This is a genomic window from Alicyclobacillus sp. ALC3, from assembly GCF_028751195.1.
Lineage (GTDB): Bacteria > Bacillota > Bacilli > Alicyclobacillales > Alicyclobacillaceae > Alicyclobacillus_L.
Map to the genome: position 1 here is coordinate 4,546,496 of NZ_CP066784.1, position 115,343 is coordinate 4,661,838.

Below are 115,343 nucleotides of genomic sequence, written 5' to 3' on the forward strand. Positions count from 1 at the left end.
AGAACCGGGACAATACCGAACCAGCGACGAAGAGTATAAGCACCAGCCCGATTTCAGTAGCGTTGTTAGAGAACTTATCCTTAACAAATACCGGGAGTGCCGCTACCTGCGTGTAAAAAGTCTTAAAGAGGAAGAAGTTCGTGATACATATCATAATGAAGCTGCGTGACCAAACGGTTTCCTTCTGCACTTGTTGACTACCTCCGAATTGAATTTCGAAACTGCCGTACGACCCGATGTACCCTAGTCAGGGCAGCGAAGGGGCTCCGTACGTGTCTTTGAGATCTGAATTTCCCGCCCCTTGATGACAAATACCATTGAATGTTAGCATTTGCTTTGCCTACGATGTTGTCGAGGTAATTGTGTTGTAAAGTGGACCGAAGATAAGGGGTTCATCAGGAATGTGCCTGTGAAAGCGAAACTTATGTGGTATTGGAGGAGGGGCATCGAAATGAAAGCTTGCTCATTTGTACCCGCAGCTACACGGATGATTTATGACATGGGCCTCGAGGCAGAACTGTCGGCCGTGACGTTTGAGTGTCCATCTGACAGGCCCAAGGTTGTCCGATCCGTCCTAGAAGGAAATCACTACACATCCGATGAGATTGATCGCATCGTGAGTGAGTATGCGGCTACTGGGAAATCACTCTACTACGTCGATATGGAACTTTTACAATCCGTCGAACCAGATGTCGCTTTTACACAGTCCGTGTGCGATGTATGTCAAATCGGCACCTCGTATGTCGAAAGAGCACTTGGCTCACTTTCACAATTTCCGAAGGTTGTTCCTCTTATTCCGACAACTTTGGAAGACATATTCGACAATGCGGTGAGCATAGCGGAAGCTTTGAATCATCCCGAGGCAGGCAAAATGTACATCGCCGACCTGAAAGTCTGTATCGCTCGGGTGATTGACGAGCTACGTGCTCATGGTGCCCCGCTCCGCCGAGTGATGGTCATGGAGTGGATGAACCCTATCTACAATTGTGGTCACTGGATCCCATATCAGATTGCAGTGGCTGGGGGTGTCGACATGCTGTCGAATCCGTCCGGTTATTCTATCGTCACTCCGTGGGAAAAGGTTGTTCAGTACAACCCAGAGGTTCTGGTTGTCGCACCATGTGGGTTTGATGTCGCAAGGGCCGCAGAGGAGGTCTCAGCAATGACAAACCTGCCGGGGTGGGGCGATTTGACTGCCGTGTCCAGCAACCATGTGTATGTCGCTGATGCAAACATGTTCACGCAGCCCAGCGCTTCAACGATTGTCGACGGTATTGAGGTATTGGCGGCACTATTCCACCCAGATATTTTTGAGGTTCCGAGCCGACTTCGGGACAAGGTTGCACCTTTGTCTGACTTGTTACATAGCCCTACGATAGGTCGAGTCTAATTAAATGTGGACGTTGTACAAGATAGACATCGGCGCCAATTCAAGCATGTACTCTTGCAGTAGGATTTGGTGTGTGTTTGTTTTTCGTGAACGATAGGAAAAATGATGTCCACGATGGCCGGGATGCCCAGCGCAAGTCCTAGCTACTCTGTGATCGCAAAGGCGCCCATCGAGTTCAAATTGGACAACACAAGGCGGTGGATATCTCTCCATGGCCCCGCAGCGCCACCGAGTGCTCCCTCGATTCCTGCAATCGCTTGTCCCAATGTGGCCACGGCTTCGCCTGCGAATTTCCGACCCGGCGCTGGATTTCGATCGATGACCTGATACAGCGCCTTGATCTTCTGCTCATGCTCTTTGGCTCCCTCGGCGATCTCGGATAGTCTTGCCTTCACATTCGGTTCGGTGATTTTTTCAATCGTGTTTTCAACGTACTCACGGAACGATGCCTGTGTCATGACCACATTCCCAAGCCACTGGGCCATCTCGTCAAGCTGCTTGTTCCAATTTTTCTCGTCTAACTCGATCACAATTGGGTTAGCGGACTTTGCTTCGCTCATTTGACGACCTCCCTTTACTTTCGAGTAATCTTCCAAAGAACCCCCGTGTGAGCGAATGACATCAAATACCCTTTCGTCACCCGCACAGCACCAAAGTCAAACACGTAAAAACTCTTTCCGTCAGGGTGGAATTTGCAGTCTACCGGTCGTTGGATTCCACCATGAGTACGATTTTGTCCCGTTCCAATGGCTCGGTTGCGCATGCATACTTCCGCCGCTCCAGTTTTCACGTCGACGCACATGACTCGAAAACCGTGGCCAAGTCTTCCTGCCGGGGAGAGTTCAGTGGCGCCAACGTACCCCATTTGCAAGCGAATAGTTTGCCATGGTGACCGAACGTATCCGACTTGCAAAAGTCCATTTTGGTCATGCACGAGTGCGGCCTCTCCAAATAAGCGGGCGGCCCGGCCCATTCCGGAAGATTCGCAAACAGTGGTTCTGCTGCTTTACCCTTGTCGGGCAGATGCTTTTTATCCCACACGGGCAGGCCATCCGCACAAATTTCCGGGAAACCGTACCAATCGGGTGTTTGCACCGTTCCATGCGGTTGTTTGGCGTTGCGGATGCGCCAAATTCGATTTGGATCGCCTGCAACCGCACGCTCTCCTTTTTCCTCTAAATCGTTGTCGGATACGTAAAGTTTGCCGTCCTCGCTAAAGGCCATGCCGTACGGGTTACGTAGCCCCCAGGCAAGCAGCTCAATATCAGTACCATCCGGTCTTGCACGCCATAGGCCGGAGGTACACCAGAGTTCACCCTTGACGATTTCACCTTTCGTGGCAGGAACCCCAAACGGTTTGAAGGGGCCGGTTTCGGTCAGGTATGGGTAAGGCATGGTAGGATCCCGGCTCCAGACATTGTTGCCGGTCAGGGTGATGTCTTGGCCGGGAATGTCATGGGCCCTGGGATGCTTCACGATATCTACCGTGAACCCCTGTGGCAAAACAACACCGTTTTGCGAAACAGAACCGTGGGCGAAATAGAGCAGCCCATCGGTGGGGCTGAACACTGGGCCTCCTGGTTCATGCCAACCGCCACTTGGGATTTTATCGAAGATGACGGTTCGCTCACGGGTGTTAATATCGTATCGAACGATACTGGCGTAATATCCGCCCTTGATGCTGACGTAGATGAAGCCGTCCCGGTAGGCAACACCTCGGGGCCCACCCAGCGTTTCGACCGCAAACGTTTCAAGCTGCTGGCCGGACGGATCGAGTCGAAGAATGCGTGGAATCATAGCGGGACGGGTCGGCCAGGTACTACCGCCACAAGGTTCCATTCTCCGTGAATCCCATACCGCAGGGGAAAGACAGTCCGGCAATGATCACCTCGACCTCATATCCATCTGGGACGAGTATATCCAATGGGTCCACTACCGAACGAGCAGGGGTAGAAAGCTTTCGGAGGGCATCTTTCGAAACGGATGTGGTTGCTAGATCCATATCATGGGACTCCTCAGATTTGGCATATGACACGTAGCAAAAGTTCCACTCCCATTCTGTCCAGATAATTAGCCGATAAACAGTGGCTGATTACAGAATCGGAAGAGCGAAGGTTTGTCATGAGCATGTTTGTTGTGATGAGCAGTTACGCATAGAGGTTCAGTTCGAAGGAACCCTAACAGAGGATTGTCAATATATCCAGGCAATGACGCCTGAAATGGGGAGGAAACATACCGGATGACGGTCGCAACGCAGGTCAAGCAAACACTGGCATCGCTAAAAAGTGCTCAAGCAAGTTTTGAACAGTTTGCGCTTCAAACGCAAAACCAGTCAGCTAAACAAATGTATACGGATGCTGCGAATCAGACGATGGGGCTTGTTAGTTCACTTGAGTCCCGAATTCAACAAATTGAGCAGGAGGAACCTCAATACAAAGGATTCTAAGCGATAGGAACAGGGGACTTCGGGTATGGAACGCAGAACCCGAAGTCCCGCTGAAAATGGAGTGGTCACGATGCAATGGCAGATGCTTATCAAGGCATTGTTTGCGTTCTTTGCATTACTTTTGCTCGCACGCCTGCTCGGTAAAAAGCAGATTTCACACTTGACCTTTTTTGATTGAGCGTTTTGCAGAATGACGATTTGAACGAAGGAAAAATCGATTTGATGGTGGCGTAACGGACAGAAATTACATTTTATGTATTTAGCGCACCTTCGTGGTAGGCTCGCTATGTCGATATCTAGCGTTCATCTCGCCTCAGGCACTCTTCGTCATACTGCGTGCTACGTTCGCAGCCACCGCTGATGCCAGTAAGACAATTGCATTGATGTACGCGTAAGCCGTAACTTTCCGGATGCCTCGCAGATGCATGTCGTTCATCGTGAGATGTTCTTTGATCCGGGAGTTGCAGCGTTCAACGGATGTTCGCTCGTTATAGAGTTCCTTCCAACCTCTCGTGTTTCGGTGGGGATTTGAGTAACGCCGGACATCTTCGGCGATCTTCTTGACCACCATTCCATAATTGGAGTCCGAGCAAGTTGCAATCCCAAGTGGGCAGTCTATTTTTCCAACGGCGTGTGGGCAACGGAACTTTAATCGATCACTGTCTGCGCCCCAGTAAACCATGTCGTATCCCATCGAGCAACGAGGTGTTCCGTCCGAAGCCATCCCGGCTGGCGGCTCCTTCTCGCCTCGCTTATTCATTGCGATGATTGCCTGCGCACCGTAACTGCGAGCAGCTTCGTAGTTCTTGACCTGGTCGTATCCGGCATCCATCATGACGAACTTGAATCGCCAACCGTGTTCATGGATTTTCTTCATCAACGGTACCGCCATTTCACCGTCGTATACGTTGGCAGGCGTAACATCCAAGACAACCGGCAGTTCGCTGGCAGTATCCACGGCAAGGTGGACCTTGTACCCGAACCACGTTAGCTTGTTACCGAAGGTATCGTACTTCGCACCCCAATTGGCATCGCCGGTATGCTGACTGCGTGACTTTGGCACTTTTTCTCGTAGGCGCCAATCGCCGTGCTGTCGATTGCGATATGCTCACCATTGATGATGCCAGACTCTCTGCACTGATTGACCAGGTCAGTGAAGAGTTCCTGCGCAAGTTCCTTTTCAACCACAGCCTGGAACACCCGACTCAGTGTGGCAATTGATGGTGCCCGCTCATCCAATCGAAAGCCGCACTGATACCGAAATCTTAGGTCTCTGTCCAGCTGTTGATGGAGACGAGTGAACGTCGATATGCCTTCCAATGGAGCCGCCAGCAGAGCACGTAAAATTGCTTCTCGATTGATGGGCTTGGCGCCATGGGGTGACGCACTTTTCAATTTGTTGGCGTAGGGTTCAAGGTCGAGTGCTGTAAAGAACAGACCCAATCTCTCACTGGACTCAATTTCTAACCATTGCTCAAAGGAAAACAGGGGCTTTTGGAGAAGATACAAGTGGACTTCCCTTCTTGAGAGTTTCTTGTTTGGTCACTTGAAATCTTCTCCAAGTTGAGGTGAAGTCCTTTTTTATGCCCTCTCATCCCTTGCCCTGCAAGGGCTTATGAATCTGCAAAACGCTCAATCCAAGTAGCGAATAACAAAACTCATGATTCATCCGTCATTCTGGAAAAATTGTCTATGTTCCTTAGTCTCTGGCATGGAGCCTTCGCAAGTATCAGGCGGACTTGTTTGCAATGCGCCTTTGAGAGCGTGTGAGGAGCACACTGCCCGGTGCATTGACGCTCACCGCGATGTAGCCAGTTCCTTCACCGTTGAGCCATATTCCCTGTCACCATTAGCTTCCACCTCTCACGTGAAACGTCACTGCGCTCCAAAAAAGCTGCACGTTGTTTAGGTTGAGCCAAGCGAATAGTCGGCGATTCCGGGTTACACACACAGGATGACCGTGCGCTACGGTATCGACGTATCCTCAAATAGTTTTATTGCTGTCAGTCTGGGGTCTGGATGGCTGACATCACCTACGGTACGCCCAGCTAACACCTGGCCACCAATCACGGCCGTGTTACTTGAGCATGAATGGAATGCAGCCCATGAATCGATGGGCACTGCCCTTCTCCTGCTACGAGGAGAAGAGAGCCGAATCGGCGGTGACCTGCTGGACACTGGCAGAGTGACGTAGTCCGTGGGAAACGGGGTTTGAGGCGAAGCGGTTACGCCAAGATGAACCTCCGCGGGCGGTAATCCCGAATTTTGGACCATATCGGTCAATAAACGGCCTGCCAAAAAATCGGCCAATGAGATAGGCAACGGTTGCGCCGACCACATTTCCCCCAATGACCGAACAAAGAAGTGGAAAGACAGAAAACGTCCCTCGATGTAACTGGATACCGCTTGCTATCAATGCCGATTCAGCTACAGAGGGTATTCCAGCTATCTCAAGGAACATGACGATGAATAAGCCGAAGTATCCGTATTGCCGGAGGAGCAGATCAACGTCAATGTGCATTGGATATCCCTCTCCGTAGTCCAAACGTGCGATTTTTGTTTTTATTCCCCAAGTACCTCTCCCTTGACTGAGAACTCGACAACGATGCGAAGCATGATGAATGTCAGGGAGAGTGATGATCTAACTGTATGTCCAAAGATGACCAACATGCAGATAACAGCAGCAGTTTCAGTCGATGAGCCCCGAGGGAGACGTGTGCCGTGTAGCTGAAATGGGTCGGAAAATTGGAACAATTTATGCACATTTCTGTGGATATCCTGTGCATAACTTCACCAACCGTTTATGGAATTCACCGAAATGGGGAGATTACACATAAACCAATTTTCACCATGTCAATTTCAGAGGACCTCACATGAAAATGCTCTCCATCGATGATCTGATTTACGATCAGAAGCGATCCACCTCTCTGCGAATTCAACACTGGCTCCACATAGAATTGTTTTCATGGCAATGGTGGCTGATGGTCATCGTGTGGTTTGGTTCAGTCCTTTTATGGTGGCGGCTGGCTGATAAAAAGCGAATCAAGGAACTTTTGTTGTACGGTTTTATGAGCGCATGCGTGATTACCCTCTTGGACGATATCGGGAGTGAGCTTGGGGCATGGGGATACGGATACAACGTGATTCCAGTGTTTAACCGCTTGATGCCAGTCGATTTTGGCGTACTGTCGGTCGCCTACATGTTGACGTATCAAGTGTTCAAGCCTTGGAAACTTTTCATCGCCGGCCATATCCTCTTGGCATTCGTGTTGGCTTTTGTAGCGGAACCCTTTGCCAAACACTCTGGCGTTTACATTCAACACGGCTGGAGCAATGTGTACTCGTTCCCAATCTATATCGCCATGCCCATCGTGCTGAGGCTCATTATGGAACAACTGTTCCGTGTAGAAAATCGGTAACCCTCACTCCGCAGGCTTCTCCCCTTCATGCGTGACCAATGACACCCATACGCTGGCAAGGAGATTTTAACCTCCTTTGCTTAGAGCTGAATCGAATACGATACATTGGTCAAAACCAGTATTACAATTTCCAAGATCAGAGGAGCGGGAAGATGTTTCACGTCGTTGCCAGTTTGGCTTGGCTTTTGGCTGCATGGAAATGGGGAGACCGGCGGAATTGGCGGCAGTATTATTCCACCATACAATTTATTATCATTGGCGATTTGCTCTACAACCTCTTCGCAGACGAGCACCCAATGTGGCGATATGCACCCACACCCATCCTACCGAGCCATACTACGACAAACCTGCTGGTCATTTTTGTGATTTATCCTGCGGTAGGGTTGCTGTTTTTAAGTCATTTTCCCGGCAAGAGCATATTGAAGCAAGCAAGCTACTTTCTCGCTTGGGCGGGGCTTTGGTCCAGTGTTGAGTGGATCACGTGGCTACTACACTTGATCACCTATCACAACAGATGGAGTTTTTGGTACTCGATTCTGTTCAACGTAATGACCTTTTTTACGCTGCGCCTTCATTATCGGAACCCTCCCTGGGCTTGGCTCATGTCAGGCATTGTGATAGGTCTCCTTCTGTTCCACTTCCGAGTTCCCATAGGCACGTCAAAATGATTATCGACTGAGGCACCTTGAGATGCCAGTGTGCCCAGACCGAATAGCCATTGGTCAATCGTCTATCCCAGGTAACTGACATCAAACATACTGTGATGGAAGTCAGCCGATGACCTTAAAATGACCCACCCATCACCTTGACCTGATCCGCCCTGAGGGGCTTGGAGGCGAGACCATGAACTTCATGAAAACTTTACGACTCGGCTCCACGGTCGTGAGCATGGCTAGAGATCCGAATGTCCACTTCTTGGCCAGAGGTGCTTGGGGAGGGATGAAGCGGCTGGGTGGCATGATGTTTAAGAAAAAATCTGCTTCAAAGAGCACCGTTTCTCAGGCATCGCCCGCAACAATTCAACCTGATGCGTCTGAGCGTCCTTCAAAGGTGGCGAAGCGTCGTAGCCATATGCACGCTAAGCATAGCTCTTCACCAAAGTCGAGGATACGGAAGCGAAGCACAAAAGCTCGCAGCAAGTCGTCTTCCAAACGTAAACCTGCTTCTTAGATGGCTTAAAATCCGTCACATCAGTGGAGCGGACTATTCCCGAAGATAAGGCTCCGTACGTTGAATAAGTTCCTTGAGTGCTGCCGCATCAAGGGCATAGGCTTCCTTTGCGGCTGGATCCTCCGTTTGAAGAGCAAACATTTCCATGTCGGCCTGCGCTTTCTTCAAAGTGGCGGCTACTAAGGGGCGTACTTTTATCTTCGCCTGTTTGATATCGTCAGCAAACAGGTCAACATATACACTGCCCTTGGCATCAATTTGAGCCAGGAAAACGTCACGAAATTCCATCGCTCCCTGCTTCATCAATTCCCCAAGAAGCCATTCTTTGGTATACCCCAGATAATCTAGCGTGCGTTCCATCACATCACCGTCGATCACGACGATACGAGGTTCCGTTTCATTCACGACCAATGTTCCTTGCATCCTTGCCGTGATCGGTTGATCCTCTGTTTTCTTGAGCACACTCACTTTTCCGTTTGTTTCAAGCACAGCAAATTCCACATGGGCCAAATTAAACAGATTTTTTTCCCTCAAAAGTTGCATCATGTCGCCGACCGTCATGTGTTCCCGATGCAAATTCTCCTGAAGGATTTTTCCCTGCTGAATGAGAACTGTCGGCCCACCGTTGATAAATCGACGGAACCAGTATGATTGTTTGCTGATCCAGTTAAGCATCAAGGGAATTACCGTCCATACGATCAGCCCCTGTATTGCTGTGGTTAGGTTCTGATTCTTGTCGATTGACAAACTCCCAGCAATATTCCCAATAGTAATGCCGACAATATAATCGAGCGTTTTGCAGATTCATAAGCCCTTGCAGGGCAAGGGATGAGAGGGCATAAAAAAGGACTTCACCCCAACTTGGAGAAGATTTCAAGTGACCAAACAAGAAACTCTCAAGGAGGGAAGTCCACTTGTATCTTCTCCAAAAGCCCCTGTTTTCCTTTGAGCAATGGTTAGAAATTGAGTCCAGTGAGCGATTGGGTCTGTTCTTTACAGCACTCGACCTTGAACCCTACGCCAACAAATTGAAAAGTGCGTCACCCCATGGCGCCAAGCCCATCAATCGAGAAGCAATTTTACGTGCTCTGCTGGCGGCTCCATTGGAAGGCATATCGACGTTCACTCGTCTCCATCAACAGCTGGACAGAGACCTAAGATTTCGGTATCAGTGCGGCTTTCGATTGGATGAGCGGGCACCATCAATTGCCACACTGAGTCGGGTGTTCCAGGCTGTGGTTGAAAAGGAACTTGCGCAGGAACTCTTCACTGACCTGGTCAATCAGTGCAGAGAGTCTGGCATCATCAATGGTGAGCATATCGCAATCGACAGCACGGCGATTGGCGCCTACGAGAAAAAGTGCCAAAGTCACGCAGTCAGCATACCGGCGATGCCAATTGGGGTGCGAAGTACGATACCTTCGGTAACAAGCTAACGTGGTTCGGGTACAAGGTCCACCTTGCCGTGGATACTGCCAGCGAACTGCCGGTTGTCTTGGATGTTACGCCTGCCAACGTATACGACGGTGAAATGGCGGTACCGTTGATGAAGAAAATCCATGAACACGGTTGGCGATTCAAGTTCGTCATGATGGATGCCGGATACGACCAGGTCAAGAACTACGAAGCTGCTCGCAGTTACGGTGCGCAGGCAATCATCGCAATGAATAAGCGAGGCGAGAAGGAGCCGCCAGCCGGGATGGCTTCGGACGGAACACCTCGTTGCTCGATGGGATACGACATGGTTTACTGGGGCGCAGACAGTGATCGATTAAAGTTCCGTTGCCCACACGCCGTTGGAAAAATAGACTGCCCACTTGGGATTGCAACTTGCTCGGACTCCAATTATGGAATGGTGGTCAAGAAGATCGCCGAAGATGTCCGGCGTTACTCAAATCCCCACCGAAACACGAGAGGTTGGAAGGAACTCTATAACGAGCGAACATCCGTTGAACCTGCAACTCCCGGATCAAAGAACATTTCACGATGAACGACATGCATCTGCGAGGCATCCGGAAAGTTACGGCTTACGCTTACATCAATGCAATTGTCTTACTGGCATCAGCGGTGGCTGCGAACGTAGCACGCAGTATGACGAAGAGTGCCTGAGGCGAGATGAACGCTAGATATCGACATAGCGAGCCTACCACGAAGGTGCGCTAAATACATAAAATGTAATTTATGTCCGTTACGCCACCATCAAATCGATTTTTCCTTCGTTCAAATCGTCATTCTGCAAAACGCTCAATCAAGTGATTAATGTTCAATTGACCTCTGGAGGAAATTAGAAACAAACCCCGAATAAAAGACACGAAGAGACAAATTAGGCGTTCTTCTCGTGTAGGGAGACGTTCCGGGGCAGGTACAGCAGGTAAGTCGCCTCTTCGTCATTTTGGCGGAGAGGTTTTTATGATGGGTGGGGGTGTTTTAGGTGAATGCAAATATCTTGCGTGCGTTCTGTCACCGCTCTCGCGAGTGGTCAAGGGCCACAAGGGGCATGGAATTATTCCAAATGGCCGCCATAGATTTACGAAGGTTCGCTGACGCTGACGCTGACTCTGGATTTTTTGTATATCGAAAACGAGTTCTGACAAACGGCGTAACTCCGCAAACTCCGACTGTGTACGCATCGTGGGGCGTGTTTGCAAGCGATGAAAAACGATTGCAAACCGATGTTGACCAAGCCCTAGGTCAGATGGAGTTGCTACATCCGCTCATGGAACGGTGGCTGCTTATAGAAGATATGCCACCCGATTTACAAGAGGCGTGGAAAGGGTATGGGTTACTCGAAGTGGGCGTCTGGCCGCTTGTATCACGGGAACAGATGAACGGGGCGATTATAGTGGCCCGAACCAAACCCACGTCAGGTCGGCTCACAATAGAGACAGGGACAGCCCTGATGGATTCGTGTGCGGCTTGCCCTAGACTTGATACTGACTGGAAGGATCGCCGAAGAGGCGAGTCAGCGTGACCTCCTTAGGGATTGTTCAACCGCAGAGGTTTAGAAGCACGACTCCCTCAATTACTACAAGATTGCGAGGCTTCCGGCAACCAGCTTGTGTTTGGTTTGCTCGATATGGATGACCTGAAACAGGTTAATGACACCGAAGGTCATCCGTCGGGGGACAATGCACTGCGGCAAATAGCTGGTATCATTAGTCGGAACGTACGAGTTGGTGATCTGGTGGCTCGATTTGGTGGAGATGAGTTTGCCGTGCTCATGCAGTACGACAAGGCCGACGCATTTGCCGCTATGGAAAGGATTCGGCGGGCAGTTGAGGAACAGTCGGACGGGCTTTCGGTTAGTGTAGGAGGGGCCGTTTGGGGAATCGAAGGCGACTCCTTGGAGGAATGCTATGCGATAGCCGATGAACGGTTGTACGACTGTAAGCGGCTTGCAAAGGGCAATATGAGCGTATAGATTTCACGAGAAGAACTCGGTAAACTGGAGATATATTGCAGTGGACGGCGGTGACGTGATGAGTTTGACAGATGAGTTGAGAGTATATTGTATCCAATGTAGGCAGTTGCGCGAGAAAAATGACCTTCATCGAGTTTTTCAGACAGGGTTTCATCAGAGCAATGGTGTGAACTATCACATGGCTACCTGCAACACATTATGTGATTCCCATAAAATGGTCGGTGGGGGGTACGCCTAACCCTCGCAGTACAGAGTAGTTTTCGTGCCCCAAGGCAGTCGGAACTATGCTGCTGAATATCGCGCTCGGTTTCATTCTGCCTTGGTTTCTTGGTGTCTTTCTCTATCGCAATCATCCTCTAACAGTCCTCACATAACAGTCCTCACAGTGGCCCCTTTTGCCTCCGTTGTATCATTCTTGATTAACGCTGTTGGATTCGGCTTGGAATGGTGGAATCTGGCCCCATACACGCGCATAGAGACGTTTTCTGCATTGCCGCTCAACATGGGCTTGTATCCGGTTCTAGGGTGCTGGTGCATTGTGTTGATTCGGCGATTCGGAAGGTCAATGCTTCTGTTACTGATTTTCTCAATAGGTACAACACTGCTCGAAGGCTTTGCCGTTTTACTGGGACATGCTAGCTACGGAAACGGCTGGAACCTCGCGTGGACATTCATTTCGTGCTTGGTTGCATATGTGGCCTTGTATCAGTTTTACACGCCCGTTCGGCATGTGTTGACGGAAGTCTGGTCAAAATACGAGGCGTCGACTCGGTTCGACAAATGGTCGAACTCAAAGCTGATACGATAAGTCGGTACCAAACAAATACCGAGTAAATGGGGTAAGGTTTTGGGGGATTTATCACCAAGAGAGTATGTTTTGATGCGCCTAAAGGAAGCAAAACTGCCGATAGATGTTGTCCAAAGGATTCTGAAGCAGCTTGGATTCGATGAACTATCGGACGACGAACGGGAGAAAATTTTGAATAATGAAGGCTGACTACGAGTTGCACACATGGTGGATGTGAATCCCTGAACGCCCTTTCGGCCACGGTCACTTTAAGGACGTTCGGAGTTTAAAATTGACTGCACCCTGATAAGGTTTACTTGGTAAAGTATCAGTGATCAGGGAGATTCAAAGGGATGCCTGTGTTGTTGAAAGCACCCCTGATAGGGAATCTTTTCAACAGGATATGCCTTTCTCCCACAACTACACCACATAGACGGATATGGACATTCAGAAGCATGTTCCTTCCCGCACTCGCAAACGTAGCGGGTTGCAGGTATCACTTTAAGAACCGTGGTCACGCTACTGTCGATTGGCTCGGCCTGTTCAGGAGTCCACGTTGGCGGCATCAATTGGACGCCGTTCTCGTGGAAGGGGAACTGAACAATGATGCGACCGTTTTCCGTTTCACATTTGCGCCATTTTCCGTAATACTTGATCACGTTGCGAGGTGATGCGGATTCGACGTAATAGACGAAATCTGTGTTTCGTCCGTCCTGAGGATGCCCAACAATCCTGTACCATTTGAAAAGTTGATGTTTGCCCACTCACATCCCTCCCGCGCCATCGCGTGTTTCGAAAATTTTCTATCAAGTATGTGTGGACAATTTTAACATATGCACAAGCCGATTGGGATAACCTTCACATAGTTCTGGGGTTCGAGGTGATTTGCATCGCATCACGACCAACCGCTGCTGTCGTCACGCATCGACATACTTTTTGCAACGTCTATGGTATTGTTAGTGCATCACCCTTACCCCATTTTTGGGATTCGCACGTTGTCTGCGAGTCCCACTTTTTATGATGTCTAGTCATGCCCGACAAACTGTGCATCGGCTGTTTCAGTTCATCCTAGAGACGTCCGTTGCACATCCCCTATTGTTACTGACTAGAAACCATAGCCATGTCTTATGGTACGTCCGGAGTTTCATTCGGCTTTACGCACTTTGGAAGCGTGCAAACTCTGTTAGTTCTCCGTCGCCGATTTGAACCGTGTGTTTACTCCTACACATTGAGAATCATGTGTGTGCCCATTACCCTCACGTGTCAGCATATCACCTTTCCACGCGATTTCACTTGTGGAGCCTCTAACTTTCATTCTGAAACGTGGAGGGCAGACAGTGGGTTGAAGCGTTTCTGAAGCGAAATACAGAAAATTCACACCCGCAGAATCACCCATATAAAAAAACAACCTAATCCCAAAGAACTCGCAAGATAGGCGGCTGCCATCCATCTGTTCGTCCGCATCAAGTGCATTGTTTCATAAGACATGGTGGAGAAGGTCGTAAACCCGCCGCAGAACCCAGTGCCAAGCAGCAACCACCACATGGTGTCATGTTGATGCCACCAAAAGTCCTTGAATACAAGGCCAAGGAAACAAGAACCGACGACATTGATGAACCATGTGCCCCACGGAAAGGATGATTCAGATATGCGTGAAATCCATCGTCCTACGTGATAACGAATCAACGATCCCGCTGCTGCACCTACTCCAACATACACATCATAGATGGCCGTCATTCGTATGCCTCCGTTGCATTGTGCGAATCCGACGTTTTATGTTTCGGAATGTTTACTAGGTGCGCAGCAAAATCTCCGAGATGAACAAGGGCCAACCCTCCAAGAACGGTTGCAAATAAATAACCGAGTGCCAATTCAGGCTGGTGATTTGACAATTGCACTAGTTCCAGAGACATCGTTGAAAAAGTTGTGAATCCCCCAATCAGGCCAATACCAATACCTAGTCGAAGCCATTCAGAAATTCCCTTTTCAACCGCAAGGCCGTAAAAGAGCCCGAGCGTGAAAGAGCCTGTTAAATTGATGATCAGTGTCGCCAGCGGGAAGCCTGAGGATAGGTGAATCGTGCTTTCAAGAATGTGCCGGAGTATCCCTCCAACGGCCCCGAATAACAGAATGAACGTTGTCTTCATCGCCTTTACACCCCTTTGTCTTAAAAATCAAAATGGCTCCTACGAACAGAAAATCTGTCCGTAGGAGCCATTATCCATTGCAGGAAATTAAGGTGAGCCCCATCACCCAAAACACTCTCATGGGCGATTATACCACGGTTCAGTGGGGAATATGAAGCGTAAAAATGAAAAGACCCCATGGTATCGTGCACCCATAGGAGTCATTAACCTGCGCGGTTGTTGAAGGCGAACTCCATCGCCTTTGCGTATTCCATTGTCTACTTTACATTATGCGTCGCTTCGTAAGATGACACAATTCGTCGGTTTAATCAGCAGAATGACCACTGTTGCGTGCTCCGGCATTTGAATGCGCGTACTTAGCAGAGGTATGCTTAGTGAAGTGGGAGGAGGTTCAATCTCATGATGCACAATCGTAGAGTTGTCCTTATAGTCGTGGCCGTGACCGTGATTTTACTGGCCGTCGTCCTTTTCTTCGGCGGAATGTTATTCAATCGTTCCCGTGGAGGTTTTGGCACAGGTTCCATGATGGGCGGAGGGATGATGGGAAGTGGGAGCATGATGGGTGGCTCAACGACTTCAAATGGACCTGCAATCAGCAACGATCAGTTGCAACAACTTGTGAAACAAGGAGAAGTTGGCGCGACGATCAACAAGGCCGCGAACACAGTGATCTACACGGGAACAAACGTGAATCTCGTTGCACTGGCTTCTCCACACGGTGTTCCAAACATGACGTGGGAGATTGATGGACTCGTGAACCCAACCATCACCATCCCGGCAGGTGCGATGGTTAATGTGACATTGGTGAATCCAGATTGGGGATACATGCACGGATTCGAGGTCACAACGACTCCGCCTCCATATTCTCAAATGCCGATGATGTCGGTAAACAACGATTTCATGCTTCCTCCCTTGCCTCAGCGCACAACGCAATCACTGGGTACAGCCCAATATTACTCGCGTACAGGCAGCATGAGCTTGTCAACAGGGACATACTACTACCTGTGCCCGGTTCCCGGTCATGCGCAGCAGGGGATGTTTGGTGTGTTGAAAATTTTGTAACTGGAGGGTTTGTATATGTTCCATTACACAGTCGAAACCGACAAAAGCATAGAAGGAGCAGTCCAGTCGGTTGAACAAAGTTTGAAGAACCACAAATTCGGAGTGTTATGGCAGATGGACATTCCTGCCAAGTTACAGGAAAAAGGCGTCGATTTCAATCAGCCATTTCGTGTATTGGAAGTTTGTAATCCCGTAGAGGCGAAAAGGGTTTTGAGCCAAAACAGTCTTGTAGGTTACTTCTTACCATGCAAAGTAGTTGTGTACGAAGAGAATGGTAGAACTAAGATTGGGCTTCCTAGACCAACGGCACTTATGGAGTGGTCAATGATCCGGAATTGCGGGAAATTGCACAAAACATTGAAAATACATTGATTGATGCACTGAATGAAGCGGTGTAAATGACGCAGAACGGTAGTCTGTCTTACACTTCACGCACTAGCTGAAGAAATTTTGGATCAACACGGCAAGGCATTGAAAATGTCTACAAGCCGAAGCAGGCTATCTACTTTGGCCAGCCTCGGCTTTTTCGTCGTGCCGCCTATTCCTTTCACGTATGCGAGTACATCTGAGTAATGTTTGAGTAACAAGTGTAGAACGGGTGTTGCGCGAAGGCAAGTGGCGTTTATGAATGGTTTGAGTGTGATATTGGGCATTTCCTCTGCTGTTGTACTATTCGGTCTACGGCATTTGGTACGCAAGAGGCTGAACAAACATGACTCCAAATGAGCATTCAACGCCGTTGTGGGGGCAAAATGCCTTGTATTCAAACGACGGAGATGCAGCTTTCGGCGAAATGTAATGGGATTTATGGACGCAAACCGCTTGGATACACAAAATCGTTCATTGGAAATCCGACTCTGTAAGCTCAATCTTGAGATAGCATGCTGAATCGAAGGCCAACGCTAGTTCTATGCGGCGTTAATGATGGAGATAAAGGCATCTGACAATACAGCCGAGCGGCTCGACTACAACGAAGTCGGGCCGCTCGGCTTATTGGGTAAGGGTTATTGATATGGGTTCATTCCGTGCATCATTTGAGAAACCTGCGGTGTTTGATAGGCTTGGATCAGGGTCTGGGTTGTGTTTTCTTGTAATGTTGGAACTTGATAGTATCCTTTTTGATTCATAAAACTCCACATTTCGTAGGCCATTTTGTCGCACATGTTGGCACCATTCATGAGGAACGTACGAAGTTGCGGATTCGTACATTCAAGAGCAAATGTTGTCCAAGCCACTGCACCAAATTTATACATGTTTAAGGCAATCGTGCAAATCGAACGCTCGGAGGGTGCTTGGGCGTGAAGATTGGGGCTTGGCATTGAAGGATTTCTGAGTCCTAGTTTCGGCTGTGTAGTCATGGTACTTGGATAGGACGGGGGTATAGACGGCATACCTGCGTGATGTCCTTGCAAGATGCCGACTCCTTGATGGTAGTGATGTTGAATCATTTGCACATGCTGCTCCAACATGTTCTGTAATTTTGTATCTTGTACTTGGCTGCTCAGGAACGACAGTACCTCAATGTTAGCTGACTTTGACATCAATGCTTCGTTCATGCCGATAAGTTCATGTGCTCCGAATTGGCTTGTTCCTTGATACAATGTAAATCCCCCTTATACGTCTTTGTTTTATTGAGTCAATCCTTCTTCGGTTTCCATTGGCTGTATCTCGTTCGTGCTACCCCTTTTGTTTCGCTTGCCTTTAAAGCTTTCTTTCTCCAATTTCTTCAGTTGGTTCATCACCGTGGGAGACTGTACCATGCGACTTTGTGGGCGTCTTGTATCGTCCGGCATAGTTGTGCCACCTTTCTGTTGGAATTGTCATCGTACCCACTTATCATCGGCGATTGATCCATGAGTTATGTAAGGCCACTGGCGGCCAATCGTGGTGATTCGTCATGGAAAGATGATGAACGGAATGGCTACGTGAATTCATTTCGAAATCCGACGTTTAAAGTGGGTGAAGTGCCTGCGTTGTCCATGTTAGGGAAATCCAAAACGAGTCATCCTCTGCAATTGTTTTCAGATAAGTCCATGTTCTCATGGACTACAATACTGACAGTTGCGCATTGTGGGTTGAGGGTATATTTGCTACCACATCGTACATGCTAAAAAGTTCATCGAAGGAAATGTATGGAGGCATGCCTAAGTGCTTTTCGCGCGGCGACATCCCAGCGTCCATAACGTGAAGGAAGCGGCACGGCACGGGATTTCACAGGAACAGGTATATAGCACCGTTCGGTTATCGAAGCGTCTGTCGGATAATGTGAATGCGCTACATCAAATTTTTAGCACATCAGTTGACGTGGTGTTCTATCCCTTCACTTTATTTGACAACCGAGCGGCTTATCTCGTCTACATTGAGGGGTTCGTGGATTCCAAACATATTGCGTCGGACATTCTTCGCCCACTCACACGATCAAGGGTGACAAAGTTACAGTACCCATCCAGAAAGGCTTCTCTCCATGAACTTGTGCATTCCTACACGACCGTTCCTGAATCGCAATTTGCTTTCAATCTCGGAGATGTCTTAAAACACATCACGGAACAAAACGTAGTCCTGCTTGTCGATGGCGAAGTGGAAGCGGCAGCTTTGAGTGCGGTGTCCCGAAGAGAGCGGGCAATTGAAGAACCCAGCACCGAGGCTGTAATCCGTGGCCCCAAGGAGGCGTTCAATGAAAACATTGGTACTGGAATAGGCTTAATTCGTAGACGCCTTCCGACTCCGAGTTTCAAAATGGAAAATCTTACGATTGGGACTTATACGAAAACACGAGTCACGTTATGTTACATCGAAGGTATTGCAGACCCTGCGATTCTTCAAGAAGCGCGTAATAGGTTGGGGAGAATCCAGATTGACGGAGTGCTTGATTCAGGGTATTTGCAGGAACTGATTGAGGACAACCCTTATTCGCCATTTCCGCAAATCCAAGAGACAGAACGACCCGATGTGGTTGTCGCATCGTTGCTGGAAGGGAAATTCGCGCTCCTTGTGGATGGCAGTCCTTTTGCATTGGTAGCCCCGATCAACTTGTGGAGTTCACTACAAGCCGCGGAGGACTATTACGGACGATACATGATCGTTGCCTTTCTACGGTTCCTGCGCTATTTGTTTCTAAATTTTGCCCTCATCCTCCCGTCATTGTACGTAGCCGTCACGACTTTTCATCAAGAAATGTTACCGACAAAACTACTGTTCTCCGTTGCAGCCGCTCGTGAAGCGACTCCGCTACCGGCGGTGATGGAAGCCCTGATCATGGAATTGTCTTTCGAAGCCTTACGGGAGGCAGGGATTCGCCTACCCAAGTCCATCGGGTCGGCCATTAGTATCGTCGGAGCACTTGTGATTGGGCAGGCTGCCGTGGCCGCAGGAATTGCCTCTGCGCCGATGGTTATTATTGTCGCCATCACCGGGATTGCTTCCTTCGTCATCCCTCGATACAACTTCGCCGTTACCATCCGCATGTTACGGTTCCCACTAATCATTCTGTCTGGAGTCTTGGGGCTATTTGGGCTTGTAGCCGGGTTAATTGCCATTGCGCTCCACGTGTGTAGCTTACGGTCGTTTGGTCAGCCCTTCATGGCTCCAGTAGCTCCGATGAACAAGAGCGGGCTACTCGATACGTTTATTCGAGCACCATGGTGGGTCTTGAAAAAGCGACCGGAAGAAACGGCAAAGGCGAATCGAACACGGATTACCGACTCCACTCGCCCGAATCGTCGGCTACCCGATCCGAATCAAACGTAGACGGAGGAAAATAATGCGCGCGCGCTGGGTGAGTATCGTATTCATGGTGACAAGCTGCTTCGCTCTAACTGGGTGTTGGGACTCCACGGAAATTGACCGATTGGCGATCGCGACGGCGACTGGGGTTGACGCCGGGGATGCAGGTTCAACGACCACGAGGGGCAGCATTCAAATTGCCGTTCCGAGCGAACTGGGAACAACTCAAGGTGGTGCGCCTGCGGAATCCACGGGAAGTACACGGACCTTTGTCGTATTACATGGTGTCGGTAAAGACCCAATTGACTTAATTGAGCAGGCTCGAAAGAAGGTGCCTCGGAAACTCATCATGAGTCATCGCAGTGTCATCATTGTCGGGGAGCAGTACGCGAAACAAGGTGTAGCACCTTTATTGGATGAGGTCGTGCGGAATCCACAGTCCCGCTTACGAACAACTTTTGTCGTGGCATATCACGATACAGCAGAAGATGTGCTGAGCCTACCGTATCCCCTAGAAAGATTACCTTCACAAGCGGTGGATGGTTTTGCAAAGCAGATTTCGGCAGAGCAGTTTACAGCCAAGGAGTTTATCGAACGTCTACTCAGTCGGAGTGATCCTTATTCAGTTGGAATTGAAGCCACGAATATCGGTGGGGCGACCAAGACAACTACATTTCAGGTACGACATGTTGCGATTTTCCAAAAAGATAAGCTGGTCGGTTGGCTTCGGTCCGGAGATGAAGTCAACGGGTTTCTGTGGTTGCGCGGGACCATGGAGCCAAAGCTTCTAGACATATCGATACCGGGTTATACAGGGACGGTGGGGGTGGATGTGCTCAAGCCCCGGACGATTGCAAAGGCAAAAATCATTCGGGGTCAGCCGCAGATTTTTGTTGAAGTGCAGATGCACAACGACATCGTATCGAACGGTACGACACTGAATTTGCAGGACCCCCAAAATATCCATCTTGTAGAGTCTGCAATCCGCAATCAAGTAACAGCAACAACAACTCATACTCTGCATTTGCTGCAAGAAAAATACGATGCGGACCCAGTTGGGTTCGCAGAGATGATTTATCGGCAGAGTCCAAAGACATGGAAACAAATCCAGCCACATTGGCGAGAAGAACTCCGTCGTTTGCCGGTTCATGTGGACGTACGGGTGCATGTGCCGCGAACTGGCTTATCGACGGAGTCGCTGGATCAACAAGAAAGGAAATCGAGTCATGACTAGCACCCTCGTTCTAGTCGCATTGGCCCTTCTCTTCATCATTGGCTTAGATTTCGGTACATTACGCGACCAGCGACATGTCAAAGACAGATGGATATACGGGCTATTCGTTGGTGTAGGGTGTAGCCTGACGGTGCTGTATTTGTCGGTCTTTGATTTGCAGAGCCCTGTTGAGTTGATGGATGCATGGTTGCAGCCTATAACGAGGTGGTTATTTCCGTGGTAAGGAAAATACAGGTGTCCAATGTACAACTGTTTATGGTCGTGATTGCAACCGTCATCGCGTATGGGCATTTCGTCTACGTTGGGCTATCCTTTCGAGCGGCAGGGAAAGATGCATGGGTTTCGCTGATCCTTGGCTTTGCGGTCAGTTCCTTAATATTTCATTTACGCATTAAACAGGCGTTACTTCATCCCCACCAATCTCTGGTCGAGTACACGATGTACGTCTTTGGCAGATGGTTCGGCGGTTTGTTGTCGATCGTTTATCTGGTATTTTTTCTGTGCATTGGAGCGTTTACTTTGAAAGAAGTAACGAGTTTCCTCGGCCTCATGTATCCGAATACCCCAGTGATGATTTTCGTGTGTATTGAATTGATTTTGATCGGATGGGCGGCTCGTGCAGGTGGAGAGGTTATGACCCGCGTCATTCAGTTGCTATTGCCCATTCTCGTTTTGATGGGGTTTTTAGTGATGATATTTAGTCTGAAGGACAAAGAACCCGCAAAATTGCTTCCCATCATGACCCACCCGATACCTTCTATTCTACATGGTGTCCTCATGTACGTGGTGATTTTTTCCGAATTAATTCTATTCTCGATGTTCTGGAAGGACGCACGGCAAATGGAGAGCCTCCCAAAGCAGTCATGGATCACGTCACTGATACTGTTTGTCATGTTTATTGGTCCCGTGACTGGACCCATCATGGTGTTTGGAGAGGCCCTCTGCCGATTACTTCCGTACCCTACGTACTCAGAGATTCAATACATTCATTTGACGGGCATCTTTGAAAGAATGGATGTTGTGGGGGTTTTTTTGTGGACGATGGGGAGCTACATGCGAGTGTCTGTCTTTACGGTAGGTGCAGTCCGAGTGGTCGCAGATTTAGTCAAGACACCGAATGAAAATCTTTATTCCTTACCTGTCACCGTAGTTCTCGGTGGAATCACGATAAGCCTACTGTCTACGTCTCGCGAAACCATGCACCAGTTCTTGTACACTGTGTATCCTATGATAGCCATAGGAATCGGTGTGGGAATTCCACTGCTGACTGCCGTAGTCGCTTGGGGGCGCAACCGGATGAAGCTGGAAGCCCAATCTACGTAGACCGTAGTACCGCGAAACGGCATCGGATGGAAAGATTGAGGAAGGACGAGGATGGACGATTATGGAGGACAGAATAGTTCAGCTTTATGAAACCGTTTTGCATCATCGTCGCCACGCATTTCCACCATATTTTTTCTACGGTGATGAAGGAATGAGACAAGCAGCAACCATCTTGAGATACGTATTACAGGAGAAGAAGAAATGGAACCGTGAACAGATATGTTTGGAAATCAGCCATGATTTGTTTGCGGAGTTCAGATTAGCGGGTATGTTGAAAACCTACTTCCAGAGATCGGTCTTCACGGCACTAAATAACGCATATCCAAATGAGTTTCAACCGTGGGAATTGGTACGGGCACGACGTCATGTTTTCGCAGGTCCAGCAGGGCGAGAAACAGCACGACGGGCCGTACGATGGATGGTTTGCGAAAGGCTCTCGCACGTCGATTCGACTCTCGAAAAAATCACGGTTGATACGTTTAAAAAATATCACTTGCATCAACTCTTGTTTACGTTCTATGGTGGTTCACCATTGCAAGCATTGCAGGACGCGGGTTTCAGGAGCGACCTTGGCTGACAGGGCATACACCCAACGGCTATTGGCAAGGGCCTACTGGGAGAATGCACGCGATTGCTGCCGTGAGATGGCTGATCGAGGATCAACTGAGACTCATCATGGACGAGATTCCAATCAAGGTTCGTTTTCGTGATTTTAAAGACCATGGACTGGATACGATGATCAAATCTGTATTCAATAGTTCTCCATATTTGTCCATTGATGCAGTCTATCCGGGCAAGTTTAAAAGATGGCAATTTGCATCCGTTGGGAATGGATATTGGACTGGAGAGAACGGACTACAACATGCCAAGGAGGCCATGGATTGGCTCATTCACGAAAAACTAAACATTCCTGTTCAAGAAATCCCGGCCCTGATCGGTGAAGAAACACTGAAAAAACACGGATTGGGGGGATGTTGACACAATTATTCAACCGCTCTGTAACGAAAGCATTGAACGTGTTGTACCCCGGACAATTTACAACTCAGGATTTAATACGAGCGAAAAAAGGTCGTACACTGATTTGAACATCGCCTTCCGTTAGTGTTTCTACTCGATTTTTCTTCCCCTCACGCGACATCAATCCTACGACCCGGAACGGGCGTTTTTAGGCGTTTAGGGTCGTTTTGCGACAATGTTGTCATGAAAGCATAAGAACGTCGAAGACAGGTCCGAAATTGGCAGCCTGTTTTCGTGATGCGATGGGATAGTGTTTCTCGTCAGTGACGGCACTTCAAATCCAGTTGCATCCATTCAACTCCACAGTTTGATTTGAAACTCCTGTTCAAACATGCTGCGCCCAAGGTTTGTCACAACAATCGAGCGTCGAATTTCTCCTTCTGCAATCCACTCCAGTTCGGTCAGGCGACGAGTGATACACACAGCAATTGGCCCGCCAATGTGGTGACGACGCTCTGTCCAATCAATATGGCGCGGGATCGGTTCTGTGTGGTTTGTCTTAACGCCGAATTCGTTAAGCCACTGGCTACCTGAAGGGGTAAGCTGGTAGCTTTCTTCCCCCTCTTGAAAGTACCCTTTTTGTACAAGTGCGGTGGTGAAGGCCACTCCAAGTTCTCCCGCTAAGTGTTTGTAGCAGGTGCGGGCAAATCGGAGCTTTTTTGCTTGTTCGGATTCTCGAAGGGAACGGATCGGAGAAGGGGGTGAAATTTTCGCAATCGCTTCGATAATCTCAGCCACTGAAGAACTCGATAGCCGATAATAGCGATGCCGACCCTGAGTCTGAACGGTTAGAAGTCCGCCGTCCACTAATTTAGTCAAATGCGAACTCGCAGTTTGCGGTGACACCTTGGTAATCCGGGACAATTCACCAGCAGTTAATGCCTTCCCGTCAGCGAGGGAAACCAGAATTGTTGTACGAGTTTGATCGCCGATCAGGGCGGCGGTAGACGCGATGTTTTTGTACATATTCATATTTCGATCATACGTGAAATATCTGCGGGTTACAATCGCCTCAGTCCGTTGAAATGAGGTGGGATTAAGTGAACGAAGACACAGCAACCATTCAGTCAAAGGCTGTTGAGCGTCGGGACTTGATCATCGTGCTCACAGCCAGTGTTGGCCTGTTTTTATCAACATTAGACACTGGAATAATCAATGTCGCACTTCCGTCACTAGAGCGAAAGTTTGATGTGGGAATAAGTGAAATGGCTTGGTCTATCACTCTTTATCTCCTATTGTTGAGTGCTACCATCGTGATTTTTGCGAGAATCAGTGATCGGATCGGCAGACTAAAGGTCTATTTCTCGGGTTTGGTTCTATTTGCAGTCGCGTCTCTCCTATGTGGCTTCGCTTCGTCTGCGGTAGGACTGATTCTGTTTAGAGGAATTCAGGGTATCGGAGCAGCAATGCTTCAAGCGACGGCAGCGCCTATTATCACGACACAGATTCCCCGTAATCGCCAAGGTACTGCGCTTGGAACACTTGGTATGATGCTAGGTCTAGGGCCAGTTCTTGGGCCAAGTGTTGGGGGATTACTTTTGTCGTTTGTCGGTTGGCGATGGATTTTCTGGATCAACATTCCTATATGCGTGATAGGGCTTATTGGTACACAGAGACTGATGAGGATTAGAGAAAGAGCCGAGAAACACAGTTTCACTCAATCTGGTGGGGAGTTTCCTTCTGGGTGCGTCAGTGTTCGGGATTATTTATGGGCTTTCGGAAGCTGGTTCGCACGGAGTTACGAGGATATTTCCATATTGCTTGGCTGTAGTCGCATTCATCATCTATTTGCTTCGGGCAGCAAGGACAAGTCAGCCCATCGTGAAACTGCCACTATTTCGTAATGGCATCTTTAGTGTTTCGATTCTTTCCGTTACCATACTTGGTTTTGCAACTGCAATCGCGTTTGTTGTGCCTCCATATTTTCCCGAACAGATAGTTCACATTTCGCCGTGGCAGGTTGGATTGGTCAATCTAGCAACGCCACTGGGTCTGGTTTTACTTTCTAGGGCATCTGGAAGACTCATCGGGAAATGGAGTGCAAGGAGGCTTATGGCAATAGGCTTGGGACTCATGTTCGCAACATTAACGACTCTCAGCGCGATGCAGGTGAGTTGGATGATTCTGTCCATTGTTGCGCTACTACTGCTGTATGGCTTTGGGGCTGGTGTTTTTGTCCCGGCAAATTTGTCAGCAATCATGGGAACAGTGGGGAGTGAATCACAAGGAACCATCGGTGCTGTACAGAGAATGGTACAAAATATCGGCATTGCTTTGGGTACGTCAGTGGCAGCACTGTTGATACGGTCAGGGTCAAAATTTGGAACAGCAGGGTACATGTCTGCGTTCAGAGGGGCTTGGATGGTTGCAGGTGGGGCGGTGCTGATTTGTTTGCTTGCATTGGGATTCGTGAACTTAATGCGAGGCAAGGTGCGTTAATCAGCCAGTGTTTACGTTTCAATGCCTCTCCGAACATCCCCTTCCACGCGCGATTTTTGGCGGCATAACTTCAGCGGCGTTTTCAGGGGTTTGGGGTCGTTTTGGGACAATGTATCGAAAGCGGTTCGGAAGAACGAAGACAGGCCAATTTATGCGGCCTGTCTTCTGTGTGCAATGAGATATTGTTCCTCTTCCTGCGTGAATCAGTCGAGCGGATCGTCGTCACGATACCCGGTCGGCACGTTAAACTCCATCAGAGCAGAATGCCCCGCGTCCTCGGCTATTCCGTGACCGCAAGAGCAGATGACTACAGAACCGCTGATTTCGATAGCCATCCGACCGACTTGGGAGCCTGTTCGCCATTCGACTGTGCGATTACATTTTGTACACTGGATAATGAACATTGTGGGATTCCTCATTTCCCGTTGGAGTGTCCCCGGTTTGTTCCCGATGCACTGCAACTTGGCTGGGCGAGGCCGTTGCGTGATTTGGGAATCCCCGTGGGAATCTTTTTGGGAATCTGAGCAGTTGGATGTGGTTTCCCATCGTTGGAGTTAGATTCCGTCAGAATCCTTTTGTGGCGCGGATTCTTTGGGCCTAAATTCCGTCCGATGGAGCCTGTTGGATGGGGTTATATCGGTCTGCAAAACCTTTACTATATAGAAACGGATATTTTTGGTCCTGGCCGACCATTTTACAAACTGCACAAATCTGCGTAGACATCCTCTTGTCAGTGTATACTGGAGGAAAATGCATCGAGAGGTGAGAGTTTGAATGACTAACCATTTCCATTCGGAAGGTCCAAAATGTACAAACCGCCTTATTCATGAAAAGTCTCCGTACCTTTTACAGCACGCCCACAACCCGGTCGACTGGTACCCATGGTGCGACGAGGCCTTCAAGATCGCCCGGAGGTACAATCGTCCAATCTTTTTGTCCATCGGCTACTCGTAGCCCTTCGGGGCTACGAGTGGCAATAAACGGGAATGGAGTAATATATGGACCTGTCATTGGTGTCACGTGATGGAACGCGAATCGTTTGAAGACGAAGAGGTCGCTGCAGTACTGAACGAACACTTTGTCGCGATCAAGGTCGACCGTGAGGAGAGGCCTGATATTGACCACATCTATATGAGCGTGTGTCAAGCACTGACGGGGGAAGGCGGCTGGCCGCTGACCATTCTGCTGACTGCAAGTCAGGAGCCGTTCTTTGCAGGCACGTATTTTCCGAAGCACAGCCGTTACGGCCGCACTGGTCTGTTAGACCTGTTGCAGAAGGTTGCCGGACAGTGGGATGAGAAGCGTGATCAAGTCCTCGCTTCCGGCAGTCAGATTGCCGCTCAAATGAAGCCGTATCTGGAACAGTCAACCAGTGGGGAAGTGAGCGAGGGACTGGCGCATGATGCTGCCAACCGATTGCTCGATACGTTTGACACAGAGTACGGCGGCTTTGGAAACTCGCCGAAGTTTCCCACTCCGCATGAACTGATGTTTTTGTTGCGCTATGCGACCCGCTTTGAGAGACCAGACCTGCGTGAAATCGTGGTACGCACCCTGACAGGCATGATGCACGGGGGCATTTATGACCATGTTGGATTTGGCTTTTCGCGATACTCTACTGATCGCCAGTGGCTCGTCCCGCACTTTGAGAAGATGCTTTATGACAACGCGCTATTGACGATCGCGCTTGTCGAAGCGTATCAGGTAACTCATGACGACACGTTTGCGAAGCGGGCGCGCGAGGTCTTGACGTACGTGCTGCGAGACATGACGTCAGACGACGGGGGGTTCTACTGTGCTGAGGATGCTGATTCTGAGGGAGTGGAGGGCAAGTTTTACGTCTGGACACCCACAGAAGTCAAGGACGTCCTTGGTGCTGAAGCAGGTGAGCGGGTATGCAGGTGGTTCGGGATCGATGAAAAGGGCAACTTTGAAGGACACAGTATCCCCAATACAATCGGTAAAAATTTGTTCGTGTTCGCTGCGGCGGAGGGGCTGAGTGAGGCCGAGTGGTGTGAAGAACTTGAGCGTTCTCGGCAGAAGCTGTTCGATGTGCGTGAGAAACGCGTTCACCCACATAAAGACGATAAGGTGCTGTGCGCGTGGAACGGGCTAATGATAGCCGCCCTCAGCATCGCCGGCCGTGTCTTGGGCAGCAGCGAGTACACAGACGCGGCAAGCAGAGCCGTGTCGTTTGTTCGCACGAGTCTAGTCGACCGGGAAGGGCATTTACTCGCACGCGTCCGCAATGGTCAATCCGCTCATTCGGGCACGCTTGATGACTATGCCTTTCTCATTCTCGGGCTGACAGAGCTCTACGAGACGACCTTTGATCTGGACTACCTGCGCTTCGCGGTGCGTCTTCAATCTGATATGCGGCGACGGTTTTGGGATGAGGCGGCTGGGGGGTTCTACTTGGTCGCCAACGACGCCGAACAGTTGTTGGCCCGCCCCAAAGAAGTGTACGATGGGGCGCTGCCATCAGGAAACTCTGTCGCGGCTTACAATTTGATTCGACTCTCGCGACTGACGGGTGACATCATGTGGGCAGAAATGGCTGGGCGAGTGCTGACTGCATTCGCCGGTGATGTGGCCCACTATCCAGCTGGCTACACGTTTTACCTCATGGCGCTCCTGTTGGCCACTGGTCCGGGACAGGAGTTGGTGCTTGCAGGATGGTCTGACGACGAAGCGACAAAGCATGCTTTGGCAACCGTCGCCAAACGCTTTTTGCCAGAGGCAGTCGTTTTGTTTCATGACGAAATGATACCTAGTCGTGTCTGGGAAGAGATTTCCCCGTTTAGCAAAGACCAAGCCGTTGTGGGTGGACAGGTAACGCTTTACGTCTGTGAAAACTACGCCTGTCAGGCCCCCACGCACGATATCGTGTCAGCCTTAGAAAGGCTAATAGGAAACACGGACCTCTGACGCATACAGTTGGTTGAAACCGTATAACATGAAAAGCAAAGCCCCATCCTAGAAACACAAGTCAAGCGAAGGGTGGCAGCTATGGGAACGAAGTTTGTTCGGGTGCGCAAGGACTGGCGGGGCAATATCACCCACCTCCAGACGAACGATGGCGACGTCGTCACGATTGACGAGGCGAGGCGCATGGCGATGGAAGGGGAGGTCGACTCGCTCTCCGATATCCATGCGGATGGCTCATGGGAAATTGACCATACGGCGGGTACTAACCAGTACGAACAGGGGGCGAATTTGGACACATTACCCGAATTTTGAACCGAATATGAGCGCGAAGGCAAGAGGGGTTGTTCACAGTGCGACGGGCACTGAGGAACAGCCCCTCTTTTTGCTCTTTAAACTTTCACCGTCGGATGAGCAGGACTTACATGCGGTAGTGCCGAAGCATAGAAACTAGTGGTGAAATTTCGCTCCTTTTTGTCTCTGTTGCCCGTTTTTGTCACTGCGTGTCGCCGATGAAATCCCGCTTGGTTGGATGAATTAAGGAGGTACCTGTTTTGAACAAACGAGGTTGGATGGCGCTGTGCACTGCCGCCGCGCTGTCAACTGCCATGCCGCTAACAGCTACATTGCCTGTGAACGCCAGCACGAACAGCTCGTCTGTGACTTACACGCTCAGTCAGAATGCGATTGTCTTGAACGGTCAACCCGTGATGACCGTAACGCGTATCGTCCACAACAACACAACTTATATGCCGGTTTGGTACATTGAACAGGTGTTGAAGAAGCTAAACATAGACGCTACGTGGAGTGGTACCTCGTGGGATTTCGTCCTTCCCAGTACGGTCCAACCGGGTCTCAGTAACATTTCGCCAACGCCTGGGTCTACTGCGATTCGCATCAACGGAACCGCCGTGGCGAACATTACCGCGATTGATTATTTGGACCCAAGTTCCCCTGGAAACATAATAGCCTATGTCCCAATCTGGGACCTAAGCGCTGTCCTTCAGAGGATGGGGGTCAACGCATCATGGAACGGTCAGACTTGGACATTGACGAGTAGCCCAACCGTATCCACTGGGAGTGGGGGCAGCGGCTCGAGCGGTGGAGCGCCATCTACCGTCACGGGCTCGACACCGCCGCCTCGGTCCTCTAGCAGTGTATACCCAGTCTCTCAGGCTGATGTATTGCTTAACGGCCAATCAGTCATGAAGGTCTACCGCATCGTGAGCGGAGGTACTACATACATCCCTGTCTGGTACCTCGATGAGATTCTTGCAAAAGTTGGCGTGACCGGGAAGTGGGACGGGACAGCGTGGGCACTTACGGTGCCAAGTACCATGAAGGTGGACCTTTCCAACATTCAACTTGGCACAGGCTACACCACCGTAACCTTGAACGGTACGGCCGTGTCGAAGATCACGGCGATTGTTTACGAAGACCCCAATATGCCCACTGTGCAGACGAGTTACTTGCCAATTTGGTACCTGACTTCTGTGTTGCAACGTTTTGGGGTCTCCAACCAGTGGAATGGCGACAATTTAGTCTGGAATCTCACAACCACACAGACTAAACAGACCGGGTACAACACCTATGACAAAACCGGTAGTTTGCTCGGTAACTACGGTACAGAGGCCGCCGCACAGAGCGCAATTGCTAACACGCCGGGCGCATACGTGACAGATGCGGCTCTTGGTACAATTGTCTACACCACGCCGGACTTTGCCGCCTTTACGAAGGCTGGCCAATTGATCGGCGATTACACCACAGAATCAGCTGCTCAGAACCAACTGTCGAATCAACCTGGCGGAACTGTCAGGGATGAGCTCAACGGAGGCAAAGTTGTTTACACGGAGCCCGACTTTGCTGCGTACGCGGCGCCACTTACGACGCCAACGGACTATGTCACGCAGTGGGCTGCGGTCAATGCCATTTCGGGCAAGGCGAACGGATTTGTTGTGGACACACTGACAGGCCAAGTGGTCAAACAGCCGGTGAACGAGTACAGACTCGACAGCAGTGGTTTGTGGGTCAGCAGCGTGTATGGCTACCTCGGCACCGTAGTTCCACCGTTTGCTGTGTCAGGAGGCGTCTACCTCGTCATTGATAACGCCAACTCCCCGTATTTGAATCATTTCTTTTATCTCTCCCAAAACGGGAAGTATGTAGGGAAGGATGAAGGCACTTGGGAAAACCCCTTCCGTACGGCTGACCTGCGCTTCGCAGCGCCAAGCAGTGTGACGCCGAGTGTGATTGACTCTTGGCTCGTCAGCAACAACTCCCCACTGCAGGGCCTCGGGTCCGCATACATCGAGGCTCAAAATATATACGGGGTGAACGCAACGTATTTGCTTGCACATTCCATTGAGGAGACCGGGTGGGGGCGGAGTCAAATTGCACTAGACAAGAACAACCTATTCGGTTACGGCGCTTATGATTCGAACCCTGGCCCCGATGCTGGTTTCTTCCCGTCCAACGAGTACGCCATCTTGTTTCAGGCGTATGAAGTGCGAAACAACTATCTGAACCCGGGCAGTTCGAACTTCTATCAGACACCAACGCTCGACGGTATGAACGAAAACTACGCGACGAGCCACACGTGGTCGACGAGCATTGCGAGCCTCATGAATCAGTTTGTCGATCAGACCGGGGGCAGCATCGCTGCGTATACCCAGTACAAGGCGTCAAACAAGGCACCTGTGCCGTCGTCCTCTACAGAACCAGAGTATTGGATGAATGGCGGACAGGGAGTCGTGCTCAGCAACCCGTGGACCGACTTGCCAGTGGAGCCGGGTCCGTACATGGGTGGCTCAGTGGTGTTTCCCGGTACGCTTTCCGTGGGGTCGAGTGGGGCAGCCGTGATGCAAGTTCAGACTGCGCTCAACCAGGCTGGTGCCAGCCCGCAGTTGGCCGTGGATGGACAGTACGGGCCGTTGACAGAAGCTGCAGTTACCGCTTATCAGCAGGCTCATAAAATCTCCGAGACAACGTACGGCACAGTAGATGCGGCAACGTGGAACAGTTTGTTCCCTGGAGCCACTTCTGGGGCTGCGCAGAGCTTGCCAGTTGGCACAGCGGTGACGATTGACTCGATGCAGATGGGGATGGACGGGTCGTATGTGACAGAGTGGTACCACATCACAGCGGGTAATGTCACTGGCTGGGTAGACTCTGCGTACATCAGCTTTACCAACGTCTATAGAGCCATGGCATCCGGCTATAGTGTCCCGATTTACGCAACAGAATCAACGGCTGGGACACCGGTAGACGTTATTCACACCGGGGATTACGTAGTTGCAGCGAACCCGACGCCAGACGCGAATGGCTTTATTGCCGTGCAAATGGTGAACCAAACGACAAGAGCTCTCTATACAGGCTTCATCAGCAGTTCCGCAGCGACATTGTCTAAGTTGCCATAAGACCTCTCTAGGAATTAGCGAATCCAGAGAGACGCGAGAAAAGATACAAACATCAGGCCACCAAAGCTTAAAAGGTGGCTTGATGTCGCCTTCACAGCTCTGTGCAGGTTAGACGGTTCGGTAAACCGAAAGAACAACCGCGTCGGCAAGATGGCAGATGGGGCGGCGAGAATGACGAGTAACGACCATGGTGTAATGTCCTTCCACAAAACGAGCCCAATGACCATCAGGTAACTGACAGTGAACACCATGGCGAGCAAAATCCGACCCCGTTCACGGCCAATCAAGATCGCGATGGTGCGACGTCCGCCCACGCGGTCTTGTTCCATGTCCCGAATGTTGTTGCCAAGCAGAATTGAGCCGATGAGCAAGCCAATGGGGATGGAGACAAGTGCTGCTCGCCCGGTGACTTCTCCGCTCTGCAGGTAGAAAGCCAGCAAAATGATTGCAGGTCCCATCGCAGTCGCTGCTGCGAGCTCGCCAAAGGGAGTGTATGCAAGCGGCCAAGGGCCACCCGAGTAGAAGTATGCGACAGCAAGACAGCCTGTGCCGATGACCGCGATCCACCAAGTGGTTGTCGCACAAATGAACACGCCAAGGCCTACCGAGACCCCGATACAAAGCCACGCAATCAGGAGAACTGTGCGGGGGGTAACGCCATCCCGGACGATGGTGCCGGAGATGCCGACCATCTCGTGGGTATCGAGCCCGCGTTTGTAGTCGAAGTATTCATTAAACATGTTCGTAGCACTTTGAATGAGGACGGACGCGAGCAGAAAGGCGGCAAACAATGGGACTCGTGCGTGGCCTTCTGCCCACGCGAGTCCGCTGCCAACGAACACAGGAACAAGGGATGCTGTTAATGTAAACGGACGGAAGAGCCGCCAGGCAATATCAAACCGCTGACGCCACGTCATGAGAAGCGCCACCTCTCTATTAGAAATCATCGCCCGACAGGACGCATGTTACCCCATGGGTACTCTTCGAATCATAGCAAATGATAGTCGCTGAAGCTACGGCATCCTTCCGTGATGTAAGGAAGTGAGTGCCAAGTGGTCGCACGTTCATACACCACAGGGGCCGATTGCTGTGAAGGTGAGTTTGGGACGCTCGGACGAGGTTTGTTATAATGACAACGGTGAATGTTTGAGGTTAGAGGTACTCTTACAGCGAATTCGTGTGGGGCTTTGCCCACGTGCAGAGCTGACCGGGGAGGATGTTGAGCGAATGGCGTTACAGTGGGAAACCGTGAAGGAATACCAAGATATCAGGTACGAACGGGCGGAGGGAATCGCCAAAGTCACAATCAATCGGCCCGAGGTTCGAAATGCATTTCGTCCGGAGACGGTTCAAGAGTTGATCGACGCGTTCAACCACATTCGTGACGACGAGACAACCGGAGTGGTGCTTTTTACGGGAGAGGGAGATAAGGCATTTTGCTCCGGTGGGGACCAGCGCTTTCGCGGTCAAGGTGGGTATGTAGGCGGTGACCATGTACCTCGTTTGAACGTCTTGGACCTTCAGAAGCAAATTCGGCAGTTGCCAAAGCCGGTCATCGCGGTTGTCGCGGGATATGCCATCGGCGGCGGCCACGTTTTGCACTTGGTCTGTGATTTGACGATTGCTGCCGACAATGCCGTGTTTGGCCAGACTGGCCCAAAGGTCGGAAGTTTCGATGCCGGCTACGGCGCGACGTTGTTGGCCCGCACGGTGGGTCACAAGAAGGCGAAGGAAATCTGGTACCTGTGTCGGCAGTACAACGCTCAGGAAGCTCTCGACATGGGTCTTGTGAACACAGTCGTACCGCTCGCGCAGCTGCAAGAAGAGGCCGAGCAGTGGGCGCGTGAAATTGTTGAGAAGAGTCCAATCGCGATTCGTTTCCTGAAGGCGGCCTTCTTGGCCGACACCGATGGATTGCTTGGTATTCAGCAACTGGCCGGTGACTCGACGATGTTGTACTACATGACAGAGGAAGCCCACGAAGGTAAAAACGCGTACTTGGAAAAGAGAAAGCCGGACTTCCGCAAATTCAGGAGACTACCTTGAACGCTGGTGTGAGGAGGCCGAACGATGGTGGAACTGCTCCCTGACTGGTTGGCGAGGAGAGCGGTAGGCCAATCGAAGACGGTGGCAGTAGAGGAAGACGGGGCGTCCATCACGTACTCTGAGTTGCAGACTCGAGCGCTGCGCCTGGCTGGCGAACTCACTCGACTCGGTCTGTGCAAGGGAGACCGAGTCGGAGTTTTTGTCATTCGCGGGCTGGCATTCGCAGTGGCAGTTCACGCTCTGATGCAGGTGGGGGCGGTACTGGTGCCGCTGAACCGCCGCCTCACCGCTGCTGAACTGGCCTGGCAACTTAACGATGCGGACGTGCACTTGCTCCTGAGCGATTTGGCGGCACGTGAAGCGGCGACAGCTGTATTCGATGCAAGTCGGGATGTGGGTCTGGAGCTGACGCTACAGAGCGTTGAGGAGCTAGAGTCGCGTGCCAGCATTGCTCCTTGGAGTGTCCGAGCGAGCAGCCACATTGACCTGGATGCGGTGCATGCGGTTATTTACACTTCTGGGACAACAGGCTATCCGAAAGGTGTCATGATTACCTACGGTAACCACTGGTGGAGTGCGACTGCCTCTGCTTTGCGGTTAGGCGTTCACGCAGGTGACCGTTGGCTGTCGCCAATGCCGCTGTTCCATGTCGGAGGCTTGGCGGTTTTGATGCGCAGTCTCATCTACGGCACTAGTGCTGTGCTGTTGTCGAAGTTTGAACCAAAGTCTGTAAATGAGGCGCTTGATCACGGTGACATTGACCTCGTGTCATTGGCGCCGACGATGTTAGCGCAGATGCTGGCGGACCGTAGAAGTTCTTATCCGCCGCGGTTGCGCACGATTTTGCTTGGAGGAAGCAGTGCGCCACTGCCACTCCTGGAGCAGTGTTTGGAGCTTGGTGTACCCGTTGCCCAGAGTTACGGCTTGACGGAGGCGAACTCCCAAGTCGCTACTTTGGACGCTAAAGATGCGCTCTACAAGTTTGGGTCGTCGGGGCGACCGCTGCTGCCGACCGAGGTTGAGATTCGCGTCAACGGCGAACGTGTGCCCGCGGGCGTGGAAGGTGAAATCGTTGTACGCGGTCCGAGTGTGACACCTGGTTATTTGAATCGGCCGGACGCCACTGCCGCGGCCTTGTCAGGCGGTTGGCTGCACACCGGGGACTATGGGCGGCTTGATGACGAAGGGTACTTGTATGTGCTGGACCGACGCAACGACCTCGTCGTGTCTGGGGCCGAAAATGTTTACCCGGCCGAGGTTGAGTCAGTCCTGCTGGCTCACGATGGGGTTGCAGACGCGTGTGTTGTTGGCAGACCAGATGAGATGTGGGGACAGGTTCCTGTGGCCTACGTAGTCACCCGCGCAGGCACTCATGCTGACGAAGCGGACCTCATCGCGCACTGCAAACAAAAGTTGGCACACTATAAGGTGCCCAAAGACATCTGCTACGTGCAGCAATTGCCTCGCAACGCAGCGGGGAAACTGGTGCGCAAGACCGTGCGCGAATGGGAGAATGCCCGAACGTGAGCAAAAGGGGGTGTGAGGTTGAAACGTCGACAGAAGTGGTTGACCGGAGGGGTTGTCGCGCTCGCTTTGATGTTCGCGGCCGGCTGTGGAACTATCGGTGGTGGCGGCCAGCCAACGGGTACGACAGATAACGCGGCGGTGCAGACTACGGCTACAGGTGCAGGGGTTCCGATTGTAGGCAAGGCTGCACCGTCCTTTTCTTTGCCAACCTTGAACGGAAACCAGACCGTGTCTCTACAGAGCTTGCTTGGAAAGAAGCCACTGATTATCAACGCTTGGGCCAGTTGGTGCAAACCTTGTAACATAGAGACGCCAGACTTAGTGAAACTGTCAAAACAGTACGGGCAGCAGGTCCAGTTCGTCGGTGTGAACTTGACATCGCTCGATTCGGTGGCACAAGCCAAGGCGTTTGTAATCAACTACCACATTCCGTACCCAATCCTGTCCGATCCACAAGGCATGTTTGACAAAACGTACGGCATTCTCTCCGTCCCGACGACGTATGTGATCAGCAGCAAAGGAAAAGTCGTTGATGTTCATATCGGCATCATGAGCAAGCAACTCATGCAGTCGCTGGTGAAGCAAGCGATTCAAGCGGGGTGAGCGGTCGGTCAAAGCATGAACAGGGCGCTTCCTCGGCGTGCTGTCGGAAGCGCCCCGTTTGTTTTGACCGAGGCGTCGCCTGTTTCTTTGGGCAGCAATGATTGGACGTGGTCCCGGTCAAAACTGAAGTGATTTGCCGTGCTCTCTGAGCCACGTGCGCGCAACACGGTAGTCTGGGAACCAGCGTTCAACGTGGGCCCAAAAGCGTCGCGAATGGTTCATTTCTAGCCGATGACATAGTTCGTGAACGACTACATAGTCAAGGACTTCTGGCGGCGCGAGGATTAGACGCCAGTTAAAGTTTAGATTCCCCATACTACTGCAACTGCCCCAGCGAGTTTTCTGATCCCGAATCGCAATGCGCTCAAATGGAATCGCGATTTTCTGAGCCCACAGTTCAACGCGCTCGGTGAGGACCTCTCGGGCTCTGCGTCGCAGCCATGGGACGAGGAGCGGAATCGTTGACGGGTCATCAAGCCCTTGTCCGGGGCCATAGACGTTTAGCACTTGCCCGTCTGAATGCAAAGACCACCCCGACGCCGGCCTGAATTGCACATCGAACTGGTAATCGAAGACCCGCAGTTTCCCTTCTCTCCACGGCAAATTGTGAACGGCGGTGTCAGTCAGTGCTTGTTCTTGGAGCGACTGCACAATGCGCGCACGGTGGCGAGCCAACAGCTTTAGGATGTCCTCATCGGTTGTGTGTAAGGGCGCTCTGACGACAACGATGCTGTTGTCGATCGAGAATGATAGAGTCTTTTGTCGCGCAGCGCTGCGCAATATGACCACTTCGTAGTCTGGAGTTGACAGACGTTTTCCGCTGTTTCGCAGACGCGAATCCATGACACGCCTTCTTTCGACAATCTTTACTTTTCCTTTACATCACATCCACTTGCTTTTTACAACCCACTGATAACATCAATCATCGTAGGACACAATAGTCCATACAGGAACGAACCCGAGGAGGAAACCGTGAAGATGAAGATGAATAAGTGGGTTGCAGGGGCAGCGGCAGTCGCAGTGTTGGGCGCCGTAGCAGGGTGTGGCACCGCAGCCAACAATACAGCAGGGGGCAACACGGCGGGCGGCTCGAACTCCACAGGGTCTACAACTTCGAATACGGCAGTTACGTTGAATGAATCTGGCTCGTCTCTGCTCTATCCATTGTTCCAAAACCAGTGGATTGCTGCATACAAGTCCGTGGATTCAAATGTCACATTGACGGCCGCTTCGACTGGCAGTGGCACAGGCATTCAAGATGCAATTTCGGGGACTGTTCAGATTGGTGCTTCGGACGCTTACTTGCCGGCGGCGGAAGTACAGGTCCATCCGACGATGGTAAACATTCCGCTCGCAATTTCTGCGCAGCAGATTATGTATAATTTGCCAGGCATCACGGGTCATCTCAAACTGACAGGTAATGTGCTGGCGCAGATTTATGAAGGTAAAATTACGAAGTGGAACGACACTGCCATCACCAGCCTTAATCCAGGCGTGACGCTGCCAAACCAAACGATTATTCCGATTCACCGTTCGGATGCAAGCGGCGACTCTTTCCTCTTCTCCTCGCTGTTGACCGACACGAACAACCAGTGGAAGTCGTCTGTTGGTGAGTCGACCAGCCCGTCGTGGCCAAAAGTCAGCGTGGGAGTCGGCGCGACCGGAAACAGCGGCGTGGTGCAGGCGCTTGCTCAGAGCAAGTACAGTATTGGCTACGTTGGCATCAGCTACCTTGACCAAGCTACCGCAAAGGGTATTGGCTACGCGGCACTTCAAAATAAAGCCGGTAACTTTGTACTCCCGACGCAGGCCAACATTACAGCTGCTGCGAATGCACAGGTGGGCTCGACACCAGCCAACGAGACGATTTCGCTGATTTACGGCCCAGGTGCAAATTCTTACCCAATCATCAACTACGAGTACGCGATTATCAACACCAAGCAGTCGGATCCAAACACGGCAGCGGCTCTGAAGAAGTTCCTCAACTGGGCAATTAGCCCGACCGGTGGCAACACCACCACCAACATGAGCGCGGTTCACTTCTTGGCGCTGCCAGCGAGCATCGAGAAACTAAGTCAGGCGCAGATCGGTAAAATCGGGGGCTGAGGGTAGACCTCTCCCTTACGACGGGAGTGGATTCGGTTTGCAACGACTAAACAACCGATCCAAAATAGCGGACAAGGTATTTTTGGTGGCTACTGGCATTTGCGCCAGTAGCCCCGTCGTGATCTTGTTGGCGATTGGGTGGATGGTTTTGGTGCAATCGCTGCCATCCATGCGCTTCATGGGATGGCACTTTCTCACCACAACGCAGTGGAACTTGGGCAGTCTCTATGGAACGCTTGAACACAAAAATGGTGTAACTGCTATGCAGGGTGCCACGTTTGGCGCGTTGCCCTTCATCGTAGGCACAGTTGCCTCGTCTGTCATCGCTCTCATTATCGCGGTCCCGGTGTCTGTCTTTACAGCGATTATTCTCGCCTATCAGGTGCGTGGCTGGCTTGGAACAGTCCTATCCATCTTGGTCGAGTTGCTCGCGGGACTTCCGAGCGTGGTCATTGGTCTCTGGGGCATTATTGTCTTGGCGCCGTGGATTGGGCAGAGGTTTGGCCCATTCTTGACACACCTTGGCGTCGTCATCCCGTTTTTCAAGGGACCCGTGAACACGGGGATGGGGCTGTTAGCGAGCGGGATTGCGTTAGCTCTGATGATCATCCCGATTATCACGGCGACGACACGTGACTTGTTGATGCGGGTGCCGCTCCTGTACCGAGAAGCCGGACTGGGAATGGGTATGACGAGTTTTGAAGTTGTCCGACTGGTTAGTCTTCCACTTGCGCGAAACGGCATTATTGGCGCTGTGGCGCTTGGATTTGGGCGTGCGATGGGGGAGACGATGGCAGTTCTGATGGTCAGTGGGAATGCGTCCAACTACCTTCCCCAGACAATTTACAGCCCGATTTCCACGATGGCGTCCGCTATCGCGTCTCAGTTAGACAGCGCATTGACTGATGCGAGTCATATGGCGGTTGCAGCACTCTCCGAACTTGCACTGATTCTGCTCATCATTACGTTGCTCGCGAACCTGTTCGCGCGCTGGCTCGTGCACAGCACAAGCCGCCGTGGACTAGGGGGAGTCAGAGTATGAATCACACTCGGCGTCGCAGCAGGCGGGTGGGGAGCATCATCGGTTGGGGGTTCGGTTGGCTCAGCACCGCGTTCGTGCTGTTTGGACTGGTGGAAGTCCTGGTGACAGTCGTGTTTCGCGGTCTTGCCTCATTCCACTTAAACATGCTGTGGACAGTTACTTCCGGGGTGGCAGGTGGATTAGCGAACGCATTGCTTGGCACACTGCTGCTCGTGCTCATCTCGACTGTGATCGCGGCACCGCTTGGGATTTTGGGCGGTATTTACGTCACCGAGTTTGCCCACTCGCGTGTCGCCGCGGTGATTCAGTTTATGGCGGAAGTTCTGTCTGGTGTTCCGTCGATTGTCATCGGGTATTTTGGCTACCTTTTGATGGTGTTACGATGGGGATGGCAGTTCTCTGCGTTAGCAGGCGGTATTGCGTTGATGATTATTATGCTGCCGTACATACTGCGGACCACACAGAGTGCCATGGAGCAGGTTCCACGCACACACAGAGAAGCTGCATGGGCGCTCGGAATGACGAGGTTTCAGGCTGTATCGAAAGTGATCTGGCGTCCCGCCGCAGGTGGGATTGCGACTGGCTTGCTGTTGGCCATTGGCATCAGCATGGGCGAGACAGCACCGCTTCTGTATACGGCTGGATGGTCGCCCAACAATCCGTCGTTACAGTTGACGCACCATCAGGTAGGGTACTTGACCTACGTTGTGTGGACGTACATTAACGAGCCGTATGCACAAGCACATGCGCTCGCTTACGCGGCCGCATTTCTGTTGCTGATGTTTATTCTGGTGATTCACTTGGTCATCCGGGGCTTGATTGGTCGCAACGCTGTGGTCCGGGATTAATCAGCCGCATGTTCACCCGCTAGACTCACTGGATTGTGATACGGGGCTGTCCGCCAGGCACTTACATGCCTGGCGGACAGCCCACATTGATCGGCCCATTCTGATTACAGAGCGGCCTTCGTGGACACACCAAAAGTGGTGATTTGCCCGCGAATGATTTATTGTAGAAGTTGTGCCGATTGATCTTCACAAGCCCTACAATCGTGGGAGGCCGACTGAGGAGGCGATGGACGTGGTGAAAGTGCTGCTTGTCACAGCTTCATACGGGGAGGGCCACAACCAGGCGGCACACGCCGTGGCCGAGGCGCTTGAGGCAGAAGGAGCGACACCACGTATCGTGGACTACACGGATTTACTCCATCCGGCAGTCCGTTCCTTGACGAAGTTTACGCTTCTGCAAGGCGTACAACGCGTTCCAGCTTTATACGGCGTGTTCTACAGGTCGATGTCGCGGATGGACCCGTCCTCCTCGATTCAGCGCCAGATGCATCATCTTGGAATGCAACAGTTGAAGAAATTTTTAGCGTCATGGCAACCCGATGTGGTGGCCAGCACGTTTCCGTCGCCAGCTGGTGTCGTATCTGAATTGCGCAGAACGGGACGCACGCGCTTGCCCAACGCTGCCATTATTACGGATTACACGTTTAACGGTCAGTGGATTGCGGAGAACATCGACGCATACTACGTTCCTGTGGAGAGCGCCACACGCGACTTTGTCGAACACGGAGTCCCGACAGAGCGTCTGCACACGTACGGCATCCCGATTCGGTCTCGGTTCAATGAATCACAAGTCCGCTCTCTGCTGCGCAGTCGCATGCTGCTTCGGCAAGAGCAGGGGCTGCGACCTGACAAACCGTTAATTTTGCTAATGGGTGGGGGCGCCGGTTTGCTTGGCGACCCGGTGAACTGGCAACGCCTCGTACAGCGGCTTGATGCACAGTTCGTAATCATTTGTGGGAACAATGTGCGCTTGCGCAAGTTGTTTGCGCCGCTTGTGTGTGACCGGGTCAGAGTGTTGGGGTATGTGCAAAACGTGGAGGATTGGATGGCGATGGCCGACCTGATTGTGACCAAAGCCGGCGGCATCACGGTGACGGAATCCCTGGCCATGGAGTTGCCCATGCTCATTTACCGTCCAATTCCTGGTCAGGAAGTCGAGAATGCCCGCTTCGCCCTCAGTACAGGTGCTGCAGAGCTTGCGACGAATCTTGCGCAGGCGGAGGCGTTCTTGGAGCGAGCTGTCGCTGACCCCAGTCGGCTAGAACGGATGCGCGCCGCTGCGCGCGGATTTTCATCTGTGCGTGGTTCTGCGAGCCGCATCGCCGTGTCGCTCCTTGACCTCGCGGCACGTGCGAAAGATTGGCCGGTGCCTTCCGCTGTGGAGACGTCCTCAACGAAACGCCGAAGTGCCGCGGCGTACTCATCTGCCGCTCGCGGTCGACGAAGTGGGGGCTAATCTGCTTGGGAACAGTTTGGTGGGTTGTGTCACTGTTGATTGCTATTGTTCTGCTGTATTCTGTGATACCAAACATTTTCACGCGGTGGCTGCACATCGGCGTGATTTACAAAGGCCCTGTGCAACCCGTGGTCTCTTTGACGTTTGACGACGGACCGGACCCTCGATACACGCCGCAGTTACTCGATGCACTTCGACAGGCCGGAGTCTCGGCGACGTTCTTTGTCATCGCGGATAAGGCCTTGCGGCACCGAGAGATTGTCGAGCGGATGTTGAGCGAGGGGCACAATGTCGAGGTGCACGGGTATCGGCACCTGTTTGTGCCATGGCTGCCACCGTCAACGACACTCCGACAGGCCCTGACTGCAGCAGCGGCAGTGGAAGACCAGTTTGGCATACAAGTGCGTTTTTATCGCCCGACCTGGGGGCTGTGTAACGCCGTTAGTTGGCTGCCGCGTGTGCGTCGGCGATTGCGGCTTATCACATGGTCGATTATGGTCGGCGACTGGCGAGTTACACCTGCGCAGGAACTCCTGACACGCATTGTCACGCAATTGCACAAGGGCGCAATTATTGTGCTGCACGATTCTGACGAAACGTTTGGAGCACAGCTCGGAGCACCTGAAAACGTGGTACAATTAATTCCGGAGCTGGTTAGTGCAGTGCGCCAGCGTGGGTACGAATTTCGAACGGTGGCAGAGTGGTTGTGAGGAGGGCTGCATCATGAAGAGTCGACTGGTGCGCAGCATTTGGCGAGGATGGGAAGCTTTATTTCGGTTGTTCGCCGGTGTTCACCCCATGTTGCCTGGTGAACCCCATTTATTCCTACTCGCGACTCGACGTTATATGGGAAAACCGTTTGCGGTCGACGGGCAGGAAATTCATCGCGGCGACCGCGTGATCGAATTGCATATCAACAACGAAATGGTTCTCGACTTATTACAGGAAGAGCAAAAGAGTCTGATTGGCACAACCGTGAAATTGCTGCGTGAGGCACAGCGCTCTCTTCCGATTCTCGCTCGTGTCGTCGATTCGCCTGCGTTTCAAAATGAGCATGTGCTGTATGGAGTCACTTTTATCCACCGGGGTGTCAGTAAACTCGGCTTCGAGACGATTCCGTTGCACAGTAGCTTGCTTGAACGCACGACGACGTGGCACCTGCGCAACATCTTTAAGATTGTGAATCCGCAGGCGGAGAAAATGCTTGCTAGTCACCCTGACGCCTTTGTGCCGAAACTGGTCGCAATCTCGAAGGAACGCTTGTTGCAGTTGTACCTTGAGTCACAGCAGACACCATCGGTTGATCCTGCAGCTTCGGATCACGTTCTAGTCTGAGGTGTCTCTGTGAGAGTACTCTTGCTAACCGCTTCATACGGTGACGGTCATCATCAGGTCGCGTCCGCACTGGCGGACGCGTTTTCGCTTTTCGGAGCCGACGTTAGGGAATTTGATTGCATTCGGTCAGGAGGACGCGCTGACGGGCAGTCACGCGTCTTTGGCGAGTGGGTGTACGAGTCTCTGACTCGGTTTGCCCCATGGTTGTACGGTATCAGCTACAACTGGACAAGAAACCTCAGTGAACGCCACCCCCTGTGGTGGCTTTTATCGCTGCCTCTGCGCGGCAGGTTGACACATCTGCTGCGAGATTTTCGGCCGGATGTTGTGTTGCAACTGTTTCCTGAACGATTGCTGTCGGACATGAAATCGGCAGACCTGCCACCGTTCATTGGTGTCGTTGTGACTGACTACAGCGTCCATACGCGGTGGTATCACCGCCGGGTTACGACGTACTTTTTGCCTGCACTGGACTTTCTCGACTTGTCCCGAAGGTTCGTGTTGCCGCACAGTCGTTGTGTAGCGACTGGAATACCCTTGCGCAGGCAGTTCTGGACGTCGGAGCGCGCAAATGACGATGTGCAAAGGCACCAAGTCGAAACAGTTGACACAAGCCGGCCGTACGTCCTTGTGGCGGCAGGAGGAAGAGGGCTGTTTCCCGACCTGCAACAAACCTTATTACAGCTGTGTGCACGTCTGCCTGACCACGACGTTTACGTGATGTGTGGAAAGAACCAGCGCATGCTAGAGACAATCCAGCGCGTGAGTGAGGACATGCCGCGCGTGGTCGGACTACCATTTGTCTCGGAGGTCGCGTTGCTGTACAAATATGCGTCGTTTGCCGTCGTGAAAGCGGGAGGATTGACCGTTAGCGAGTGCCTTGCCATGTCTTGCCCGATGTTGTTATACCGTCCTCAGCCTGGTCAGGAGTACGACAACGCGAAGTATGTGGAATCCATCGGCGCAGGTCGACTCGTCCACGCAAGCCGGGAACTGGCAGATGTCCTGTCAGCCTTCGCAGACCCGGCTGTGCGCACAGAGATGCGAGCCGCTTGTCGGGAAAGTGCGCACCCGAACGCTGCCAATGATGTAGTACACGTGGTCATGAACACTGTCAACAATGCAAGCAGTCAAGTGACGGAATTCACCAAATTCAGGTGATGACTTTATGCCATCGGCACTATTCTACGGCATCCGAGAAAATCTGATAAATTACCATTGCGATGATAGAGTTGCTTGATTATAATGTTACCGAAGCACTAAGCGCTTCAGACTAACAGTCCGAACTCCGAACTTCCGGAGGCGGGGGATTCAGCAATTGGGGCGAATCTAGTGACCGCTGTTACAGAGATAATCTTCGGTATTCACTAGTAGGGAGTGAGCCACTTCCCGAGTCCGTCAACTAACCTCGCAGGACCAAAAGGGGCTCAGGGTGTGAAGGCTAGATTAAAATTTGCATGTGGTGCCGCTGCTTGTCTCATGAGCGTTCCCACCTTGGCGTTGGCTGCAACGACTGAGGTGCACGTCAAAAAAGGCGACTCCTTGTACTCCATTGCAGTTCAAAACCACACGTCAGTCCAAGCCATTATGAACGCGAATCACCTCCATAGTAGCCTTATCCATCCCGGTCAAGTCCTGAAAATCCCTCACAAAACGACGCAGAAGCCCAAGAGCACGGCAATACATAGGACAACACCAGCGTATCATGCACCTCCTAGTCATCCGGCTGGTCCAGTTTGGAAGGTCCAGGTGACGTCGGGCGAAACTTTGTGGGGCATTGCTTCGGCGTATGGAGTCAGTGTGCAGGGACTTGAATCTTGGAACCACTTGTCCACGAAATCAGTCCTTCGTCTTGGCCAGTGGCTTGTTGTATACGGTGGTCATCAACCGAAGCGGCCGGCCGTGACTCGGCCAGCGTCGTCGCATCTAAGTGGTCGAAGCGGTGGGAACGCAACAGGGACAGTCGGCACGGGCGTGCTGGGTTTGAACGTTGTCAGGTATGCAGAACGCTTCCTTGGAGTGCCTTATGTGTGGGGCGGCGAGTCATCTAGTGGGTTTGACTGCTCTGGCCTCGTGCAGTTCACATTTGCCCATTTTGGCGTGTATCTCCCGCGTGATAGTTTCAGCCAGTACAATGTCGGCCGTCCTGTTTCAGAGGCGAGTTTGTTGCCTGGAGACCTCGTGTTCTTTAATACGGACGGTGGTGGAGCTTCGCATGTCGGTATTTATGTAGGCGGTGGGGCGTTTGTCAACGCGTCTGGAACTCATGTGCAAATCGACTCTATCTGGTCGAGTTACTGGAGCAGTCACTACGTCGGTGCTAAGCGAGTCCTGTGAGACACAGTCAGAAAAAGAGTGCCGCACGCTTTAAGCGTGCGGCACTCTTTTGGGTACGCCTAGCTGCCAACTGGAGAGTTGACGCGGCATTCGGTTTCGCGACCCTGGTGTTAAGCGAGCGCATGCATGGATAAGTACCCTATCGTGCAAATGACGAGTAGGATCGATACCGACACACTGACTTTTTCACCGATCATCCAAACACGCCGGAACTTAGCGATTGGACTGTAAGTCGTATCATCTCGGTCCTCGCTGACTGTGCGACCTTGCTCGTGTACGGATTCCACCGAATCACCTCAAGTGGGGATAGACCTTGACCTTCTCAGACTTCACGCGACGATTCTACTTTACCACTCTTGCGCCCGGAAAGCATGGGTCAGGAGTCGTCCATTGTGAAGAATGTGTTTCCGAATTGCTGAAAATTGTCAAAACTAGCTGTCGTGTTCAGTCGTTATTGCTGCAACGCGCAAGCGCTTCCGCGGTGCCGCTTGTTCATTCAGAGCCTGAGCTAGCGAATTTTCGTGATCCGGACAAGATGAGTGCGACAATGGCGATTACCGCGACGAACAAGTAGGCGCCGCGGAACGCGGCGACCATCTGCGCCTGTGAAGCCTGACCTTCATGCCCGACCCCGTAGAACACCAAGAAAACTTGGTAGGACAGTCCCCCGAGTGTGACGCCAATGCTCATGCCCATGGTTCGAGACATGTTCAAGAGTCCGCCGACGACACCAAGACTGCTCTTCGGTGCGCTGCCCATGACACTGCTGTTGTTTGGCGGTGTAAAGAATCCGAGTCCCGCACCGATGAAGAAGAAGCCAGCGACCAACAGCACAATGCCGACGCCACCGTGCGTAAACCCGGTTGCAAGTGCTAATCCGACGCTGCCGAGGGCCGCGATCAGCATGCCGGACACTGTCAGGATGCGCGTGCCAAAACGGTCTGCCAGCGCGCCGGAAACCGGGGTGAAAATTGTCATTCCCAGCGGGATCACGGTCATGTACAAGCCGGCCTGGTAGGACTGCAGGTGTTGCACGCGGTCAAAGTAAAATGGCCCAAGCAGCGTCACCGCGTACATGACGGCGAAGGACAGCACACCCGTAATGCTGCCGACTGAGATACTGGGTATTTTCAACATACTGAGGTCGAGCATCGGGTGCTGCGACCGCCTCTCTACAACAATGAACGAAGCCATACCCAGTGCAGCGACGATGTAACTCCCCACAATGACTGGGGACCCCCAGCCTTGGTCTTTGCCCGTGTTGAGGAAGTAGATGAGAGCAACTAAGGTCGGTGCCAAAATGATTGCACCTAGGTAGTCAAACGCCTGTTGACGATTGCGCTTGCCGTCGGGAGGCAGCATGAGTATCCCGAGCACGGTGCCAATGATACCGACAGGCACGTTAACGAAGAACACCCAGCGCCAGGTTGCGAAGGACAACAAGGTGCCGCCAATCGCTGGACCCAGGCTCAACCCGATGGCTTGAGCCGCTCCTTGGATGCCGATTGCTTTTCCGCGGTCACTCGCTGGTGTAGTGGCCGTGATGATGGAGACGCTGTTCGCTTGGAGCATGGCGGCCCCGACTGCTTGCAGGACGCGGGATGCCAGCAAGAACGTGAGGTTGGGTGACAAACCGCACAGTAATGAACCGATAATAAAAACCGTGAACCCAATCGCGTACATCCAGCGCCTTCCGAACATATCTGCGAGGCGACCAAGTGGAATGATGAGTGCGGCCAACGTCAAGAGATACGTTAAGCTGACCCAGGTGACAGTACTCAGTGTGACGTGAAACTGCCGTTGTAACACCGGTAGCGTAATATTGACAATACTTGCGTCTACCGCTGCCATAAAAGCGCCAATACACACAGTAGCAACCACAAACCAGTGGTAATTCGGTCTGCGGTAGACGGATGGCAAGGGGAAGAAACTGCCTTTTTTTGTCGGGTCAGGCTTAGGGTTAGAAAAAGACGTTTGGTTCGCGCTCACAGGCATCTCCTCCTTGCTGGCATCAAGTGTTTGTCACGCAGACGAGCGCGTGTAACGCTTCCAGCAATGACTTAGGGTTCACGGGTCAAATTGACTTCATACTCGTACAAGGCGCCCAGGTAGCGGACTTGCGAAAATTCAATCGGGGACCCAGATTCATCTTGCGTCGTCCGCACGATGACAAGCACAGGCTCACCCAGTGTTGCGCCCAAGATGCGGGAGTCCTCCGCGTCAGCGACTGCGGCGCGAATGGACTGCGTACCAAGTCCTACGCGCACCCCATTGCGTTCAAAAAAACCGTAGATATGGTCAAACAAGTCTTTCATTTTCTCGACTTCCGCGGAGTCTGTGTGGTACGGCGGCGTCAGATACGACCTTTCCGAAAACACCGGTCGCTGTCCGAGTTTCGCCAGCCGGTGAATCACGATGACTGGTGACCCGGTTTGCCGCTGTAGATGCACAGCGACGTTGGCCGGGCAGGGGTCCACCGACAGGCGGAGAACATCGATGTCGACGTCCGGATGCCGCCGACGCAGGTCTTCGGCGAATCCGTAGAGGCGAGATGCGTGAGATGCCGTACGCTGTGCCACAAAAGTACCTCGGCCTTGCTTTCGGATCACGTATCCGCTCGCCACCAAGTCTCCAATCGCGAGGCGGACCGTTGTGCGACTGACGCTGAACTTGCGTGCGAGTTCAGGTTCGGAGGGCAACAACTGATTCGGCTGCCACCGTCCGGACTCAATCTCATCCAGCAGTTCAGCCTTGAGCTGGTGGTAGAGAGGAACGCTTTCTCGCATGGGGACACCTCTCCGAGCAAACTTGACTAGACATCATAACGTTACTACAAGTTAAGCTCAGTATACCCGGCTAATGGAGTCGTCGCAATAGGCAAACAGTCGACGTTTGTCGACTGTTTTGTGTACCGTTAGGGCGCCTTCTGGCGGGACTGTTAGTTGAGGTCGGAGCGGTCGCCGGTCACGATGTAAATGACACTCTCACCGATGTTTGTCGCGTGGTCTCCGAGGCGTTCGAGGGCGCGACCGCACATCGCAAGCGTCATCGCCTGTGTGACGGTAGTGGGGTCTGCTTTGGTGAGGGTAAACAGTTCTTCGACGATGCCTCTGTAGATTTTGTCGACTTGGTCATCTGCGGGCGCTAGTTTGTTGGCGAGTTCGGTGCTGCTTTCCACGTAAGCGTTTAGCGCATCGGAGATCATTTGATCGATGATGAGAGACATCCGCGGGATGTCTACCAAAGGTTTAATCAAAGTTTGCCCTTCGAGGCGAAGGACGGACTTCGCAACGTCGACAGCCAAGTCGCCCATCCGCTCCAAGTCGGTCGAGATGCGCATGCCAGCGACAATTTTGCGCAGGTCCGTTGCCACCGGTTGCTGCGTCGCAATGAGGCGGATGCAAAGGTCTTCAATCTCGTGTTCTTCCCGGTTGATTTTTCGGTCATTTTCGACGACTTGACGCGCTGCACTTTGGTCGAGCGCCTTCAGGGCATCAATCGATTTGCGCAGCGCTTCTTGCACGTCACCGCCCATGTGCAGCAGTTTCATCTTCAGTTCACGTAGCGCGATGTCGAAGGTGTGACGTTGCTGCATCGTGGACTCACTCCTCTTTATTTATCTGGTCAGAGCGGTTCATCCGAAACGCCCTGTAATATAGTCTTCTGTTCGCTGATCGTCCGGTTTTGTAAAGATTTTTGTGGTATCAGCAAGCTCAATGAGTTCACCGTTGAGGAAGAAGGCCGTTTTGTCGGCTACCCGGGCTGCCTGCTGCATGTTATGTGTGACGATCACGACCGTATACGAGCCTTTTAACTGCTCGACTAACTCTTCCACGCGCAGAGTCGAAATTGGATCGAGCGCGGATGCTGGCTCGTCCATCAGCAAAACTTCAGGTTCGACAGCGAGAGCTCGTGCAATGCACAACCGCTGCTGCTGACCACCAGACATAGAGACTGCTGGAGATGACAGTCGGTCTTTCACCTCGTCCCACAACGCCGCCTTTTGCAAGCTTTCTTCGACGCGCCGCTGGAGTTCGTACTTGTTGCGCAGGCCACCTAGCCGCAAACCAAGTGCTACGTTGTCGTAAATGCTGAGCGTGGGAAACGGGTTCGGTTTTTGAAACACCATGCCGACTACGCGTCGAACGTCGACCGGATCTATGGTGTAGATATCCTCATCGCCAAGCCGTACTGAACCGTCCACTCGCGCGAGCGGAAGTGTCTCGTGTAAGCGGTTGAGACAACGCACGAACGTCGACTTGCCGCAACCGGAAGGGCCAATAATGGCTGTGACCTGGTTGGCTTCAATCTCTAAGTCGATGCCTTTAAGCGTTAAGTTGGAGCCGTACCAAGCCTTCAAGTCTGATACGACAATGCGTTCGCCCATTCATTCCACCTCGATTTTGTCCACCGTATTTTATCATACAAGCCGAGTATGAATGTATCGTCATGGATTTGTAAACGTCTCGTAAAGTCACGTCGACTCGAGTCGACAGCCACAGACGAACAGTAGCGGTTCGCGTCTAGACATGACAGTCTGCGTCTGAACGTGACAGTCCGTTGATAGGCCTCAGTCATAGCTTGTATAATAAAGTGGATATTGCCCAAGGAGGTTTGTTTGTGGACCTGCGAGAAGTGGAATACCGAGTACAAGCGGGAGTGGCGACGGTTACGCTGAATCGGCCGGATGCCATGAATGCGTTGACGCGCCAACTGCGAAGTGACCTGCTGACGGCACTGGCCGAAGCAGCGGCGGACTCATCTGTACGGGCTGTTTTGTTGACGGGGGCTGGAAGAGGGTTCTGTGTAGGACAAGATGTGAAGGAACTTTCGGAAGATTACGCCGATGAAGGTCCGCAAATGGGCCGGTTGGTCGAAACCGAGTACATACCGATTGTCAAGGCGTTGCGCGCTATGCCCAAACCAATTGTGGCACTGCTCAACGGACCTGCAGTCGGCGGCGGTATGGCGTTGGCCCTAGCCGCTGACTTTCGTGTCATTCACGAGAAGAGTGCTCTTACGCCTGTCTTCGTGAAGGTCGGACTCGTCCCGGACTCTGGAGTGACGTTTTATCTCAGCCGTATGGTGGGACTGGCCAGAGCGGTCTCTCTGACGATGCGCGGTCAGTCCATCACGCCGACAGAACAAGTCGCGTTGGGACTCGCGGCAAAAGTCAATGCGACATTGGACGAGGCACAGGCTGAGGCGGATGCCTTGCTCACTGAACTCGCGGTGGGTCCGACCGAAGCGTATGTCCAAATCCGCAGGCTCTATGACCAAACAGCTGGTGTTGGTCTCGAGGAAGCTCTGGTGCTTGAAAAAGACGTTCAGCAGCAGTTGGCGCAGACCGCCGACCACATGGAGGCAGTCACGGCATTTCTTGAACGCAGAAGCCCGCAGTTTCAAGGGAAGTAAGACAGTGCGGTGAGCTTTGTCATGAATCTTACAAATTAGGTTAAGGGAATGGAGAGGTGTTTTAAATGGCACAGACGATGTTGCCAGCGGGTACATTGACCGGCAAGACGGCGGTCGTTACAGGTGGCGGTACAGGGATGGGGCGTGGGTTTGCAACCGAACTGGCTCGCCTTGGCGCACACGTGGTGCTCGCCGGCCGCAAGGAAGAGCGCCTGGCTGCGGCGGCAGACGCCATCCAGAGCGAAGGTGGGCAGGCCAGCTACTTTGCCACCGATATTCGTGATCCGGAACAGGTTGAGGCGTTGATGAACACCGCTGTGGAACGTACCGGGCACCTCGACATTTTGGTGAACAACGCGGCAGGGAACTTCATTGTGGATAGCGATAAGCTCTCTGTAAACGGGTGGAACTCCGTCGTGAATACGGTGCTGAACGGGACTTTTTACTGCACGCGCGCCGCTGGACTGAAAATGATTGAGGCCGGAAATGGCGGTAAAATCCTTTCGGTTGTCGCGAGTTATGCCTGGACTGGAGGCCCGCGAACCGTTCATTCTGTGGCTGCCAAGGCTGGGGTGACCGCGATGACGAAGACGCTTGGTGTTGAGTGGGCTCACCACGGCATCCGTGTCAACGCCATCTGCCCCGGTCCGACCGACACAGAAGGCGCGCGTCCACTGTGGGCTGACCCAGAGGAAGAGAAGCGACTGCGCGCGAAAATCCCCGTCGGCCGGTTCGGCACGGTGGAGGAGATGGCGCAGGCGGCTAGTTACCTGTTGTCACCGTACGCTGACTTCGTAAACGGAGAAGTCTTTGTCATCGATGGTGGCGAGTGGCTTGGAAAGGGACTTACGTCATGACCGAAGGTCTGCTCACAGGAAGGAAGGTGCTGGTGACTGGCAGTTCGCGCGGGATTGGCCGCGCGACTGCTCTTGCCATGGCACGCCAGGGAGCGGACGTGGCTGTGCACTATCATCGTCAATCTGACCTCGCTGGGGAAGTCGCTGCAGAAATTCGCAGCCTCGGCCGCGAAGCGATTGCCGTGCCTGCGAACCTGGAGTCTCCTGACGACGTCGACCGCATGTTCGACGCCATTGAAAGCACTTGGGGTGCGCTTGATGTGTATGTGGCGAACGCAGCAGCGACAGCGTTTAAACCACTCTTGGAAATGAAGCCGCATCACATTGACCGCACCTATCGGTTGTTGATTCAGAGCCTCCTGCAGGCGGCGCAGCGCGCCGTCCCACTAATGGCCGGACGGGGCGGACGCATTCTCGCAGTGTCTGGCCACGGAGTGCGTTTTACACTGCCACTGTACGGCTCAATCGGTTCGGCCAAAGGTGCCGAAGAATCACTCATCCGCTACTTAGCAAGTGAACTTGGGCCTCATCAGATCACTTGTAATTCCGTCGCTCCAGGTGTCGTCGACACCGATTCGGCGCGGTTCTATAAAGGCGAAGCGTACTCTGAGTTCGAGCAGGCCGTGAGTGCGCAGACACCGCTCGGGCGGTTGGCGACGCCGGAAGACGTCGCAGACGTGTTGGTGTTTCTCGCCAGCGATATGGCGCGGTTCATTACGGGTCAGGTCGTGTGCGTTGACGGAGGGCTCACACTCACATCGGGTCCGTTTGAAGTAACAAAGTAATCGGTTGTGCAAGACTTTGTGCTGAAAGGGTGAACGACGTGGACAAGCGAATGACGCTCGACGACGTAGTGTCAGAAATTCGAAACGGCGACACCATTGCGATTGGTGGGTCGTCCCTGTCGAGAAAGCCGATGGCACTCGTACGCGCCTTGGCGCGGGCAGGTCGTAAGGACTTGCGATTGGTTGTCGATGTCGGGGGCCCAGAAGTAGACCTTCTCCTCGGGACGGGCAGTGTAGCGGCTGTGCGGTATGCTTTTGTCGGTTTCGAAGTGATGGGCCTCGCACCGCACTTTCGCCGTGCGCGCCAAAAAGGTGGCGTAGACTTTGAGGAATGGACGGAGTACACGATTATGGCGGGTCTTGATGCCACCATTAAGCGCGTACCGTTCTTGCCGACACACACCGGTCTGGCCACGGATGTGCTGAACGTAAACCGCTCGTTCAAACGCTTCAACGACCCGTTTGGCGGCGAGGAGTTGGTTGCCATTCCAGCAATTCGTCCGGATGTCGCGCTGATTCACGTCAACTACGCGGATGTGCAGGGCAATGGCGTGATTCTTGGGGACGGACACGTAGACGTGCTGTGCGCCAAGGCGGCCAAGAACACGTATATGTCCTGTGAACGGATTATCTCACCGGAGGAACTGCAGCGGTACGGTCGCGATGTGCAGGTGTTGCGCGTACATACAGCGGGCGTCGTGGAGGTGCCGTGGGGCGCTCACCCCACGGGCTGTGCACCCGAATACCGCGCAGATTTGCGCCACATGCAAGACTACCTCATTAGCTGTGGCAAGGTGGAAGACTGGCAAGCCTATCAAGATCGGTTTATTTACGCCGATCACGGCCGCTACCTGGAAAACCAGGGCGGAGTCGAGGGCTTGGTAGCGCGTCTGAAGGTGTAAGATGCGCAATCAGCCTGAATATCGCTGTGACCTGCAGTTTTGTGCAGAATTGAAAGGAGGAGTCCTGAGTGCCACTTGAAACGCCTTACTCCGTGGACGAGTTTCTGATCACGACGATGGCGCGGCAATTTTCCGGTGAAGTGCTGGTCAGTTCTGTCACTGCGTTCGGAGCGTTGTCGGCGCGTCTGGCAAAAATGCGCTACGCGCCAGACATCGCGGTGTTGTCGACGCCAGAGTCTGGCATGGAAGTGCTGCCGATGCCGACCTTGACGCTCGGACAGTTCCTGACCGATGCGCAAAGCGGGATCCCGTTGTCGATGGAAGAGATTTTTGATGCGATTTTCACGGACCACTTCCGCATTTGGATCAACCCTTCGCAGATTGACCGATTTGGCAACACGAACATCGCGTGCATTGGCGACTGGCATCAACCGAAGGTCGCGCTCGTCGGGTCACGCGGCATCCCGGAAGACACCAGTCACCTGTCCGAGATTTTCTACTACATTTTGCGGCACGACCCCCGTTCAGTCGTTGAGCGTGTCGATTTCCGCAGCGGCGCTGGCAACGGCGAGGAGCGAGACCATTACCTTGGTCGCCACGGCGCACCGACACTGCTCGTTTCCGACCTCGGCGTGTTTGACTTCACGGGTCCGGGTGGGCGAATGTCAATCCGCACCCTTCACCCTGGCGTGACAGTGGAGGAAGTCCAGGAGAAGTCAGGATTTGAAGTATTTGTCCCTGCGGACTTTTCCATCACACCTGAACCGACGGAAGACGACATTTTGATCATCCGCTCGGCTGACCCGCTCGAAGTGCGCAAGTGGGAGTCGTTGTCTGGCCCGGAGGCGGCCGAGCGGTTTGTGCAGGTTTACGAGCGTGAGCGGCAACTCCTGCACGCGACCTGGCCGCAGTTGAAACGATGAGCGTGGAGAACCAGCGTGTGCTGGTTACAGGCGGAGCACACGGAATTGGCCTGGCCACTGCAAAGCTGTTTCAGGAGCGTGGGGCCGAGGTTGCCATCTGGGCGCTCCATGAGGAGAGTATTGTCGAAGCGAAGGACACGCTTGGGGCCGATGTGTTTGGGCAGGCTGTCGACGTCGGCGACCTCGGCGCTGTCGATGCTGCACGCAGGCAACTGCGCGAACGGTTTGGGCCAGTCGACATTCTGGTCAACAACGCAGGGTATACACTGACTTCGCATTTCCTTGATGAACAGCCAGGCTACTGGGAGCGCGTGGTTGCCACGAACCTGTGGGGGGTTGTCTACACGACCCAGGTGTTCTTGCCGGACATGCTTGCGCAAGAAGCAGGGGCCATCGTCAACGTCGTCTCGGACGCTGGTCGCGTCGGCATGCAAGGGGAGGCGTTGTACGCAGCCGCAAAAGGCGGCGTGATCGCGTTCTCAAAATCGATTGCGCAAGAAGTTGCAAAACGCGGCGTGCGAGTCAACTGTGTCTCGCCAGGTCCAACACGGACACGAATTCTCGAGGAAAACAGTGAACACGGGGACGCGAGCAAATTGATTGAGGCAATGGTTAAGCGCATCCCGATGCGCAAGATTGCGGAACCCGAAGAAATCGCAGAGGCGATTGTGTTCTTTGGCAGTCCGGCTGCCTCACACGTGACTGGGCAAGTTTTGTCTGTGTCTGGCGGACTGACGATGGTCGACTGAAACGGTCATCAGCAGACAACCTGTGAAAAGCGGCGGAGAATTACTCCGCCGCTTTCCATATGACTACACCGTTTTGGCCACCGAATCCGAAGGAATTGCTGAGTGCGTACGTTACGCGTCGTTCTACTGGTCCGTCGCGCAGGAGCAGTGCTGGCGCGTCCGGCTCAGGGTTGTCACAGTGCAGATTGGGAGGAAGAACGCCTCTGTGCAAGGATTCCACACAAGCCAGGCTCTCCACGGCGCCTGCTGCACCGAGTGAGTGCCCGATAGAACCTTTAATTGAACTGACCGGGATGTCCTGCAAAGCGTCGCCGAACACACTGTTTAGGGCGTGAATCTCAGCGTCGTCCCCGGCCTTTGTAGACGTTGCGTGTGCGTTGATGTAGCCGATTTGCTCGGGTTGCAAACCAGCCGAGCGGAGCGCTTTGCGCATCGCCAACGCTGCGCCTTCCCCTTTCGGGTGTGGGGCAATCTGATGAAAGGCGTCGTTGGTTGTACCGTAACCGACGAACTCGGCGTAAATCTTAGCCCCGCGGGCCACCGCGCGCTCGTAGGGTTCGAGAACAAGGACAGCTGCGCCTTCACCCATCACCATGCCAGCGCGGTCCTGGTCAAACGGGCGCGACCATGCCGACAGGTCATCTGGACCGTGGACAGCGAGAGCGCCTGACGCGCGCAGTCCGGCGAGCAAAGTCGGCGCAAACAGGCAGTCCGTACCGCCAGCGAGAGCAACGTCAATTTGTCCGCTGCGCAGCCACATCAGGGCTTCACCAAGTGAGTTCGCAGACGACGCACACGCCGTTGAGTATGTAAGGACAGGTCCCTGAACCCCATACTGGATTGCCAGCGCTGCGGCTGCTCCGTTTGGAATGGACTTGGACACAAGCCGTGGTTCAGCACGGTTGGTCCGCTCAGTGAGTAAACTAGCGGCAGCATCGTCAAAACTTCGCACTGAACCAAACGTCGTGCCCATAAACACGCCAATCCGGTCCGAGTCCGTGCCTGGTTTCCACTCGAGTGGGCTGTCGGTTTTCGCGAAGCCAGCATCGACCAGAGCCTCTCCCGCGGACACCAAGGCCGTCTGAGTGAATCGTGCAGAATCCTTGACTAGCTTGGCCGTCAGAAAGTCGCGTGGCTCAAAGTTTGGCACTGCCGCGACAACGGGGGCGTACGGGGCAATGGCAGGGTCGTCAGTGGGTCGAACCGCAGAGCGGCTCTGGACGAGCGCGTCCCAAAACGCGGCAACTCCGACTCCGTGCGGGGTTACGGCCCCTCGACCGGTTACAGCAATCCGCATAAGTTGTGTCGTCATAATTCCGCTCCTTACAGAAAGATGTCAATTAGGGAGAAAACCTCGTCCATTATAATATAAACCACATGCAGGCGTCCTCACAGACCGGGACCCAGACAAGTCTAGTGGGCACAACCGACCGTGAAGTGGTACCATAAGAAGAAGCGAAGGTGTTGTGCTACAGGGGGCCAAGCGAACGGTGATCAATCCACAGGAGATGACAGGGCAGGACTTGGCGTTTGAGTTGCCCCCGACTCGGGCAATCTCGCTCCCTCACGTCGGGCGACAGTCTAAGTACTCGTCGCGGTGGGTGTTTACCCGCTTGTTCCTGGCGGTCGGGTTGGCGCTGTTTGTGCGCAGCCGACACCGCGTGCGGGTGTTTGGGGAAGTACCTAACCGTAGACAGTCTACTCTTGTCTTGGCAAATCATCAGCATGACCTCGACGGACTCGTCATCCCGTCGCTCTTGAACCTGCAACGCCCGTTGGGGCGACCGGTGTATTGTGTCGCTTCACAGCGCCTGTTTGAGCCAGGCTTTTTTGCCGTACGTATGTCGACGCATTTTCTGTCGATGTTACGGCGATGGAACTTCGCCAAACTATTTGCAGGCGTTGGCGTGTTGCCGATGGAGAATCAACCGCTGTCAAGACCCGACGCCAGTCTTGCCTATGAGATCATGCAGGAGTGTGGCAACGTCCGGTTGGAAGATGTGTTTACCAGTGCAGCTTTGACGCGGTATCGGCTGCGCAAAGGCGCACGTCTGCGCGCGCTGTGGAATCGTGCCAACGCGCCTCTTGCCTTGACGGATGGAGCATTGCGCAATCTCAAACCCGCTTTTCGCCAATTCATTCGCGATCGCGAACGGTTTGTCATTGAACACCAAGCCAACCAGTTGGCTTCGACCCTTGAACAAGGGGAAACGCTGTTTTTGCTGCCTGAAGGTCGATACAGTCGAGATGGACGGATGGCTCCGTTGCGTGCATCTTTGGAGTGGTTGTTGCCGCTTGCTGAGAAGGTGTACCTGTTCGCCGTCAGTTATGACGTATTTCGTTCGCAACGGGCTGACTTTGTCGCGAGAGTCGTTTCATTTGAACCGCGGGCGTATTCCGGAGCCGGTGGGCAGCCGTTGCAGGCGCTGGCAACTTCACTCAAGGCGGCTCGGCCTGTAACGTTTTCACAGCTGTTTTCGCAGTTCGTGTCAAGTCTTCGAGGAGCTCATGACGCGAACAGAGATGTTTCGTTCTCGGCGGGTGAAGTCTCAGCCGCAGTGTCTCGTCAGATGGCGGAGTTGCCGGCAACGGTGTTTGTCGATCCCGAACTGGTTCACGACCTCTCAGGTGTGGTTCACAGTGCCCTAGCCAACCTGCGCCGGCGTGGGCTTGTTCGCTCTGAGCGCGGCCGCTACCGTTTTACGGATATCGGCGGCAAGACACGCGACTTCCCAGGTGTCCAGGACATCATTCGATATCAATCCAATATGCTGCAGGAGACGGTCAGGGCTGGTGTAACCGCCTTAACCGGTCGGGCACTTCCGTAGCCATTGTTTTCATCACACGGCTTCAAGCCAACAAGGCACAGAGCGGGTATGAACCCGTTCTGTGCCTTGTTGTGTTTTGGCATGCTGTCACCAGAAGAACGGCGCTGCGATTGCTGCCGCAGAAAGCCCGGCTAACGCACCCCAGCCGAAGTACCAGCCGGGTGAATACACTAGCTCGATGTTTGCCTGTTTCTCGCTGGACGCATCTACTGACAATGCTCCCTGCGTTTGCAAAGAGGCCATGCCGAGACCTGCCCCCCGCACATTCGGCATAACGTAAATCCCGTTGTGAGTGACGGAGTGCAGGGTGCCCATATAAACCTGGCCGGTCACGTGATGGATGTAGACGGGTCGCCCAACCAGCCGTCGCGCGTGATGATAGAGTGGATGCATGCGTGTTCCCCCCTCTGACCTTGGGATAGTACAGGATATGGCATGCGCCCGTCCAAATCTCGGGCGAGCGTCCAGACGCCAGTTATTTTGAGACCTGTCTATGCCCGAACGGTGTAGACGGTGGTCGAGAGGAGGGGTGGTCCAGGCAGCATGGCAACGGGACCTACAGTAAGACGTACCTGCCGTTGCGAATGTTGTCTGTGACTTCGCTGAGAGCAGCGTGCGCGTAGTACGGATTCGCGAGATTGTGTGCCAGAAGCTTGTCTAACCAAGCATCTAGAGCACTCGTGCCGATGTGTTGCTGAAAGCTGGTGTGCAGAGACAACTCGTCTTCGCTAAATGAGACACCAAATCTCGTCAACAGCATGCGATGAATTGCTTTCCCGGACGCGCGCCCGATGTCGTATTTCACTGTCGAGACCTGTGCATCGTGAATCCGCCAACTGTAGAGCGGCTCCGGGAGATTGTGAAACTTTCCTGTCTCCACCATGGTGGCCCACAGCGCGTAGTCTTCGGCGTTCGGGTAAGCCGCAGGGAAGCTAAAGTCATGACCGCGAATCATCACAGTCGGGTGGGAAATGCAGTTCGAGAACAGCAGGTGGGCGCGAATGTCTTCATGTTCGGTCGGCAGCGTTACACGCCGCGTGCTGTTGAGAAGTTGCATGTTGGTGCCGCAGAGCAGGATGTCACGATGAGATTCCATAAATGCAATTTGGCGCTCAAGCCGTACCGCTGAACAAACGTCATCCGCGTCCATGCGGGCGATGTACGCGCCTGATGTGTGACGCAACCCAGTGTTCAGGGCGTGCGTGATTCCACTGTGGTCGCCCGTCTCAATGATTCGGATGCGCGGGTCCTGATAGGAACGTGTTATAGCGAGCGTGTCGTCCGTAGAGCCGTCGTCAATCAGTAAGAGTTCGAACTGTGAATAGGTCTGAGCCAAGACGCTGTCGATAGCCGGTCTCAAGTGCAAGGCGCCGTTATACACGGGCATGAGAATGCTTACCACCGGTCGAATGAGAATCACCCCGAGAATTTTCTACACACAACATGTTGTCGCGTATCGGTATACATTCGTACCGGTTTTGAAATTACCTGCTAAAAACCAGTTTCTCACCTGATTGCGATGGCCTTATGAGCTTCTACGCGAAAGTCCTGTTGCGACGTAGCCAATGTGAAGACGGTGCTCAGAAGTTCACCGCAAATTGTGCCTTCAAGTCCTGGTCGAAGATGTTTCCATCCGCCACCTCCATGCCGTCCCAGGTGAAGTTGACCACGCCGGCGACCACACAGAGGACACCGAACAAGCCGCCTTCGCCCAAGTTCATTTTCATATTCGCGTCCCATCCGGAAATACTCATTTCACCGAACATGGCTCCTGCGGCGTTTTGCTGAGGTGTACTCACGTTTACCATTCCTATGTTGATCATCGAAGGCATTTTCACATCTCCTCAGAGTGGGTTGCGAAAGAGTGAGACACTGCATGAACGTCAAATGTTGACCGAGATTTGCATCTTCATGTCTTGGTCAAAGATGACTCCGTCAATAAACTCGTTGCCGTCTTGAGTTAAATTTCTGTGACCTGTGCTCCACCCAAGAATGCCAAACAAGGCACCGTGGCCTAAATTCAATTTGGCGTGGGAATCAAACCCGGAAATATTTATTTGACCAACGAATATACCGGCGTTGCTCTGAGGTGTGCTCATGTTAATGGCCCCTAAAGAAATGAAGTTTGCCAGTTCACTCTCCTCCCGTCCAATAGAGTACTTTAGCCAGATGTGCTAGCGAGCAACTTGAGCAGGGACGGCCGAGACAAATACGCCGGACTTGACATCGCGGTCGTCGATTAAGGCATCAACTATGTCGGGGTCGTAAACGAGGCTGGAATTGGCGTGCGAGTAAATGTGGTTTCCGTATGACGGCGCAAACCCATAATTGTCCTTTTCATGTGAGTCGAACCCTGTAATTGTCGTTTCACCAATAAACACACCAGCATTCTGGTTGACAGTGGCTATATTAATGCCGTCGATCTGGGCATTAAGGACGTTCGACGCAGTTTGCTGCGGCGCAAAGATACGTACATCTCTGTCGTCAATCGGTGTGTCGATGACGTCCGGATCGTATACCACGCTCAAGTTCTTGAAGAAGTGCGAGCCGCCATTCACGGAACCCACTGCGTTATTCGACTTGGAATGACTACTCACACCGACCGATATGTTCTGGTTGCCAAAGTAGACTCCGGCATTGCCACTAATGGTTTGAATGGTTAGGTTGATTGACTGGTTCGCTTGCATAACATCTCCCCCCTGTTCACTGTATGTGAGAAGTGACAGGTCATGCCCAAATCGCCGTCGCATAGGACAAGGTCAAGTCGACGTATCGTAGTGCAGGATGTGAATCAGCCAAAAGAGTTGGCATTCAAACTTTGATGTATAGGGGGGCTTCCCTTGCCAGCGTTCATATGGGCCGGTGCAGTCAATGTCAGCACACCTCAGCAAAATGCAAGTGGAGTCTTCATGGGACTGACTACATCGGGAGGCTGGGACGCCAATATGAAGTTCAATGCGGCCCAGGGTGGGAATTTCGGCATACTGAGTGTGCAACTCAGTGCGGGCAATGTGACGGTCGACAATCTGGAATTTGTCGACGGGGTTATGAACGACCAGGACATGAAAACATCGTCGTCTATTCAGTTTTGAACAAGGAGTTTTGCCAGATACCTGAACTGCGCTCAAACGAACTGGGATTGTATGTGCTTGATGACTAGTCGAACTCTCTGGAACTCGGACATACTGGGCAGCATAACGTGGACTGTCATCTATAACGACGACTATAAGGAGGCCTGGTGGCTTGCCAGCTTTCATTCTTACAGGGCCGATATCTGTTTCTACTCCGCAGCAGAATGCGTTCGGTGTCTCGTTAGGATTTAACAATCAGAACAACAATGATGCAAACATGAAGTTCAACGCTGCCCAGGGCGGTAACTTTGGCATCATGAGTGTGAACATCTCGGCTGGCGAGGTCATGTTCGACAACCTCGAGTACATTGACGGTGTGGTTAATACCAACGACGTGAAAAATGCACCAACAGGAGAGTTTTAAGGATTCAAATTCATCATTTATGAGTATGACCTTGTCTATCGTGACGCCACTATTAAGAACTCAAGTTTCGCACCCGGTGTAAGCCTGTAAGCCCTTCGCGCGACGGCGATGTCAGCCGATGAGTTCAGCCGATGAGTTCAGCCGATGAGTTCAGCCGATGAGTTCAGCCGATGAGTTCAGCCGATGAGTTCAGCCGATGAGTTCAGCCGATGAGTTCAGCCGATGAGTTCAGCCGATGAGTTCAGCCGATGAGTTCAGCCGATGAGTAAGGAAAAACACGAAGTCTGAACCGTCGGTTCAAGCAGCCTGGGGGTAATGGGGTTGGGAAAGACACGGTGTATCGATTTTAAATAGTCCTCAGCATGTGATGGGCGTCAATTCTTGTTGCTGCTCAGTGTGGCCGTTGTGCAACAAATGTCGAGGCTCACCTTGGATGACAGAGCGGACGTATTCATCGTTGACGACTCCCTCTTCTGTCGGAATCGGAGCAAGAAGGTCGAATTGCTCGCCAGGGTCAACGACCATGTATCTCACAAGTCTGTTCGCGGAAGGCGAATGTTGACACTACGCAGTCTAAGGGTGTGGACTTGAGAATATAAACACAACCCCTCGCTAATTCAGGAGGGTTTTGCTATTAGTGGAAGAGCATCTTGAACCAACGGGTAGAAGAGTTGGGTTACACGGGTAAGGCGGTTGCAGGCATGTCCATAGGGATTATAAATTCGTCGGTCATGGTACTATTTCTAGTCGTCTTTATGCTCGGAGTTTGGTTTCTAGCAACTAGCCTGTGGAACTTAAAGCATTCCGACAGCAAGGCGGCGTTCAGTTCTAAATTTTTTGCTGGGTCTGTAATGATTTTTTTTGGCAATTGTAGCGGTGGTTTTGACTACTGAATGGATGTTTAATTGAGCATCAGACAGCATTTCTAGACGCGGCATAAGGGAATGACTTCTGTTGATACCGGTGACTAATCCCCAAGGAGGATTTCTTCACATCCGTACATAAATATTCATCAAAGGGCTTTCTGGGTTCGGTCACTAACGGGCAGGAGCATGCAATGTAACGTTTGTGTATTAAACAAGTATATTCCAAATCGATTTCGATCGCATAGCGGGCTGCGAGTGCCGCGCATAAGTCGATTTCGATCACATAGCGGGCCGCGAGCGCTGCGCAAACGTCGATTTCGATCACATAGCGGGCCGTGAGCGCGCCGCATAAGTCGATTTCGATCACATAGCGAGCTCCGAGTGCCGCGCAAACGTCGATTTCGATCACATAGCGAGCCCCGAGCGCGGCGCAAAAGTCGATTTCGATCACATAGTGAGCCCCGAGCGCGCCGCATAAGTCGATTTCGATCACATAGAGGGTCGTGAGCGCGCTGCATAAGTCGATTTCGATCACATAGCGGGCCGCGAGTGCCGCGCAAAAGTCGATTTCGATCACATAGTGAGCCCCGAGCGCGCCGCATAAGTCGATTTGGATCACATAGCGGGCCGCGAGTGCCGCGCATAAGTCGATTTGGATCACATAGCGAGTCGCGAGTGCCGCGCATAAGTCGATTTCGATCACATAGCGGGCCGTGAGCGCGCCGCATAAGTCGATTTCGATCACATAGCGGGCCGTGAGCGCGCCGCATAAGTCGATTTCGATCACATAGCGGGCTGCGAGTGCCGCGCATAAGTCGATTTCGATCACATAGCGAGCCCCGAGCGCGGCGCAAAAGTCGATTTCGATCACATAGTGAGCCCCGAGCGCGCCGCATAAGTCGATTTCGATCACATAGCGGGCTGCGAGTGCCGCGCATAAGTCGATTTAGCTCACATAGCGAGTCGCGAGTGCCGCGCATAAGTCGATTTCGATCACATAGCGAGCCCCGAGCGCGCCGCATAAGTCGATTTCGACCACATAGCGGGCTGCGAGTGCCGCGCATAAGTCGATTTGGCTCACATAGCGAGTCGCGAGGATTTACAGCAGTGCGCAGTGGAAGTTCTCCTCTCCCGCCTGTTCTCTCATCACCAGATTGCGACCTGGGAATTCACGCTTCAGGTTGTTTTATGTATTATCACGCTCAGCCCCATTATGAACAACGCAGGTGTACCACTGTGATGCAAGTGGGATACAATTCATTCATCTTGTGTTCCTTGATCACGGAGGGAGCAAACAAAAGTCGCAGGTTTCGGGCACTGCCTATCTGCCGTAGACAACGTTACGCAGAGTCCATCCACTAGGGAATATTATTTCCACCTCGCGCACACTACTGCATGTGACTTTATATTCCTCGACTTAGTACAATTCCAGTTTCAATTCGAATGACTGATTGCATTCACTCCGACTTTTCACGCGTTGAATCTTTGTGCCGCTTGTTTGCTAAGACGACATAACTAACGACGAAAACAGCGCCAGAAAGCCACAACTGAAAGATGTTACTCAACTCACGCCCAACCCCGTTCTCACCAAGAGCATTTGGAGAAGCTAGGTATTTGTTGAACCCACTGGCACTCGCAGATATTGCTTGATCTATCCGACAACACACAAGCACCACTACAAAAAGGATAATGCAAACAGTGACGGCAAAGGGCACCGTCCTGTTCCAGGTCATCTCGTTTGCCAAGTAAGCCCACGCGAATGGAATCGCAAAACACCCTGCGATAAAAATCGCTAGGCTTACGAAAGGCAACGCTGTGCTTGGCTGCCATCCGACGGCTTTCCAAACATAATAGATTAAAACGAAATAGATCCCTTCACCGACGATGAATCCTAAAGTTGTTAGTGTGCTTTTCGGCCAATTCAGGACTCTCTCTCCTCCTAGAGCACCATCCCTCATTATCCGAATGGTGCACTACTATGTGAGTGGCAGTCGTTAATAAAAGGTTTCGATGGAATGATTATACATTTAATTCCCTGATTTTCTTCTTATACAATCTAATTACAGGGCTATATTACCATGAATGTACCCCTTACGACCGTGTGGTTGTGTATATTTGGAATGAAATCGGACACGTGTGGCTTCATAAGGTGGCTTAGCGTTCAGGGTCGCAGGCTTCATGCCGTTGTCCAACAGAGTGGAGATGAAATCCTCAATGTCTGTGGTGGAACAGTCGTTCAGGTCCTGTGGAAATTCATGCTTCGACACGAAGCGAGAACGTCTTTGTAGAACGTGAGGGTCGTAGGCGACATGCCTTGCAAAGTGCGATGTCTGAGAAACGCATCGACAGTCGAAGCAAGTGAAGAGTCCGGTTTCCGAGGGGTGACCGTTTTGGCTTTACGCGACATAAAAAAACCTCCCACAAGACATGAATCTTGCGCGAGTACACAAGACTGTCTGGGAGGAATCTTGCGTGTGTAAAAAAACTACACATCGTCGAAACTCCAGTAATGGTGCGGTCGAGAGGACTTGAACCTCCACCCGGTTGCCCGGACAAGAACCTGAATCTTGCGCGTCTGCCAATTCCGCCACGACCGCATAAAGTTGTGTTGTCAAAAGCGACTACTGGAGTATAGCACGGACTAATTCCGTATTGCAATAAGTAACTGCGATGAATTTTTTTCTGTTTGGTTCTGCATTCAAACACTGCCATCGCCCCAGGATAGCTGTTTCAGGTGGTGCATTGCCTTGGACACTGCTTCGGCAGAGGACGCTTTACGTGGTCAAGCCCTGCGGATACACTGATGAGGAGACTGTTAGTGGAGGGACGTACGGGTGAAAGTAACGAAGATGCATGGGCTCGGGAACAACTACATTTACATCAGCTTGTTTGAAGAGCAACTGGATGAGGTCGAACTAGCCCCGCTCGCCATGGAGTTGAGCGATGTTCGTAAAGGCATCGGGTCCGATGGCATGATCTTGATCGGCCCGTCCGACAAAGCTGATGTTCGGATGCGGATTTTCAACGCAGACGGTTCGGAAGCAGAAAACTGTGGAAACGGACTTCGTTGTGTCGCTAAGTACGCTGTTGAACACGGCTATGTGGGTTCCGATTCACTTCACATCGAGACCAAGGCATCGGTCGTCGAAGCGTTTGCGCACCGTAACGACGCGGGGGAAGTAGACCTTGTCACCGTCGATATGGGTGAACTCGATTACGGACCGACAGCAGTCGGATACAGGGGCGAGAGTGTGGATGACATCGCCAAGCTTACCGTCGGTGGAACAGACTACACGGGCCATTTGGTATCCGTTGGCAATCCGCACTTTGTCTGCTTTGTTGACGATGCCGTGAGTATGCCGGTTGCGGAGATTGGGCCGCACATTGAGCGGCATCCTGACTTTCCAAATCGAGTGAACGTGGAGTTCGTGACTCCGCGTGGGCGAGATGAACTTGATTTTCGTGTGTGGGAGCGTGGCTCCGGCATTACGTACGCGTGTGGTACGGGTGCTTGCGCCAGTGTGGCTGCTGGTGTTTCGCGCGGGCTTCTCTCAGGACGAGTGCTGGTCCACCTGCTCGGTGGCGACCTCGAGATTGAAGTGAAGGACGGGCACGTGTGGATGACGGGGGAAGCTGTCACAGTATTTACGGGGGAATACAACCGTCGTTAAGGATACGTCTGAACGAAACCGCGAAGGGTTCACGCGCGGTCATAGTGGAATCTCCTTTCTGATCCGGTATTGGAACCCTTGATCGGCAGTGAATTGCCGTTCTACTCGGCCGACCTCAACGAGGCGCTGCAAGTGGGCCATCAGGGTTCGACGCGCGACCTCCGTGGCAGCTGGCGCTACCGTCTGCCCGTACACCTGTGCGAACACTTCGTCAGTGGTCCGCCACGCTGGTAGGGTGGCGCAAATTTGCTCTTCTCGACGCAATCGTCGCTGAAGCAGAGCTTCGGCCGCTTCGGCGGCGCTTTGCAAGACATTCCCGTGACCCGGTCCGGCGAGTTGACAACCGCTCGAGGCAATGTGCGCCAGCGCGTCGTAATAAGTTTGCATGTGTCCATCGGGTGGCCCAATCCAGACGGAACCGTCCCCAGCCAAATGGTCACCCACCAAAATCGCGGACTCGTCCGGGATTACGAGATGGACATGTCCGTGCGTGTGCCCGGGTTTATGAACGACTGCTACTGTGAGGTCCCCGCCGACATTGAACGTCTCTGGTGTAGGCAGGACGCGTACAGCATCATCGGGGTGCATCGAAAGCACGGCAGGTTGCAGGTCGTGTGCTTGCACGTAGATTGGCGCAGCGAGTCTTTCGGCCAGTTTAGGCAGGCCATCGGTATGATCCCGGTGGTAGTGCGTGGCAACCAATCCGATGACATGATTGACGCCAAGCGACTGTAAGTGGTCCACACACGCCTGCACCTGCGCATCGTCCGTGCTGCCGAAGTCCACCAGCAGCGCTTCGTCCTTGGTGCAGATGAGGTACGTGTTGGTGACGAATGCGGGCGGGAGGGTCGGTGTTGGAACTGCCCACTGCCAAACGGATTGCGACATCTTGACAAGTTTGGAGAATTCCTCGCCTGCATGATTTGTCACGCTGTTGCCCTCCTTTGCTCAGGCTTCCCGCCGTGTGATGGTTACAACTATAATGAGAGCACAGGATAAACGGAAAGTCGAGGTGGCATTGCGTGTCCAGGTTTGATGACACGGCCTACTACATCAATCGGGAGCTGAGTTGGCTCGCGTTCAATGAGCGGGTGTTCGCGCAAGCACTGGACAGTGGGGTGCCGCTGCTCGAACGGCTGAAATTCCTCTCCATCACAGCATCTAACCTTGATGAGTTCTTTATGGTCCGCGTAGCCGGATTGAAGGACCAAGTCAAAATTGGGTTCCATAGACCAGACAACAAGACGGGTATGACGCCCCGCGAGCAGTTGCTCGAACTTTCAAAGCGTGTTCACCGAAATGTGGGCGAGGCCTACAGGTTACTTGACAACGTGTTGTTCCCGGAGCTTCTCCATGCAGGTATTCAGTTTCTCTCTGTCCGCGACCTGGCGCCGAACCAGTGGGCCTATTTGCGCGACTTCTATCACCAACATGTGTTTCCGGTGTTAACGCCACTCGCGATTGACGCGAGTCACCCGTTTCCGATGTTGGCTGGACGGAGCCTCAACTTGGCGGTTTTGTTGCGTCCTGACGTTGCGGAGGTGGAGGAAGACGTGCTCTTCGCAGTCGTTCAGGTTCCGTCTGTTTTGCCGCGTTGTGTGGAGGTTCCAGCAGAGGATGGACGGGAAACCTTTGTGTTCCTCGAAGACGTCATTACAACGTTTATCGAGACATTATTTTCCGGGAACCAGGTGTTAGAGACAGCCGCATTTCGCATCACGCGAAATGCTGATATTAATGTGGACGAGGAGAGCGCCGAAGACCTGCTGGAAGAGATCGAAAAGGAGCTCAAGAAACGCCGGCGTGGAGATGCGGTACGTCTCGAAGTGGCTGCCGATATGAGCCCATCCTTACTGGAAGCGCTGTGGGACTGGGTGGAACTCGAGGAAGACGACATCTACAGTATCAACGGGCCACTTGACCTGACTTTTCTTGCACGGCTCAATTTGTGGGTGGACGTTAGTTCCCTGTCCTATCCGCCAATACACCCTCAGCATCCGCAAGACTTTTTGGGTGAGGCCGGGATCTTTGAGACAATCGCAAAACAGGACGTGTTGACGTTTCACCCATATGAGTCTTTTGATCCCGTTGTGCAGTTCATCGACTGCGCCGCGGACGACAAAGACGTGCTTGCCATTAAACAGACGTTGTATCGGGTTGGCGGCTCATCACCTGTTGTAAGCGCCCTCGCTCGAGCAGCAGAGAACGGCAAACAAGTCACGGTCCTGCTGGAGCTGAAGGCCCGGTTTGATGAGGAAAACAACATCGTCTGGGCAAAGAAGCTTGAAGAAGCAGGTTGTCATGTGATCTACGGTGTGGTTGGGTTAAAAACCCACAGCAAAGTTGCGCTCGTGGTGCGCAAAGAGCGGGATGGTATCCGGAGATACGTGCACATGAGTACTGGCAACTACAACGAAGTGACTGCGCGCGTCTACACGGATATTGGGATGTTCACGACTCGAGAGGACTTCGGTCACGACGTATCTGCTTTTTTCAATCACTTGACTGGGCATGCAACGACCCCTCAGTGGCGTCTCCTGACGACTGCGCCGAACGGTCTAAAGCGTCGGTTCCTCGAGTTAATCCACCGCGAGATTGAGACCAGTTCGCCAGGGAATCCTGGGCGCATCATTGCAAAGATGAACTCATTGACGGACAAGGACATCATTGTGGCGCTCTATGAGGCGTCTTGCAAAGGTGTAGAGGTTGACTTGCTGGTGCGCGGAATCTGTTGTCTGCGGCCGGGACTGCCAGGTGTCAGTGAGAACATTCGGGTATCGAGCATTGTCGGGCGCTTTCTTGAACACAGCCGCATCTTTTACTTTCGCGGCGGGGGAGCAGAGGAGGTGTACCTGTCGAGCGCAGATTGGATGACGCGAAACATGATTAGCCGGGTGGAACTGTTGTTTCCGGTCGTACAAGACAACCTGAAGGCGCGTCTGCGTCACATTTTGGATGTTCAGCTGACCGACAACGTAAACCGCTATGAACTGCTGCCATCGGGGGAGTACGTCAAAGTAACGGAAGCCGGCGATTTAGTTGGAAGTCAGATGCGTTTCTACGCTGAGGCGTGTGAACACGCAGTGCGGCACGAGAGTTCGTTTGCGCAGATTATCCCGCTGACGACGCCGCAGTAGTGACCTGCGCCTGGGTTATTTTGAATGATTGTTCTGCGAAATAGAAAGTTTAGCCCCAAACAGTTTGAGGAACGCCTTCTGTACGGATTCCAGACCTACATCTATGGGTGCCCACTGTGGCAGTTGCAATACGACTTTATTTGGTTTCATGTTCACTTCGATGTCGCTGACCGTCACACTCGTCTCGTACACTAAAGTGCGCGAGAGAGTAACGAGCAATGACAACTGGCGATACACTTTATCCCCTTTTCCGAGAGCAATTTTCCCGATTATAAGAAGTTCTTCTTGCGTGAACCCGTACAGGTACGAAGAACGCACCAGGTAGTCCGTGTGACGGCCGGACTTTTCCACGTTGACCAGTGTCCCAGCCTGCTCGACGCGGGCTGCGACGGCAGCAAATTGAGACCACCGCGCAGGCAGGCGATGAAGGGATTCAAGTTTTTCGAACAAGTATTCGACGCATGTAGCCACGCGCTCTGCTGCCTCCACGTGAATGCCGAACAAGCGCATAAAGTTCTCTGTGCTGTGGCTGCGTACGGAAGGTACAACTGGACTTATCCGCGAACGAAACCAGTGTTCGTAAAACACGCCTTCGCGAAGCCCATTGCCGCTCACCAAAAAGTAAGGCGCACGAACGCACTGGACGAGTGCCAAAACTGCGGCAGCCCCTGCATGGATGACCTCAGCTCTGCTCTCGGAGAGGTCGGCGAGGCGACTGCGGTCTGCAGTTGATCCGTGACTGACTCTGTCATAGACCTGCGTCAACAGGGTCGTGTCAATCTGGTAGCCGTGGTATCTGTCGATGCCACCGCGCTGCATGCGTTGTGCGATCTTCCCAAGCGACCGGGCCGTTCCGCCTGTTCCGATGACGGGGAGTCCGATGCCTCGAGGAAGAAAGTCGATGGACTCAAAAATGTCACTCATGAATGTCATGATGAGCGCAGCCTGGTGTTCGTTCGCTCCGTTTGCGAATGCGCGGGTCAGCGTCAGTGCGCCGTAAGGCACACTAATTGCTTCGACGAGACTGCGATCGCGAACGAGCATCACCTCTGTACTCGCTCCACCCACGTCCACAAGGACTGCATCGGATATCTCCATGGTGTTCATGATGCCGAGATAACTGTAGTAGGCTTCTTCTCGCCCTGTGATCAAGCGGAAGTGAACGCCAGTTGCCGCCTCAATTTGAGCCAGTACATCTGCGCCATTTGCGGCTTGGCGTATCGCAGCGGTAGCGACCGCGATCCAACGGGTGACGTGGTACAAGCTGCCCACACGGACGAATGCAGACACGTCCACAACGGCCTGAGTGACACCTTGCTCCGACAGGCTGTGGTCAGCGTCGAGAAAACGGGCGAGGCGGGTGTTGCGCTTCATCCGGTAACACGGGCGGTATCCGCCGTTGGCATAGACCTCATAAATGACGAGTCGGGCAGAGTTCGACCCGAGGTCGATGATGCCGATTCGGTTGTCGTTGGGTAAGGGCTGATTATTCATCACACCTGACATTGTGGTCAAAGCGGTCGACTCAGTCAAGCGATAGGAGAACAACTAGAGAGATACGTTGGCTTTTTCGTTGCACGGGACGGCGCGCGGTGCTAACGTGGCTTCGAGAGAACTTTGGAGGGGTGCACCCATGCATATCTACACACGCTCGGGAGACGACGGCCAGACGAGTCTCATCTATGGTCGAAGGATTGATAAGGACGCGCGTCGGGTTGATGTTTACGGGACGGTAGATGAGACAAATTCCGTGCTAGGTGTGGCGTTATCGATGTTGACGGGGGACGAACAGTTCACAGACATCGTGCGCATGGGCGAACGAATCCAGCGCGACTTGTTTGATGTCGGACGCGACCTCGCGACACCAGAGGACAAGCGTGATGCTGCATACATTGAGTCGACAGACGTGGACTTGCTTGAGCGCATGATTGATGTGCTGTGGGCACAGGTCCCGCCACTACAGAAATTTGTCCTGCCGGGCGGTCACCCCGCTGCGGCCATGCTGCACGTCGCGCGCACTGTGGCGCGGCGGGGAGAACGCGATGTTGTCGCATTATCTCGCGTCGAACCAGTCAACCCGGCGGTGCGTAAATACATGAACCGGTTGTCGGACCTCTTGTTTGCGATGGCTCGGGCTGTCAACGCCCGTACCGACACGGCTGAACCCGCCGTCGATTTTCAGGCTGCGAAGCCAGACCCGCTCAACGACCTCAAAATGCCGCAGCTTGAGGGCACAACTGAGCAGCTGCCAGAGACAGACGGAGGGCACTGAGCCGATGCTTGAGAACGTGCGGGTCGCGCTGCTGGACATCGACGGAACGCTGTGTCGCGGAGCGAGCGCCATAGCGGGGGCTGCGGAGTTCGTCGAGCGCATCCGGGATCGAAAGATTCGCCCCGTATTTTTCACAAACAACGCAACGCGAACGCCAGAGCAGGTGGTGTCGTATCTGGCTAGTTGCGGAATTGGCGCACACATCGATGAAGTCTGCACTTCTGCCCAATTTGCGGCACACATCATAGCGAAACGCGTGGGCGAGCGCGCAAAGGTAGCGTACATCGGTCAAAGTGGGTTGGAACAAGCGCTGAGCGAACAGGGCTGTGTTCTGGTCAGGCCACCTTCCAAACCTGAATTAGGCGGAGACAGGGGAGTGAGGCATGCGGCCGAGGCAGCTGTCATGGGACTCGACCCAACTGCCACGTATGCCACACTCGCGTGGTTTTGTCACCAAGTTGTGGGCATTGGTTGGTACATGCTCACGAATAACGACGCGCGGTTCCCGAGCGACGATGGATTTGTGCCGGGAAACGGCGCCTTGGGCAGCTTCGTGACAACGGCGACCGGCATCAAGCCGGTCGTCGCGGGCAAGCCCAATCCGGATTTTGTCCGCTATACGCTTGAACGTTTTTCTGCAGAAGTCGATGAAGCTGTGGTCATTGGTGACAATGGAGCCACGGACATTAGGGCGGGGCTCGCAGCCGGTGTATTGACGATTCAGGTTCGCTCCGGGGTGCCATTGCCAACTGAAGGTTCAGAAGCGGACTTTGTGGTGGACTCTGTCGCTGACCTGTAACTTGTGCTTGTGATTGCTGAAACTGACCAGCTTGAGTACCTAGCGGGCAGCTTGGATTAGGTCTGAAGATGAGTCGTCCAAGCTGGGTCGGTATAAAAAATATATTTGTCTCTTGACAGCCAAAGATGCTGCGGAGGCCTTGTCCCACGCGGGCAAACGGCGGTTTCGGGAGCGCCCGGACGCTGCACTTGGTAGTCTTGATAGCCATACATCTAGTGTGTATAATCGTCGTTGTGGCCGTTATGTGCGCTATATCTAGTTACACAGTTTGCTCGGCGTCCGTGTACATAACCGCGTACGGTCCGCAATTTCGAATGGATAGTGCGGATGGCAGATTTGCGTACGAAGCGAAGCTCTCAGCAGTTGGACAGCCATCAAGGGCGCTGTAGTTGCTTCCTTCGCAGGGAGGCGGACGAATGCGTTGCCCATATTGCCAGTCAGAGAACTCCAGGGTGCTCGAGTCGCGTATGAGCGAGGATGGCACAGCGATCAGACGTCGGCGAGAGTGTGCCAACGACGAGTGTGCTCGTCGCTTCACCACCTACGAAAGGGTTGAACAGCGCCCCTTGATGGTAGTGAAGAAGAATGCCGAACGGGAACAGTTTTCAACTGAAAAGCTATATCGCGGCATTCTTAAAGCCTGCGAGAAACGGCCCATCTCGACCGCGCAGGTAGAGGTCGTTGTTGCTGAGATCGAACGTGACCTGCGCTTGGAATACGAGCGCGAGGTTCCATCGTCGGTCGTAGGCGAGCGAGTCATGGAGGCGCTAAAACAACTTGATGGCGTGGCATATGTCCGGTTTGCGAGTGTCTATCGAGAGTTCCGCGACGTGGCTACATTAGCTCAAGAGGTACTTTCCTTGTTGAGTGAAAGTTCCGACAAAAACCGCAACTGACATCACACTACCTTTCATCGTAACTGGATTCATTTCGGCTGCGACGGGTCTTTGGGAGGGTATGTAAATGGGACAAATGATTGAACAAAGCATGCTGCCGTTCACAGCAGAGGACTGGCTCGGCGCGACTGGAGAACGAATCGTAGCTGACCGCTACCTGCTCAAGGATGTTCGGAAGGAGACACTTGCTGTTGGCTCGCTGGTTGTGGCGGTGCTCGACACCAAACGCGCGTACCACGAGTTGGCACGCGTGACGTCAATTGACACGACGACGAAGCAAGTGACCGTCACACTAAAGGATGGGACCAGCCAAGTTCTGCCGATGCAACAGGTAGATGTGCTCTCTGAAACCTCACCACGGGAAATGTGGCGGCGTGTCGCTCGGGGGGCCGCGTCGGTCACTGGCAATCCGGCCGTGTGGGAAGAGAAGTTTTACAACCTGCAGAGTCATTGGCGATACGTGCCGGGTGGACGGATCAACGCTTCCATGGGGACTGGAATGCAGACGACGAGTTATAACTGTTTTGTGATCCCGAGCGTCGGCCCGAGCCTGCGCGACTACGCAGAGTCTTTCGGACAAACCCTGGAAATTCAGGCTCGCAGCGGCGGCGTCGGAATGAACTTGTCCCGAATTCCGCCACAGGGGACGCTTGTTCCCGTTTCGGATGCACCCCGCACGTCCCAGTTGCACCTCGTGCTCGATGTGTGGCACGCTGACTTATTGGATTTCCTTGCAGCCTCTTATCCGCACAGCACCAAGGTCGTGCGTGTGAACCGCGCCTTCCTGCGCGCTGTAGAAGAGCAAGCAGAGTGGACCTATCGGTTTCCAGACACCACCGCCACGGACTACGACGGTGTGTGGAACGGTCGTCTGGAAGACTGGGAACAGGACGGGCGTCCCGTCGTGAACGGCGAAACGGTCTCAGCGAAGGACCTGTACGAACAGATTTTGGCCAGTGGAGCATTGGTCGTGTCGGACATTGTCGGGTCGACCGTGCTACCCGGCGACCAGCGCGGAACGATTGCTGGTGCGCTTGCAGACATGTGGGAGCGGATGCAAGAAGGAAAGCGCGTGTCGGTTATCCTTTCCACACTTCGCCCACGCTACAGCTATGTGCGCGGTGTGAACGGCCGCAGTTCGGGCGCGTTTTCTTGGGGTCAACTGTACGACAAGGGCAACCAGGTGTTCGGTGATGGCTTTGGGCCGGTTGGCGTCGGCGAGATTATGAGCGTCGGCTGTCAACTGACACTGCAGGGTGGGTCTCGCCGTGGTGCTTTGATGCTCATCTTGAACGACCGCCACGCGGACATTTTGAAGTTTATCCGCTGCAAACAAGTTGATGGGGTCATAACGGGCGCCAATATCTCTGTCGGGATTTCCGAGCAGTTCATGGAAGCAAAGAAAAAGGGCGAGATGTGGCAGATTGGTTTTGTGCCGAAGCATGAGGAAGCGGAGTTTCAGGGCGATTTCGACGCGTGGAGTGCTGCAGGAAAGCCATTTGAGATGACGGCGCAACTAGGCGCCAACGAGCTGTGGGACGAACTCGTGCGCTCTGCTTGGAAATCTGCGGAACCGGGAGTGGTCTTCCTCGGTCGGGCAAATCGCATGAGCAACAGCTACTACTTCAACCCACTGGTCGCGACCAACCCATGTGGTGAGCAGCCGCTGCCGGCAAACGGTATCTGTAACCTCGGAGCCGTTGTCCTCAGCCGCTTTGCTGCCGGATTTGCAGACTCTGGCGAGCGAGTGGAATTTGCAGATGCCGGGAAGGAAGCCGTGATCGGCAGTTGGTTGCAACAGCACTTTGACGACGACAGGGCTGAGTTCTTACTCCACCATGTCAAGTGGGAGGAACTTGAGGAAACGACTCGCAGTGGGTTGCGGTTCCAGGATGCCGTGATTGATGCGACATACTATCCATTTGAAGCGAATCGCCATAACCAACTGGCGGAGCGCCGAGTCGGACTTGGCATCATGGGCCTACATGACCTGCTGCTGTACTGCGGCATCCGCTATGGGTCAGAGGAATCCGTGCGGTTCATCGATGTGCTGATGGGTATGATGGCAGAGTGGAGCTACCTGGAGTCGGTCGAACTTGCCAAGGTAAACGGACCGTTTGACGCGTTTGACGCGGACTTGTTCCTACAGTCGGGTTACATGCAGCAAATGTCTGCTGAACGACCGCATGTGGCAGAGGCTGTGCGGACGTATGGAATCCGCAATGTCACAACGATGACCATCGCTCCAACAGGTACCACAGGCACTATGGTCGGTTGTTCTACAGGTTGTGAGCCGTACTACGCATGGTCGTACTTCCGTAATTCGCGCCTTGGGATGTTTGAGGAGAACGCAGCGATTGTGCAAGCGTACTACGATGCACACTCAGACGCGAGTGAACTGCCGTCGTACTTCCAAACCGCCATGGAGTTATCTCCAGAAGACCACGTCCGAGTGCAAGGCGCACTGCAGAAGTGGATTGACAGCTCCATCTCGAAAACATGTAACGCGCCAAACTCGTACACTGTCGAAGATACAAAACAGCTGTACGACCTAGCCTACGAACTTGGGTGTAAGGGAGTCACCATCTACCGCGACGGTTCGCGTTCGGAACAGGTACTGTCGCTGAAGGACGAAAAGTCTGAAGACAAGACAGAGACTCAGGCCACAACCGAAATGGCTGAGACCGAAGTGGCGACACAAGCAGCACAGTCACTCGTGGCCGCCGCGAAGACGCCTATTGCTGCTTCGCATCAAGCCGTTTATGAGAAGCGCAAGCGACCTGCTGTCCTGTACGGTGCCACGTACCGTAAGGATACACCGCTCGGAAAGGCGTACATCACGATTAACGATGATCCGGAAGAGCATGTCGCGCTCGAGATGTTCGTCAACATTGGCAAGGCGGGGAGTGACGTGTACGCATCCAATGAGGCCTTGGGACGAGCAATCACGCTCTACTTGCGCGACTCCCGCAATCCGAACAAGGAAGCTGAGTTGGTTCGTCACTTTTCCGGCATCGGCGGGTCCAATTCGGTGGGCTTTGGGTCGCACCGCATTACATCAGTACCTGATGCCATTGCCAAAGCGCTGATTGAGCATTCCGAGACGTTCCCGCTGCGCAAGGCGGCGTTTTCAGAGTGGGCGTCCGGCCAAGAAGAAACGGTTTCATTAGAAGATAACGCACATCCGGTAGCGGAGGGTTTACAGTCCGCAGGTTCAAGTCTGCGCTCGTACTCCGTGGGCAAGGACTTATGTCCGAACTGTCACCAGCACTCCCTCGTGCATACGGGCGGCTGCTACGAGTGTGAAGCCTGCGGCTACAGTAAGTGTTGATCTACAGTCAAGTGTGACCGGTTTTGGAGCGTCGCTGCAGGGTCATACTTGTGGCTTGGATTCCAGATATTCGGGGTCGCGATAGGAACTGCTGTGTGATATCATGCTCTTACAACGTTTCCTGTGCTGTTGGTGAAGCACCTGTGGTTTTAACCGATGCATATGTACCGGGAGTTCGCGACATAGCAAAGCGAGCACACGCCACCTCGAGTGGACTTGCGGACTTCGCGTCAGAACACCCACCTGCGAGAAGCAGGTTGAAAACCGCTCGGCTTCACGGCAAAATGGGGCGTCGTACTTTTCTACATAGCATTCTTAAGAGGCTATATTAGCCTCTTTTTTCGTTACTACTCAGGTACCCGCTGAGTCCAGGCTAGAAATAGCTGGACTCAGCGGTCTTTTGTTTGTAGAATGGTGGTATGCAGATACAAGGACGCCACCTTACCGAACAAGATATTGCATGGATACGTGAACTCATCCATTGTCACCCTGACTGGAATCGCACTCGGTTATCGCGCGAACTGTGTGCGACTTGGAACTGGACAAACGGCAATGGCCAGCTAAAAGACATGGCCTGTCGTACCATGTTGCTCAAACTTGAGCGACTGAAATACATTCGACTTCCAGCCCCTCGCGCCGTCGGCGTTGGAAACGCGACAAGAATCGTTCGTTCCGTTGCCCATGACACTACCCCCGTTTCGGGTCCCTTGCGAGATCTGTTGCCGCTGCGAATCGAGATTGTAAAGACATCCGCATCATCAGTTTTGTTCCGACATTTGCTCGCCGCATATCATTACCTGGGATTCTGCGGCGCGGTCGGTGAAAACATGAAGTATCTTGTCTACGACCGGTACGGACGCCCATTAGCGTGCCTGCTCTTTGGGTCTGCTGCTTGGAAAGTTGCGCCACGCGACGCGTGGATTCGCTGGACACCGGGTGTTCGTCGGAATTCCTTATCCCTTGTGACAAACAACATGCGCTTTCTCATCCTCCCTTGGGTCACCGTTCCCAATCTGGCTAGTCATCTCCTCAGCCGCATCGCCAGTCGCATCTGCCGAGACTGGATGGACAAGTATGGTCATCCGGTGCACCTGCTGGAGACGTTTGTCGAACAGCAACGATTCCGTGGCACGTGCTACCGGGCTGCTAACTGGATTCAAGTCGGCCAGACGCAAGGGAGAAGCCGCAATGACACGCACCATACCTTGAGCGTTACACGCAAGGATGTTTATGTGTATGCCCTGGTGCCCAATGCAAGGGAGGTACTTTCGAATGGAATTTGAACTGGAATTTAAAGCAATGGAACGTGAATGCATTTTGCAAGTATATGAACAGGGACCTGATGCGGTTGTTGATTTGGTACGAGGACTCGTAGCTATCGTTGAGCAACAGGCGGCTGAAATCCGCGAGTTAAAAGAGCGTGTAAGGGTCCTCGAGAGCCAAGTGAACCAGAACAGCCGCAATTCCAGTAAGCCTCCATCTAGTGATGGATTTCGTAAACCAACGAATTCACGCCAGCCGGGTGGTAAGAGAGGCGGCCCCAAAGGGCATAGCGGGCACACTCTGCTCATGAGCAAGACCCCCGATGAGGTCATCGTCCACAAGCTTAACGCCTGTCCCAACTGTGCCGCATCGTTGGAAACGGTAGCCACGAAGGGCCTCGTGAAACGTCAGGTATTCGACTTGCCCGCACCTCGTCTCGTTGTGACAGAGCACCAAGCCGAGGAAAAGCGCTGTCCCTGCTGCAATACATTGCAACGTGCCAGCTTCCCGGATGGCGTCAAAGCTCCAGTGCAGTATGGGGATGGATTTGCAGCATGGACCACATATTTAAATGCCTATCATATGCTCCCTTTAGACCGAATCGGACAGTTCTATGCCGACCTAACTGGACAACGGCCCAGTGAAGCGACCCTGTTGAGCCAATTAGAGAGCATGGCGGGTGCCGTGGAGTTAAGCGCCATCCCCGTCATTCGGGAGAACTTGTGCAATGCGCCGCTGCTCCATACCGACGAAACGGGTGTACGTATCGTCAACAAACAACATTGGTTGCATGTCGTGTCCAATCCAGAATGGACGCTCATGGACACTTATCCACAGCGTGGTACCGGCGCGATTGAAGGCATGGGGATACTGGACACCTTTAAGGGCGTCGTCGTTCATGACTGCCTCTCGGCCTACTTCCGACCCATCTACTCATTTGAGCATGCGCTATGCAATGCTCACCTCCTGCGCGAATGTCAAGGTATCCTGGACAATGATGGACATCAGTGGGCTAAGCAGATGAAGGAATTGCTCCGAGGCGCTTGGAAGCTCACTAGGGACGCCCGGGAGAAGGGTCTCCCGCTCGCTGATGAAACCATTGCCGAGATTGAGACGGCTTACGATGCCATTCTTGAGCTAGGCAAAACTGAATGGGCGCTGGATCCTGTGCCGACGAAAACAGGACCACGTGGACGAAAGTGCAAAAGCAAAGCCGCTAATTTAGGACAGCGATTTGAGTCGCACAAGGAGTCCATCCTTCGCTTCCTTTGGGATGCGAACGTGCCCTTTGACAACAACCAGGCGGAACGGGACATTCGGATGACCAAGGTGAAACAGAAGGTCTCCGGGCTCTTTCGTACACAGGAGGGCGGTAAGACCTTCTCCGTACTCCGCAGCCTTATCTCTAGCCTGTTAAAACAGAACCTTCCTCTACTTCCTTCCCTGGTTTCGGTCCTTCGTGGCCAGCCGGTCTTCGCAGGGACCTGACAAAAGTAGCCCAAAAAGTCTGTCGCAAGGGGTGTCCTCAACACCCCCTTTTGGGGTGCCTTGCGACGGGGTACCTGAGTAGTAACCTTTTTTCATGTTGACTCACACGCATGACCAATCACCTAGTGAGAGATGCTGAATGTACCTGTATCGAATTTAATTAAACTGCTAAAATGAAGGACAGGCAGTCACGAGTGAAATGCTGAAACTCCAACCGAAGATACAGGGGTGACCCACGTGAACGATTCTGAAATCACAACATACTTGCAGCAGATGGAGGACTTGCTGGCACGTTTACAGCGCATCATGAGTCATGACCGCGTGTTGAAACAATTCAACATGACGGCGAGCCAGATGTTCATTCTCCGGTACCTGAACAAATGCAGCCGCGCCAAAGCGTCTGACATCGCAAAGGTGGCAGGACTGAGCCCGGGCGCTGTTACGCAGGTGTGTGACGAACTCGAACGTTCGCAGTGGGTGGAACGAACACGCTCGAGCGAAGACCGCCGTGTAGTCTACGTTTCCATCACCTCACAAGGACAAAGTCGTCTCGATGAATTTCGGAAGTTACGCAGCAACAACATGATGGACATCTTCACTAGGCTCGGTGAACATGATGCTGGCGAGTTCGTCCGCATCATGGGGAAAGTTGTTGCGATTGTCGAAGCGAGGCAGCGAGTCGTGGAGAGTCCAGATTCGAATAGCGAGGGATAATACGTGCAGTTGACAATAGGTTGGATAGGCCTGGGGAAAATGGGTGCGCCAATGGCGTGCAATGTAGCAGCTGCAGGGTATCGAGTTCAGGCCTTCAACCGCTCACCGAGAGAGCTCGACTTGGGAGCTTGTGTTCGCGTCTCATCTCCTGCACAGGCAGCTGCTGGCGCAGATATCCTCATCCTTATGGTTTCCGATGAAGGCGCCGTACGGAACTCCTTGTTCGGACCAGAGGGAGCAGCAAGTGAACTGACACCAGGAACACTAGTGGTGAACATGAGCACGATAGGCGTTTCGGAAACAAAGCAGCTTGCACTCGAATTCGCCGAACGCGGTGTCGAGTGGATGGATGCCCCAGTGTCTGGTACGGTAAGACCCGCTGTGGACGGCACCCTAGTGGTCATGGCAGGCGGGTCTGAAGCGGCGTTTAGCAAAATGCAGCCGATTTTCGCCTGCGTGTCACGGCGCGCTCTTCACATCGGCGAAGTCGGTGCCGGTTGCGCAATGAAATTATGCATTAATGCATTTTTGGGGATGACGATGGCAGCGGCAGGTGAGTGCATGGTCACGGCGGAGAAGACGGGCCTTGGCCGAGACAAGTTCCTTGACGTTTTGGAGGACACGACGATGTGGTCCCCGACACTCGCAGCAAAGCGCCCGCAGTGGCTGGATGACGAGTACCCTGCCGCGTTTTCACTCAAGCATATGGTGAAGGACTTAGGGCTGATGTCTCAACAGGTTGCGATGGTCTCTGCCCCTGCACCGGCGTTGTTTGCCACATATGCGTCGTATTTGACAGCACAGGCGGCCGGCTACGCGGAGGACGATATGGCTGCCATCACTGCGTACCTACACGGGCTTGGTGGAAACGCGTGAGGTGGGCTGCATCCTCGACCAGGATGGAGTAATCAATGAATTTCACGGCGACGTAAACCAGCCAGAGGACTTGATTTTACAGCCGGCAACAGCCCCAGCGATTTGTCATTTCAAGTCGCAGGGGCTGTTGGTCTGCATGGCAAGAAACCAAGGCAGCGTTGGCCTCGGATATATGACAAATGTACGAAGGCCAACTACATGGCGCACAATTTGCCAGAAGCCGTCGAATGGATTATAAAAGATGCTGAGTCTATGGATGACACTATCGCTCATCGGATCTAGTGATAACCTTATCACAACAGTTGCATGATGGTGGTATAATCAACGTGGCAATCGGGGGATAAACTGTTGGATGCCGGCGTGAACAGCGTTCGGCAGAGAGGGGAACATCGCTGTGCAGCTAGGCATCATCGTCCCGACGTACAATGAACGCGAAAATGTACGAACTATGGTGGAACGGATCTCGGCCGCACTGAGTGGTCGGGACATTCAATATGAAATTTGGTTTATCGACGACAGTCGCGACGACACACCGCTTGTGCTTGAGGAACTGGCGTCGCAGTACCCCGAAACAGTCCGCTACGTCCACCGTGAAGAGGCGCGTGGGCTGGCGACGGCTGTGGTGGAAGGGTTCAAGCAGTCGCAAGCAGAGTACTTGGTCGTCATGGATGCAGACCTGCAGCACCCACCAGAAGTTCTGCCGGTGTTGGTGGAGCGTTTGGAAGAGGGCATCGATGTCGTCATCCCGAGTCGATTTGTTCCGGGCGGCTCGGATGGTGGGCTTAGTACTGTTCGTAAGGTCGTTTCGTGGACGGCTCGCACTCTGGGGCGCATCGCATTGAAACGACTGCGACACATTTCCGATTGCACCGGCGGCTTCTTTGGTGTGCGCCGAAAAGTTGTTGAGGGTGTCGAACTGAGTCCGATCGGTTGGAAAATTCTCATGGAAGTGCTAGTGAAGGGCCACTATGAAACTGTCCACGAGATCCCGTATCAGTTTGAAGACCGAAGCGCCGGACAGTCGAAGATGAGCCTGCGTGAACAGTGGAATTACCTGCATCACTTGGGACGAATGGTGTGGGGAAGTCCCGACGACAGACGTTTTTATCTGTTTTGTTTTGTCGGCGGTCTCGGTACCATTGTCAACCTTGTCGTGATGGCCGTGTTGTACCACGGCTTTCATCTCAAAGAAATTCCTTCCTCTGTCATAGCATCGCTGATCGCCATGGGACACAATTACCTATGGAATGACAACTTGACTTGGCGCGGACATGCGCATCCTGTGAAGTGGCGGCGCATCCTGCAGATTCCAATCTTCATGCTCATCTCTGCAATCAGCATTTTGGTTACCGCCCTCTTCGTGAAATTGCTTGTGTGGTGGCATGGAGACGCGGTTTTAGGACAGTTCATCGGGATTGTCGTGTCGACTGTTTGGAGCTATACCGCCAATAACAAGTGGACGTGGAAAGCACCGGATGAAAGAAGGTCTGGTCTGACCGCGATTCGCGTTACCCACGAGGACGTCAGATAACAACATGCCTGAGAATGTGACGAGGCCCGGACAAATTGTCCGGGCCTCTTGCATGATGCTCATAGGTTGTTCGACGTCTTTGTGACAAGCCAACCAGCGATGTAGCCGGTCTGAGTAGAATTCAATTGAATTTTGTCCCACTTTCCGGATGTACCAATGACTTGCACGGTTTGCCCCTGTAGTACAGACGCAATGACGCTGTAGTTGGTTCCTGGCCCAGAACGCACATAGGCTGACGATACGTTGACCGAGTACGAAACCGGGGAAGACCCGCTCGGTGAAGTGCCAGGACCACTTCTGCCTGTGTTCCCAGACCCCGTGCTCTTCGAAGTTGGATTTGTCGAAGGGGAAGTCGGCGGCGTCCAGTTTTGCGTAACGGACGGGTCTTGAACGGGATTGGCCTGCACAACGCCGTTGTCAAAGAACTGCTGTGCGGCCCACTTGGCCTCATTGGGATTCACAATCCAGTAGCTTAAGTCACCAGGGATGTTCGGGTTCGGGTTATGAAACGACCCGGGCAAGGTCTCATGGATGATTTTATAGGTCTTGAACTGACCAGCATCAGAGGCCAGCTTCAAAATTTGCAGCACACTCATGTTCGTCTGAACCGTACTATAGAACTCGTGGACGAGTGTAGGGAGTTGTGGGATGTTCGATGGCCGCAGCAGTTTGGCTGCTAAAGCTTGCAGAAAAACCTGCTGTCGCTCGGTGCGACCGATATCGCCGAGAGCGTCTTCGCGAAAACGCACGAAACCCAGTGCTTGCGGCCCGTTCAATGTTTGGACGCCGGGATTTAAGTCAATCATTCCGTACTGCTTGTCCCCCGTGTTGTAGTGCATGGGTTCTGGTACGTTGACAGTAATGCCGTGAATGGTGTTGACAATGTCCACCAGACCACCGAAGTGAGTCAAGGCGTAGCTGTCAATCGGTTGGTGAATTAACGTCGAGACGACGTTGACTGTCGCCTGTGGTCCTCCCACCCAGAGAGCGGAATTGATTTTTCCGACGGTGCCGTCTGGTAGGGTAACTTTTGTATCGCGGGGTATGGAAAGCATCTCAATCCGCTGACTTTTGGGGTCGATGCTGCATAGAATGAGCACGTCTGTGTTTCCACCTACTTGATGAGGCCGGGTATCTGTGCCGATCAAAAGTACGTTCGTCCGACCGACATCCTGGGGAGTTTCTTTGATATGAACAGGGGTGATCGCTTTTCCTGTGGGTGATACAGCTGACAGCGGCCGATGGAGTTCATAATAGCCAGTACTGACTGCAGCTACGGCCAGGATGCCAATGGAAGACCCAATCAGGGCCTTTTTGCGGGGGTTGCGACGTTTTTTCCCGGTGTTTGGATACAGTTCGCTGTGGTGTTGTCGTCCTGACAATGAAGGTCACTCCTTGCTGTCTTTTGGACGTCGTACCCGGTGAGTTGTAAAGCCGAAGTGAATGTCGCCAAGTGTCGAGACATGGATATTGTACACACATTTCGGAGGTGTGAGAAGCGTGAAGCGAGTGAATCGGCTCGTGAATTTCTGAAAAAATGGACACACACTTGAAGTTTACTGAAAGTTGACGTAAATTAACGAATACACATCTAATAGGTGTTGCAAAGGGACTCATAGAAGCGCGGAGGTGACGGTATGGCACAGCAGGAGCCGTGGCATCCCTCGTTTTCACAAGGTCCGAAAAGACCCCAGGTGACCAGATATGACCGACTCGTTCGTGATCGCATTCCTGACATGATTGAGTCCATGGGTAACATTGCACTTTGTCGTGACCTTGACGACGAAACCTTCGCGCAGGCGCTTCTTGCCACTTTGGTGCGGGCCAGTCAACAGTTTGCCGAGAGCGAGAGTTTGGAGACGATGGCAGACATGTTAGATGCTGTGGACGCGTGGCTGGAAGTCAAGGGCCTGTCGATGGACGAAGTCGAGCACGCTCGCGAGGAACGCAGAAAACGCTGTGGAGGATTTGACCGGCGCCGATTTCTTGAAGTCGTCGCGGACGGCGACGCGGGCGATGTTTGGACCGCCCACGGCGCACATTGTTAGCGATTTTGCATCCACATTCAGCCCGTGAGAAGCTCTGAAAAGGGCCGAACACGGGCTATTCGTGATGCCCGGTCCAGGGTTGATTGAGGATGGTGTTGCATCCAAGGCAGATGTACCGGTACTGTTCGCGAACGGTGCGCGCGGGGACAGGCAGGTCCTCGCGGATTACGACACTTGCGTCCAACTCGACAATGCGCTCTTCACGAAATTGAGTACCACCGCATTGCGGGCAGGCGATTTCGTGCTTTGTTGCAGCCATGCGTACTCACCCCCAGAGATAGATTCGAAAAAACACCCATTTCACGGCTCATTATAGCGAAGCAGAGCCAGACGTTCCAACGTAGTAGTTCCAATACCGGTGGAACTGACGGACGATTATCGCCCCGGATGATATAATAAATCCAGAACCGCGAGGGACTGAGAGTACATGACGGTGTTGTGCGGGACTTGCGCATGGTCCGATCACGAACATTTTTACCCACGTCGCATGCGGTCGAGTGACCGCTTGTCGTTCTATGCGCGCTTTTTCCCCTTGGTAGAAGTCGATACCACCTACTACCACATCCCGCAACCGAACGCAGTGGCCAAGTGGGTAGAGTCGACACCTGATTCGTTTTTGTTTGACGTCAAGGCGTACCATACGCTCACCTTGCATGACCGCGGCGAGGCTGGCGCAGATGGCCGTGAGCGTGATCACCTGGCTTTCCGGAGTGCCCTGCTGCCGCTCATCGAAGCAACGAAATTGGGCACTGTGCTGTTCCAGTTTCCGCCTTGGTTTGTTCGTTCTGCAACCAATCAGCGCTATGTCGAAGAAATCTGCGTGAGGTACGCCGATTTGGTCGTGGCGGTCGAGTTTCGCCACCGCAGTTGGTGGTTGCCAAACGTACAGCCGGAGACTGTGCAGTGGTTGAAAGCATTGGCTGCTGTCAACGTCGTCTGCGATGAACCTCAGGTGGGCATGGGCACCATCCCCTTTATCCCGGAGGTAACTCGCGGCGAGGTAGTTGTCTTCCGCCTCCATGGGCGCAACGGGAGTATGTGGTACGAAAAGGGTTTGGTATCATCTGCACAAAGGTTTGATTACTTGTACACGCGCGAGGAGTTGGCTGACTTTCTGCCTGTTGTTTCGAGGTGGGCTGCAGAGGCCACGCACGTACATATCTTGATGAACAACAATCAGGGTGACTACGCAGTACGCAATGCGCTCGACTGGCAGGACCTGCTCGGGACCAAGCCTGGGGGTGATGTATCCCTGCTGCCGGGACGGCCCCAACCGTTTTTGTAGAGGCGGTCTCGCCTCTCTGTTGACTGGAGGATCACGATGAACCAAAAGTTTCCCAACTGGATGTTCGCGGCCTTCGCCATCGGCGTGTGGGAGTTGTGCGATCAAATCGCGCGCTTGTGGCATCTTCCGAACTTCCGCTGGGTCGGAGGCATCATTGCCGCCGCACTCGTCTGTGTCATTGGCGTGAGGTACATGATTCGGTTTTTGCGCAGAGACAAGAATGCACGTCCGCCAGACGATGATGACTGGAAAAACTACTGAGAGAGGACTGTTTCTAATGCCCGAAGTACATCTTGAACGGACCGACGAATTGGCCGTGATCACCCTAGACAACCCCCCTATGAATGTATTAAGCCTCGAGATGAGCCAAAAAATTGCAGCCGTGGTGGCTGAACTAGAAACAGATAAATCCGTCGTCGCGGTCATCCTGACTGGGGCTGGAAATCGGGCGTTCATGGCTGGTGCAGATATCAAAGAATTCACAGGATTTATCGCCTTGCAAAAGGCAGGTGAAGCAGCCACTGCCTTTGACGACACGATGCAACGCCTGCATCGTCTTTCAAAACCTACGATTGCGGCACTCAATGGATTTACCCTGGGTGGTGGATGTGAGTTGGCACTTGCCTGTGACTTTCGGATTGCTGAAGAACAGGTGCAGATTGGATTTCCCGAGGTGAAACTCGGGCTGTTCCCGGGAGCTGGTGGCACACAGAGACTGCCTCGTTTGGTTGGCGAGTCCCGCGCCAAGGAACTCATTTTGACGGGGGAATCGATTTCCGCAAACAAGGCTCTGGAGATTGGTCTGGTCAACCGCGTTGTTCCTGCTGGGCAAGCAGTTGCTGCAGCAAAAGACTTTGCGTCTGTTTTTCGCGAGCGCAGCCAAGTTTCCATAGGATTGGCTAAACGCGCAATCGATGAGGGACTGGATGGAACACTGGATGATGGACTGAGGCTAGAGGCAAGGCTGTTTGGTGAAGTCTTTAGCGCGCAAGATGTCACGGAAGGTGTGACTGCCTTTCTGGAAAAACGCGCGCCAAAGTTCCAGCACCGTTGATTCAAACTCACCAGGATGTCTGTAACCAATCTCCATTCCAATCACGGATGGGCCCATAGACGGCTGGGGGTGCAAGTTGAAGGCCTTTGGCCACCTCTGGATGCAGAAGCCCAAGTAGTTGTTCAAGACCGTCAAATAGGCGGGGAGACGGTCTGCAGTACAGACCTTCCGACAAGACAAATAGATGTTGACTGCAAAACGCCGGGGTGGCTTGCCAACCGCTCCGGCGTTTGATCTTTTCGAGCGGAACCTTGTGCTGCGGGATGCCGGTCCAGCACGCGAGCATCACGTCCGGTTGGGCGGCAAGCACTTGCTGTCCGTCATCTTGAACTTGAGCTCCAGGTCGGTCGGCAAAAATGTTCCTGGCGCCGACGCGGTGGCACAGTTCGGTCAACCAGTTGTCGCGTCCAGGTGAGAATACTGGGTTAGGCCACCATTCGATGTAGACGGAAGGTCGCTCGTGAAGTGGCGCCGTTGCCTCAGTGACTCGCTCCAGTCGACCCCGCAGCACATCTACAAGCGATTGCACATCGATCTCTTTCCGTACGGATGCGGGTAGCGCGTCCGCGATGCGGCTGGCGTCCTGGAGTACATCCTCGAAACTGTGCGGTGACAACGTCACTTGTGTCAGTCCGGCATGCTGAACGGCCTCCACGACCTTTTCCATGCCTGGAACAGACAGCGAAGAGACGACAAGGTCGGGGCGAAGAGCAGTGAGTGCGTCGATGTCTATGTCTAAATCTGGTCCTAGTTTGGGCAGGCGTGCCACCACATGTTCGGGGTAGTCGGAGTACAGGTCGACCCCGGCGATGTGGTCACCTAAGCCAAGGGCACAGAGGAGTTCCGTGTTGCTTGGGCAGAGTGAAGCGATGCGGATGTTGCTTTGCATTGTGGCCCCCCAGACGGATCGGATTGTCAGTTTTCTGCGTCTTCGATAAAATGGCAAAAGGGCGGGTGACTGGACTTAGCGAATCGTAGTTTGTAACAAGTGACTCAACTGCTTGGCGAACGGGGGGGAGAGTCGCGTGTACAAGGAGACACTGTTTTGTTCGATCACGCCAGCCGGCGAGATTAAATAGAGCAGGGTGGCAACAATCTTATAGGGATGACCACCACTTTCCAGTACACCAGACCTCACCCATGCGCCGCGGAACTCGTCCTCTTGGCACTCCACGAGTCCAAGAATGTTGCGCAGGGCAATTCGGTAAGTCCGGTGGCTGCGCTGCAGAATAAACTCCTCCGTCGTTAGTTGGTAGCGAACTCCGGAGCGAATTTCACTTCGTTTGAGTTCCCCTCGCAGGGTTTGGACTTTCGGAAACCGATTCAGGGTCATCATCCTTTCACGATAATTATAATCTGACCCGAAAATAGGGTAAAGTGTGTGCAAAGCAACACTGCGTTTCGTCTGGAACAGGAGATGGCAACTGTTGAATCGTTGGATATGGCCGATTAGCGCCGTGCTCGTAGCGGTCAGTGTGGTAGTTCACCAAATGCACGCCAGTTTGTTGTCGGTCTTTGTCACAAGTTGTCTGGCGATCATTCCGTTGGCAGCGCTTATGGGACAGTCGACGGAAACAATTGCTGCGCGGGTGGGGCCACGGGTTGGCGGTCTCTTGTCTGCTACCTTTGGCAACGCGGTTGAGTTGATTATTGGCATCTTTGCGTTACGCGGCGGCTACCTGACTCTGGTGAAGGCATCCATCACAGGTTCCATCATTGGCAACCTGTTGTTTGTCCTCGGGGTCAGTTTTCTCATTGGCGGCATTCGTCACCCACTGCAGAGGTTTAACACCAGGGCGGCTCGAAGCAACGCCGCGATGCTGGTAATGGGCATTGCGGTCGCCTTTGTCGTTCCTGCCAGCTTTACTCTGCATGGAAGTCACGCTGTCACTCTCTCGGCTGCCACAGCTGTGGTGTTGTTCTGCATCTACGCTGCTGGGCTGTTGTTCAGCTTGTTCACACACTCACGCTATTTTGAGTACATTCACGAAGAGGAAACCTCCGCATCCAACTCGACTTCGAGATTCTGGCTGGCTGCACTTGTGCTCTGCCTTGCTACTGCACTCGTGAGTATGGAGAGCGATTGGCTGGTTGCAGGCGTCAAGCAGGTGGGTCATAGTTTAGGTTGGGGTCAGATGTTTATCGGTGTTGTGGTCGTAGCGGTTGTGGGCAACGCTGCAGAGCATGTGTCAGCGGTCTGGATGGCCTGGAAGGACCGGATGGACCTTTCACTGGAGATCGCGGTCGGCAGTACGCTGCAAGTCGCCATGTTCGTCGCGCCGCTCTTGTTCTTCGTGAGTTGGGGGATTGGACATACGATGCCACTCGTTTTTACGTGGCCGGAACTCGTGAGTATGGGTGCCTCGGTTTTGTTAGTTGTTGTCTTGATGAACGACGGAGAGTCAAACTGGCTTGAGGGCGCAATGGCCGTTGGGGCATATCTGATTATGGCGGTGGGCTTTTACACGTTGTAAGTCAACGGTGAGTCAGCGCGCTTGGGGGGATCGGCATGCGGTTTTTTCGGGAAATTGCGAAACACTTTGGCATCGGGCTTGTAACGATTCTGCCATTCGCATTGGTTATTTGGGTGTTGGTCACCATCTTCCGTTTAGTGGACGGTATGTTCGGTCCATGGGTAAACAATATCTTTGGTGTCGAGGTGCCTGGCGTCGGTTTTGTCCTGGTTCTGATTGGAACCACGTTAGTTGGGGCCCTGACAAAGGTGTATATCAGTCATGAGTTCCTGCAGTTGATGGACGCCCTCTTCCGACGCATTCCGTTCGTAAAATCTCTTTACACGGCTTTTACCGAACTCGTGCAGAGCTTGCTCGGGGGGAAGCGCAGGGGCTTCCGACGCGCCGTGTTGGTGGAATGGCCGGACGACCGCGCAAAAGTGGTGGGCCTCGTTACCAATGAAGAAATTCCATCATCGATGGACCCGACCGGTACGCTTGTTGCCGTCTACTTGCCGAACACATTTCAATTCGCGGGCATTACTGTCCTCGTGGATGCGTCACGCATCACACCGTGCGACCTGTCGGTGGAGGAAGCCTTTAAGTTCTCACTCTCGGGTGGTCTCACCAACGTCCATACTGACCGTCCAGTGCGCAAGCAGCGGATAGCGCGCGCGAGAGAAATGCCAGCCGCCGAAGACGACGACCGGTACGACCTGGACGCTGAACCAGCCACCGAGCGGGAGAACAAACCGACTCGTATGCCAGGGAATCCTCCTGCCGGCTCATCGGAGGCAGACATGAAGTCATCGTCAGGCTGAGCAGGGGTTTGAATTACTTACATGCGCTCACGCGGTTGATAACCTTTCTTGCGCAAGGTTTCAATGACCTCTTGGATATGTCGTTTGTCACGAGTTTCTAGGTCAATTTCGATTTTCGTCTGGCCAAATGCAATGCCTGGACCCACGCGTTGGTGAGAAATTGTAACGACATTCGCGCCAAGTTCAGCTATGACGTCGAGTAAGCCGTGCAGCGCGCCGGGGCGGTCGGCTACCAAGACCGCGATTTGCAGGTAGCGCCCGGCCTCAGTGAGTCCGTGTTCGATCACTTTGGACAGCACAGTCACATCGATGTTGCCACCGCTCAACACTATCACTGTATCGCCGAGGCCGGCCGGGATCTTTTGGTACACAGCGGCGGCGACGGCGGCCGCTGCTGCTCCTTCTGCAACGAGTTTACTGCGCTCTAACAGCAGGACCATTGACCGCGTAATTTCCTCTTCCTCCACAGTCACAACATCGTCCACAAGGCGCTGGGCCATCGCAAAGGTGAGGTCGCCGGGGCGTTTGACAGCGATGCCGTCAGCCACCGTCGCCGCCAGTGGTACGGTCGTTACGGCTCCTGCGTCTAGTGACCCACGGAAGCAGGCAGCAGCTGCCGCTTCAACGCCAATAATGCGAACGTCCGGTCGGACAGTTTTTGCAGCCAGCGCCACGCCTGCAGCTAATCCGCCGCCACCCATGGGTACAACGATGGCTTTTACAGTGGACAACTGTTGAACAATCTCGAGTCCGATTGTCCCTTGACCAGCGATGATGGCAGGGTCGTCAAACGCGTGTACGTACGTCAACCCACGGGTGACTTGGAGTTCCCGGGCGTGCGCGTAGGCTTCGTCATAGGACGAACCAGCCAACACTACGTCGGCTCCGTACGCTGCTGTAGCGGAGACTTTTGCCAGGCTCGCGTTTTGCGGCATGACGATTGTACATGGGATGCCTTGCAAGGAGGCCGCATACGCCACTCCCTGAGCGTGATTGCCAGCTGATGCAGCGATGACACCCCGGCTGCGCTCCACATCAGAGAGTGTGTGGAGTTTGTTAAAGGCGCCTCGGAGTTTGAACGACCCTGTCTTCTGCAGGTTCTCAAGTTTGAGGAAGATGCGAGACCCCGCCAATTGTGACAAAGTCCCTGAGTAGTCAAGGGGAGTCACTTGTGCAACTGCCTGCAGCCGGTCTCTGGCTGTCTCGATTTCGGTGTATGTAGGGAAGTGCATGTCCGCCATGGGTACGCTCCTCGCTCCGGTTGCGGCATCAGCCGTCGGGCAGTCAATTGTAGGTCGATTTCAGGCTGTGTTACAATTCTAGCAAACTAACTTCATGGTTTGCAGTGGGAGGTCCGCTGATGGTGAGTATTGCACAGAAGGTCCGCACGGGCGTGGGCGACATTCAACCCTACGTACCGGGAATCACTGACGATGAACTGAAACACCGCTTTGGCCTACATCAAGTGATCAAATTGAACGCCAACGAGAACGCCCTCGGGACTTCACCCCGTGCCTTGGCAGCGATTCGCGCGGAAGTAGAAACGTTGTACCTGTACCCGGATGGGGGCAGCACGCTTTTGCGTGAAGCGATTGCCAAGTTCCACGGCATTGACGCGGGTCAGGTTCTCGCGGGAAACGGGTCTGACAACATCATTAAAATGCTCTCAGAGACGTTCCTTCAACCAGGCGACAATATCGTCGTCCCATTCCCATCGTTTTCACAGTATAACTTTGGGGCGCACGTGATGGGAGCTCATGTCATTGAAGCTCCGCTTCGAAGCGATTTTTCGTACGACGTGGAAGCGCTGGCGAGGGCAGTCAACGACCAGACAAAACTCGTCTACCTCTGTTCGCCAAACAACCCCACAGGGACGATTTTGAAGCACAGTGAGGCCGAGTGGTTGTTGCAGCATCTACCTGAACATGTCATGGTGCTCATGGATTTGGCCTACAACGACTACTCCACAAACCCGCACCGTGTCTTGGAAACACCAGCATTGTTGGCGGACCCGCGCGTAGTCACTTTACACACATTCTCTAAATTGTACGGACTGGCTGGGTTGCGTGTAGGTTATGCTCTCGCAAGTGAAGAGGTGTGGAACTACGTCCACCGCGTACGAGAGCCGTTCAACGTCAATCGTTTGGCACAACGTGCGGCGGCGGCAGCACTCGATGACGAAGAGCACCGGCGCAACTCGCAACAGCATGCAGCCGTGAGCCAAGCGTATTGGGCTGAACAGATGCATCGAGTTGGGTTGATGGCAGTTCCTACGGAGGCAAACTTTGTATTGGTGCGCACAGGGGACGGACGTAAAACCGTGCAAGACCTGATGCAGCAGGGCATGATGGTGCGAGCGGGTTTTGCGGGTCTAGATGAGTACGTCCGGATTACCTTTGGAACACAAGCTGAGAATGAAGCCTGCGTCCGCGCGCTCGCCGACCTCCAACTCGGGAACTGACGACGAGCGTAGACTGAATAGGATGAAAGCGCTGGCTGTTGGCCTGCGCTTTCACTCGTTATGGCAGAGGCGGAGCAAGAAACGACTTGGACGGCGAGCGAGCCGTTACTCCGAAAGGATGGTGAAAAGGTGGATTGGCTCGAGAGGGTGAAAGGTATAGCTGGCCACGGGCATAAGTCCGACCCGCGGGCTGTGGCAGACGAAGTTCTGCGCGAACTGCAAAGCAAAATTGAACAAGCGCAACAGGCGGTTGTGACTCACAGCGCCAGCGCGGCCGAACTTCGGTCGCGGGCGACTGAAGCGACTGAACTCGCATCTCGGCGCAAGTTGCAGGCGACTGCAGCACTCAGGTCAGGTGACGAAGAGCTCGCTCGCCGTGCGCTTGCAGACGGTGAAAAACTGATTAGCCAGGCTGAAGCGGCCAATCGACTGGCGACAGCTGAGGAGGACCAAGGGCGAGCGCTACGGGATCAGACGAGTGCACTGCAACTCGAACTCCTTCAACTTCAGGCGCGCCGCGATGAATCCGTCGCTCGCGGAGACGTTGCTCTGCTCGACAAATCGCTCGCTGATGTAGTCAGTGGGATTGATGCGAGAGCGCGCAGCTTTGATGAACTCGAAGCGAAGAGTGCCAGACTCGAACTTGAGGCTGCTGCACACCGAGCAGTCGCCACAGAAGCGGCCCGCGCGCAAGACAGCGCAACGGGCACTTCTGACCTGGACGAACAATTGCGTGCTCTCAAGGAGCAGTTGCAGGCTGCAGACGACGCTGACACTCAGCCAAGTCGGCCTGACGGCCCCTGACTCGCACCCTAATTCTGGCCCTCCTGTGTGCCGGGAGGGTCTTCAAATGGCGGTTCATGAGCTGCGAGTTTGCGGTCGGAGTCGACAGGGTTTTGGTCGCGGTGAGCGGAGGCCACTGCCTGGCCTCTTTGCCATGGGCTCGACTTACCGGGCAGTCCAGCTGTAGCTGCGCCGTAGGGTCCCTCGGCAAACTCCTCGAGTTGCAAGTCGTCTTGCCACGCTTGGACGTAGGAAAGTTCTGGCGATGCACCGTCTTCGTTTCCAATTGGGCCTGGATGATACGAACCAGAGTTGTTGCTGTGGATTGGAAACGGGCTCATCGGCTGTGTGGCTTGCGCTCGCTGGTCTTGATCAATCGGCTCTGACATTTGCAATCACCTCGCAGTTATCGTTTCATAAAAGGGAGACTGCTATCCGCGCCGGAGGGAACGAGTCCGGCGATAAGGTGAGGGCTGAAACGTGACAGATGGAAGTAGACAGGAATCAACTGTTCACTCGCCTGTTGAAGTGAACGCAACGGAATCATCAGAAAGTGTGCGAGTGCGGTTCGCACCGAGTCCGACGGGCGCTCTGCACATCGGTGGAGCCCGTACAGCGTACTTTAACTGGTTGTTTGCCAGACAGCGACAAGGTGTATTTGTGTTGCGGATTGATGACACCGACAAGGCTAGGTCGACGGAAGCGTCGTATCAACAAATCCTCTCCAGCCTGAACTGGCTCGGGCTGGACTGGGATGAGGGGCCGGATGTCGGCGGCGAATTTGGACCGTACCGACAGTCCCAGCGGCAGTCGGTCTACGAAGCAGAACTAGCTCGTCTTGTTACTGCTAGCAAGGTGTACCCATGCTTTTGCACGCAAGATGAGCTGGCGGCGGACCGCGATGCAGCGCAGAAGCAGGGACTGACACCGCGCTACTCTGGACGTTGCCGGCATTTGTCAGAGGCGGAGCGAGCCCGCCGTTTGGAACAGGGTGAGCCGCACACATACCGCCTACACTCCCCACAGAGTGGGGATGTGGTTGTGCACGACTTGATTCGCGGCGACGTGACGTTTTCGGCCGATGAAGTGGATGACTTCATCGTTTGGAAAGCCGATGGTACACCGACCTATCACTTTGCGAGTTGTATAGATGACGCGCTCATGAACATTACGCACATTATTCGGGCGGAAGAACACTTGTCGAACACGCCCCGTCATATTGTCCTGTTCCAAACACTTGGTTATCCCGTGCCAGCATTTGCGCACGTGCCGATGATTCTCGCGCCGGACCGCAGTAAACTGAGCAAACGCCACGGCGCCACCAGTGTGGAAGAGTACCGAGACGCAGGGATTCTACCGGAAGCCCTTGTCAATTACTTGTTGTTACTCGGTTTTTCACCGGGTGAAGACAGGGAGGTCTTGTCGCGAGCCGAAGCAGTAGAGCTGTTTGACCTCACGCGGGTTTCAAAGAATGCGGCGGTATACGACGTTAAGAAACTGGAATGGCTAAACGGCAACTATCTGCGCGCGCTGTCATCGGACGCCTTGTTGACGTTGCTCTGGGGGCCTCTAGTAGAGCGCGCCTTCGTCGTCGCGGACGAGTCAGCGCAGCGGATTAGCTGGGTCCGCGAACTGATTGCCTCGATGCAGAGCCGCGCCAAAAGTGTCAACGAACTGGTAGAGGGACTAGAGTTTTACTTTCACACTCCGGTGTCGTTCGACGCGAAAGGTGTGCGCAAGCACTTTGCAGATTCCACAGTCCCAACGCGACTGCGGCAGGCGGCCGACGCACTAGCAGAAGTGCAGCCGTTTGTGGCGCCGCTGATTGAACTCAAGTACCACGACCTGACGGTGGCCTGGGGAGTTAAGCCTGCCGCCCTAATCCATCCGACGCGCCTGGCTTTGACTGGCAGGACGGTGGGGCCAGGCTTGTTCGAGTTGATGGCGTTGCTCGGTAAATCAACTTGTCAAGACCGTCTGCGCCAGGTCGCCGAGGCAATTTCGCACGGGAAGCTGGAGGTTTTAGAGAACTGAGTTTAGGTAGTTGACAAGCGGATCGGCCGCCTGTATAATCCTATTTTGTCGGCGGCCGATGCCGAATGGTGTAACGGTAGCACGACTGACTCTGAATCAGTTAGTCTAGGTTCGAATCCTAGTTCGGCAGCCAGTGGCCCTATCGTCTAATGGTTAGGACGCCGCCCTCTCACGGCGGTAATCGGGGTTCGAATCCCCGTAGGGTCACCAGATGGGTCATTAGCTCAATTGGTAGAGCATCCGACTCTTAATCGGCAGGTTGAAGGTTCGAGTCCTTCATGACCCACCACAATTTGAGACTGGTTCGCTACAGGCCCGGCTCAGCGAGAGAAAAACGGCGGATTTTCCGCCGTTTTTTGCGTCTCTGGTTTTCACGCCGGAGATTCTCTCTTATCATTAAGACTGCGTCACCCTGCAAACAGTGGAGAAGTGCGTTGTAGACAGTGATGAACGGAGGACCTGTCGTGTCCAAAGCATCTGAACGAAGTGCCGCGCGCTGGCGCACGTTAGAAGCTGCGCTTGTCTCGTGTGGCCCAGATCTATATAAGGCCTTGCAGAGGGGTGTGGACTCTGAGCGGGTTTCCGAATTGTGGATTTCCGCGTTTGTGCGCGGTTTTGAGTCTGACCGCGAATTGCGCAAAGCCTCCAATCGCTACCTGTGGTTAGTCGAACAAGTGCGATCCATTGCGACAGAACAGGGAGTCTCTTTTAACGCAGGAGCGTTGTTATCGGATGCGTTAACGTCTCACACGTCTGCGGCAGACGATGGCACGCCTGCCGTGGACCCATCGTCTCACAGGAGTTCGTCTAGTTCTCTTCAACTCAGTGAGGCAGCGCTGCAGATACCTCAGGAGACGTGGAACGGACTGCGCAAGCGTTTGCTCGCACGTGACGCTGCCTGGGACGCTGAATCAAGACGGCGCGGTGCCTCGTGGAGCCAATATGCAGTGATTGCGGCTACCGTCGTCGGCTTAACTGGCGTTGTTTACGGAATTGTTGACTCACCGACATCCGGTGCTGCTGTCGGCGCCAGCGGTGAGCACACCAAGTTAGCCGCGCGCTTGCCGCAGCCACTCACGAATCTACCGACAGTCACGGACGCGCAATTTCGCTTGGGGACGAACGTTCCGTCGCTCACTCACGCCTACGTGACGTCTGACACACTGTATTTACCACAGCTGACTGAGAGCGGTGGCGTCTACGTGCTGACAGTCTACGAAGCGCCATTTTCGGCTGCAGGCGGAAGCTGGTCTCAGGTAGCACGTACGGAAGGCAAACTGGTTGTCAAACCACCGGCTGTGACAGGGAAGCAACAAGGCACGGTGCAACTCTCGAACTGGCGTTTGATTGTCTCTGGTCGTTATGCGGTAGCAGTTGTGTCTTGGACGGTTGGGCAAAGCCAACTCACGAACACGGTTCAGGTTTACCAGTTGGACTTGCTCACTGGTCGTTCCAAACTCCTAAAAACTCTGTCCCCGACGTCGAACGGCAGCGATGCGTACGTCACTGCCGTGGGCAACGGTAAGGTCGTGGTCCAGCCGGGGATTCTGGAAGGTTTGGGGAACTCGGCCGCGATGGTCGGGTTGCCGATTCAGGAGTACACGTTAGACTCTACGTCCCCTGACCACGTACTCGCTCAACCTGTGCAAATTCCGGGAACGTTTGGGCTGATGGAGGACCCAGCAGTGACGACAAACGGCATCGTGTTTCAAGGCATCTACGGGCAGGCGCAGGACCCGGCAGCGGTCAGCGCTACATGGTATCAGTTGTCTTGGGATGGCAGCTTGGCCACGCTCCAGGGACCTCCCCTAGACAATCAGCAGCACTGGGCTGTGACAGGCAAGACCGGACAACTGTGGTGGGTGGAGACGACTCCTGCAGCATCGGGGTCCCGCCGTGGCAGCCAAGTGCTGATGGGGCGCCTGACACCGCTTGGAGCCGCCCCTGAAGCGCCTGCTGACACGTTGAGTGGACCTGTTTTGGCGTTCGGGGTTTCAGGGAGTCACCTCGTCTGGGTGCAAAAGGACGCGAATATTACTCAAATGGTCGTATCGGAAGTGACACAATGAACGAACAACTGCGTGAAAAGCTGTCGCTGCTGCCCGGTAAACCGGGCGTTTATTTGATGAAGGACCGGGTAGGCAGCGTGATCTACGTCGGCAAAGCAAAAGTTTTGAAGAACCGCGTGCGCTCGTACTTCACAGGTTCGCATGACCGAAAGACCCAAGCGCTCGTTTCAAACATCGTGGACTTTGAGTATGTCGTAACGGATACGGTCGTTGAGGCGCTAGTCCTCGAATGCAACCTGATTAAGCAGTACACACCGCCGTACAACATCATGCTGCGAGATGACAAGGCGTACCCGTACATTAAGGTCACGAATGAAGAACATCCGCGGCTCGAAATTGTCCGGCGCGTTCACAAGGACAAGGCAAAGTACTTTGGACCGTATCCGAATGCCACGTCAGCGAGTGAGACCAAGAAACTGTTGGAGCGGTTGTACCCGCTGCGCAAGTGTCGGACGCTGAAGAAGAAAGTTTGTCTGTACTACCACATCGGACAGTGCTTGGCGCCGTGCGAGTTTGTTGTGCCGCAAGAGACGTACCAGGACATCGTCAAAGAAATCACGCACTTCCTGAATGGCGGCCACAAAGAAGTTGTAGCCGACCTGCGCCAGAAGATGGGACGTCAGGCCGAACAGTTGAACTTCGAACGTGCAAAGGAACTGCGCGACTTGATTCAGCACATCGAGCGAGTCATGGAGGACCAGAAGATCACGGTCATCGACCAAGTCAACCGCGACGTGTTCGGATATTACGCGGACAAAGGTTGGCTCTGTGTGCAGGTGTTCTACGTCCGTAGCGGCAAGGTGATTGAGCGGTCGGTCAACGTCATGCAGCACTTTGGCGACGCGGCAGAGGACTTCATGTCCTACGTGGAGCAGTTCTACTATCAGCAAGCTGACATTCCGAAGGAGATTGTCCTTCCGCAGGGGGTCGACAGCGGTCCGCTGTCCGAGTGGCTGCCAGCGAAGTGTCTGCAGCCACAACGCGGACAAAAGCGTCAACTTGTGGAATTGGCCATCGAGAATGCTCGTCTGTCACTGGAAGAGCGTCTGCGGTTGCTGGAGAAGAAGATGGACCGTACCCTCGGAGCCATTATGGAACTTGGGCAGACCTTGGGTATTCCGACGCCGAAGCGGATTGAGGCGTTTGATAACTCAAACTTGCAGGGCAGTGACCCCGTTGCCGCGATGGTCGTTTTCATTGACGGCAAACCGGCTCGACAGGCATACCGCAAATACAAAATCAAAACTGTCCAAGGGCCGGATGATTACGCATCCATGCGCGAAGTCATCCGCCGCCGCTATCTGCGCCTGCTGCGCGAGAAGCAGTCACTACCCGATCTGATTGTAATTGACGGCGGGAAAGGGCAACTGGCGGCTGCGATGGACGTGCTGGAGAACGAATTGGACATCGATGTCCCTGTGTGTGGCTTAGCCAAAGACGATAGTCACCGCACCAGTCAACTGTTCTATCGGGATGAACCGGACCCGGTGGGGTTGGACCGTCACTCGCAGGCATTCTATCTGCTCGAACGAATCCAGGACGAGGTGCACCGATTTGCGATTACGTTTCACCGCCAAACCAGAAAACGGACGGGCCTCACATCGGTTCTCGACGACATCCCAGGCGTCGGTCCAACTCGGCGTAAAAAGCTTTTGTCGCACTTTGGTTCACTCGCAGCCATCGCCCGGGCGGACGAGGAGCAGTTTCGGGCCATCGGTATTGGCTCTGCACTGGCGCAGCTTATTCAAGCTCACGTTCGCGCCGTGCGTGGTGAAGCCGAAGCGAACCAAAGTCCACTTTCCTCCGTCCATAGTGGGGATGAAGCACAGTAGCAGCGGGGAACAATAAGGCCACCGGAAGAGGCCGTAATCACGGGCTTTTCTTGACTCTAGTATGATCTAACTAGTACAATTTAATTTGGTTTTGGCGGCCTCGGTCGGAGAGGCGCCTAACGTAGGGTGGCAGTCGAGTGTTTCGACTGCCGTTACATATGTAGAGACACCGGATTGGGTGTTTCGGTGCGATGCTATGGAGGGAGGCAGACACGTGGCACAAGCGCAAGATCACTCGGAGTATTTGCTTCGCCGCCTACATACGCTGGCGGGTGTCATTCCAGTGGGGTTGTTCTTGCTCGAACACCTGTTCACGAACGCTACAGCGACGACGGGCGCGACTTCGTACAATCAGGCAGTGTCGACCATTCAACACATCCCGTTCCTGCACGTGGTCGAGTTCGTCTTCATCTTTTTGCCTCTGTGTTATCACGGCGTATACGGGTTGTATGTAGCGTTTACGTCGGGGTACAACGCTGGACAGTATTCATGGGGTCGAAACCTGCTGTTTTCCATGCAACGGATCACGGGCGTTATCACCTTCGTGTTCATCATCTTTCACTTGGAGACGACCCGCTTTTCCGGTCATGCTCCGACGTTTGCGTACGTACATCAACTGTTTCAAAATCCGGCCTACTTCTGGTTTATGGTCATTGGCGTACTCGCAGCCACCTTCCACTTTTCGAATGGGCTGTGGTCATTTTTCATCCACTGGGGGATCACGGTCGGAGCCCGTGCACAGCAGATTATGGCGTATGTCACAATGGTCATCTTTGTTGTCCTCGGTGGAGTTGGCATTGCAGCAATTTGGGCCTTTACTTTCCATACTGCCTAAGCGAGGAGTGAACGCATCGTGGCAAATCAACGCATCATTGTGGTCGGCGGTGGTCTTGCTGGGTTGATGACAACCATCAAGATTGCGGAAGCGGGCGTAGCGGTCGACTTGTTCTCCCTTGTACCAGTGAAACGGTCTCACTCCGTGTGTGCGCAGGGTGGCATCAACGGGGCAGTCAATACCAAAGGTGAAGGAGACTCCCCATGGGAGCACTTTGACGATACAATCTACGGCGGCGACTTTCTCGCCAACCAGACACAGGTTCTCGGCATGTGTGAAGCGGCTCCAGCAGTCATCCACTTGCTGGACCGCATGGGTGTTATGTTTAACCGAACTCCAGAAGGTCTGCTCGACTTCCGCAGGTTTGGCGGCACAAAACACCATCGGACAGCCTTTGCCGGAGCGTCTACAGGCCAACAATTGTTATACGCCCTTGATGAGCAAGTTCGTCGCCATGAAGCGGCCGGGCTGGTTCAGAAATATGAGGGCTGGGACTTCTTACGAGCCGTGGTTGACGACGAAGGTGTGTGCCGAGGCATCGTCGCTCAAGACCTCCGTTCGATGGAAATCCATGCATTCCGGGGCGACGCCGTAGTGATGTGCACGGGCGGAATTGGCCTCATTTTCGGCAAGAGCACGAACTCGATGATCAACACCGGGTCTGCGGCCTCGGCACTGTATCAACAGGGTGTGTACTACGCAAACCCGGAGATGATTCAGGTGCATCCGACCGCCATTCCAGGTGACGACAAGCTGCGCTTGGTGTCTGAATCGGTACGCGGCGAAGGCGGGCGAGTCTGGACCTACAAAGACGGCAAGCCGTGGTACTTCCTCGAAGAGATGTACCCCGAGTACGGCAACCTCGTCCCGCGTGACATCGCAACCCGCGCAATTTTCGATGTCTGCGTCAATCAACGGCTTGGCATCGACGGACAGAATGAGGTCTATCTCGATGTGACGCACATTCCGGCGGACCAGCTTGAAGTCAAACTAGGCAGCGTGATCGACATCTATGAGAAGTTCGTCGGTGACGACCCGCGCAAGGTGCCGATGAAGTTGTTTCCGGGCATGCACTACAGCATGGGCGGTCTATGGGTAGACTTACAGCAAATGACCAACATTCCAGGTTTGTTTGCTGCAGGGGAGGCTGAGTACCAGTACCATGGTGCCAACCGCCTCGGCGCGAACTCTCTGCTGTCCTGCATTTATGGCGGCATGATCACGGGCCCGAACGCAGTTCGCTGGGCATCCGGACAGAAGCGTTCGAGTGAAGCGTTGCCAGACAGCTTGTATGAAAGTGCACGTCAAGAGGAGGAGCAGAAGTTCGAAGCCATCCTCAAAATGGAGGGTGACGAAAATCCGTATCGCCTGCACCGCGAACTTGGGCAGGTTATGACGGAGAACGTCACGGTTGTGCGTTACAACGATAAGCTGAAGGAAACCGACCAAAAGCTTCAGGAGTTGCAAGAACGCTGGCAGCGCATCGGTGTTGCGGACAAGTCGCGTTGGGAAAACCAAATGGCGCCCTTCACACGGCAGTTGCGGAATATGCTGGAAATGGCGCGTGCCATCACAAAGGGCGCGTTGATGAGAGATGAGAGCCGCGGCGCACACTACAAGCCGGACTTCCCAGACCGAGACGACGAAAACTTCCTGAAAACGACAATTGCAACGTGGACGCCAGACGGGCCGGAGATTAGCTACGAAGACGTCGATGTCTCGCTCATCAAGCCTCGCCTGCGCAACTACGCGGTGAGCAAGGAGGAGACGAAGTGATGGCAGAATCTGCGATGGAGACAGCACAGTCGACAGCGGCAGAGAAGAAGACCGTCGAACTCATCATTGAACGTCAAGATGGTCCGGATGCTGCTGCGTACACGGAATCGTTTGTAGTGGACTACGTTCCGGGAATGAATGTCATTGCTTGCCTGATGGCAATTCAACGCAATCCGGTGAATAAGGATGGCAAACGTGTAGCGCCAGTGGCTTGGGAGTCAAACTGCCTCGAAGAAGTGTGTGGCGCTTGTATGATGGTCATTAACGGGCGCCCGCGCCAGGCCTGCAGTTCACTCGTTGACAAGCTAGAGCAACCCATTCGCGTCAAGCCGGCACGGACATTCCCGGTTGTACGCGATTTGGTGGTCGACCGCAGTCGCATGTTTGAAGCGCTGAAAAAAGTCAAGGCCTGGATCCCAATTGACGGCACATACGACCTGGGAGCAGGTCCCCGCATGCCGGAGCGTGATCGCCAGTGGGCCTACGAATTGAGCCGGTGCTTTACGTGCGGTGCGTGTGTCGAGGCTTGCCCGAACGTTAACGATCGCACGGAGTTTATGGGTGCGTTCGCAATCTCTCAAGCTCGTTTGTTCAACGCTCATCCAACCGGGGCGATGCACAGGGAAGAGCGGCTTGAGGCGTTGATGGGACCGGGCGGTATTCAGGAGTGCGGTAACGCGCAAAACTGCGTTCAGGTGTGCCCGAAGGGCATTCCATTAACGACTTCCATTGCTGCGATGAACCGGCAGGTGACTTATCACGCGATTGGCGCGTGGCTGAAGAAGTAACAGCAACCCAAGGCACAGACGTTTTGGCGGTGGCGTATGCCACCGCTTTTGTTTTGCCCTGTTACGTGCACAGGTTTAGGCCGTGACCCCATAGTCCATACTGGGCGTGTATCTCTGGTTGGTGGGGGCGGTAGAGTGAAGAGGTCATTGGAAAGCGCGCTGGTTGCGGCTGTCACGGTGGTGACTGTACTTGGAACGATGTCTGTCCTACAAGACAAACACAGCGGCAGTGCCATTGACGCGTGGGTGGCGGCCAAGTGGCGTGACTTACATGCGCGCGTCGTGCCTTCCATGGCAAACACAGCAGGGGTTGACACCCCATCAACGTCACAGACGGGCAAACAGACGCCGAGTCTGGCACCGCTCGTGGCTGTCAGTGAAAATCAAAGTGCTACTTCGAACAATACGAGCGGTCAAAGCAGTTCGGGTGCCGGACAAGGACCAACCGTGATCGCAACACCGTCAGGCAAGTGGACGCAAGCGGACGTGACGCGGCTCGAGACGATTGGCGTCAATTTGATTTTCGCCCTGTCGCCGACGGATTGGCAACACATCGCGCAGGCGCTGTCGACAGGTGAGTCGTCGTCAGTAGCAGACCAAACACTCGCGCAAATTTTGCGTCAGCGGGTGCCAGCGTCGGACCGGCAGTGGCTGCTCGACCACTTTACGGGCGGCAACGCAGTCAACCAACAGGACGTACAGCTGCTTCAGCGCTCCATCTCGCAGGCCGAGTCCGAATTGACACCCGCCGAGCGCAAACTCCTCGAGGATGAACTCAATGCGCTTGAAGGCACAACAGGTGTTGCGGGAGCTGGAAGCTCAGGCGGAATCGACCACCCGCGAAATTAGCGCCGGAGAGCCCTGCGTGGGGCGCAGGGCGCAGGGCGCAGGGCGCAGGGCGCGGTCAGGTCAGGTCACCTGGTCGTCATGACATCCTGGGGTGTCACGACATATATTGACAAATGCGCCGACAACAGTCGGCGACAGCACAGTGCCAGCTAATCGCGAGACATGACGCAGAGCTTCAGAGTGCATACGTTTAGAGAGCACGATTTGCGAGGCGTAGTGGTCTGCTACGGATAAGACATATGTTCCAAGACTGAGCGTATTTGCCGACTTCCCGCGCGGGAAACCTGTGCCGTCCCAGTGCTCGTGGTGGTCCCGCACCATATCAAAGACCGCCGGAGGCAGTCCAGCGACTTGAAGCATTCGGACGCCGAGGTCGGGGTGAGATTGATACTGCTGCCACGAACTCGGTGATCGCGTAGGATGCAGGACGACGTCGCGTTCGAGTGCTGTCAGTCCATAGTCCGCAAAACGCGCGGCGTAGATTACATTTTCGCGATCGCGGTCGGAAAATTCCAGCACAGCGCACAACGCCTGCACGGTTTCGACACGGACGTCGGTCAAGCTGGAAAACTCTCGGGATGTCAGTTCCTGTGCGTTCATTGCGTCAAATAAGAGCAAAAACTCACGGATCGTCTCGAGGTCGACCTGTGGTAGTGAGCTTTGACCTGTCCAAGCACTTGGGTGGTGGTTCCACTGTTCATACAACGATCCTGTTGACTTCCACTGGCTCCACATGGACATTTGCCCGAACAGCAATTGAGACTTTTCAAGTAAACGCAAAGCCGTGACTCGGTCTCCGCTGTAATACGTGAGGTGCGCGAGGAGAGTAAACAGCCGCGCAATTTCCTCTCGTTCAAAGTCAAGTATTGACGACCAGACCAGCTTTACGGCCTGTGCTGCGTAGTTGAAACTGTCATCCAACCGTTCTTCTAGCAAGGAGACACGACAGAGTTCGGTGATGGTCTGTAGCGGCGGTGAGTCCTGTTCGGACAAGGCACGCAGCAGGTGGGCCTGAGCCTGTGAATATTCGCCTAGCTCAATGTGGAGGTATCCTAAGTTTGTATAAAGTCGGGCCTGCGCGACGCGGTCATCACAGGTGATAGCATCCTGCAGAGCGAGTTGTGAATTGTACAGAGCCTGTTCGTAAAACTCATTGTGGGACTGAACGAACGCGAGATTCGCGCGTACTTGCACGCGGACCCTCGATGGTTGGCTGAGTGCAGGTAAAGGCAGCAGACTCGTCAGCAACCGATGTGCACGGTCGTGTTGTGCGAGACGCGCATGAGCGAGCGCCGCGTGAACGCGATAGCGAATGGATTCGAGTTCGTCCTGCGCGACGCTCGCAGCATCCAAAAATCGTGACAGGGCTTCTTGCAACTTACCCTGCCGAACGAGTACCATGCCAAGCGCGTCAGACACGACACCTACATCTGATTCTGAACAACTCCCAAGGCCTCTTGACAAATATTCACTGGCTGCAAACGAGCAGTGGCATTCAATCAGTTGGTCTGCCTGCGCTACGATGCGCTGACCCGTAGTCAATGCCGTAGGACCGTTTGTTTCTTGGGAGTCCGTCATGGTCTTTCGTTCTCCTGTGTAGGAAGAGGTACGTGTACACGAAACGTACTGCCTGACCCCGGAGACGATTCAACTTCCAAACTTCCCCCAAGATATTGGGCTCGTTCCCTCATACCGACAATGCCGAAGTGCCCGCGAGGGACTTCATCTGGGCGAAACCCTCGACCGTTGTCGCGAATTTCAATTCGTAGGCTGTTTCCAACCCGGACTAGGTCAATCCAGACAGTATCTGCCTGGGCGTGCCGATGCACGTTGTTGAGGACCTCTTGCATGAGTCGGTACAGTACGACTTGTCGCGCAGGGACAAGTCCTGTTGTGGCTGACTCGTCAACATGAACGTGAAACGTGATCTGCCAGTCGCGCTCGCAGCGTCGACAGAGTTCTGCTGTTGCCGATGCGAGGCCGATCTCGTCAATCGCAACTGGGCGCAAATCGTAAATTAAACGACGTATGTCATTGATGGCAGCGACGATTCGACTATTAGTGCGGTCGAGTTCAGACAAGGCCAGTTCCGGATCGGAAGCAATCAGGCGCGTAACAACGCCTAGCCGCATACTGATGTTCGTCAAGTCTTGGGCTGGACCGTCATGTAAGTCTCGGGCGATTCGGCGGCGCTCCTCTTCGAGGAGGAGGATGCCAAAGTCGACTGGGTCAAATGCTGGGATGTCACGTGTCGACATCTTGTATCTCCTTTGTAAGCACAAGAAAGGAGGCAATCGGGGATGCACCCCTTACTGCCTCCTCTTGTGGACCGTGTAAGAAATGATTACCAGATTTCCAGCATGCCAGCTGGATTCGCTGTCGCTCCTCCGCCTGACTGTGTGGTCGCGGCCATTGCTGGAGCGGTCAATGCGGCCAAAGTCAAGAGACCAACGACGAAACTGAACACTGATTTTTTCATAAACAATCATTCTCCCTTCTAACGGTTCGGGTCCGGCAGCTCGGCTGCCCTGGCGACTATTAGTCGCTGTAGGCCCGTGGCTTTGCGTCTCTACCTTTCAGTAGAGTTGCCCTTACTAGATATGATAAGGACAAAATCTTGGATGTCAATGGCATATGGGAAAAAAATCCGTCGGATAGCGTGATATTAGCAGAATGTTGGAACATCTAACGTTTCAACAGTTCATCAGCCCCCTTTCTCGTGCAGGTTCAGCACAGCGGCGCAAAACGCGACCGGCCCTGCGGTGCGAGAGCACCATAGCGCCATAGTGGCGGAGTGGCGGAGTGGCGGAGTGGCGGAGTGGCGGAGTGGCGGAGTGGCGGAGTGGCGCTAAGCGACCGGGATCATGCTTGGGATAGCGCCATAATGGCGCTAATTAACTGTGGATGAGGGCGATAGCGCCAAAATGGCCGGGAGCGCGCTGGGATAGCGCCATACTGGCGCTAATCAACTGTGTTTGATGGCGATAGCGCCAAAATGGCCGGGAGCGCGCTGGGATAGCGCCATAATGGCGCTAAGTAACCGTGGATGACGGCGATAGCGCCAAAATGGCCGGGAGCGCGCTGGGATAGCGCCATAATGGCGCTAATAACCGTGGATGACGGCAATAGCGCCAAAATGGCCGGGAGCGCGCTGGGATAGCGCCATAATGGCGCTAATCAACTGTGTTTGATGGCGATAGCGCCAAAATGGCCGGGAGCGCGCTGGGATAGCGCCATAATGGCGCTAAGTAACCGTGGATGACGGCAATAGCGCCAAAATGGCCGGGAGCGCGCTGGGATAGCGCCATAATGGCGCTAATAACCGTGGATGATGGCGATAGCGCCAAAATGGCCTGGAGCGTGCTGGGATAGCGCCATAATGGCGCTATCAAACGCGCGCTGGTGGCCATACCGCCAGAATCCCTCATGCTCCTGCGGAGCACAAGTTGTGATGAAAATAGCCGCAAACGCCTATTTTCTTATCCACGGCGCAAGGCGACCGGGGTCAGAGAAGTCATGGCCGACAGGGTCAGAGAAGTCATGGCCGACAGGGTCAGCGTGGGGCCTGTCGGATGGGTATAATGATAGCAATCATCGCTGGGGGTGACCGTTGTGGGCCAAGCCGTGGGGGCAAGCTATCCGAGCTTTACTCAATTCGGGGATGAGGCCATCCTGGTGCGGTTCGGTCGCGGGATCGACCTTCAAGTCCATCGGCAAATTCGGCAATTTTGCACCGAACTTGCGCAGTGCGCGATTCCTGGTGTAATCGAGTGTGTCCCTGCCTACGACTGTGCTAGTGTGGTGTTCAATCCAGATGTTGTGCGTGCGGCTGTTCTCGTTTCAAAACTAGAAACAATTGTGCGCGCGGCGGCAGGAAACATCGTGACGCCTGCTCGTGTGGTGGAGATTCCCGTTTGCTACGGCGGCAACAAAGGACCAGATTTAGCGTACGTAGCGAACCGCACGGGCATGACAGAAGCGGATGTGATCGCGATTCATTCAGCCCCAGACTATACCGTTTATATGATCGGCTTTGCACCCGGGTTCCCATATCTCGGAGGAATGGATACAAGCATCGCGGTTCCTCGCAAAGCTACACCACGACCGACAATACCTGCAGGAAGCGTCGGCATTGCCGGTGCGCAAACCGGCGTGTACCCACTAGAGACTCCTGGGGGATGGCAGTTGATTGGCAGAACCCCACTCAGGCTGTTTGACCCTGTCTCTAATCCTCCGACGCTGCTTAGAGCTGGGGATGTCGTTCGCTTTCGGGCGATTTCAGAGGACGAGTATCACGAGTTGTGTGGTGCTTCGTCGTGAAGCTGACGATACAATCGGGCGGATTGCTGTCGAGTATACAGGACCTTGGCCGGAGCGGCTGGCAACACTTCGGAGTCGGCCCCGGTGGTGCGGTTGACGCGCGCGCCTTACAGGTCGCGAATCTCCTTGTGGGAAACGAAGCGGGTGAGGCAGGAATTGAGATGACGGTCCGCGGCGTGGACGTGGTCTGTGACGAAGATGCGTTAGTAGCTGTGTGCGGAGGGGACTTCTCCGTTCGCGTGGATGGTCAACCCGTCCCGATGTGGCGACCGCTTTGGGTTCCGAGGGGAGCGACCATCCATGTCGGCTACGCGCAGCAGGGGTCTCGCGCATATCTGGCGGTTTCCGGGACGTGGCAGATCCCGTTGGTACTTGGCAGTAAGAGCACGAACTTATACGCGGGCTTTGGCGGATTGTCAGGTTGTGCTCTGCGGGCCGGGGACGAGGTCGAGATCGGTCCAAAACCTGACTTGGCTGAGCGGTTTGCCCGAAGCCTGGCGAGCAGTGCCTCGTCAGGGAACGTCACCTGGCCGTCTTGGCAAGTGAGTCGAGCGGTGTATGAGACAGCGAGTTCGGAACGCTTGATCCGCTTGCTTCCCGGACCCGACTCTCCACTCATGACAAGTGAAGCTCGCGAGCGGTTGTACAACCAGGTTTATCTCGTTACCCCAGCTGCAAACAGAATGGGGATACAATTGCAGAGTGCACCGATTGACCTGGTTGACAGCGCGGAGCCAGTCTCCAAACCAGTGGTTACTGGCGCCTTACAACGCTTGCATAGTGGGCAATTGACCGTTCTCCAGGCTGACCGACAAACAACCGGAGGGTACCCGGTGATTGGCGTTGTAGCCGCGATTGACTTGGCTCAACTGGCCCAGGTGCGGCCCGGTGAAACGATCCGATTCATTCCCATCACGCACGAGCAATCACTGGCGCTGCGAGCACTGTCGCAAAGAGCCCTGCAGCAGCTCCAGGTGGCACTGGCGCAACGGTTGCAGGGGCGACTGTAGAGCATCTGCAGTCCTTGAGGAGGGACCGAAATGAGCGAGGCCAAACACAGTCGTTCGGAGCGCACGGTCGACTTAAACGCGGACTTAGGAGAGAGTTTCGGTGTGTACAAGCTTGGAGCAGATCACGAACTGCTGAGCGTCGTGACATCTGCCAACATCGCTTGCGGTTTCCATGCTGGCGATCCGACAACCGTCCGCACAGCAGTCGAGGCTGCGTTGGCAGCGGGGGTTGCTGTGGGCGCACATCCAGGACTGCCGGATCGATTGGGATTTGGCAGACGCATGATGGAATTGACGGAGGACGAGGCCTACGACCTCGTCCTGTATCAGGTGAGTGTGTTGTATGCTGTCACGCGTGCTTACGGTGGTGAGCTTAGGCACGTGAAGCCTCATGGTGCCCTGTACAACATGGCAGCAAAACAGGCGTCACTAGCGGCGGCCATTGCGCGCGCCGTAGCAAAGGTTGACACTGCTTTGGTCCTTGTGGGTCTCGCTGGGTCTGAGATACTTGCGGCAGCAGAACGTCACGGTTTGGCGTCGCGCAGCGAGGTGTTCGCCGACCGTCGTTACCACTGTGACGGTTCACTGGTCAGCCGCAACGACCCTCGTGCACTGATTGAAGATGCTGAGGAGTGTGTTGCTCAAGCAATCCGCATGACACAAGGCAGTCTAGTGCGAGCCCTTGACGGAATCGACGTACCCGTGCGGGCAGAAACGATCTGTATTCACGGAGATGGCCAACAGGCGGTCAATTTCGCGCATCGTGTGCGCACGGCACTGACTGCCGCTGGCATCGTTGTAACCGCATAGCAACGCGTATCGCGAGCGCTCTGCACATGGCTGTCCGCCTGCCAACAAGTCGCGTCGAATTGCCCGTCCAGACCTGTCAGCCCAAGTTTGTTTTTGACAGCACGGGACCAAGCCGGATCACATACTATACCCTGACTGTATCCCATTCTTGTACATCGACAGACAAGGAGGGATAAAAGGATGTCTTCCGGCAAGGACGCGCGCATCAAGTCTCTGCTAACGAATCGCGAGCGTGAAGTTTTCGAATTGCTTGTTCAGGACAAAACGACAAAGGAAATTGCCGCCCAGTTGTTCGTCAGCGAGAAGACGGTCCGTAATCACATTTCTAATGTGATGAAGAAGTTGAATGTAAAAGGCCGTTCGCAGGCGGTTGTCGAACTGGTTCGAATGGGTGAAATCGCAATTTGAGTGTCGGGCACCCCTACAGTTACTGTAGGGGTCGCTGTCATGAGTCACTCATATGTCTTGCTTGGTATCAGCGCTCTCGTGTGTCTCGTTGACCACTTAAAGTTGCCGATGATAAAATGACGGCATGGTTTTTCCGCACCGGCAGGGTCAGTGCTCGTGAACGAATCGGCTCGCGGTCGCTAATGAGGTGTTAGTTCATGCCGTTGGAGTACTCGCTATCGGTCTTTGAGATCGAGCAAAAGCTGCGCGACATTGCGACTGTTATTCGACGAAAGGGTCGAGTCTTGCTCGAAGGACACGGCGTGACTCCGCCGCAGTTTGATGCGCTCATTGTACTAAGCCGTAAGGGCCCACTGACAATCGGAGAACTCGGAAGTCATTTATACTTGGCCTATAGCACAACTACAGACTTGGTCGATCGCTTGGAGCGTGCTCGTCTCGCTTCCAGGGAGAGGGACCAGGCCGACCGGCGAGTCGTGCACGTGAGTTTGTTGCCGGCGGGCGAACAGTTGATTGAGGCTGTGCTTGACGCAAGGCGAGCCTACTTGGCCCAGGCACTTGCGGGCCTTGATGAGGGGACTTCCCAACAGGTCATACAGGCACTCAATCTGCTTCATCTTCATATCGTCGACGGCTGACATTTTGTTTGGTTTGTAGAGGAAGTGCCGCGAAGGCGGCACTTCCTTGTATAACGCAGCCAGTTATCGGTCGCAACCGGGGGGTACTCGCAAAACATGACGCAATTTGACAACCGCCCAATCGGGGTGTTTGACTCCGGCGTTGGTGGCCTGACCGTTGTACGATCTTTACGCAGTCTGATTCCCGATGAAGAAATTCTGTATTTTGGTGACATGGCTCGGTGCCCATACGGCGATAGACATCCGCGAGAGGTCCAGCAGTTCTCCAAAGAGGTACTCGATTTTTTGTACAACCAAGGGGTGAAAGCGCTTGTCGTGGCGTGCAACACTGCGACGGCCGTTGCTTTGCCGATATTGCAAGCAAGGTATCCGATCCCGGTCATCGGCGTGATCCAGCCAGGCGCGCGCGCTGCTATTCGGGTTACACGAACTGGGCGCATTGGCGTGATTGGTACTGCCGTTACAATTCACAGCGGTGCGTACCCGGAAGCGGTGCATCACGTTGCGCCCGAGGTTGAGGTGTTTAGCGAGGCGTGCCCGCAATTTGTTCCGCTGGTCGAACAGGGGTTGGTCGCCGGGGCGGACGTTGAGGCCATTGTGGCTGAGTCGCTCGCCGAGTTGTTAGGAAAGGACATCGACTCACTCGTGCTAGGCTGCACTCATTACCCGTTGCTCGCACCGATTATACAGGCTGTCACGGGACCGGATGTACAACTCATATCTTCTGCTGAGCAGACAGCGGAAGAGGTGAAAACTCTGTTGCGTCGTTCGAACTCCTTGCACGCTCCGCAGGATAGGGAAACTCGCCCGGCCGATCGTTTCTATACGAGTTCAGACGGGACCCGTATGCGCAGGGCGATCGAGTTGTGGTTGGGGGATGCTGGGGGTCCTGAGTTCAGAGGAGCCCTGGTCGTACCCGTGCAGCTTCCATCGGCGCAAAGTTATTGAGTCTCGCGAGAATGGCTTGAAAGGAGTACTTTCGGTGGTTTGGCTGGCATCAAGAAACGATGGCAAGGTGGCGGAGTTTGCTCAGTTGCTTGCGCATGCGCAGATACGGGTCAAGCCGTTGCCCAATGACGCCGGTACCGCGCCGGAGACAGGGACGAGCTTTGAAGCAAACGCCGTACAAAAGGCCTTGTACTACGGTGACCGGGTAGACGGCTGGGTGCTGTCAGACGACTCCGGTCTGTGCGTCGAGGGCCTCAGTGGTCAGCCGGGAGTGTATTCCGCAAGATTCGCGGGTGAGTTTGCTGATGATGAGGCAAACAACAGAAAGCTCCTCACATTAATGGAAGACATTCCAACGGCGGAGCGTACTGCGTCGTTTGTCTGTGTGCTCGCACTGTGGCACCGCGGTCTAGATGCGCCAGTCGTCGCGCGGGGGGAAGTGCATGGTAGCATTCTTCGCGGCCCCTCAGGGACGGATGGCTTTGGCTATGATCCGTTGTTTGTTCCAAATGGATTCAATCAGTCGTTTGCGGAGTTGTCCATGTCGGAGAAGAATCTGCTGTCACACCGAACGGTCGCCGTCCATCGTCTGCTGCACGAACTAGGGGGTGACATGCTTGCGGATCTGCGTCGTGAGTGATACGCACAGGTTTCGTCACGAACTGATGCAGGCAGTCTCCCTTGCAGGCCCAATTAACGCCGTGCTGCACGCGGGTGATGAAACTTCTGATGCTGCCTGGTTAGCCGACCGGATTCACTGTCCGGTTCATGCTGTCGCGGGGAATTGGGATACGCGGTCTACAGTGTACCCGGACAGCCTAGTCGTGACAGGATACGGTCCGCCTTTGTTCCTCACGCACGGGCACCGACTACAGGTGAAGAATACGCTGTTACCGCTCGCGAAAACGGCTCACTCACACGGTGCTTCTATTGCGGTCTTTGGTCACACTCATATTGCCCTGGCAGAAGAAGTAGACAGCGTACTCTGCATCAATCCTGGCAGTTTGTCGCAGCCGCGTGGGCGCAAGGAACGGACATTCGCGATTCTCACGATTCGCACGGAAGCAGATGCCTTTGAGGTGAGCGTCACACACCTTACATCTTCTGGGAAAGTGTTGCCGGACACGACACGCAGCGTGAGCATTCCCCGCTTTGAATGAACTTGACTTGACCGTTTTGCGACGTATCGTCTACACTGTCCTTGCTGCAATTTCTGTTCGCGGGCGTAGTTCAATGGTAGAACTCCAGCCTTCCAAGCTGGTCGCGTGGGTTCGATTCCCATCGCCCGCTCCACAATGTCTCAGTAGCTCAGCAGGATAGAGCAACAGCCTTCTAAGCTGTGGGTCGGGGGTTCGAATCCCTCCTGAGACGCCATCTTGTTTGTCCCGAATCCCTTGTCCTGCAAGGGATTTTTCTTTTGCCCTCGATTTGTGTCAGCCGTCGATTTTCTTGTCTTGGGAACGGATTGGGAACGGATTTAATTTCTCCAGCCGGTCTGCGGTCTCACGGCTCACCAAATCAGACTCGTGCGTGTAGAGGTCTGCAGTCGTCGCCAGGCGTGAATGCCGCAGGCGTTCCTGGATAGACTTCAGGTCAGCCCCGTCCTCGCGTAGCAGCATGGCGGTCGTGTGTCGTAAATCGTGCAGCCGGATGCGGGGGAGATCATGCTTGTCCAAAAAACGTCGCCAGCGAAGCGACGGAGCGTCCGCGTAGAAGTGATGACCGGTCCCGTTGTGGAACACGTACTCGTGGTCGCTACCTTCCCATCGTTGTGCTTGCTGGAGCTTCCAGCGCTCGCGGATCCACGCCTCGCGGTACCGCGACAGCTCCGCCATGTACCAGCGAGGCATCGGCACAAAGGCCTGTGACTCAGCTGTCTTCAGTTCGGCCTCGACCGTGCGACCTTCCTCGTTGAGTGACAGCTGCTTCTCGACCATGATGCCGCCGTGTTCGAAGTCAACCTGCGGCCACTCGACGGCGAGCATCTCGCCGCGACGAAAGCCACCCAGCACGACACCGAGGTAATACAGCCGCCAGTGCTCTGGTTCGTCTGCGAGGGCGATGATAAGCTGCTCAGCCTCCTCGCGTGTGTATGCCCTCTTCTTGGCTCTCAGAGAGCGTCTCTCAGCCTTGTCGGCCACAGGACGGTCAACACCCTCCATCGGGTTCGAAGGAATCACACGCCAGCGCTCAGCGGCGTCCAGAATCGATTTTAACGCCTTGTAGATGTTCAGCAGGGTGTTTGTCGAGAGAGGCTTGTCCCGTCCGTCCTTGCGGCCGTCCCGTGAGCGCAGCTGCGTGAAGAACGAAACGATGTGCATCGTCTTGATTTTGCTTAACTCGAGATGCCCGAAGGTGGGGAGGAGCTGCGAGTTGACGATGCCGAGATAGTTCTTGCGCGTGTACGCACCCATATGTAGGTCTGCGTAGTTTGTTTTCCACGTGCTGACGAAGTCGGCGAAAGTGGTGCGCTCCGGTTTAACGTACTGCCCGGACTCTACCTCACGCTGAAACGCTGCCAGCTCCATGCGCAGGTAGTCCTGGAGTCGACGCGTGGTCTTCAGAAGCGCTTCGTCTTCGACGTGGAGTGTTTTGCGGCGTTGGACTCGCTTTCCAGTGGCGTCGTAACCGTCTTCGACAACCAATCGCCAGGAGTTTGCGCCGCGCTTCTCGATACTGGGCATTAGGCTCATCTCCACTGATTTTGTTAGGAAGTAGCTGATAGATTAGAACGGAAGATCCTGGTCAGATATTTCCTTGGTAGCGGCGCTTGTCACCTTCTCAAATGGGTCGGCAAATGGGTCAGCAAATAGGTCGGACACTGGCCTATCTCGTGGTTGGCGCTTGACAGAGTCCCACGGCAACAAGAGTTTGTGACTGAAATATGTTGTCGGACTTCCACACTTTGTACAGAATCGAGCGTTGCCGTCAGCAACTTCTCCACACTCCCATTCGATGTTGCCCCAGCTATCCTCCTGAAAATTAGTACACTTGTTAGTGAGCGAGACTCCGCAAACCTTGCAATGTTCTCCCGAGAGCTGTTCATTGCCGCACCTTGGGCATTCATGCTTCGGGTAGCCATTACCATCCAATTCAAAACCATCATAAATCATGTCAGGTGTGACCCCCTTGTAAGTAGAAATGGCATCTGTGTTACGGCACACGGGGCAGTATATTGCTCCTGGTGTCGCAAAATAGTAGTGGCATACGGTACACTCTTTGCCGTATAACACGCGATTAATAAAGGTATCAAATTGTTGGGTCAGCGATTCGAATCGGAAACGCAAATCAGCACTCAAGTATCGAATTCGCATGCGAGTAGCCTGACCAGATAAATCAAAAACAGTCCGCAGTAAATACGCTGTGTTCACGTTCCGACTCAACTCGCGTACGATGGGGGCCGGTGCCAACACGTTCCGCGCGAACACGTCGGCTTCGTTTTCCAGTACTCTCATTGCCCTGTCATCAAGGCCACCTCTGTTCAACAGTGTCTCGTCGAACTCTTTAAAGTGGCCGAGGTAGATATGCCCAATCTCGTGCAGTAGAGTCCACCGGATTCTTTCACGGGTCCTTACCCCGTCGTTGTAGGCGATGGTGTATTTACCGCTCTTACGAACCGTAAAACCGTCTTCACTTGGCAGCTCCCTTGCGACTGTATTTACATCGACATGCCGGCTTTTTGCGTATTCGCTATACGGCTTCAGCCCCCAGCCATTTCGCTTTATGATAGACGCGGCATCGATTGGAAATGCAGTCACATGCTCGTCTCGTAGGAATTGGGCCGCAGCTAACATTACCATTCTGTATCGTGCGAAGAACGGTATACCCATGCTGATGCACTAGTCCCCTTTATCTTGATGCTCCAAATAGTCGAGAAAATCAGCTAGTCGCTCTCGGCTATTCGGTTTTAGGTGTTGAGCCCGTCGAGCGATAACACGCACCTCATCATCAAGGTCATCACTCGGATGCACCCGAGTGGACTGGAGCTTTTTCACTCTAACTAGGGCCGAGAAGATTAGTTTTTTGTATTCGGTATCAATTTCTCGGAGCAATTGTTCAAATCCAGAGACTGTGTAGGGTACATCCCATTCCTCGGATTCAAAC

Annotated in this window: 112 protein-coding genes, 6 tRNA genes, 1 other RNA gene, 3 pseudogenes and 4 riboswitches (2 of these 126 running past the window's edge); of the genes and pseudogenes, 82 read left to right on the top strand and 40 right to left on the bottom strand. The window is 53.7% G+C overall.

The annotated features are described in order from the left end of the window. Positions 1-154: pseudogene (locus JC200_RS21350) on the bottom strand (MFS transporter); it reaches 995 nt to the left of the window's first position. A gap of 297 nt (positions 155-451) precedes the next feature. On the opposite strand from JC200_RS21350, the gene JC200_RS21355 reads away from it, so the two are divergent. Then, the gene (locus tag JC200_RS21355; protein ID WP_274433739.1) at positions 452-1,390 is read left to right on the top strand and encodes an ABC transporter substrate-binding protein; all 939 of its coding nucleotides are present in this window, start codon (positions 452-454) and stop codon (positions 1,388-1,390) included. 143 nt (positions 1,391-1,533) lie between these two features. On the opposite strand, the gene JC200_RS21360 is transcribed toward JC200_RS21355, so the two are convergent. Beyond that, on the bottom strand, positions 1,534-1,950 hold the full coding sequence (locus tag JC200_RS21360; protein WP_274433740.1) for a hypothetical protein: 417 nt from the start codon (positions 1,948-1,950) through the stop codon (positions 1,534-1,536). A gap of 226 nt (positions 1,951-2,176) precedes the next feature. Beyond that, entirely contained in the window at positions 2,177-3,187 is a 1,011-nt protein-coding gene (locus JC200_RS21365) for a PQQ-dependent sugar dehydrogenase family protein (protein WP_274433741.1), read from the bottom strand. Positions 3,188-3,629: 442 nt separating this feature from the next. Here JC200_RS21365 and JC200_RS21370 point away from each other — a divergent pair, with 442 nt between their 5' ends. Both JC200_RS21370 and JC200_RS21375 read left to right on the top strand, forming a co-directional pair. After that, positions 3,630-3,836, top strand: coding sequence for a DUF1657 domain-containing protein (locus JC200_RS21370; protein ID WP_274433742.1), 207 nt, complete (start codon positions 3,630-3,632; stop codon positions 3,834-3,836). Between the two features lie 25 nt (positions 3,837-3,861). Then, positions 3,862-4,014, top strand: coding sequence for a hypothetical protein (locus JC200_RS21375; RefSeq protein WP_274433744.1), 153 nt, complete (start codon positions 3,862-3,864; stop codon positions 4,012-4,014). Positions 4,015-4,149: 135 nt separating this feature from the next. On the opposite strand, the pseudogene JC200_RS21380 reads toward JC200_RS21375, so the two are convergent. Continuing rightward, positions 4,150-5,345: pseudogene (locus tag JC200_RS21380) on the bottom strand (transposase). Positions 5,346-5,970: 625 nt separating this feature from the next. Then, complete coding sequence (locus JC200_RS21385) at positions 5,971-6,357, bottom strand: DedA family protein (RefSeq protein WP_274433745.1); 387 nt, start codon at positions 6,355-6,357, stop codon at positions 5,971-5,973. A 352-nt stretch (positions 6,358-6,709) separates the two neighbouring features. Here JC200_RS21385 and JC200_RS21390 point away from each other — a divergent pair, with 352 nt between their 5' ends. The 3 genes from JC200_RS21390 (at position 6,710) to JC200_RS21400 (ending at position 8,425) form a co-directional block, all read left to right on the top strand. Beyond that, positions 6,710-7,255, top strand: coding sequence for a CBO0543 family protein (locus JC200_RS21390; protein ID WP_274433746.1), 546 nt, complete (start codon positions 6,710-6,712; stop codon positions 7,253-7,255). A gap of 152 nt (positions 7,256-7,407) precedes the next feature. Further along, entirely contained in the window at positions 7,408-7,923 is a 516-nt protein-coding gene (locus JC200_RS21395; RefSeq protein WP_274433748.1) for a CBO0543 family protein, read from the top strand. A gap of 175 nt (positions 7,924-8,098) precedes the next feature. Continuing rightward, positions 8,099-8,425: a hypothetical protein gene (locus tag JC200_RS21400; protein ID WP_274433749.1), complete on the top strand. Its 327-nt coding sequence runs from the start codon at positions 8,099-8,101 to the stop codon at positions 8,423-8,425. Positions 8,426-8,458: 33 nt separating this feature from the next. Here JC200_RS21400 and JC200_RS21405 read toward each other — a convergent pair whose 3' ends face one another. After that, positions 8,459-9,172, bottom strand: a complete 714-nt coding sequence (locus JC200_RS21405; protein ID WP_274433751.1) for a DUF421 domain-containing protein — start codon at positions 9,170-9,172, stop codon at positions 8,459-8,461. Between the two features lie 167 nt (positions 9,173-9,339). Here JC200_RS21405 and JC200_RS21410 point away from each other — a divergent pair. The 3 genes and pseudogenes from JC200_RS21410 to JC200_RS21420 all read left to right on the top strand — a co-directional run bounded on the left by JC200_RS21410 (position 9,340) and on the right by JC200_RS21420 (position 11,846). Then, positions 9,340-10,534 (top strand): annotated as a pseudogene (locus tag JC200_RS21410) (transposase). Between the two features lie 388 nt (positions 10,535-10,922). After that, positions 10,923-11,396: a hypothetical protein gene (locus JC200_RS21415; RefSeq protein WP_274433752.1), complete on the top strand. Its 474-nt coding sequence runs from the start codon at positions 10,923-10,925 to the stop codon at positions 11,394-11,396. Positions 11,397-11,408: 12 nt separating this feature from the next. After that, the gene (locus JC200_RS21420; RefSeq protein WP_274433753.1) at positions 11,409-11,846 is read left to right on the top strand and encodes a GGDEF domain-containing protein; all 438 of its coding nucleotides are present in this window, start codon (positions 11,409-11,411) and stop codon (positions 11,844-11,846) included. Positions 11,847-12,968: 1,122 nt separating this feature from the next. Here the strand turns inward: JC200_RS21420 and JC200_RS21425 are convergent. The 3 genes from JC200_RS21425 to JC200_RS21435 all read right to left on the bottom strand — a co-directional run bounded on the left by JC200_RS21425 (position 12,969) and on the right by JC200_RS21435 (position 14,780). Further along, positions 12,969-13,397: a hypothetical protein gene (locus JC200_RS21425; protein ID WP_274433754.1), complete on the bottom strand. Its 429-nt coding sequence runs from the start codon at positions 13,395-13,397 to the stop codon at positions 12,969-12,971. Positions 13,398-14,007: 610 nt separating this feature from the next. Then, entirely contained in the window at positions 14,008-14,370 is a 363-nt protein-coding gene (gene crcB, locus JC200_RS21430) for a fluoride efflux transporter CrcB (RefSeq protein WP_274433755.1), read from the bottom strand. Beyond that, positions 14,367-14,780, bottom strand: a complete 414-nt coding sequence (locus tag JC200_RS21435; RefSeq protein WP_274433756.1) for a fluoride efflux transporter FluC — start codon at positions 14,778-14,780, stop codon at positions 14,367-14,369. Before JC200_RS21435 ends, crcB begins: the two co-directional genes overlap by 4 nt. Before the next feature lie 54 nt (positions 14,781-14,834). Further along, positions 14,835-14,896: riboswitch (Fluoride riboswitch) on the bottom strand. A 71-nt stretch (positions 14,897-14,967) separates the two neighbouring features. After that, positions 14,968-15,029: riboswitch (Fluoride riboswitch) on the bottom strand. A 150-nt stretch (positions 15,030-15,179) separates the two neighbouring features. On the opposite strand from JC200_RS21435, the gene JC200_RS21440 reads away from it, so the two are divergent. Beyond that, complete coding sequence (locus JC200_RS21440; RefSeq protein WP_274433758.1) at positions 15,180-15,842, top strand: sulfocyanin-like copper-binding protein; 663 nt, start codon at positions 15,180-15,182, stop codon at positions 15,840-15,842. A 15-nt stretch (positions 15,843-15,857) separates the two neighbouring features. Further along, entirely contained in the window at positions 15,858-16,214 is a 357-nt protein-coding gene (locus JC200_RS21445) for a DUF302 domain-containing protein (protein ID WP_338000187.1), read from the top strand. A gap of 632 nt (positions 16,215-16,846) precedes the next feature. Here the strand turns inward: JC200_RS21445 and JC200_RS21450 are convergent. Then, positions 16,847-17,443 carry a spore coat protein gene (locus JC200_RS21450; protein WP_274433760.1) on the bottom strand — a complete coding sequence of 199 codons (597 nt, stop codon included), beginning with the start codon at positions 17,441-17,443 and terminating at the stop codon, positions 16,847-16,849. 547 nt (positions 17,444-17,990) lie between these two features. On the opposite strand from JC200_RS21450, the gene JC200_RS21455 reads away from it, so the two are divergent. The 5 genes from JC200_RS21455 to JC200_RS21475 all read left to right on the top strand — a co-directional run bounded on the left by JC200_RS21455 (position 17,991) and on the right by JC200_RS21475 (position 23,100). Beyond that, the gene (locus JC200_RS21455) at positions 17,991-19,589 is read left to right on the top strand and encodes a spore germination protein (RefSeq protein WP_274433762.1); all 1,599 of its coding nucleotides are present in this window, start codon (positions 17,991-17,993) and stop codon (positions 19,587-19,589) included. A 13-nt stretch (positions 19,590-19,602) separates the two neighbouring features. Further along, on the top strand, positions 19,603-20,799 hold the full coding sequence (locus tag JC200_RS21460) for a Ger(x)C family spore germination protein (protein ID WP_274433764.1): 1,197 nt from the start codon (positions 19,603-19,605) through the stop codon (positions 20,797-20,799). Between the two features lie 216 nt (positions 20,800-21,015). Next, a complete protein-coding gene (locus tag JC200_RS21465; protein WP_274433765.1) occupies positions 21,016-22,122 on the top strand; it encodes a GerAB/ArcD/ProY family transporter in 1,107 nt (368 codons plus the stop codon). Positions 22,123-22,183: 61 nt separating this feature from the next. After that, positions 22,184-22,699, top strand: a complete 516-nt coding sequence (locus JC200_RS21470; protein ID WP_274433766.1) for a DUF4046 domain-containing protein — start codon at positions 22,184-22,186, stop codon at positions 22,697-22,699. A gap of 44 nt (positions 22,700-22,743) precedes the next feature. Further along, entirely contained in the window at positions 22,744-23,100 is a 357-nt protein-coding gene (locus JC200_RS21475) for a DUF4046 domain-containing protein (protein ID WP_274433768.1), read from the top strand. A gap of 333 nt (positions 23,101-23,433) precedes the next feature. Here the strand turns inward: JC200_RS21475 and JC200_RS21480 are convergent, their stop codons facing one another. Further along, positions 23,434-24,105, bottom strand: a complete 672-nt coding sequence (locus JC200_RS21480; RefSeq protein ID WP_274433770.1) for an ArsR/SmtB family transcription factor — start codon at positions 24,103-24,105, stop codon at positions 23,434-23,436. 74 nt (positions 24,106-24,179) lie between these two features. Here JC200_RS21480 and JC200_RS21485 point away from each other — a divergent pair, with 74 nt between their 5' ends. The 6 genes from JC200_RS21485 to JC200_RS21510 all read left to right on the top strand — a co-directional run bounded on the left by JC200_RS21485 (position 24,180) and on the right by JC200_RS21510 (position 31,919). Further along, positions 24,180-24,983, top strand: a complete 804-nt coding sequence (locus tag JC200_RS21485) for an MFS transporter (RefSeq protein ID WP_274433772.1) — start codon at positions 24,180-24,182, stop codon at positions 24,981-24,983. Further along, entirely contained in the window at positions 24,961-25,578 is a 618-nt protein-coding gene (locus JC200_RS21490; RefSeq protein ID WP_274433773.1) for an MFS transporter, read from the top strand. The genes JC200_RS21485 and JC200_RS21490 overlap by 23 nt, the downstream gene beginning before the upstream one ends. A gap of 774 nt (positions 25,579-26,352) precedes the next feature. Beyond that, positions 26,353-26,532, top strand: a complete 180-nt coding sequence (locus JC200_RS21495) for a DUF255 domain-containing protein (protein ID WP_274433774.1) — start codon at positions 26,353-26,355, stop codon at positions 26,530-26,532. A gap of 42 nt (positions 26,533-26,574) precedes the next feature. Beyond that, complete coding sequence (locus JC200_RS21500) at positions 26,575-28,506, top strand: thioredoxin domain-containing protein (RefSeq protein ID WP_274436626.1); 1,932 nt, start codon at positions 26,575-26,577, stop codon at positions 28,504-28,506. A gap of 81 nt (positions 28,507-28,587) precedes the next feature. Then, positions 28,588-28,818 (top strand): hypothetical protein, encoded by a 231-nt coding sequence (locus JC200_RS21505; RefSeq protein ID WP_274433775.1) that lies wholly within the window; start codon positions 28,588-28,590, stop codon positions 28,816-28,818. 239 nt (positions 28,819-29,057) lie between these two features. Further along, the gene (locus JC200_RS21510) at positions 29,058-31,919 is read left to right on the top strand and encodes a glucosaminidase domain-containing protein (RefSeq protein WP_274433776.1); all 2,862 of its coding nucleotides are present in this window, start codon (positions 29,058-29,060) and stop codon (positions 31,917-31,919) included. A gap of 14 nt (positions 31,920-31,933) precedes the next feature. Here JC200_RS21510 and JC200_RS21515 read toward each other — a convergent pair whose 3' ends face one another. After that, positions 31,934-32,836, bottom strand: a complete 903-nt coding sequence (locus tag JC200_RS21515) for a 1,4-dihydroxy-2-naphthoate polyprenyltransferase (RefSeq protein ID WP_274433777.1) — start codon at positions 32,834-32,836, stop codon at positions 31,934-31,936. Between the two features lie 310 nt (positions 32,837-33,146). Between JC200_RS21515 and menB the strand changes: the two genes are divergently transcribed. From menB to JC200_RS21530, 3 genes are read left to right on the top strand one after another with little or no spacing between them, the layout of a single operon-like run. Continuing rightward, positions 33,147-33,965, top strand: coding sequence for a 1,4-dihydroxy-2-naphthoyl-CoA synthase (gene menB / locus JC200_RS21520; RefSeq protein ID WP_274433778.1), 819 nt, complete (start codon positions 33,147-33,149; stop codon positions 33,963-33,965). A 24-nt stretch (positions 33,966-33,989) separates the two neighbouring features. Next, a complete protein-coding gene (locus JC200_RS21525) occupies positions 33,990-35,492 on the top strand; it encodes an o-succinylbenzoate--CoA ligase (RefSeq protein WP_274433779.1) in 1,503 nt (500 codons plus the stop codon). 18 nt (positions 35,493-35,510) lie between these two features. Beyond that, positions 35,511-36,095 (top strand): TlpA family protein disulfide reductase, encoded by a 585-nt coding sequence (locus tag JC200_RS21530; RefSeq protein ID WP_274433780.1) that lies wholly within the window; start codon positions 35,511-35,513, stop codon positions 36,093-36,095. A gap of 117 nt (positions 36,096-36,212) precedes the next feature. On the opposite strand, the gene JC200_RS21535 is transcribed toward JC200_RS21530, so the two are convergent. Beyond that, entirely contained in the window at positions 36,213-36,938 is a 726-nt protein-coding gene (locus JC200_RS21535; protein WP_274433781.1) for a M48 family metallopeptidase, read from the bottom strand. A 135-nt stretch (positions 36,939-37,073) separates the two neighbouring features. Here JC200_RS21535 and pstS point away from each other — a divergent pair, with 135 nt between their 5' ends. The 8 genes from pstS (at position 37,074) to JC200_RS21575 (ending at position 45,219) form a co-directional block, all read left to right on the top strand. Continuing rightward, positions 37,074-38,201, top strand: a complete 1,128-nt coding sequence (gene pstS, locus JC200_RS21540) for a phosphate ABC transporter substrate-binding protein PstS (RefSeq protein ID WP_274433783.1) — start codon at positions 37,074-37,076, stop codon at positions 38,199-38,201. Positions 38,202-38,238: 37 nt separating this feature from the next. Beyond that, positions 38,239-39,243, top strand: coding sequence for a phosphate ABC transporter permease subunit PstC (gene pstC / locus JC200_RS21545; protein WP_274433784.1), 1,005 nt, complete (start codon positions 38,239-38,241; stop codon positions 39,241-39,243). After that, a complete protein-coding gene (gene pstA / locus JC200_RS21550) occupies positions 39,240-40,091 on the top strand; it encodes a phosphate ABC transporter permease PstA (RefSeq protein ID WP_274433785.1) in 852 nt (283 codons plus the stop codon). Before pstC ends, pstA begins: the two co-directional genes overlap by 4 nt. A 232-nt stretch (positions 40,092-40,323) precedes the next feature. Further along, positions 40,324-41,547 (top strand): MGDG synthase family glycosyltransferase, encoded by a 1,224-nt coding sequence (locus tag JC200_RS21555; protein WP_274433786.1) that lies wholly within the window; start codon positions 40,324-40,326, stop codon positions 41,545-41,547. A gap of 5 nt (positions 41,548-41,552) precedes the next feature. Further along, entirely contained in the window at positions 41,553-42,257 is a 705-nt protein-coding gene (locus JC200_RS21560; protein ID WP_274433787.1) for a polysaccharide deacetylase family protein, read from the top strand. 13 nt (positions 42,258-42,270) lie between these two features. After that, on the top strand, positions 42,271-42,882 hold the full coding sequence (locus tag JC200_RS21565) for a YkoP family protein (protein ID WP_274433788.1): 612 nt from the start codon (positions 42,271-42,273) through the stop codon (positions 42,880-42,882). Between the two features lie 9 nt (positions 42,883-42,891). After that, a complete protein-coding gene (locus JC200_RS21570; RefSeq protein ID WP_274433790.1) occupies positions 42,892-44,043 on the top strand; it encodes an MGDG synthase family glycosyltransferase in 1,152 nt (383 codons plus the stop codon). A gap of 108 nt (positions 44,044-44,151) precedes the next feature. Next, a riboswitch (cyclic di-AMP (ydaO/yuaA leader) is annotated at positions 44,152-44,314 on the top strand. A gap of 2 nt (positions 44,315-44,316) precedes the next feature. Beyond that, on the top strand, positions 44,317-45,219 hold the full coding sequence (locus JC200_RS21575; protein WP_274433791.1) for a C40 family peptidase: 903 nt from the start codon (positions 44,317-44,319) through the stop codon (positions 45,217-45,219). A 492-nt stretch (positions 45,220-45,711) separates the two neighbouring features. Here JC200_RS21575 and JC200_RS21580 read toward each other — a convergent pair whose 3' ends face one another. The 4 genes from JC200_RS21580 to pstB form a co-directional block, all read right to left on the bottom strand. Next, positions 45,712-47,208, bottom strand: a complete 1,497-nt coding sequence (locus JC200_RS21580) for an MFS transporter (RefSeq protein WP_274433792.1) — start codon at positions 47,206-47,208, stop codon at positions 45,712-45,714. A gap of 71 nt (positions 47,209-47,279) precedes the next feature. Continuing rightward, positions 47,280-48,005, bottom strand: coding sequence for a GntR family transcriptional regulator (locus tag JC200_RS21585; protein ID WP_274433793.1), 726 nt, complete (start codon positions 48,003-48,005; stop codon positions 47,280-47,282). Between the two features lie 152 nt (positions 48,006-48,157). After that, on the bottom strand, positions 48,158-48,814 hold the full coding sequence (gene phoU, locus JC200_RS21590) for a phosphate signaling complex protein PhoU (protein WP_274433794.1): 657 nt from the start codon (positions 48,812-48,814) through the stop codon (positions 48,158-48,160). Positions 48,815-48,853: 39 nt separating this feature from the next. Next, positions 48,854-49,606 (bottom strand): phosphate ABC transporter ATP-binding protein PstB, encoded by a 753-nt coding sequence (pstB, locus tag JC200_RS21595; protein WP_274433795.1) that lies wholly within the window; start codon positions 49,604-49,606, stop codon positions 48,854-48,856. Positions 49,607-49,839: 233 nt separating this feature from the next. Here pstB and JC200_RS21600 point away from each other — a divergent pair, with 233 nt between their 5' ends. The 6 genes from JC200_RS21600 (at position 49,840) to JC200_RS21625 (ending at position 54,850) form a co-directional block, all read left to right on the top strand. Next, positions 49,840-50,634: an enoyl-CoA hydratase-related protein gene (locus tag JC200_RS21600; protein ID WP_274433796.1), complete on the top strand. Its 795-nt coding sequence runs from the start codon at positions 49,840-49,842 to the stop codon at positions 50,632-50,634. A gap of 65 nt (positions 50,635-50,699) precedes the next feature. Continuing rightward, positions 50,700-51,491, top strand: coding sequence for an SDR family oxidoreductase (locus tag JC200_RS21605; RefSeq protein WP_274433797.1), 792 nt, complete (start codon positions 50,700-50,702; stop codon positions 51,489-51,491). Further along, the gene (locus JC200_RS21610) at positions 51,488-52,276 is read left to right on the top strand and encodes an SDR family oxidoreductase (RefSeq protein WP_274433798.1); all 789 of its coding nucleotides are present in this window, start codon (positions 51,488-51,490) and stop codon (positions 52,274-52,276) included. The genes JC200_RS21605 and JC200_RS21610 overlap by 4 nt, the downstream gene beginning before the upstream one ends. 38 nt (positions 52,277-52,314) lie before the next feature. Beyond that, on the top strand, positions 52,315-53,178 hold the full coding sequence (locus JC200_RS21615) for a CoA transferase subunit A (RefSeq protein WP_274433799.1): 864 nt from the start codon (positions 52,315-52,317) through the stop codon (positions 53,176-53,178). Between the two features lie 68 nt (positions 53,179-53,246). Next, entirely contained in the window at positions 53,247-54,101 is an 855-nt protein-coding gene (locus JC200_RS21620) for a CoA-transferase (protein ID WP_274433800.1), read from the top strand. Further along, positions 54,098-54,850 carry an SDR family NAD(P)-dependent oxidoreductase gene (locus JC200_RS21625; RefSeq protein ID WP_274433801.1) on the top strand — a complete coding sequence of 251 codons (753 nt, stop codon included), beginning with the start codon at positions 54,098-54,100 and terminating at the stop codon, positions 54,848-54,850. Before JC200_RS21620 ends, JC200_RS21625 begins: the two co-directional genes overlap by 4 nt. Positions 54,851-54,890: 40 nt before the next feature. Here JC200_RS21625 and JC200_RS21630 read toward each other — a convergent pair whose 3' ends face one another. Further along, positions 54,891-56,162: a beta-ketoacyl-[acyl-carrier-protein] synthase family protein gene (locus tag JC200_RS21630; RefSeq protein ID WP_274433802.1), complete on the bottom strand. Its 1,272-nt coding sequence runs from the start codon at positions 56,160-56,162 to the stop codon at positions 54,891-54,893. Positions 56,163-56,340: 178 nt separating this feature from the next. Between JC200_RS21630 and JC200_RS21635 the strand changes: the two genes are divergently transcribed. Continuing rightward, positions 56,341-57,678, top strand: coding sequence for a 1-acyl-sn-glycerol-3-phosphate acyltransferase (locus JC200_RS21635; protein WP_274433803.1), 1,338 nt, complete (start codon positions 56,341-56,343; stop codon positions 57,676-57,678). Positions 57,679-57,765: 87 nt separating this feature from the next. Here the strand turns inward: JC200_RS21635 and JC200_RS21640 are convergent, their stop codons facing one another. The 5 genes from JC200_RS21640 to JC200_RS21660 form a co-directional block, all read right to left on the bottom strand. After that, positions 57,766-58,071, bottom strand: coding sequence for a hypothetical protein (locus JC200_RS21640; protein WP_274433804.1), 306 nt, complete (start codon positions 58,069-58,071; stop codon positions 57,766-57,768). Between the two features lie 163 nt (positions 58,072-58,234). Beyond that, positions 58,235-59,065, bottom strand: a complete 831-nt coding sequence (locus JC200_RS21645; protein ID WP_274433805.1) for a glycosyltransferase family 2 protein — start codon at positions 59,063-59,065, stop codon at positions 58,235-58,237. A gap of 193 nt (positions 59,066-59,258) precedes the next feature. Next, positions 59,259-59,510, bottom strand: coding sequence for a hypothetical protein (locus tag JC200_RS21650; protein ID WP_274433806.1), 252 nt, complete (start codon positions 59,508-59,510; stop codon positions 59,259-59,261). A gap of 51 nt (positions 59,511-59,561) precedes the next feature. Next, complete coding sequence (locus tag JC200_RS21655; protein ID WP_274433807.1) at positions 59,562-59,777, bottom strand: hypothetical protein; 216 nt, start codon at positions 59,775-59,777, stop codon at positions 59,562-59,564. A 75-nt stretch (positions 59,778-59,852) separates the two neighbouring features. Beyond that, positions 59,853-60,365: a hypothetical protein gene (locus JC200_RS21660; RefSeq protein ID WP_274433808.1), complete on the bottom strand. Its 513-nt coding sequence runs from the start codon at positions 60,363-60,365 to the stop codon at positions 59,853-59,855. 153 nt (positions 60,366-60,518) lie between these two features. Here JC200_RS21660 and JC200_RS21665 point away from each other — a divergent pair, with 153 nt between their 5' ends. Together JC200_RS21665 and JC200_RS21670 are read left to right on the top strand one after the other, a co-directional pair. Next, positions 60,519-60,770, top strand: coding sequence for a hypothetical protein (locus JC200_RS21665; protein WP_274433809.1), 252 nt, complete (start codon positions 60,519-60,521; stop codon positions 60,768-60,770). A 151-nt stretch (positions 60,771-60,921) separates the two neighbouring features. Next, entirely contained in the window at positions 60,922-61,173 is a 252-nt protein-coding gene (locus JC200_RS21670; protein WP_274433810.1) for a hypothetical protein, read from the top strand. A 912-nt stretch (positions 61,174-62,085) separates the two neighbouring features. Here JC200_RS21670 and JC200_RS21675 read toward each other — a convergent pair. The 3 genes from JC200_RS21675 to JC200_RS21685 all read right to left on the bottom strand — a co-directional run bounded on the left by JC200_RS21675 (position 62,086) and on the right by JC200_RS21685 (position 64,636). After that, positions 62,086-62,952 (bottom strand): hypothetical protein, encoded by an 867-nt coding sequence (locus JC200_RS21675; RefSeq protein WP_274433811.1) that lies wholly within the window; start codon positions 62,950-62,952, stop codon positions 62,086-62,088. A 33-nt stretch (positions 62,953-62,985) separates the two neighbouring features. Further along, positions 62,986-63,120, bottom strand: a complete 135-nt coding sequence (locus JC200_RS21680) for a hypothetical protein (protein WP_274433812.1) — start codon at positions 63,118-63,120, stop codon at positions 62,986-62,988. 1,429 nt (positions 63,121-64,549) lie between these two features. Continuing rightward, positions 64,550-64,636 (bottom strand) — tRNA-Leu (locus tag JC200_RS21685). A gap of 252 nt (positions 64,637-64,888) precedes the next feature. On the opposite strand from JC200_RS21685, the gene dapF reads away from it, so the two are divergent. Continuing rightward, positions 64,889-65,710 (top strand): diaminopimelate epimerase, encoded by an 822-nt coding sequence (gene dapF / locus JC200_RS21690; protein WP_274436627.1) that lies wholly within the window; start codon positions 64,889-64,891, stop codon positions 65,708-65,710. A 39-nt stretch (positions 65,711-65,749) separates the two neighbouring features. Here the strand turns inward: dapF and JC200_RS21695 are convergent, their stop codons facing one another. Further along, the gene (locus JC200_RS21695) at positions 65,750-66,640 is read right to left on the bottom strand and encodes an MBL fold metallo-hydrolase (RefSeq protein ID WP_274433813.1); all 891 of its coding nucleotides are present in this window, start codon (positions 66,638-66,640) and stop codon (positions 65,750-65,752) included. Between the two features lie 92 nt (positions 66,641-66,732). On the opposite strand from JC200_RS21695, the gene JC200_RS21700 reads away from it, so the two are divergent. Further along, the gene (locus JC200_RS21700; protein WP_274433814.1) at positions 66,733-68,847 is read left to right on the top strand and encodes an RNA degradosome polyphosphate kinase; all 2,115 of its coding nucleotides are present in this window, start codon (positions 66,733-66,735) and stop codon (positions 68,845-68,847) included. Between the two features lie 15 nt (positions 68,848-68,862). Here JC200_RS21700 and JC200_RS21705 read toward each other — a convergent pair whose 3' ends face one another. Beyond that, positions 68,863-70,341, bottom strand: a complete 1,479-nt coding sequence (locus JC200_RS21705) for a Ppx/GppA phosphatase family protein (RefSeq protein ID WP_274433815.1) — start codon at positions 70,339-70,341, stop codon at positions 68,863-68,865. A gap of 139 nt (positions 70,342-70,480) precedes the next feature. Here JC200_RS21705 and JC200_RS21710 point away from each other — a divergent pair, with 139 nt between their 5' ends. From JC200_RS21710 to JC200_RS21755, 10 genes are all read left to right on the top strand, one after another. Continuing rightward, positions 70,481-71,119: a cob(I)yrinic acid a,c-diamide adenosyltransferase gene (locus tag JC200_RS21710; RefSeq protein ID WP_274433816.1), complete on the top strand. Its 639-nt coding sequence runs from the start codon at positions 70,481-70,483 to the stop codon at positions 71,117-71,119. Between the two features lie 4 nt (positions 71,120-71,123). Next, complete coding sequence (locus JC200_RS21715; protein ID WP_274433817.1) at positions 71,124-71,918, top strand: HAD-IIA family hydrolase; 795 nt, start codon at positions 71,124-71,126, stop codon at positions 71,916-71,918. Positions 71,919-72,334: 416 nt separating this feature from the next. After that, positions 72,335-72,814 (top strand): transcriptional regulator NrdR, encoded by a 480-nt coding sequence (gene nrdR, locus JC200_RS21720; RefSeq protein ID WP_274433818.1) that lies wholly within the window; start codon positions 72,335-72,337, stop codon positions 72,812-72,814. A 67-nt stretch (positions 72,815-72,881) separates the two neighbouring features. Further along, positions 72,882-76,145 (top strand): adenosylcobalamin-dependent ribonucleoside-diphosphate reductase, encoded by a 3,264-nt coding sequence (locus JC200_RS21725; RefSeq protein WP_274433819.1) that lies wholly within the window; start codon positions 72,882-72,884, stop codon positions 76,143-76,145. A gap of 115 nt (positions 76,146-76,260) precedes the next feature. After that, positions 76,261-76,440: non-coding RNA, 6S RNA (gene ssrS / locus JC200_RS21730), on the top strand. A 124-nt stretch (positions 76,441-76,564) separates the two neighbouring features. Further along, positions 76,565-77,428, top strand: coding sequence for a Druantia anti-phage system protein DruA (locus JC200_RS21735; protein WP_274432013.1), 864 nt, complete (start codon positions 76,565-76,567; stop codon positions 77,426-77,428). Then, the gene (gene tnpC, locus JC200_RS21740) at positions 77,418-78,896 is read left to right on the top strand and encodes an IS66 family transposase (protein ID WP_274432014.1); all 1,479 of its coding nucleotides are present in this window, start codon (positions 77,418-77,420) and stop codon (positions 78,894-78,896) included. Before JC200_RS21735 ends, tnpC begins: the two co-directional genes overlap by 11 nt. A 237-nt stretch (positions 78,897-79,133) precedes the next feature. After that, complete coding sequence (locus JC200_RS21745; RefSeq protein ID WP_274433820.1) at positions 79,134-79,610, top strand: MarR family winged helix-turn-helix transcriptional regulator; 477 nt, start codon at positions 79,134-79,136, stop codon at positions 79,608-79,610. Positions 79,611-79,613: 3 nt separating this feature from the next. Next, the gene (locus JC200_RS21750) at positions 79,614-80,486 is read left to right on the top strand and encodes an NAD(P)-dependent oxidoreductase (RefSeq protein ID WP_274433821.1); all 873 of its coding nucleotides are present in this window, start codon (positions 79,614-79,616) and stop codon (positions 80,484-80,486) included. 394 nt (positions 80,487-80,880) lie between these two features. Next, a complete protein-coding gene (locus tag JC200_RS21755) occupies positions 80,881-82,017 on the top strand; it encodes a glycosyltransferase (RefSeq protein WP_274433822.1) in 1,137 nt (378 codons plus the stop codon). Between the two features lie 59 nt (positions 82,018-82,076). Here JC200_RS21755 and JC200_RS21760 read toward each other — a convergent pair whose 3' ends face one another. Continuing rightward, positions 82,077-83,399, bottom strand: a complete 1,323-nt coding sequence (locus tag JC200_RS21760) for an LCP family protein (protein ID WP_274433823.1) — start codon at positions 83,397-83,399, stop codon at positions 82,077-82,079. A 255-nt stretch (positions 83,400-83,654) separates the two neighbouring features. Here JC200_RS21760 and JC200_RS21765 point away from each other — a divergent pair, with 255 nt between their 5' ends. Then, positions 83,655-84,065: a nucleoside triphosphate pyrophosphohydrolase gene (locus JC200_RS21765; RefSeq protein WP_274433824.1), complete on the top strand. Its 411-nt coding sequence runs from the start codon at positions 83,655-83,657 to the stop codon at positions 84,063-84,065. Positions 84,066-84,120: 55 nt separating this feature from the next. On the opposite strand, the gene JC200_RS21770 is transcribed toward JC200_RS21765, so the two are convergent. Then, the gene (locus JC200_RS21770; RefSeq protein WP_274433825.1) at positions 84,121-84,324 is read right to left on the bottom strand and encodes a hypothetical protein; all 204 of its coding nucleotides are present in this window, start codon (positions 84,322-84,324) and stop codon (positions 84,121-84,123) included. 168 nt (positions 84,325-84,492) lie between these two features. Here JC200_RS21770 and JC200_RS21775 point away from each other — a divergent pair, with 168 nt between their 5' ends. Genes JC200_RS21775 through JC200_RS21785 form a run of 3 tightly spaced genes read left to right on the top strand, consistent with a single transcriptional unit; the run spans position 84,493 to position 86,404 of the window. Continuing rightward, positions 84,493-85,350, top strand: coding sequence for a DUF72 domain-containing protein (locus JC200_RS21775; RefSeq protein WP_274433826.1), 858 nt, complete (start codon positions 84,493-84,495; stop codon positions 85,348-85,350). A gap of 36 nt (positions 85,351-85,386) precedes the next feature. Next, positions 85,387-85,611, top strand: coding sequence for a hypothetical protein (locus JC200_RS21780; RefSeq protein WP_274433827.1), 225 nt, complete (start codon positions 85,387-85,389; stop codon positions 85,609-85,611). Between the two features lie 16 nt (positions 85,612-85,627). Then, positions 85,628-86,404, top strand: coding sequence for an enoyl-CoA hydratase/isomerase family protein (locus JC200_RS21785; protein WP_274433828.1), 777 nt, complete (start codon positions 85,628-85,630; stop codon positions 86,402-86,404). 7 nt (positions 86,405-86,411) lie between these two features. Here the strand turns inward: JC200_RS21785 and JC200_RS21790 are convergent, their stop codons facing one another. Beyond that, positions 86,412-87,293: an ABC transporter substrate-binding protein gene (locus JC200_RS21790; protein WP_274433829.1), complete on the bottom strand. Its 882-nt coding sequence runs from the start codon at positions 87,291-87,293 to the stop codon at positions 86,412-86,414. A 75-nt stretch (positions 87,294-87,368) separates the two neighbouring features. Then, positions 87,369-87,737 carry a hypothetical protein gene (locus JC200_RS21795; RefSeq protein WP_274433830.1) on the bottom strand — a complete coding sequence of 123 codons (369 nt, stop codon included), beginning with the start codon at positions 87,735-87,737 and terminating at the stop codon, positions 87,369-87,371. 94 nt (positions 87,738-87,831) lie between these two features. Here JC200_RS21795 and cax point away from each other — a divergent pair, with 94 nt between their 5' ends. Together cax and JC200_RS21805 are read left to right on the top strand one after the other, a co-directional pair. Further along, a complete protein-coding gene (gene cax / locus JC200_RS21800; RefSeq protein WP_274433831.1) occupies positions 87,832-88,878 on the top strand; it encodes a calcium/proton exchanger in 1,047 nt (348 codons plus the stop codon). Positions 88,879-88,913: 35 nt separating this feature from the next. Beyond that, on the top strand, positions 88,914-89,678 hold the full coding sequence (locus JC200_RS21805; RefSeq protein WP_274433832.1) for a DUF502 domain-containing protein: 765 nt from the start codon (positions 88,914-88,916) through the stop codon (positions 89,676-89,678). 17 nt (positions 89,679-89,695) lie between these two features. Here JC200_RS21805 and ilvA read toward each other — a convergent pair whose 3' ends face one another. After that, entirely contained in the window at positions 89,696-90,919 is a 1,224-nt protein-coding gene (ilvA, locus tag JC200_RS21810) for a threonine ammonia-lyase (protein WP_274433833.1), read from the bottom strand. Between the two features lie 119 nt (positions 90,920-91,038). On the opposite strand from ilvA, the gene hisC reads away from it, so the two are divergent. Continuing rightward, entirely contained in the window at positions 91,039-92,139 is a 1,101-nt protein-coding gene (gene hisC / locus JC200_RS21815) for a histidinol-phosphate transaminase (RefSeq protein WP_274433834.1), read from the top strand. 129 nt (positions 92,140-92,268) lie between these two features. Beyond that, the gene (locus JC200_RS21820; RefSeq protein ID WP_274433835.1) at positions 92,269-92,943 is read left to right on the top strand and encodes a PspA/IM30 family protein; all 675 of its coding nucleotides are present in this window, start codon (positions 92,269-92,271) and stop codon (positions 92,941-92,943) included. 8 nt (positions 92,944-92,951) lie between these two features. On the opposite strand, the gene JC200_RS21825 is transcribed toward JC200_RS21820, so the two are convergent. Further along, positions 92,952-93,311 carry a hypothetical protein gene (locus JC200_RS21825; RefSeq protein ID WP_274433836.1) on the bottom strand — a complete coding sequence of 120 codons (360 nt, stop codon included), beginning with the start codon at positions 93,309-93,311 and terminating at the stop codon, positions 92,952-92,954. A gap of 91 nt (positions 93,312-93,402) precedes the next feature. On the opposite strand from JC200_RS21825, the gene gltX reads away from it, so the two are divergent. The 10 genes from gltX to JC200_RS21875 all read left to right on the top strand — a co-directional run bounded on the left by gltX (position 93,403) and on the right by JC200_RS21875 (position 103,105). After that, on the top strand, positions 93,403-94,956 hold the full coding sequence (gene gltX / locus JC200_RS21830) for a glutamate--tRNA ligase (protein ID WP_274433837.1): 1,554 nt from the start codon (positions 93,403-93,405) through the stop codon (positions 94,954-94,956). A gap of 59 nt (positions 94,957-95,015) precedes the next feature. Next, positions 95,016-95,089, top strand: a tRNA-Gln gene (locus tag JC200_RS21835). Positions 95,090-95,091: 2 nt separating this feature from the next. Beyond that, positions 95,092-95,166: transfer RNA gene (locus tag JC200_RS21840), tRNA-Glu, on the top strand. A 3-nt stretch (positions 95,167-95,169) separates the two neighbouring features. Continuing rightward, positions 95,170-95,245: transfer RNA gene (locus tag JC200_RS21845), tRNA-Lys, on the top strand. Between the two features lie 175 nt (positions 95,246-95,420). Continuing rightward, on the top strand, positions 95,421-97,025 hold the full coding sequence (locus tag JC200_RS21850; protein WP_274433838.1) for a hypothetical protein: 1,605 nt from the start codon (positions 95,421-95,423) through the stop codon (positions 97,023-97,025). Continuing rightward, positions 97,022-98,857 carry an excinuclease ABC subunit UvrC gene (uvrC, locus tag JC200_RS21855; RefSeq protein WP_274433839.1) on the top strand — a complete coding sequence of 612 codons (1,836 nt, stop codon included), beginning with the start codon at positions 97,022-97,024 and terminating at the stop codon, positions 98,855-98,857. The genes JC200_RS21850 and uvrC overlap by 4 nt, the downstream gene beginning before the upstream one ends. Before the next feature lie 214 nt (positions 98,858-99,071). Next, complete coding sequence (locus JC200_RS21860) at positions 99,072-99,692, top strand: succinate dehydrogenase/fumarate reductase transmembrane subunit (protein WP_443111853.1); 621 nt, start codon at positions 99,072-99,074, stop codon at positions 99,690-99,692. Positions 99,693-99,710: 18 nt separating this feature from the next. Further along, a complete protein-coding gene (gene sdhA / locus JC200_RS21865) occupies positions 99,711-101,468 on the top strand; it encodes a succinate dehydrogenase flavoprotein subunit (protein WP_274433841.1) in 1,758 nt (585 codons plus the stop codon). Next, positions 101,468-102,256 (top strand): succinate dehydrogenase iron-sulfur subunit, encoded by a 789-nt coding sequence (sdhB, locus tag JC200_RS21870; RefSeq protein ID WP_274436628.1) that lies wholly within the window; start codon positions 101,468-101,470, stop codon positions 102,254-102,256. The genes sdhA and sdhB overlap by 1 nt, the downstream gene beginning before the upstream one ends. 135 nt (positions 102,257-102,391) lie before the next feature. Further along, on the top strand, positions 102,392-103,105 hold the full coding sequence (locus JC200_RS21875) for a hypothetical protein (protein ID WP_274433842.1): 714 nt from the start codon (positions 102,392-102,394) through the stop codon (positions 103,103-103,105). 60 nt (positions 103,106-103,165) lie between these two features. Here JC200_RS21875 and JC200_RS21880 read toward each other — a convergent pair whose 3' ends face one another. The 3 genes from JC200_RS21880 to JC200_RS21890 all read right to left on the bottom strand — a co-directional run bounded on the left by JC200_RS21880 (position 103,166) and on the right by JC200_RS21890 (position 105,584). Continuing rightward, on the bottom strand, positions 103,166-104,683 hold the full coding sequence (locus tag JC200_RS21880) for an HD domain-containing phosphohydrolase (RefSeq protein WP_274433843.1): 1,518 nt from the start codon (positions 104,681-104,683) through the stop codon (positions 103,166-103,168). Continuing rightward, positions 104,680-105,363 (bottom strand): sensor histidine kinase, encoded by a 684-nt coding sequence (locus JC200_RS21885; RefSeq protein WP_274433844.1) that lies wholly within the window; start codon positions 105,361-105,363, stop codon positions 104,680-104,682. Before JC200_RS21885 ends, JC200_RS21880 begins: the two co-directional genes overlap by 4 nt. 86 nt (positions 105,364-105,449) lie before the next feature. Further along, positions 105,450-105,584: a hypothetical protein gene (locus JC200_RS21890; protein ID WP_274433845.1), complete on the bottom strand. Its 135-nt coding sequence runs from the start codon at positions 105,582-105,584 to the stop codon at positions 105,450-105,452. 31 nt (positions 105,585-105,615) lie between these two features. Further along, a riboswitch (cyclic di-GMP riboswitch) is annotated at positions 105,616-105,705 on the bottom strand. A 1,012-nt stretch (positions 105,706-106,717) separates the two neighbouring features. Between JC200_RS21890 and pxpB the strand changes: the two genes are divergently transcribed. The 10 genes from pxpB (at position 106,718) to JC200_RS21940 (ending at position 112,613) form a co-directional block, all read left to right on the top strand. Beyond that, the gene (gene pxpB / locus JC200_RS21895) at positions 106,718-107,425 is read left to right on the top strand and encodes a 5-oxoprolinase subunit PxpB (protein ID WP_274433846.1); all 708 of its coding nucleotides are present in this window, start codon (positions 106,718-106,720) and stop codon (positions 107,423-107,425) included. Further along, positions 107,422-108,435 (top strand): 5-oxoprolinase subunit C family protein, encoded by a 1,014-nt coding sequence (locus JC200_RS21900; RefSeq protein WP_274433847.1) that lies wholly within the window; start codon positions 107,422-107,424, stop codon positions 108,433-108,435. Before pxpB ends, JC200_RS21900 begins: the two co-directional genes overlap by 4 nt. Positions 108,436-108,465: 30 nt before the next feature. Then, a complete protein-coding gene (locus tag JC200_RS21905) occupies positions 108,466-109,245 on the top strand; it encodes a LamB/YcsF family protein (protein ID WP_274433848.1) in 780 nt (259 codons plus the stop codon). Between the two features lie 180 nt (positions 109,246-109,425). Beyond that, positions 109,426-109,653, top strand: coding sequence for a helix-turn-helix domain-containing protein (locus JC200_RS21910; protein ID WP_274433849.1), 228 nt, complete (start codon positions 109,426-109,428; stop codon positions 109,651-109,653). A gap of 197 nt (positions 109,654-109,850) precedes the next feature. Further along, positions 109,851-110,291, top strand: coding sequence for a MarR family winged helix-turn-helix transcriptional regulator (locus JC200_RS21915; protein ID WP_274433850.1), 441 nt, complete (start codon positions 109,851-109,853; stop codon positions 110,289-110,291). Positions 110,292-110,387: 96 nt separating this feature from the next. Next, on the top strand, positions 110,388-111,239 hold the full coding sequence (gene murI / locus JC200_RS21920; RefSeq protein WP_274433851.1) for a glutamate racemase: 852 nt from the start codon (positions 110,388-110,390) through the stop codon (positions 111,237-111,239). Between the two features lie 34 nt (positions 111,240-111,273). Continuing rightward, on the top strand, positions 111,274-111,879 hold the full coding sequence (gene rdgB / locus JC200_RS21925; protein ID WP_274433852.1) for an RdgB/HAM1 family non-canonical purine NTP pyrophosphatase: 606 nt from the start codon (positions 111,274-111,276) through the stop codon (positions 111,877-111,879). Beyond that, positions 111,857-112,399, top strand: a complete 543-nt coding sequence (locus JC200_RS21930) for a metallophosphoesterase family protein (protein ID WP_274433853.1) — start codon at positions 111,857-111,859, stop codon at positions 112,397-112,399. The genes rdgB and JC200_RS21930 overlap by 23 nt, the downstream gene beginning before the upstream one ends. Before the next feature lie 59 nt (positions 112,400-112,458). Further along, positions 112,459-112,532: transfer RNA gene (locus JC200_RS21935), tRNA-Gly, on the top strand. A gap of 4 nt (positions 112,533-112,536) precedes the next feature. Next, positions 112,537-112,613: transfer RNA gene (locus tag JC200_RS21940), tRNA-Arg, on the top strand. Positions 112,614-112,672: 59 nt separating this feature from the next. On the opposite strand, the gene JC200_RS21945 is transcribed toward JC200_RS21940, so the two are convergent. The 3 genes from JC200_RS21945 to JC200_RS21955 form a co-directional block, all read right to left on the bottom strand. Continuing rightward, a complete protein-coding gene (locus JC200_RS21945) occupies positions 112,673-113,923 on the bottom strand; it encodes a tyrosine-type recombinase/integrase (protein ID WP_274433854.1) in 1,251 nt (416 codons plus the stop codon). Positions 113,924-113,965: 42 nt separating this feature from the next. Further along, entirely contained in the window at positions 113,966-114,997 is a 1,032-nt protein-coding gene (locus tag JC200_RS21950; protein WP_274433855.1) for an ImmA/IrrE family metallo-endopeptidase, read from the bottom strand. A gap of 81 nt (positions 114,998-115,078) precedes the next feature. Continuing rightward, a protein-coding gene (locus tag JC200_RS21955; protein WP_274433856.1) for a helix-turn-helix domain-containing protein crosses the window boundary here: on the bottom strand, positions 115,079-115,343 show its end. It continues 374 nt past the right edge of the window; 265 of the gene's 639 nt are visible here — the last part of the coding sequence; the start codon falls outside the window, past its right edge; its stop codon occupies positions 115,079-115,081.

What these genes read in the sequence shown, in the direction of transcription:
- JC200_RS21355 (WP_274433739.1), top strand. Translation starts at nt 452, where the DNA reads ATGAAAGCTTGCTCATTTGTACCCGCAGCTACACGGATGATTTATGAC.
- JC200_RS21360 (WP_274433740.1), bottom strand. Translation starts at nt 1,950, where the DNA reads ATGAGCGAAGCAAAGTCCGCTAACCCAATTGTGATCGAGTTAGACGAG.
- JC200_RS21365 (WP_274433741.1), bottom strand. Translation starts at nt 3,187, where the DNA reads ATGATTCCACGCATTCTTCGACTCGATCCGTCCGGCCAGCAGCTTGAA.
- JC200_RS21370 (WP_274433742.1), top strand. Translation starts at nt 3,630, where the DNA reads ATGACGGTCGCAACGCAGGTCAAGCAAACACTGGCATCGCTAAAAAGT.
- JC200_RS21375 (WP_274433744.1), top strand. Translation starts at nt 3,862, where the DNA reads ATGGAACGCAGAACCCGAAGTCCCGCTGAAAATGGAGTGGTCACGATG.
- JC200_RS21385 (WP_274433745.1), bottom strand. Translation starts at nt 6,357, where the DNA reads ATGCACATTGACGTTGATCTGCTCCTCCGGCAATACGGATACTTCGGC.
- JC200_RS21390 (WP_274433746.1), top strand. Translation starts at nt 6,710, where the DNA reads ATGAAAATGCTCTCCATCGATGATCTGATTTACGATCAGAAGCGATCC.
- JC200_RS21395 (WP_274433748.1), top strand. Translation starts at nt 7,408, where the DNA reads ATGTTTCACGTCGTTGCCAGTTTGGCTTGGCTTTTGGCTGCATGGAAA.
- JC200_RS21400 (WP_274433749.1), top strand. Translation starts at nt 8,099, where the DNA reads ATGAACTTCATGAAAACTTTACGACTCGGCTCCACGGTCGTGAGCATG.
- JC200_RS21415 (WP_274433752.1), top strand. Translation starts at nt 10,923, where the DNA reads ATGGAATTATTCCAAATGGCCGCCATAGATTTACGAAGGTTCGCTGAC.
- crcB (WP_274433755.1), bottom strand. Translation starts at nt 14,370, where the DNA reads ATGACGGCCATCTATGATGTGTATGTTGGAGTAGGTGCAGCAGCGGGA.
- JC200_RS21435 (WP_274433756.1), bottom strand. Translation starts at nt 14,780, where the DNA reads ATGAAGACAACGTTCATTCTGTTATTCGGGGCCGTTGGAGGGATACTC.
- JC200_RS21440 (WP_274433758.1), top strand. Translation starts at nt 15,180, where the DNA reads ATGATGCACAATCGTAGAGTTGTCCTTATAGTCGTGGCCGTGACCGTG.
- JC200_RS21445 (WP_338000187.1), top strand. Translation starts at nt 15,858, where the DNA reads ATGTTCCATTACACAGTCGAAACCGACAAAAGCATAGAAGGAGCAGTC.
- JC200_RS21460 (WP_274433764.1), top strand. Translation starts at nt 19,603, where the DNA reads ATGCGCGCGCGCTGGGTGAGTATCGTATTCATGGTGACAAGCTGCTTC.
- JC200_RS21470 (WP_274433766.1), top strand. Translation starts at nt 22,184, where the DNA reads ATGGAGGACAGAATAGTTCAGCTTTATGAAACCGTTTTGCATCATCGT.
- JC200_RS21475 (WP_274433768.1), top strand. Translation starts at nt 22,744, where the DNA reads ATGCACGCGATTGCTGCCGTGAGATGGCTGATCGAGGATCAACTGAGA.
- JC200_RS21480 (WP_274433770.1), bottom strand. Translation starts at nt 24,105, where the DNA reads ATGTACAAAAACATCGCGTCTACCGCCGCCCTGATCGGCGATCAAACT.
- JC200_RS21495 (WP_274433774.1), top strand. Translation starts at nt 26,353, where the DNA reads ATGACTAACCATTTCCATTCGGAAGGTCCAAAATGTACAAACCGCCTT.
- JC200_RS21505 (WP_274433775.1), top strand. Translation starts at nt 28,588, where the DNA reads ATGGGAACGAAGTTTGTTCGGGTGCGCAAGGACTGGCGGGGCAATATC.
- JC200_RS21515 (WP_274433777.1), bottom strand. Translation starts at nt 32,836, where the DNA reads ATGACGTGGCGTCAGCGGTTTGATATTGCCTGGCGGCTCTTCCGTCCG.
- menB (WP_274433778.1), top strand. Translation starts at nt 33,147, where the DNA reads ATGGCGTTACAGTGGGAAACCGTGAAGGAATACCAAGATATCAGGTAC.
- JC200_RS21525 (WP_274433779.1), top strand. Translation starts at nt 33,990, where the DNA reads ATGGTGGAACTGCTCCCTGACTGGTTGGCGAGGAGAGCGGTAGGCCAA.
- JC200_RS21535 (WP_274433781.1), bottom strand. Translation starts at nt 36,938, where the DNA reads ATGGATTCGCGTCTGCGAAACAGCGGAAAACGTCTGTCAACTCCAGAC.
- pstS (WP_274433783.1), top strand. Translation starts at nt 37,074, where the DNA reads ATGAAGATGAATAAGTGGGTTGCAGGGGCAGCGGCAGTCGCAGTGTTG.
- pstA (WP_274433785.1), top strand. Translation starts at nt 39,240, where the DNA reads ATGAATCACACTCGGCGTCGCAGCAGGCGGGTGGGGAGCATCATCGGT.
- JC200_RS21565 (WP_274433788.1), top strand. Translation starts at nt 42,271, where the DNA reads ATGAAGAGTCGACTGGTGCGCAGCATTTGGCGAGGATGGGAAGCTTTA.
- JC200_RS21585 (WP_274433793.1), bottom strand. Translation starts at nt 48,005, where the DNA reads ATGCGAGAAAGCGTTCCTCTCTACCACCAGCTCAAGGCTGAACTGCTG.
- phoU (WP_274433794.1), bottom strand. Translation starts at nt 48,814, where the DNA reads ATGCAGCAACGTCACACCTTCGACATCGCGCTACGTGAACTGAAGATG.
- pstB (WP_274433795.1), bottom strand. Translation starts at nt 49,606, where the DNA reads ATGGGCGAACGCATTGTCGTATCAGACTTGAAGGCTTGGTACGGCTCC.
- JC200_RS21605 (WP_274433797.1), top strand. Translation starts at nt 50,700, where the DNA reads ATGGCACAGACGATGTTGCCAGCGGGTACATTGACCGGCAAGACGGCG.
- JC200_RS21610 (WP_274433798.1), top strand. Translation starts at nt 51,488, where the DNA reads ATGACCGAAGGTCTGCTCACAGGAAGGAAGGTGCTGGTGACTGGCAGT.
- JC200_RS21625 (WP_274433801.1), top strand. Translation starts at nt 54,098, where the DNA reads ATGAGCGTGGAGAACCAGCGTGTGCTGGTTACAGGCGGAGCACACGGA.
- JC200_RS21630 (WP_274433802.1), bottom strand. Translation starts at nt 56,162, where the DNA reads ATGACGACACAACTTATGCGGATTGCTGTAACCGGTCGAGGGGCCGTA.
- JC200_RS21640 (WP_274433804.1), bottom strand. Translation starts at nt 58,071, where the DNA reads ATGCATCCACTCTATCATCACGCGCGACGGCTGGTTGGGCGACCCGTC.
- JC200_RS21645 (WP_274433805.1), bottom strand. Translation starts at nt 59,065, where the DNA reads ATGCCCGTGTATAACGGCGCCTTGCACTTGAGACCGGCTATCGACAGC.
- JC200_RS21650 (WP_274433806.1), bottom strand. Translation starts at nt 59,510, where the DNA reads ATGCCTTCGATGATCAACATAGGAATGGTAAACGTGAGTACACCTCAG.
- JC200_RS21655 (WP_274433807.1), bottom strand. Translation starts at nt 59,777, where the DNA reads ATGAGCACACCTCAGAGCAACGCCGGTATATTCGTTGGTCAAATAAAT.
- JC200_RS21660 (WP_274433808.1), bottom strand. Translation starts at nt 60,365, where the DNA reads ATGCAAGCGAACCAGTCAATCAACCTAACCATTCAAACCATTAGTGGC.
- dapF (WP_274436627.1), top strand. Translation starts at nt 64,889, where the DNA reads ATGCATGGGCTCGGGAACAACTACATTTACATCAGCTTGTTTGAAGAG.
- JC200_RS21705 (WP_274433815.1), bottom strand. Translation starts at nt 70,341, where the DNA reads ATGAATAATCAGCCCTTACCCAACGACAACCGAATCGGCATCATCGAC.
- JC200_RS21710 (WP_274433816.1), top strand. Translation starts at nt 70,481, where the DNA reads ATGCATATCTACACACGCTCGGGAGACGACGGCCAGACGAGTCTCATC.
- JC200_RS21715 (WP_274433817.1), top strand. Translation starts at nt 71,124, where the DNA reads ATGCTTGAGAACGTGCGGGTCGCGCTGCTGGACATCGACGGAACGCTG.
- nrdR (WP_274433818.1), top strand. Translation starts at nt 72,335, where the DNA reads ATGCGTTGCCCATATTGCCAGTCAGAGAACTCCAGGGTGCTCGAGTCG.
- JC200_RS21725 (WP_274433819.1), top strand. Translation starts at nt 72,882, where the DNA reads ATGGGACAAATGATTGAACAAAGCATGCTGCCGTTCACAGCAGAGGAC.
- JC200_RS21735 (WP_274432013.1), top strand. Translation starts at nt 76,565, where the DNA reads ATGCAGATACAAGGACGCCACCTTACCGAACAAGATATTGCATGGATA.
- tnpC (WP_274432014.1), top strand. Translation starts at nt 77,418, where the DNA reads ATGGAATTTGAACTGGAATTTAAAGCAATGGAACGTGAATGCATTTTG.
- JC200_RS21765 (WP_274433824.1), top strand. Translation starts at nt 83,655, where the DNA reads ATGGCACAGCAGGAGCCGTGGCATCCCTCGTTTTCACAAGGTCCGAAA.
- JC200_RS21770 (WP_274433825.1), bottom strand. Translation starts at nt 84,324, where the DNA reads ATGGCTGCAACAAAGCACGAAATCGCCTGCCCGCAATGCGGTGGTACT.
- JC200_RS21775 (WP_274433826.1), top strand. Translation starts at nt 84,493, where the DNA reads ATGACGGTGTTGTGCGGGACTTGCGCATGGTCCGATCACGAACATTTT.
- JC200_RS21780 (WP_274433827.1), top strand. Translation starts at nt 85,387, where the DNA reads ATGAACCAAAAGTTTCCCAACTGGATGTTCGCGGCCTTCGCCATCGGC.
- JC200_RS21785 (WP_274433828.1), top strand. Translation starts at nt 85,628, where the DNA reads ATGCCCGAAGTACATCTTGAACGGACCGACGAATTGGCCGTGATCACC.
- JC200_RS21790 (WP_274433829.1), bottom strand. Translation starts at nt 87,293, where the DNA reads ATGCAAAGCAACATCCGCATCGCTTCACTCTGCCCAAGCAACACGGAA.
- JC200_RS21795 (WP_274433830.1), bottom strand. Translation starts at nt 87,737, where the DNA reads ATGACCCTGAATCGGTTTCCGAAAGTCCAAACCCTGCGAGGGGAACTC.
- JC200_RS21805 (WP_274433832.1), top strand. Translation starts at nt 88,914, where the DNA reads ATGCGGTTTTTTCGGGAAATTGCGAAACACTTTGGCATCGGGCTTGTA.
- ilvA (WP_274433833.1), bottom strand. Translation starts at nt 90,919, where the DNA reads ATGGCGGACATGCACTTCCCTACATACACCGAAATCGAGACAGCCAGA.
- hisC (WP_274433834.1), top strand. Translation starts at nt 91,039, where the DNA reads ATGGTGAGTATTGCACAGAAGGTCCGCACGGGCGTGGGCGACATTCAA.
- JC200_RS21825 (WP_274433836.1), bottom strand. Translation starts at nt 93,311, where the DNA reads ATGTCAGAGCCGATTGATCAAGACCAGCGAGCGCAAGCCACACAGCCG.
- uvrC (WP_274433839.1), top strand. Translation starts at nt 97,022, where the DNA reads ATGAACGAACAACTGCGTGAAAAGCTGTCGCTGCTGCCCGGTAAACCG.
- sdhB (WP_274436628.1), top strand. Translation starts at nt 101,468, where the DNA reads ATGGCAGAATCTGCGATGGAGACAGCACAGTCGACAGCGGCAGAGAAG.
- JC200_RS21880 (WP_274433843.1), bottom strand. Translation starts at nt 104,683, where the DNA reads ATGACGGACTCCCAAGAAACAAACGGTCCTACGGCATTGACTACGGGT.
- JC200_RS21885 (WP_274433844.1), bottom strand. Translation starts at nt 105,363, where the DNA reads ATGTCGACACGTGACATCCCAGCATTTGACCCAGTCGACTTTGGCATC.
- JC200_RS21890 (WP_274433845.1), bottom strand. Translation starts at nt 105,584, where the DNA reads ATGAAAAAATCAGTGTTCAGTTTCGTCGTTGGTCTCTTGACTTTGGCC.
- JC200_RS21905 (WP_274433848.1), top strand. Translation starts at nt 108,466, where the DNA reads ATGAGCGAGGCCAAACACAGTCGTTCGGAGCGCACGGTCGACTTAAAC.
- JC200_RS21910 (WP_274433849.1), top strand. Translation starts at nt 109,426, where the DNA reads ATGTCTTCCGGCAAGGACGCGCGCATCAAGTCTCTGCTAACGAATCGC.
- JC200_RS21915 (WP_274433850.1), top strand. Translation starts at nt 109,851, where the DNA reads ATGCCGTTGGAGTACTCGCTATCGGTCTTTGAGATCGAGCAAAAGCTG.
- murI (WP_274433851.1), top strand. Translation starts at nt 110,388, where the DNA reads ATGACGCAATTTGACAACCGCCCAATCGGGGTGTTTGACTCCGGCGTT.
- JC200_RS21945 (WP_274433854.1), bottom strand. Translation starts at nt 113,923, where the DNA reads ATGCCCAGTATCGAGAAGCGCGGCGCAAACTCCTGGCGATTGGTTGTC.